100 protein-coding genes and 2 pseudogenes (1 of these 102 only partly in view) are annotated in these 112,531 nt (G+C 73.7%); 42 read left to right on the plus strand and 60 right to left on the minus strand.

Annotated features, from left to right (window positions below; all coding sequences use genetic code 11):
• Positions 1-176: 176 nt before the first annotated feature.
• Positions 177-1,541, minus strand: a complete 1,365-nt coding sequence (locus tag ACZ5DC_RS19630; protein ID WP_468654279.1) for an FAD-dependent oxidoreductase — start codon at positions 1,539-1,541, stop codon at positions 177-179.
• Between the two features lie 198 nt (positions 1,542-1,739).
• Complete coding sequence (locus ACZ5DC_RS19635) at positions 1,740-3,371, minus strand: C40 family peptidase (RefSeq protein WP_468654281.1); 1,632 nt, start codon at positions 3,369-3,371, stop codon at positions 1,740-1,742.
• A 391-nt stretch (positions 3,372-3,762) separates the two neighbouring features.
• Here ACZ5DC_RS19635 and ACZ5DC_RS19640 point away from each other — a divergent pair, with 391 nt between their 5' ends.
• Together ACZ5DC_RS19640 and ACZ5DC_RS19645 are read left to right on the plus strand one after the other, a co-directional pair.
• Positions 3,763-5,751 (plus strand): DUF1996 domain-containing protein, encoded by a 1,989-nt coding sequence (locus ACZ5DC_RS19640; protein ID WP_468654863.1) that lies wholly within the window; start codon positions 3,763-3,765, stop codon positions 5,749-5,751.
• 91 nt (positions 5,752-5,842) lie between these two features.
• On the plus strand, positions 5,843-6,499 hold the full coding sequence (locus ACZ5DC_RS19645; RefSeq protein WP_468654283.1) for a GNAT family N-acetyltransferase: 657 nt from the start codon (positions 5,843-5,845) through the stop codon (positions 6,497-6,499).
• Here ACZ5DC_RS19645 and ACZ5DC_RS19650 read toward each other — a convergent pair.
• Together ACZ5DC_RS19650 and ACZ5DC_RS19655 are read right to left on the minus strand one after the other, a co-directional pair.
• The gene (locus tag ACZ5DC_RS19650; RefSeq protein WP_468654285.1) at positions 6,486-7,196 is read right to left on the minus strand and encodes a lipoprotein; all 711 of its coding nucleotides are present in this window, start codon (positions 7,194-7,196) and stop codon (positions 6,486-6,488) included. The genes ACZ5DC_RS19645 and ACZ5DC_RS19650 overlap by 14 nt on opposite strands.
• A 112-nt stretch (positions 7,197-7,308) precedes the next feature.
• Complete coding sequence (locus tag ACZ5DC_RS19655) at positions 7,309-7,950, minus strand: class I SAM-dependent methyltransferase (RefSeq protein WP_468654287.1); 642 nt, start codon at positions 7,948-7,950, stop codon at positions 7,309-7,311.
• 171 nt (positions 7,951-8,121) lie between these two features.
• On the opposite strand from ACZ5DC_RS19655, the gene ACZ5DC_RS19660 reads away from it, so the two are divergent.
• A complete protein-coding gene (locus ACZ5DC_RS19660) occupies positions 8,122-8,580 on the plus strand; it encodes a flavodoxin family protein (RefSeq protein ID WP_468654289.1) in 459 nt (152 codons plus the stop codon).
• 41 nt (positions 8,581-8,621) lie between these two features.
• On the opposite strand, the gene ACZ5DC_RS19665 is transcribed toward ACZ5DC_RS19660, so the two are convergent.
• On the minus strand, positions 8,622-9,380 hold the full coding sequence (locus ACZ5DC_RS19665; RefSeq protein ID WP_468654290.1) for a GNAT family N-acetyltransferase: 759 nt from the start codon (positions 9,378-9,380) through the stop codon (positions 8,622-8,624).
• 935 nt (positions 9,381-10,315) lie between these two features.
• Here ACZ5DC_RS19665 and ACZ5DC_RS19670 point away from each other — a divergent pair.
• The 4 genes from ACZ5DC_RS19670 to ACZ5DC_RS19685 all read left to right on the plus strand — a co-directional run bounded on the left by ACZ5DC_RS19670 (position 10,316) and on the right by ACZ5DC_RS19685 (position 13,289).
• Positions 10,316-11,191: a helix-turn-helix domain-containing protein gene (locus ACZ5DC_RS19670; protein WP_468654292.1), complete on the plus strand. Its 876-nt coding sequence runs from the start codon at positions 10,316-10,318 to the stop codon at positions 11,189-11,191.
• A gap of 99 nt (positions 11,192-11,290) precedes the next feature.
• Entirely contained in the window at positions 11,291-12,106 is an 816-nt protein-coding gene (locus tag ACZ5DC_RS19675; RefSeq protein WP_468654294.1) for an SAM-dependent methyltransferase, read from the plus strand.
• A gap of 96 nt (positions 12,107-12,202) precedes the next feature.
• Complete coding sequence (locus ACZ5DC_RS19680) at positions 12,203-12,679, plus strand: SRPBCC domain-containing protein (protein WP_468654296.1); 477 nt, start codon at positions 12,203-12,205, stop codon at positions 12,677-12,679.
• A gap of 109 nt (positions 12,680-12,788) precedes the next feature.
• A complete protein-coding gene (locus ACZ5DC_RS19685; RefSeq protein WP_468654298.1) occupies positions 12,789-13,289 on the plus strand; it encodes a hypothetical protein in 501 nt (166 codons plus the stop codon).
• Between the two features lie 106 nt (positions 13,290-13,395).
• On the opposite strand, the gene ACZ5DC_RS19690 is transcribed toward ACZ5DC_RS19685, so the two are convergent.
• Both ACZ5DC_RS19690 and ACZ5DC_RS19695 read right to left on the minus strand, forming a co-directional pair.
• Positions 13,396-14,154: an NPP1 family protein gene (locus ACZ5DC_RS19690; protein ID WP_171150380.1), complete on the minus strand. Its 759-nt coding sequence runs from the start codon at positions 14,152-14,154 to the stop codon at positions 13,396-13,398.
• Positions 14,155-14,375: 221 nt separating this feature from the next.
• Positions 14,376-15,518 carry a PP2C family protein-serine/threonine phosphatase gene (locus ACZ5DC_RS19695; RefSeq protein WP_468654300.1) on the minus strand — a complete coding sequence of 381 codons (1,143 nt, stop codon included), beginning with the start codon at positions 15,516-15,518 and terminating at the stop codon, positions 14,376-14,378.
• A gap of 679 nt (positions 15,519-16,197) precedes the next feature.
• Here ACZ5DC_RS19695 and ACZ5DC_RS19700 point away from each other — a divergent pair.
• The 3 genes from ACZ5DC_RS19700 to ACZ5DC_RS19710 are packed head-to-tail and all read left to right on the plus strand — an operon-like array spanning position 16,198 to position 17,887.
• Entirely contained in the window at positions 16,198-16,884 is a 687-nt protein-coding gene (locus tag ACZ5DC_RS19700; protein ID WP_468654302.1) for a nucleotidyltransferase family protein, read from the plus strand.
• Complete coding sequence (locus tag ACZ5DC_RS19705) at positions 16,881-17,159, plus strand: BON domain-containing protein (RefSeq protein WP_468654304.1); 279 nt, start codon at positions 16,881-16,883, stop codon at positions 17,157-17,159. Before ACZ5DC_RS19700 ends, ACZ5DC_RS19705 begins: the two co-directional genes overlap by 4 nt.
• Complete coding sequence (locus tag ACZ5DC_RS19710) at positions 17,156-17,887, plus strand: metallophosphoesterase family protein (protein ID WP_468654306.1); 732 nt, start codon at positions 17,156-17,158, stop codon at positions 17,885-17,887. Before ACZ5DC_RS19705 ends, ACZ5DC_RS19710 begins: the two co-directional genes overlap by 4 nt.
• A gap of 265 nt (positions 17,888-18,152) precedes the next feature.
• Here the strand turns inward: ACZ5DC_RS19710 and ACZ5DC_RS19715 are convergent, their stop codons facing one another.
• The 8 genes from ACZ5DC_RS19715 to ACZ5DC_RS19750 all read right to left on the minus strand — a co-directional run bounded on the left by ACZ5DC_RS19715 (position 18,153) and on the right by ACZ5DC_RS19750 (position 26,771).
• A complete protein-coding gene (locus ACZ5DC_RS19715; RefSeq protein ID WP_468654865.1) occupies positions 18,153-19,400 on the minus strand; it encodes an MFS transporter in 1,248 nt (415 codons plus the stop codon).
• 389 nt (positions 19,401-19,789) lie between these two features.
• A complete protein-coding gene (locus tag ACZ5DC_RS19720) occupies positions 19,790-20,779 on the minus strand; it encodes an aldo/keto reductase (RefSeq protein WP_366750992.1) in 990 nt (329 codons plus the stop codon).
• Positions 20,780-20,977: 198 nt separating this feature from the next.
• Entirely contained in the window at positions 20,978-22,204 is a 1,227-nt protein-coding gene (locus ACZ5DC_RS19725) for a cytochrome P450 family protein (protein ID WP_468654308.1), read from the minus strand.
• Between the two features lie 108 nt (positions 22,205-22,312).
• The gene (locus ACZ5DC_RS19730; RefSeq protein WP_468654310.1) at positions 22,313-23,524 is read right to left on the minus strand and encodes a cytochrome P450; all 1,212 of its coding nucleotides are present in this window, start codon (positions 23,522-23,524) and stop codon (positions 22,313-22,315) included.
• A complete protein-coding gene (locus ACZ5DC_RS19735; protein ID WP_366750995.1) occupies positions 23,521-24,159 on the minus strand; it encodes a GTP-binding protein in 639 nt (212 codons plus the stop codon). The genes ACZ5DC_RS19730 and ACZ5DC_RS19735 overlap by 4 nt, the downstream gene beginning before the upstream one ends.
• Complete coding sequence (locus tag ACZ5DC_RS19740; RefSeq protein ID WP_014676780.1) at positions 24,140-24,487, minus strand: DUF742 domain-containing protein; 348 nt, start codon at positions 24,485-24,487, stop codon at positions 24,140-24,142. Before ACZ5DC_RS19740 ends, ACZ5DC_RS19735 begins: the two co-directional genes overlap by 20 nt.
• 41 nt (positions 24,488-24,528) lie before the next feature.
• Positions 24,529-24,936, minus strand: coding sequence for a roadblock/LC7 domain-containing protein (locus ACZ5DC_RS19745; protein ID WP_468654313.1), 408 nt, complete (start codon positions 24,934-24,936; stop codon positions 24,529-24,531).
• Positions 24,933-26,771: a sensor histidine kinase gene (locus tag ACZ5DC_RS19750; RefSeq protein ID WP_468654315.1), complete on the minus strand. Its 1,839-nt coding sequence runs from the start codon at positions 26,769-26,771 to the stop codon at positions 24,933-24,935. The genes ACZ5DC_RS19745 and ACZ5DC_RS19750 overlap by 4 nt, the downstream gene beginning before the upstream one ends.
• 469 nt (positions 26,772-27,240) lie before the next feature.
• Between ACZ5DC_RS19750 and ACZ5DC_RS19755 the strand changes: the two genes are divergently transcribed.
• Positions 27,241-28,092 carry a hypothetical protein gene (locus tag ACZ5DC_RS19755; protein WP_468654867.1) on the plus strand — a complete coding sequence of 284 codons (852 nt, stop codon included), beginning with the start codon at positions 27,241-27,243 and terminating at the stop codon, positions 28,090-28,092.
• Between the two features lie 249 nt (positions 28,093-28,341).
• Complete coding sequence (locus ACZ5DC_RS19760; RefSeq protein ID WP_468654869.1) at positions 28,342-31,716, plus strand: pyruvate carboxylase; 3,375 nt, start codon at positions 28,342-28,344, stop codon at positions 31,714-31,716.
• A gap of 275 nt (positions 31,717-31,991) precedes the next feature.
• On the opposite strand, the gene ACZ5DC_RS19765 is transcribed toward ACZ5DC_RS19760, so the two are convergent.
• The 4 genes from ACZ5DC_RS19765 to ACZ5DC_RS19780 all read right to left on the minus strand — a co-directional run bounded on the left by ACZ5DC_RS19765 (position 31,992) and on the right by ACZ5DC_RS19780 (position 34,972).
• Positions 31,992-32,474, minus strand: coding sequence for a hypothetical protein (locus ACZ5DC_RS19765; protein WP_468654317.1), 483 nt, complete (start codon positions 32,472-32,474; stop codon positions 31,992-31,994).
• Between the two features lie 94 nt (positions 32,475-32,568).
• Positions 32,569-33,345: a polysaccharide lyase family 7 protein gene (locus tag ACZ5DC_RS19770; protein WP_468654319.1), complete on the minus strand. Its 777-nt coding sequence runs from the start codon at positions 33,343-33,345 to the stop codon at positions 32,569-32,571.
• 121 nt (positions 33,346-33,466) lie between these two features.
• Positions 33,467-33,766: a hypothetical protein gene (locus ACZ5DC_RS19775; RefSeq protein ID WP_468654321.1), complete on the minus strand. Its 300-nt coding sequence runs from the start codon at positions 33,764-33,766 to the stop codon at positions 33,467-33,469.
• A gap of 198 nt (positions 33,767-33,964) precedes the next feature.
• On the minus strand, positions 33,965-34,972 hold the full coding sequence (locus ACZ5DC_RS19780; RefSeq protein ID WP_468654323.1) for a Ppx/GppA family phosphatase: 1,008 nt from the start codon (positions 34,970-34,972) through the stop codon (positions 33,965-33,967).
• A gap of 345 nt (positions 34,973-35,317) precedes the next feature.
• Between ACZ5DC_RS19780 and ACZ5DC_RS19785 the strand changes: the two genes are divergently transcribed.
• The gene (locus tag ACZ5DC_RS19785) at positions 35,318-36,472 is read left to right on the plus strand and encodes an FAD-dependent oxidoreductase (RefSeq protein ID WP_468654325.1); all 1,155 of its coding nucleotides are present in this window, start codon (positions 35,318-35,320) and stop codon (positions 36,470-36,472) included.
• 183 nt (positions 36,473-36,655) lie between these two features.
• Positions 36,656-39,196: a discoidin domain-containing protein gene (locus tag ACZ5DC_RS19790; protein ID WP_468654327.1), complete on the plus strand. Its 2,541-nt coding sequence runs from the start codon at positions 36,656-36,658 to the stop codon at positions 39,194-39,196.
• A gap of 19 nt (positions 39,197-39,215) precedes the next feature.
• On the opposite strand, the gene ACZ5DC_RS19795 is transcribed toward ACZ5DC_RS19790, so the two are convergent.
• Positions 39,216-40,160, minus strand: a complete 945-nt coding sequence (locus ACZ5DC_RS19795) for a helix-turn-helix domain-containing protein (RefSeq protein WP_468654329.1) — start codon at positions 40,158-40,160, stop codon at positions 39,216-39,218.
• 132 nt (positions 40,161-40,292) lie between these two features.
• Here ACZ5DC_RS19795 and ACZ5DC_RS19800 point away from each other — a divergent pair, with 132 nt between their 5' ends.
• Positions 40,293-40,634 carry an ANTAR domain-containing protein gene (locus ACZ5DC_RS19800; RefSeq protein WP_468654331.1) on the plus strand — a complete coding sequence of 114 codons (342 nt, stop codon included), beginning with the start codon at positions 40,293-40,295 and terminating at the stop codon, positions 40,632-40,634.
• A 57-nt stretch (positions 40,635-40,691) separates the two neighbouring features.
• Here the strand turns inward: ACZ5DC_RS19800 and ACZ5DC_RS19805 are convergent, their stop codons facing one another.
• Entirely contained in the window at positions 40,692-41,858 is a 1,167-nt protein-coding gene (locus ACZ5DC_RS19805) for an amidohydrolase (RefSeq protein WP_468654333.1), read from the minus strand.
• A 142-nt stretch (positions 41,859-42,000) separates the two neighbouring features.
• Here ACZ5DC_RS19805 and ACZ5DC_RS19810 point away from each other — a divergent pair, with 142 nt between their 5' ends.
• Complete coding sequence (locus tag ACZ5DC_RS19810; protein WP_468654335.1) at positions 42,001-43,464, plus strand: aminotransferase class I/II-fold pyridoxal phosphate-dependent enzyme; 1,464 nt, start codon at positions 42,001-42,003, stop codon at positions 43,462-43,464.
• 459 nt (positions 43,465-43,923) lie between these two features.
• Positions 43,924-46,206, plus strand: coding sequence for a catalase (locus ACZ5DC_RS19815; RefSeq protein WP_468654336.1), 2,283 nt, complete (start codon positions 43,924-43,926; stop codon positions 46,204-46,206).
• 92 nt (positions 46,207-46,298) lie between these two features.
• Here the strand turns inward: ACZ5DC_RS19815 and ACZ5DC_RS19820 are convergent, their stop codons facing one another.
• The 6 genes from ACZ5DC_RS19820 to ACZ5DC_RS19845 form a co-directional block, all read right to left on the minus strand.
• Positions 46,299-47,966, minus strand: coding sequence for a PP2C family protein-serine/threonine phosphatase (locus ACZ5DC_RS19820; protein WP_468654338.1), 1,668 nt, complete (start codon positions 47,964-47,966; stop codon positions 46,299-46,301).
• Positions 47,950-49,014, minus strand: a complete 1,065-nt coding sequence (locus ACZ5DC_RS19825) for a SpoIIE family protein phosphatase (RefSeq protein WP_468654340.1) — start codon at positions 49,012-49,014, stop codon at positions 47,950-47,952. Before ACZ5DC_RS19825 ends, ACZ5DC_RS19820 begins: the two co-directional genes overlap by 17 nt.
• Complete coding sequence (locus ACZ5DC_RS19830; protein ID WP_366751012.1) at positions 49,011-49,457, minus strand: ATP-binding protein; 447 nt, start codon at positions 49,455-49,457, stop codon at positions 49,011-49,013. The genes ACZ5DC_RS19825 and ACZ5DC_RS19830 overlap by 4 nt, the downstream gene beginning before the upstream one ends.
• Positions 49,457-49,837 carry an STAS domain-containing protein gene (locus ACZ5DC_RS19835; RefSeq protein ID WP_171150354.1) on the minus strand — a complete coding sequence of 127 codons (381 nt, stop codon included), beginning with the start codon at positions 49,835-49,837 and terminating at the stop codon, positions 49,457-49,459. The genes ACZ5DC_RS19830 and ACZ5DC_RS19835 overlap by 1 nt, the downstream gene beginning before the upstream one ends.
• Positions 49,834-50,727, minus strand: a complete 894-nt coding sequence (locus ACZ5DC_RS19840) for an STAS domain-containing protein (protein ID WP_468654342.1) — start codon at positions 50,725-50,727, stop codon at positions 49,834-49,836. The genes ACZ5DC_RS19835 and ACZ5DC_RS19840 overlap by 4 nt, the downstream gene beginning before the upstream one ends.
• Before the next feature lie 691 nt (positions 50,728-51,418).
• Positions 51,419-52,603: an acyltransferase family protein gene (locus ACZ5DC_RS19845; RefSeq protein WP_468654344.1), complete on the minus strand. Its 1,185-nt coding sequence runs from the start codon at positions 52,601-52,603 to the stop codon at positions 51,419-51,421.
• Between the two features lie 197 nt (positions 52,604-52,800).
• On the opposite strand from ACZ5DC_RS19845, the gene ACZ5DC_RS19850 reads away from it, so the two are divergent.
• Together ACZ5DC_RS19850 and ACZ5DC_RS19855 are read left to right on the plus strand one after the other, a co-directional pair.
• Complete coding sequence (locus ACZ5DC_RS19850; protein ID WP_468654346.1) at positions 52,801-53,589, plus strand: TetR/AcrR family transcriptional regulator; 789 nt, start codon at positions 52,801-52,803, stop codon at positions 53,587-53,589.
• Positions 53,586-54,734, plus strand: coding sequence for a PP2C family protein-serine/threonine phosphatase (locus tag ACZ5DC_RS19855; RefSeq protein WP_468654348.1), 1,149 nt, complete (start codon positions 53,586-53,588; stop codon positions 54,732-54,734). Before ACZ5DC_RS19850 ends, ACZ5DC_RS19855 begins: the two co-directional genes overlap by 4 nt.
• Before the next feature lie 273 nt (positions 54,735-55,007).
• Here ACZ5DC_RS19855 and ACZ5DC_RS19860 read toward each other — a convergent pair whose 3' ends face one another.
• On the minus strand, positions 55,008-55,586 hold the full coding sequence (locus ACZ5DC_RS19860) for a hypothetical protein (RefSeq protein ID WP_468654350.1): 579 nt from the start codon (positions 55,584-55,586) through the stop codon (positions 55,008-55,010).
• Between the two features lie 32 nt (positions 55,587-55,618).
• Here ACZ5DC_RS19860 and ACZ5DC_RS19865 point away from each other — a divergent pair, with 32 nt between their 5' ends.
• The 3 genes from ACZ5DC_RS19865 (at position 55,619) to katG (ending at position 59,070) form a co-directional block, all read left to right on the plus strand.
• Positions 55,619-56,035: a hypothetical protein gene (locus ACZ5DC_RS19865; protein ID WP_468654352.1), complete on the plus strand. Its 417-nt coding sequence runs from the start codon at positions 55,619-55,621 to the stop codon at positions 56,033-56,035.
• Between the two features lie 338 nt (positions 56,036-56,373).
• Positions 56,374-56,811, plus strand: a complete 438-nt coding sequence (locus ACZ5DC_RS19870) for a Fur family transcriptional regulator (RefSeq protein WP_468654354.1) — start codon at positions 56,374-56,376, stop codon at positions 56,809-56,811.
• Between the two features lie 33 nt (positions 56,812-56,844).
• Entirely contained in the window at positions 56,845-59,070 is a 2,226-nt protein-coding gene (gene katG / locus ACZ5DC_RS19875) for a catalase/peroxidase HPI (protein WP_468654356.1), read from the plus strand.
• 96 nt (positions 59,071-59,166) lie between these two features.
• Here katG and ACZ5DC_RS19880 read toward each other — a convergent pair whose 3' ends face one another.
• Positions 59,167-59,733: a GlcG/HbpS family heme-binding protein gene (locus ACZ5DC_RS19880; RefSeq protein WP_468654358.1), complete on the minus strand. Its 567-nt coding sequence runs from the start codon at positions 59,731-59,733 to the stop codon at positions 59,167-59,169.
• A gap of 187 nt (positions 59,734-59,920) precedes the next feature.
• On the opposite strand from ACZ5DC_RS19880, the gene ACZ5DC_RS19885 reads away from it, so the two are divergent.
• The 3 genes and pseudogenes from ACZ5DC_RS19885 to ACZ5DC_RS19895 form a co-directional block, all read left to right on the plus strand.
• Positions 59,921-61,126 (plus strand): sensor histidine kinase, encoded by a 1,206-nt coding sequence (locus ACZ5DC_RS19885; RefSeq protein ID WP_468654360.1) that lies wholly within the window; start codon positions 59,921-59,923, stop codon positions 61,124-61,126.
• A complete protein-coding gene (locus ACZ5DC_RS19890) occupies positions 61,123-61,776 on the plus strand; it encodes a response regulator (protein WP_468654362.1) in 654 nt (217 codons plus the stop codon). The genes ACZ5DC_RS19885 and ACZ5DC_RS19890 overlap by 4 nt, the downstream gene beginning before the upstream one ends.
• A gap of 133 nt (positions 61,777-61,909) precedes the next feature.
• Positions 61,910-62,431, plus strand: a pseudogene (locus ACZ5DC_RS19895) (right-handed parallel beta-helix repeat-containing protein); the annotation flags it as partial.
• Between the two features lie 54 nt (positions 62,432-62,485).
• Here ACZ5DC_RS19895 and ACZ5DC_RS19900 read toward each other — a convergent pair.
• The 4 genes from ACZ5DC_RS19900 to ACZ5DC_RS19915 all read right to left on the minus strand — a co-directional run bounded on the left by ACZ5DC_RS19900 (position 62,486) and on the right by ACZ5DC_RS19915 (position 66,843).
• Positions 62,486-63,205, minus strand: coding sequence for a hypothetical protein (locus ACZ5DC_RS19900; protein ID WP_468654364.1), 720 nt, complete (start codon positions 63,203-63,205; stop codon positions 62,486-62,488).
• Positions 63,206-63,283: 78 nt separating this feature from the next.
• Entirely contained in the window at positions 63,284-63,685 is a 402-nt protein-coding gene (locus ACZ5DC_RS19905; protein ID WP_468654366.1) for a VOC family protein, read from the minus strand.
• Between the two features lie 85 nt (positions 63,686-63,770).
• Positions 63,771-65,357 carry an amidohydrolase gene (locus tag ACZ5DC_RS19910; protein ID WP_468654368.1) on the minus strand — a complete coding sequence of 529 codons (1,587 nt, stop codon included), beginning with the start codon at positions 65,355-65,357 and terminating at the stop codon, positions 63,771-63,773.
• Positions 65,358-65,382: 25 nt separating this feature from the next.
• Entirely contained in the window at positions 65,383-66,843 is a 1,461-nt protein-coding gene (locus ACZ5DC_RS19915; protein WP_468654370.1) for an APC family permease, read from the minus strand.
• A gap of 265 nt (positions 66,844-67,108) precedes the next feature.
• Between ACZ5DC_RS19915 and ACZ5DC_RS19920 the strand changes: the two genes are divergently transcribed.
• The 3 genes from ACZ5DC_RS19920 (at position 67,109) to ACZ5DC_RS19930 (ending at position 69,019) form a co-directional block, all read left to right on the plus strand.
• The gene (locus ACZ5DC_RS19920) at positions 67,109-67,723 is read left to right on the plus strand and encodes a TetR/AcrR family transcriptional regulator (RefSeq protein ID WP_468654372.1); all 615 of its coding nucleotides are present in this window, start codon (positions 67,109-67,111) and stop codon (positions 67,721-67,723) included.
• Positions 67,724-67,922: 199 nt separating this feature from the next.
• Positions 67,923-68,051 carry a hypothetical protein gene (locus ACZ5DC_RS19925; protein WP_468654374.1) on the plus strand — a complete coding sequence of 43 codons (129 nt, stop codon included), beginning with the start codon at positions 67,923-67,925 and terminating at the stop codon, positions 68,049-68,051.
• 77 nt (positions 68,052-68,128) lie between these two features.
• Positions 68,129-69,019, plus strand: a complete 891-nt coding sequence (locus ACZ5DC_RS19930) for an SDR family oxidoreductase (RefSeq protein WP_468654376.1) — start codon at positions 68,129-68,131, stop codon at positions 69,017-69,019.
• Between the two features lie 37 nt (positions 69,020-69,056).
• On the opposite strand, the gene ACZ5DC_RS19935 is transcribed toward ACZ5DC_RS19930, so the two are convergent.
• The 9 genes and pseudogenes from ACZ5DC_RS19935 to ACZ5DC_RS19975 all read right to left on the minus strand — a co-directional run bounded on the left by ACZ5DC_RS19935 (position 69,057) and on the right by ACZ5DC_RS19975 (position 76,387).
• Positions 69,057-69,656, minus strand: coding sequence for a 2'-5' RNA ligase family protein (locus ACZ5DC_RS19935; RefSeq protein WP_468654378.1), 600 nt, complete (start codon positions 69,654-69,656; stop codon positions 69,057-69,059).
• Positions 69,653-70,936, minus strand: a complete 1,284-nt coding sequence (locus ACZ5DC_RS19940) for a PP2C family protein-serine/threonine phosphatase (RefSeq protein ID WP_468654380.1) — start codon at positions 70,934-70,936, stop codon at positions 69,653-69,655. Before ACZ5DC_RS19940 ends, ACZ5DC_RS19935 begins: the two co-directional genes overlap by 4 nt.
• A gap of 143 nt (positions 70,937-71,079) precedes the next feature.
• A pseudogene (locus ACZ5DC_RS19945) lies at positions 71,080-71,304 on the minus strand (alpha/beta fold hydrolase); the annotation flags it as partial.
• 121 nt (positions 71,305-71,425) lie between these two features.
• Positions 71,426-71,704, minus strand: coding sequence for a hypothetical protein (locus ACZ5DC_RS19950; protein ID WP_366763968.1), 279 nt, complete (start codon positions 71,702-71,704; stop codon positions 71,426-71,428).
• A gap of 158 nt (positions 71,705-71,862) precedes the next feature.
• Positions 71,863-72,711, minus strand: a complete 849-nt coding sequence (locus ACZ5DC_RS19955; RefSeq protein WP_468654382.1) for a carbohydrate ABC transporter permease — start codon at positions 72,709-72,711, stop codon at positions 71,863-71,865.
• Entirely contained in the window at positions 72,708-73,700 is a 993-nt protein-coding gene (locus tag ACZ5DC_RS19960) for a carbohydrate ABC transporter permease (protein ID WP_468654384.1), read from the minus strand. Before ACZ5DC_RS19960 ends, ACZ5DC_RS19955 begins: the two co-directional genes overlap by 4 nt.
• Positions 73,697-74,995 carry an extracellular solute-binding protein gene (locus ACZ5DC_RS19965; RefSeq protein ID WP_468654386.1) on the minus strand — a complete coding sequence of 433 codons (1,299 nt, stop codon included), beginning with the start codon at positions 74,993-74,995 and terminating at the stop codon, positions 73,697-73,699. Before ACZ5DC_RS19965 ends, ACZ5DC_RS19960 begins: the two co-directional genes overlap by 4 nt.
• A gap of 166 nt (positions 74,996-75,161) precedes the next feature.
• Positions 75,162-75,935 carry a polysaccharide deacetylase family protein gene (locus ACZ5DC_RS19970; protein WP_468654388.1) on the minus strand — a complete coding sequence of 258 codons (774 nt, stop codon included), beginning with the start codon at positions 75,933-75,935 and terminating at the stop codon, positions 75,162-75,164.
• A gap of 296 nt (positions 75,936-76,231) precedes the next feature.
• Positions 76,232-76,387: a DUF6131 family protein gene (locus ACZ5DC_RS19975; protein WP_468654390.1), complete on the minus strand. Its 156-nt coding sequence runs from the start codon at positions 76,385-76,387 to the stop codon at positions 76,232-76,234.
• A gap of 331 nt (positions 76,388-76,718) precedes the next feature.
• Between ACZ5DC_RS19975 and ACZ5DC_RS19980 the strand changes: the two genes are divergently transcribed.
• Positions 76,719-77,591: an SGNH/GDSL hydrolase family protein gene (locus tag ACZ5DC_RS19980; protein ID WP_468654392.1), complete on the plus strand. Its 873-nt coding sequence runs from the start codon at positions 76,719-76,721 to the stop codon at positions 77,589-77,591.
• A gap of 27 nt (positions 77,592-77,618) precedes the next feature.
• On the opposite strand, the gene ACZ5DC_RS19985 is transcribed toward ACZ5DC_RS19980, so the two are convergent.
• Together ACZ5DC_RS19985 and uppS are read right to left on the minus strand one after the other, a co-directional pair.
• Entirely contained in the window at positions 77,619-79,091 is a 1,473-nt protein-coding gene (locus ACZ5DC_RS19985; protein WP_468654394.1) for an oxygenase MpaB family protein, read from the minus strand.
• A complete protein-coding gene (gene uppS, locus ACZ5DC_RS19990; protein WP_468654396.1) occupies positions 79,088-79,834 on the minus strand; it encodes a polyprenyl diphosphate synthase in 747 nt (248 codons plus the stop codon). Before uppS ends, ACZ5DC_RS19985 begins: the two co-directional genes overlap by 4 nt.
• A 394-nt stretch (positions 79,835-80,228) precedes the next feature.
• Between uppS and ACZ5DC_RS19995 the strand changes: the two genes are divergently transcribed.
• The 3 genes from ACZ5DC_RS19995 to ACZ5DC_RS20005 all read left to right on the plus strand — a co-directional run bounded on the left by ACZ5DC_RS19995 (position 80,229) and on the right by ACZ5DC_RS20005 (position 83,499).
• Positions 80,229-81,371 (plus strand): serine hydrolase domain-containing protein, encoded by a 1,143-nt coding sequence (locus tag ACZ5DC_RS19995; RefSeq protein WP_468654398.1) that lies wholly within the window; start codon positions 80,229-80,231, stop codon positions 81,369-81,371.
• Positions 81,368-82,927: an alpha/beta hydrolase gene (locus ACZ5DC_RS20000; RefSeq protein WP_468654400.1), complete on the plus strand. Its 1,560-nt coding sequence runs from the start codon at positions 81,368-81,370 to the stop codon at positions 82,925-82,927. The genes ACZ5DC_RS19995 and ACZ5DC_RS20000 overlap by 4 nt, the downstream gene beginning before the upstream one ends.
• 89 nt (positions 82,928-83,016) lie before the next feature.
• Positions 83,017-83,499: a carboxymuconolactone decarboxylase family protein gene (locus ACZ5DC_RS20005; RefSeq protein ID WP_468654402.1), complete on the plus strand. Its 483-nt coding sequence runs from the start codon at positions 83,017-83,019 to the stop codon at positions 83,497-83,499.
• 90 nt (positions 83,500-83,589) lie between these two features.
• Here ACZ5DC_RS20005 and ACZ5DC_RS20010 read toward each other — a convergent pair whose 3' ends face one another.
• The 8 genes from ACZ5DC_RS20010 to ACZ5DC_RS20045 form a co-directional block, all read right to left on the minus strand.
• Positions 83,590-84,471 (minus strand): DMT family transporter, encoded by an 882-nt coding sequence (locus tag ACZ5DC_RS20010; RefSeq protein WP_468654404.1) that lies wholly within the window; start codon positions 84,469-84,471, stop codon positions 83,590-83,592.
• A 183-nt stretch (positions 84,472-84,654) separates the two neighbouring features.
• Complete coding sequence (locus ACZ5DC_RS20015) at positions 84,655-85,197, minus strand: hypothetical protein (RefSeq protein WP_468654406.1); 543 nt, start codon at positions 85,195-85,197, stop codon at positions 84,655-84,657.
• Positions 85,194-85,958 carry a YqjF family protein gene (locus tag ACZ5DC_RS20020; protein WP_468654871.1) on the minus strand — a complete coding sequence of 255 codons (765 nt, stop codon included), beginning with the start codon at positions 85,956-85,958 and terminating at the stop codon, positions 85,194-85,196. The genes ACZ5DC_RS20015 and ACZ5DC_RS20020 overlap by 4 nt, the downstream gene beginning before the upstream one ends.
• Before the next feature lie 96 nt (positions 85,959-86,054).
• Positions 86,055-86,336 (minus strand): hypothetical protein, encoded by a 282-nt coding sequence (locus ACZ5DC_RS20025; protein WP_366751052.1) that lies wholly within the window; start codon positions 86,334-86,336, stop codon positions 86,055-86,057.
• 60 nt (positions 86,337-86,396) lie between these two features.
• Positions 86,397-87,212: an ABC transporter permease gene (locus ACZ5DC_RS20030; RefSeq protein ID WP_366751053.1), complete on the minus strand. Its 816-nt coding sequence runs from the start codon at positions 87,210-87,212 to the stop codon at positions 86,397-86,399.
• A gap of 41 nt (positions 87,213-87,253) precedes the next feature.
• Positions 87,254-88,147, minus strand: coding sequence for an ABC transporter permease (locus tag ACZ5DC_RS20035; protein WP_468654409.1), 894 nt, complete (start codon positions 88,145-88,147; stop codon positions 87,254-87,256).
• Positions 88,148-88,150: 3 nt separating this feature from the next.
• A complete protein-coding gene (locus ACZ5DC_RS20040; protein ID WP_468654411.1) occupies positions 88,151-89,350 on the minus strand; it encodes an ABC transporter substrate-binding protein in 1,200 nt (399 codons plus the stop codon).
• A gap of 28 nt (positions 89,351-89,378) precedes the next feature.
• Complete coding sequence (locus ACZ5DC_RS20045) at positions 89,379-90,410, minus strand: ABC transporter ATP-binding protein (RefSeq protein WP_468654413.1); 1,032 nt, start codon at positions 90,408-90,410, stop codon at positions 89,379-89,381.
• Positions 90,411-90,514: 104 nt separating this feature from the next.
• Between ACZ5DC_RS20045 and ACZ5DC_RS20050 the strand changes: the two genes are divergently transcribed.
• Positions 90,515-91,261, plus strand: a complete 747-nt coding sequence (locus ACZ5DC_RS20050) for a FadR/GntR family transcriptional regulator (protein ID WP_468654415.1) — start codon at positions 90,515-90,517, stop codon at positions 91,259-91,261.
• A 37-nt stretch (positions 91,262-91,298) separates the two neighbouring features.
• Positions 91,299-92,060, plus strand: coding sequence for a PDC sensor domain-containing protein (locus tag ACZ5DC_RS20055; protein WP_468654417.1), 762 nt, complete (start codon positions 91,299-91,301; stop codon positions 92,058-92,060).
• A gap of 79 nt (positions 92,061-92,139) precedes the next feature.
• Here ACZ5DC_RS20055 and ACZ5DC_RS20060 read toward each other — a convergent pair whose 3' ends face one another.
• Positions 92,140-92,790, minus strand: a complete 651-nt coding sequence (locus ACZ5DC_RS20060) for an FMN-dependent NADH-azoreductase (RefSeq protein WP_468654419.1) — start codon at positions 92,788-92,790, stop codon at positions 92,140-92,142.
• Positions 92,791-92,920: 130 nt separating this feature from the next.
• Here ACZ5DC_RS20060 and ACZ5DC_RS20065 point away from each other — a divergent pair, with 130 nt between their 5' ends.
• Entirely contained in the window at positions 92,921-93,313 is a 393-nt protein-coding gene (locus tag ACZ5DC_RS20065; RefSeq protein WP_468654421.1) for a winged helix-turn-helix transcriptional regulator, read from the plus strand.
• A gap of 124 nt (positions 93,314-93,437) precedes the next feature.
• Here ACZ5DC_RS20065 and ACZ5DC_RS20070 read toward each other — a convergent pair whose 3' ends face one another.
• Positions 93,438-94,916 (minus strand): glutamate-cysteine ligase family protein, encoded by a 1,479-nt coding sequence (locus ACZ5DC_RS20070; RefSeq protein ID WP_468654423.1) that lies wholly within the window; start codon positions 94,914-94,916, stop codon positions 93,438-93,440.
• A gap of 344 nt (positions 94,917-95,260) precedes the next feature.
• Complete coding sequence (locus tag ACZ5DC_RS20075) at positions 95,261-96,058, minus strand: SAM-dependent methyltransferase (protein WP_468654425.1); 798 nt, start codon at positions 96,056-96,058, stop codon at positions 95,261-95,263.
• 598 nt (positions 96,059-96,656) lie between these two features.
• Here ACZ5DC_RS20075 and ACZ5DC_RS20080 point away from each other — a divergent pair.
• Positions 96,657-97,361 carry an SDR family oxidoreductase gene (locus ACZ5DC_RS20080; protein ID WP_468654427.1) on the plus strand — a complete coding sequence of 235 codons (705 nt, stop codon included), beginning with the start codon at positions 96,657-96,659 and terminating at the stop codon, positions 97,359-97,361.
• 126 nt (positions 97,362-97,487) lie between these two features.
• The gene (locus ACZ5DC_RS20085) at positions 97,488-98,939 is read left to right on the plus strand and encodes a WGR domain-containing protein (RefSeq protein ID WP_468654429.1); all 1,452 of its coding nucleotides are present in this window, start codon (positions 97,488-97,490) and stop codon (positions 98,937-98,939) included.
• Between the two features lie 115 nt (positions 98,940-99,054).
• Here ACZ5DC_RS20085 and ACZ5DC_RS20090 read toward each other — a convergent pair whose 3' ends face one another.
• Both ACZ5DC_RS20090 and ACZ5DC_RS20095 read right to left on the minus strand, forming a co-directional pair.
• The gene (locus tag ACZ5DC_RS20090) at positions 99,055-100,635 is read right to left on the minus strand and encodes a glycerol-3-phosphate dehydrogenase/oxidase (RefSeq protein ID WP_468654431.1); all 1,581 of its coding nucleotides are present in this window, start codon (positions 100,633-100,635) and stop codon (positions 99,055-99,057) included.
• Positions 100,632-101,243, minus strand: coding sequence for a TetR/AcrR family transcriptional regulator (locus tag ACZ5DC_RS20095; protein ID WP_468654433.1), 612 nt, complete (start codon positions 101,241-101,243; stop codon positions 100,632-100,634). Before ACZ5DC_RS20095 ends, ACZ5DC_RS20090 begins: the two co-directional genes overlap by 4 nt.
• A 128-nt stretch (positions 101,244-101,371) precedes the next feature.
• Here ACZ5DC_RS20095 and ACZ5DC_RS20100 point away from each other — a divergent pair, with 128 nt between their 5' ends.
• From ACZ5DC_RS20100 to ACZ5DC_RS20115, 4 genes are all read left to right on the plus strand, one after another.
• Entirely contained in the window at positions 101,372-102,964 is a 1,593-nt protein-coding gene (locus ACZ5DC_RS20100) for an FAD-binding oxidoreductase (protein WP_468654435.1), read from the plus strand.
• A gap of 39 nt (positions 102,965-103,003) precedes the next feature.
• Entirely contained in the window at positions 103,004-103,885 is an 882-nt protein-coding gene (locus tag ACZ5DC_RS20105) for a diacylglycerol kinase family protein (protein ID WP_468654437.1), read from the plus strand.
• Positions 103,886-103,963: 78 nt separating this feature from the next.
• Positions 103,964-104,332, plus strand: coding sequence for an NUDIX hydrolase (locus tag ACZ5DC_RS20110; RefSeq protein WP_468654439.1), 369 nt, complete (start codon positions 103,964-103,966; stop codon positions 104,330-104,332).
• Between the two features lie 190 nt (positions 104,333-104,522).
• Positions 104,523-107,036, plus strand: coding sequence for an ATP-dependent Clp protease ATP-binding subunit (locus ACZ5DC_RS20115; RefSeq protein WP_468654441.1), 2,514 nt, complete (start codon positions 104,523-104,525; stop codon positions 107,034-107,036).
• Positions 107,037-107,061: 25 nt separating this feature from the next.
• On the opposite strand, the gene ACZ5DC_RS20120 is transcribed toward ACZ5DC_RS20115, so the two are convergent.
• Positions 107,062-107,466, minus strand: a complete 405-nt coding sequence (locus tag ACZ5DC_RS20120; RefSeq protein WP_468654873.1) for an STAS domain-containing protein — start codon at positions 107,464-107,466, stop codon at positions 107,062-107,064.
• Between the two features lie 1,188 nt (positions 107,467-108,654).
• Here ACZ5DC_RS20120 and ACZ5DC_RS20125 point away from each other — a divergent pair.
• Positions 108,655-110,367: an LCP family protein gene (locus ACZ5DC_RS20125; RefSeq protein WP_468654443.1), complete on the plus strand. Its 1,713-nt coding sequence runs from the start codon at positions 108,655-108,657 to the stop codon at positions 110,365-110,367.
• Positions 110,368-110,399: 32 nt separating this feature from the next.
• Here ACZ5DC_RS20125 and ACZ5DC_RS20130 read toward each other — a convergent pair whose 3' ends face one another.
• Positions 110,400-111,245, minus strand: coding sequence for a DUF1206 domain-containing protein (locus ACZ5DC_RS20130; RefSeq protein WP_468654445.1), 846 nt, complete (start codon positions 111,243-111,245; stop codon positions 110,400-110,402).
• Positions 111,246-111,531: 286 nt separating this feature from the next.
• Positions 111,532-112,531: the 3' portion of an MFS transporter gene (locus ACZ5DC_RS20135; RefSeq protein ID WP_468654875.1), read on the minus strand. It continues 134 nt past the right edge of the window; only the last 1,000 of its 1,134 coding nucleotides appear in the window; the start codon falls outside the window, past its right edge; it ends in the stop codon at positions 111,532-111,534.

Genomic DNA, 112,531 nt, shown 5'->3' on the forward strand with positions numbered 1-112,531 from the left:
GTGAGCGCGGTTCACCCGTGCCCGGCCGGCGGTCCCGGCCCCCGCAATGTCCGGCGAACGGGGCCCGCCCGTCCATCCGCTCAGGGGCGGCCCCGTTCACCCCTGCCGGCACGCACCGCAACGCGGCAGGGGCCGGCGCGCCGGCGCCGGCCCCAGGGGCCCGGAGGGAGAGGGCCCTACGCTCCGCTCTCCCGCAGCATGTCCTCACGCTCGACGAGCTTCACGCGCTCGCGGCCCTGGGGCTCGCCCAGGGCACGCTCGGCGGCGTCCAGCTTGTACCAGCCCTCCCAGGTGGTGAAGCGGACGTTCCGCTCGGCGAGGAAGGCGTCCACGGCCTCCGGCTCGGGGGAGGCCGGGGTGTGCAGACGGCCGCCGGCGTAGTCGTCCAGCAGGTTGGCCACGGTCTCGTTGGCGTCGCCCTTGGTGTGGCCGATGAGGCCGACGGGGCCGCGCCGGATCCAGCCGGTGACGTAGGTGGACTGCAGGTGGGTGCCGCCCTCCTCGATCACCCGGCCGCCCTCGTCCGGCACGGTTCCGGAGTCGATGTCCCAGGGGAGCTTGGGCAGCTTCTCGGACAGGTAGCCGACCGCGCGGTAGACCGCCGTGACGTCCCAGGTCTTGAACTCGCCGGTGCCCTTGACGTTGCCGGTGCCGTCCAGGGCGGTGCGCTCGGTGCGCAGGCCGACGACCTTGCCGTCCTCGCCGAGGATCTCGGCCGGCGACTCGAAGAAGTGGAGGAAGAGCTTGTGCGGGCGGTCGCCGACGTCGCGGATCGCCCAGTTCTCCAGCGTCTTGGCGACCATGTCGGCCTGCTTGTTGCCGCGCCGGGTCTCGATCGAGCCCTCGTCGTAGTCGATGTCCTCGGGATCGACGATGACCTCGATGTTCGGGGAGTGGTCCAGCTCGCGGAGCTCCATCGGGCTGAACTTCGCCTGCGCCGGGCCACGGCGGCCGAAGACGTGGATCTCCATGGCCTTGTTGGCCTTCAGGCCGTCGTAGACGTTCGGCGGGATCTCGGTCGGCAGCAGCTCGTCGGCGGTCTTGGCGAGGATGCGGGCGACGTCCAGGGCGACGTTGCCGACTCCCAGCACGGCGACCTTCTCGGCCTCCAGCGGCCAGGTGCGGGGCACGTCCGGGTGGCCGTCGTACCAGGAGACGAAGTCGGCGGCGCCGTAGGAGCCGTCCAGGTCGATGCCGGGTATGCGCAGCTCGCGGTCGGCCATCGCGCCGGTCGAGAAGATCACCGCGTCGTAGAAGGCGCGCAGGTCGTCCAGGCTGAGGTCCGTCGGGTAGTCGACGTTGCCGAACAGACGGATCTGCGGCTTGTCCAGCACCTGGTGCAGGGCGGTGATGATGCCCTTGATGCGCGGGTGGTCCGGCGCGACGCCGTACCGGATCAGGCCGAACGGGGCGGGCATCCGCTCGAAGAGGTCGATGGAGACACCGGGGTCGGCGGCCACCTCGGACTTGAGCAGGGCATCGGCGGCGTAGATCCCGGCGGGGCCGGCTCCGACAATGGCTACCCGCAGGGGGCGCGGCATGATCAGGTTCCCTTCGAGCGTGAAATGGGCGACGTGATCAGGAGCCTAAACTAAGGCACACCTAAGTCGGTACGCGGGTCCCGTCTATGACCTCATAAGCTGATCTTATGCCTCTGCCAGGAGTGCCTTATGGGGACGGCGGAGCCGGCCGGCCCGGAGCGGGGGCGCGCGGGCGGCCGACGCCGGGGCCGGGCTCCGTCAGGCCGGCCGGACGATCCGGTGGATCGCGGCCTCCCCGGCGCCGTAGATCGACTCCTCGCGGATGGACGACCCCGGTCCGGGCGCGTGCACCATCATCCCGTCACCGGCGTACAGGCCCACGTGCCGGTCGTCCTCGAAGAAGACCACCAGGTCACCGGGTTCCAGCCCGGCGGTCGTGAGCGGCGTTCCGGCCAGCGCCTGCTCGTGCGCGGCACGCGGCAACGCGACACCGGCCGCCTTCCACGCGGCCTGGGTCAGGCTGGAACTGTCGTAGGAGTCCGGCCCGGTCGCACCCCACACGCACGGTTTCCCGAGCTGCGCCCGAGCGAAGGCGACGGCCTTCGCGGCGCGGAGGGCACGGGGCGAAGGGACGGGCGCGGGTGTCGGCAGGGGGAGGGGCAGGGGCAGGGGGACGGACAGGGAGCCGGTGTCGGTCACGGGAGCGGTGACGCCGACCGGCGGAGCGCTTGTCATCGGCGCTGCCGGCGCAACAGGTTCCGCACCCTGTTGCTGCCAGAGGACGGTCGAGGCCATGGCGGACTGCGCCGTCGTCATCCCTGTCGCCGCCGTCGTCTGCGGCCGCGGTGGCTGAACGGCGGCGTCCGGCGAGCCCGGTCGGGCGGTGCGCCCGGACAGCAGGTCCCGCGCCGTGTCGAGCTTCCGCCGCACTCCGGCCTTCCAAGCGGTGGGGGACAGGCGGACGAATCCGGCCGAGCCGGGGAGCGCCCGGGGCAGCTGCACCGCCGCCCGCTGAACGACGGGCGGCGTGGCGACCGGTACGACGGCAGGGTTCGCCGGTCCGGCCGTGGCCCAGCCGACCGGTTCCGCCGTGCCCGTCGCGCCCCAGCCGGACGTCTCGGCCGTGCCGCCGCCCCACCCGATCCCCGCGCCCGGAAGTTCCCTGCTGCTCGCGGCATCGACCAGCGCGGTCGGACCGGTGTCCAGCACGGGCAAGGGTCCGGTTGCCTGGAGCCCGGCGGTCCGCGAGGGCTCCGACTCCGCGGCCCCGCCCGGCAGGGCCCCAGTCGGCAGGGACCCGCCCGGCACGGCCCCGCCCGACGGGAACCCGCCCGTCGGTGCCGTCACCGAGCCCGTCGTCAGCTCGGCCACCGCAGGGCCGGTGCCCAACTCCCGGCCGGCGGAGCGCTGTCCGGGCAGGCCGCCCGTCCCCAGCGCCTGCCGCTCACCGCCCGGAAGGGCGCGGGGCTCCCCGCCGCCCGGGAGGCCGGGGAGTCCCAGGACGTCGCCGCCGCCCCTCGGGAGGCCGAGGGGCTCACCGCCGCCGGCCGGCAGGGCGCGGACCTCCCGCTCACCTCCCAAAAGCCGCGACCCGTCGATCGGCTCTTGCGAACGCGTCGGCGCGGCGGACCTGTCGGGCAGCCGGTCCGCCGGCAGTACGGCGGGGACGGTCGGGCCGGCAGCGGCGCGTGCCGCGTCGAACCACTTCCGGGCGATCTCGTCCAGTGCCGGGTCCTGCCGCCGGCCCGTCCGCTTGGCCAGCGGTACGCCACGCGAACGCGTCCGGGCGGCCATGGCCCGGGTCGCGTTGAAGTTACCGGTGTCGTTCTCCGCCCGGTCGTAGAGGGATGCGATCCGCTGTCGCACCTCGTCGCGGCTCTCCGGCGACATGGAAGACGTGCTCCTTCCTTGCCCCGCGGGGCAGTTGGGCGGCTCACCGGGGCAGAGCCGGGCGGCGGCCTCGCGTCAACCTAGCCAACGTGTGTACCTCGTGTGAAGGTTGAGGTGCGAAATGTCCGATACATATTCGTGATGTTCGCGACGATGTTCGACGGGGAAGAGGTGGCGACCATGGTTTCCTGTGAGGTCCCGGTGAATTCGCGATTCTGTTGAACACGGCGGCTCCGCCCGCCGTATGAAGCCGGGGAACTCCATGCCCGGCCGCCGGCCACACCCACCGGCGGTCAGACCACCGGCGATCACACAGGGGACGACCTTGGTACGCAACAGGCGCAGACGCCCGACCGGCGCACGACGCGCGACCCTCGCCGCGGTCGCCCTGATGCTCGGGGGAGCCGGACTCGTCGGGGCGAACGTCTACGCCTCGGCCACCGAGGGCCGGGGCGACGGCTCCGGCGGCACGGACGCTTCCGGGCGCGTCCTGTCCTCGGGCATGGCGACCATCGACTGCCCCGATGTCGGCGGCCGGCTCACGGCCGTGCCGGACGCGGCCCGCCCCGGGGTCGACCGCGAACTCGCCGCGCTGGACCAGCAGATCGCGGCGGCGTACCAGCAGGTGCGGCAGGCGGGGCGGGCCGACGGCCAGGACGCCGGTTCCGCCGGGGAAACCATCATGAAGCCGCTGGAGGAGAAGCGGTCGGAGTCCATCGGACGGATCGCCGACGCCATCGCCGGGTCGGGGGAGCGTCCGCAGGGCCTGGACGGTCTGGCCGCCTGCACCCTGCGCCCCGGCGACGACGGTCGGGCCACCGGCACGCCGGACGACGGCGGCCGGCAGGGCGGCACCGGCCAGGAGCAGGGCGGCGCCGGCGCGGACCAGGGCGGCGACGCGCAGGGGCAGAACGGCAGCGGCCAAGGACAGACCGGCAGCGGCCAAGGACAGAACGGTGCCGGTCAGGGCGGCAACGGGCCTGTCGTCTCGGACTACGCGGACATCACCTCCGTACCGCCCGAGGCACCGGCCCCGCCGCCGCAGGCCGGCGCCTCGCGCGGCACCTTCACCTCCGACTGCGGGGTCAACGCGGGCGGCCTGTTCAACTCCGACAACGTCATCGTCGCCCCCGGCGTCTCCAACGGCGCCCACCACTTCCACGACTACGTCGGCAACCAGGGCAACAACGCCTTCGCGAGCGACGAGGACCTGGCGGAGGCCGGCACGAGCTGCGCGGACCCGGGCGACAAGTCGTCGTACTACTGGCCGGTGCTGCGCCTGCAGAACGGCACCCAGGAGCGGGACGCCGGAGCGCCGGGCGGCGGCACGGAGGGCAACGCGGGCCGGATCGTGACGCCCAAGCAGGTCACGCTGACCTTCGCCGGCAACCCGCGCGGCAAGGTCACCGCCATGCCGCGCCTGCTGCGCATCATCACGGGCGACGCCAAGGCCTTCGTCAACGGCCCCGGCAACGCCAACGCGTCCTGGAGCTGCACCGGTTACGAGAACCGGCAGCTGAAGGACAAGTACCCGCTGTGCCCGGCGGGCAGCGACGTGGTGCGCACCTTCCGTTTCCAGAGCTGCTGGGACGGCCGCAACATCGACAGCGCCAACCACCGCACCCACGTGGCGTTCACGGCCGCCGACGGCTCCTGTCCGGCGGGCTTCGCGCCCATTCCGCAGCTGGTCCAGCGCATCGTCTACGACGTCGACGCGCCGAGCCTCGCGGACGGCGGCCGCACCGTCCCGCTGTTCGCGGTGGACTCCTTCCCCGAGCAGCTGCACAAGCCCGTCACCGACCACGGCGACTTCATCAACGTCTTCGACGAGAAGCTGATGCGCGAGATGGTCGACTGCGTCAACTCCGGCCGCAGCTGCGGACCCTCGGGCGACGACGACTCCACCGCGACGCCGACGCCGGCGTCCACGGCGAGTCCGAGCGCCACGGCGGCGCCGGGTGAGGGTTCCGCCGGGGGCGGCGGCGGGAGCGTCACCTCCGCGCCCGCGCCGTCGGCGTCCCGAGCCGGTGAGGTGCCACGGCACGACGCGACGACGGCGCCCGCCCGGACCACCAAGCACGACACGGACGACACGGCTGCACCCGCCGCGTCGGCCGGATCACGGTCCACGCCGGCGCGTTCGGCACCGGCCCCGTCCGCCACCGGGCCGGGTCAGGCCGCCACGGCCACCGCCACCGCGCCGGGTCAGGGCGCCACCGCCGCCGCGTACGCCCCACCGGTGGCCGCGGTGACCGAACCCCAGGCGAGCCGGGGAGGTCTGGCGGAGACGGGCGCCCGGCTGTGGCCCGCGGCGATCGGCACGCTGCTCGCGCTGTCGGGTCTGTTCATGCTGCTCCGGGCCAGGCGCATGCGCTACTGACCGTTCGCGTACGGCGGCCCCCTCCGAGGTGGTCGCCGCCGTACGCCGCAACCCCCTTGTGGGAGCGCTCCCAAGAGGTGAGGATGGGGCCATGCCGTCCCTCCGTCCGAACCCGCCGATACGGCCCTACCGTCCCGCCGACCGCGACGCCGTGGCCGACGTCTGCGTCCGCACCGCGCACAACGGGGGCGACTCCAGGGCCCTCTACCCCGACCAGCGCCTGATGCCGTCGCTCTTCGCCGAGCCGTACTGCCACTTCGACCCGGACCTCGCCTTCGTACTGGACGACGGCACGGGCCGGGCCGTGGGATACATCGTCGGCACGGCGGACACCGAACGCTTCGTGGAGGACTTCCGGCGGAGCTGGATCCCCCGGCTGGCCGGCCGCTACCCGGAGCCCGCCGCGCCGCCGCGCACGCCCACGGAGGAGATGATCAGCCTCCTGCACCACCCGGAGCGGATGCTCGTCCCCGAACTGGCCGCCTACCCCGCCCACCTGCACATCGACCTGCTGCCGCCCTGGCAGGGGCAGGGCCACGGCCGCCGCCTGCTGCACACCTTCCTGGACGCCCTGAGCGGACAGGGCGTCCAGGCGGTCCACCTCGGCATGGTCACCGTCAACACCGCCGCCCGCGCCTTCTACGACCGGGTCGGCTTCCACGAGATCCCGGTCGCCGACGCGGGCCCCCTCACCTACCTGGGCCGGGCCACGGCGCGGGAGCGGGCGGCGGACCTCAACTCAGCCTGAGCGTCTGCTTGGCGAGGTCGTACGCGGGCCGCATCTCCTCGTGCTCCTGGGTGTCCATGCCCCCGAGGTGCAGGACGACCGGACCGTCGGGCGTGCTGACGGCGAAGGCGCTCTCCTTCTTCGTCTCGTCCAGCAGCTTGCTCGTGTACAGGTACTCGACCTCGACCGCCGAGACACCGCCGCCGGTCCTGAAGGAGTGGTACCTCGCCTTGCTGACGTTGTCCTCGGCGGCGACGAACGCGCGCAGCACACCGCCCGCGTCCGCGTCGCCGGCCTTGCCCGTCCACACCCGCAGGAAGCCGATGTTGCCGGCCGGCTTGGCGTCGATCTCACAGGCGGCCGTGACCGGGCCCTGCCGCAGGAAGGCGTCGGCGAGCGCCCCGCCGAGGCCGCCGTCCTCGCCCTTCGATGACGCGGCCAACTCCTTTTCGGCGTCTATCGGCTTGGCCTTCCAGTGCCGGGCGATGCCGAAGCTGACGGGCAGTTCGCAGGCCGAGCCGGCCGCGCCGACGGTGCCGCCGCGCACCGCCGCGCCCTTGGCGCCCCCGCCCCCGGCCGTCGTGCCCTTCGCGCTCGCCGACGCGCTCGCGGACTCCTTCCCGTCACCGCCCGCGGACCCGGCGCACCCGCCGAGCACCGCGGCGAGCGCCGCCGCCACGACGATGCGGCCTCCGACGGTCCCCACCCCGACCCGCACTGTTGCCTCCCCTTCGGTTCAGAGGCGTCACTGTAACCGAGGGCACCGGCAACGCCGGCCGCGATGCGGCCCGCCGGAAGCGGCCCACCGCATGCCTCTCACCTGCTGCCCCTCATCCGGCCTCGCGCACGCAGTGCAGGAAGAGATGCGGCTCGGGCTCCGCCTCGGGAGCGCTCGGGGTGAACAGGGCCTGCTCCTCCGCCAGGACCGTCAGGCCCGCGCCGCGGACCAGTGCGGTGAACGCCTCCGCGGTGAAGCTCGTGACCCGGACCGGCTGCCCCATGAAGAGGCCCTCGGCGTCCTCCAGGTCCAGCGGCACGGTGGCCAGCGCGACGAAGCCGCCGGGCCGTACCGCACGCGCCAGTTTCGCCACGACGGCCCTCTGCTCGGCGCGGGACATCTGCAGCAGCGAGAAGTACGCGCACGCGGCGTCGAACGAGTCCTCCGGCAGCGGCGTCTCCCGGATGTCGGCCAGCCGGAACTCGGCCCCGGGCACCTGCCGCGCGGCCAGGTCGACCATGACCGGAGAGATGTCGATGCCCAGCACGCGGTGTCCGGCCTCGGCCAGTGTCCGCGCGGTCGGGCGGCCCGTCCCGCTGCCCACGTCCAGCACCCTGCTGCCCGGCGCCAGCCCTTCCACCAGCCGGCGCAGCGACGCCCGGTGCGGTGCGGAGCCGGCGAACGCCTGCTCGTAGGCGAGCCCCAGCGCGTCGAACACCACGGCGGCCTGTGCCCTGCGGTCCTCGTCGACCACGACGGATCCTCCTGTCGGTCTCCGGCCGCGCGTCCCGTCCCCGGCAAGCCGGTCGCATGGCCTTGAGCTGTGCCTCGAACGCGCCTCGAACCGTGCCTCGAAGTCTGCCTCGAAAGGCGCCCCGGAGCGGCCGTTTGCGGGGGACGGTACGCGCACGGCAGGGTGCCGGGTGTGCCTACCCTGCTGATCGTCCATCACACCCCCTCACCGAACTGCCAGGCCCTGTTCGAGGCCGTCGTCTCGGGAGCCACGACGCCGGAGATCGAGGGCGTGCGCGTCGTACGCCGGGCGGCCCTGTCGGCCACCGCCTCCGACGTGCTCGAAGCCGACGGCTACCTGCTCGGCACGCCCGCCAACCTCGGCTACATGTCCGGCGCCCTCAAGCACTTCTTCGACCAGGTCTACTACCCCTGCCTGGACGAGACCCGGGGCCGCCCCTTCGGCTTCTACGTCCACGGCGGCAACGACGTCACCGGTGCCGTCCGCGCCGTCGAGACCGTCACCTCCGGACTCGGCTGGCGCCGGGCGGCCGAGCCGGTGACCGTCACCGGCGAACCGGGCAAGGCCGACGTCCAGGCGTGCTGGGAGCTGGGGGCCACGGTGGCGGCGGGCCTGATGCCCGGCGCCTGAGCCGCCCGGCTGAGCCGCCGGTTCGAACGCCTCGGCTGGGCCTACGACGTACGGTGGCCGGACCCGGACCCGGACCGGGTGGCCGGGCGCCGCCGCGACGATCCCCGGCCGTCGCCGCAGCGCGCCGGCGTCCCGGTGTCGTGCCGGTGCCAGACGGCGTCCACCACGCGGCCGTCGGGCAGGGTGTGGCGGCGCGGGCCCTGGTCGGGGACGAGGCCCGCGCGGGTCAGGGCGCGCCGGCTGGCGGCGTTCCCGCGCTCGGCCCCGGCCCGGACCGTGGCCAGTCCGAGGTGGGCGTGGGCCAGCTCCAGGCCCGCGCGGAACAGCTCCGCGCCCAGGCCCCGGCCACGGCAGCCCGGGGCCAGCCAGCCGCCCATCTCGCCCGTCACGTGGTGCAGTTCGAGAGCACCGGCGTAACCGAGGCCGGACCGGTGCACGCAGACCAGCAGGAGGGGGTCGTCCGGGCCGGGGGTGAACGGTTCCGCCAGCTCGCGGGGGATGCGGCGGCCGTCCTCCCCGGCGGGCCGCCAGGCCAGCAGGGCCCGGCGGACGGCGGGGTCGGGCAGCACCTCGTCCGCCTTGGTGCCGAGCCACCGTTGCGCCTCCGCGTCGGCGCTCGCGGCCAGTGCCGCCGCCACGTCCAGTCGGGTGCGCGGGGTGAACAGCAACAGCCGCTCGGTGCGCAGGACATGCCGCCCGGGCGTACACCGCCCCGGCATCACAAGCCCCGACGCGATCCGGCCACGGCGGAACAGCCACCAGCCCATGAGTCCCCGCATCCCGGCACACACGGCGGACACGGCACCGGTCCGCCGAGAGCACGGACGCTCCGCACCGGCGGTGAATCTAGCGGGTCGCGGCCGGGACGTCGTACGGGGTCTCCGGGAACCGGCGCCGCCGGTCGCGGCCAGGACGCCGTGGTGCACGCACGCCCGGGGCCCGCAGGCTGGGGTGCCGGCGCCCGGGCCGGCTGCCGCTCGCGTCAGCCGGTCTGCTCCTGGGAGCCGGGCTTGGGGCGGGTGCGGGTCCAGGACGGGTCGGCGGCCGGGGCGGGGGTGGGGGTGGTGGTGTGGTGCATGGCTGTCCTTCGGACGAGTGGGGGATGGTCCGGGGGCGGTGCGGTGAGCGGCGCGCGGGGGTCGGTGGGGCCTCTCCCCGGGCGCGGCCGGGATCTCACCGCCCGTAGCGGTGCTCTTCGGCGGAGGGCGGGGGCGGGACGTGCGGCCCCGGAGGCGAGGCGGTCGGGGCCAGGAGGCCCAGGGAGTCGACCAGGGCGCTCGCCTCCGGGTGGTCAGGGGCGCCGGCCGGGGCCGGCAGCCGGTGCGGCGCCGTCGCCGGCGAGGACGACGGCCGTTCCCGCACGGCGAGTCGTCTGTCCCGGCCGGCCGGTCGGGGGAACCGTCGGCGGGGGGAGGGCGGAGCCATCGCCGTGCGCCTTTCGTCCGGCCTCGCGGGTGAGGGTGCGGGCGTCGGCCGGCCGCTCGGGCAGCGGACGCCCCACCGCCTGGAGGCAGGCCGTGGCGGCGGTCTGCCTCCCCGGACCGGCAGCGTCGCCTGCTCCTCGGGTCGGCCGGAGCAGTGAGTCCACTCTGGCACCCGCCAACCACGCTCCGCAACCGACAGGTTGAAATTTGCAGGCGGCGAAGTGCATGCTGCATCGGCCGGAACGTGATCGAATGGGCGGCGCACACCGATCGCGTGCGAAGGTGTTCTGGGACCCGACGAGGGGGTGGGTGTGACCGCGGAGACCGACTGGGGCGGCGCCCCGTCCGTGCTGCGCATGATCCTCGGCAGACGGCTGGAGGAGCTGCGCACCCGGGCCGGCCTCGGTTACGCCGACGCGGGCGCCGCCATCGGGGTCAGCCACTCCACGATCCGCCGCATGGAGGCCGCCAAGGTGTCCCGGCTGCGGCTCGCGGACGCCGAGAAGCTCCTCCGGGTCTACGGCGTCACCGACCAGCAGGAGATCGACACCTTCCTGCAGTCCGTGCGGGAGGCCAACAAGCCCGGCTGGTGGCACACCTACCGCGACGTCATGCCCGACTGGTTCTCCGCCTACCTCAGCCTGGAACAGGCGGCCCTGCACATCCGGGCGTACGAGAACCAGTTCGTGCACGGCCTGCTCCAGACCGAGGACTACGCCCGCGCCCTGCTGACGACGGCCGGCCCGCACCTCTCCGCCGAGGCCGCCGAGCGCCGCGTCGCCCTGCGCATGCGCCGCCAGCAACTGCTCGCCAGAGCCACGCCGCCACGGCTGTGGGTGGTGATGGACGAGACCGCCCTGCGCTGGCCGGTCGGCGGCCCCGGGGTGATGCGCGCGCAGATCGACCACCTCATCGAGGTCAGCCGGCTGCCCCAGGTCACCGTGCAGCTCATGCCGTTCGCCAACGGCCCGCACCCCGCGCTGTCGGCCGGCGCCTTCCACCTCTTCCGGTTCCGGGCCCGCGAACTGCCCGACATCGCCTACCTCACCGGCCTCCTCGGGGCCGTCTACCTCGACAAGGCCGACGAGGTCGTGGTCTACCGGGAGGCCCTGGACCGGCTCAGCGCCCAGGCCGCGTCCGTCCGGAAGACCGAGACCCTGCTCGCCGCGCTGCGCAAGGAGTGGTGACCCGCCCCGACACCGCCCGCCCCACCGCCTGCCCGCCCCGCCCTCGTACCTGCTGACGCGAAGCCCCGAGCCCCACCCGACCGAATGGGAGACACGGCGTTGCCCGACAACGGATGGCCGGCCGACCGGATCGACACCGAGAACGCCCACTCCGCCCGCATCTACGACTACATACTCGGCGGCAAGGACTACTACCCCGCCGACAAGGAGGCGGGCGACGCCATGTCCCGGGAGTGGCCCGCGCTCCCGGTGCACATGCGGGCCAACCGCGACTTCATGAACCGTGCCGTGCGCTGGCTCGCCCAGGAGGCGGGCATGCGCCAGTTCCTGGACATCGGCACCGGCATCCCGACCTCGCCGAACCTGCACGAGATCGCCCAGGCCGTGGCCCCCGAGTCCCGGGTCGTCTACGTCGACAACGACCCGATCGTGCTCACCCTCTCCCAGGGCCTGCTGGCCAGCGCCCCCGAGGGCCGGACCGCGTACATCGAGGCCGACTTCCGTGACCCGGCGGCCATCCTGGAGGCCCCCGAGCTGCGCGAGACCCTGGACCTGAGCCGGCCCGTCGCCCTCACCGTCATCGCGATCGTCCACTTCATGCTGGACGCCGACGACGCGGTCGGCGTCGTACGGCGGCTGCTGGAGCCGCTGCCGTCCGGCAGCCACCTCGCGATGTCCATCGGCACCGCCGAGTTCGCCCCCGAGGAGGTGGGCCGGGTCGCCCGGGAGTACGCGGCCCGCAACATGCCGATGCGGCTGCGCACCCTGGACGAGGCCCACGCGTTCTTCACGGGCCTGGACCTGGTCGAGCCCGGCATCGTCCAGGTGCACAAGTGGCACCCCGACGGCAGCGGCGAACAGGGCATCCGGGACGAGGACATCGCGATGTACGGCGCGGTCGCCCGCAAGCCGTGACAGACCCGGGGCCGGGGTCCGACCCACCTCCCGGACCTCGGCCCCGCCTCCCGTCGTACGACGGCCGGGGCGGTCGCCGGCCGCTACCGTGAGCCCATGTACACCACCCGCGTCACCCGGCACGTGGCCGCGCCACCGCACACCGTCTACCGGGCCCTGACCGACCCGGAGGCGGTCGCGGCCTGGCGGGTCCCGGCCGGCATGAGCGCCCGCGTGCACACCTTCGACGCCCGCGAGGGCGGAACCTTCCGCGTCTCCCTCACCTACGACGACCCGGCCGGCGCCGGGAAGTCCGGCGGGCGCACGGACACCTACCGGGGGCACTTCGCCCGGCTCGTGCCCGGCGCCCTGGTCGTCGAGGTCTTCGCCTTCGAGACCGGCGACGACGCCCTGCGCGCCACGATGACCATGACGACGACGCTCACCGCGGCCGACGGCGGCACGGTCGTGGAGATCCGGCACGAGGGCGTACCGGACGCGGTTCCGCCCGAGGACAACGAACGGGGCACCCGCATGGCCCTGGACAACCTCGCCCGGCTCGTCGAAGGGCGGGAGTCCCCGGACGGGAAATGACCGGAAAGAGCGGAGCGGAAAGCGGAACCGGAGCGCGGGAAAAGCGGTCTTAAGGGCTGTCGACGACCGGGATCGGACCGGTCGCGAAGAAACCGGGGGAATGGGACACATGTCCATGCGCAGCCGTAAGACCCTGCTCACCGCCGCGGCCCTCACGGCCGGCCTCACGCTGGCCGCCGTCACACCCGCCCTGGCAGGAGCCTCCGCGAACGGCACGACCCGTGCCGCCGCCGTGTCGTCCGCGCAGGGAGACCCGCGGAACGTCACCCAGCACGTGGCCGACTTCTACGGCGCCTACATCGACGCCGTCTGGGCCACCGACGACCCCACCGCCGCGGCCGGCGCCAAGGCGCTGCGCGGTTTCTACCTCTCCGCCGCCGCGCGGAAGAAGGTCGCCGCCTTCGAGAAGAGGGAACACGCCGACGGCATCCTCTTCGCGCAGAACGTGCCGGTGAAGTGGAAGGTCGCCTACACCGGCTCCGGCGCCGGTCACGCCACCAGCAGGGTCACGCTCACCTGGGGGGACGGGCCGCACCCGCAGGTCAGCCGGATCGATGTCCGGTCCGACCTGAAGACCCTGAAGATCACCGACCTGAAGCCGGCCGGCTGACCCGGGGCACCGGGCGCGGGTCCCGCCCCGCCCCATTCGGAGCGGGGCCCGCGCCCACCGGCCGGCCGGGCGGGCGTGCCCGCGGGACCGGCGGGCACGCCCGCGGTCAGGCGTTGGGGTCGAAGGGGATGCCCGACGGCATGGAGTGCGCCAGCGCGTACTGGAAGTCGCCGTCGTCGATCTTGATGGTGGCCGCGCCGAAGTCCGCGCTCAGCAGCTTCTCGCGGTAGCCCGCCGGATAGCCGTTCCAGCCGACCAGCCGCGGGTAGAACCAGCCGCCCGTCACGTTCTCCGGCGGCTCGTCGTTGGTGTTGGCGAACCGGAAGCAGTGGGTCGAGACGCCGTCCTTGTGGTACACGATCTTCGGGTGGGTGCCGTCGAAGCGCACCGAGGAGCGGGCCGCCACCTGGTAGCCGGAGTGCTGGGACACCGAGACGTACTGGACGGTGTCGTCCTTGATCCACACCACGACGTGTTCCCAGTCGTGGGTGTGCCCGATGGCGGCGGGCCCGAGGGTCGCCTGGTCCTTCTCGAAGTAGCTGGCGTACATCACCGCGCACCAGCCGTTGTTGCACTTCTCGCGCGAGTAGGTGTTGGCGTTGGCGAGCTGGGCGTAGTCGTGGCAGTGGCCGTTGACGTCACCGCCCAGCTTCAGGCCGGGGTTGATGGTGCCGTCGCTGCCGATGGCGGCGGTGGCGTAACAGCCGTCCCCGTCGTAGTCGTAGGCGGGGGAGAAGGTCTGTTCCAGGCCGTCGGCGTTCTGCGGCAGCAGTTGCAGGACGCTGGCGCCCGCGGTGCCGGGCGAGCTGAGGACGAGGGCGAGCGCGCCGAGGGCGGCGGCGAGCGCGGAGGTCAACTGACGCACGTGGGCTCCCTGTTGTCGAGGCGCCGCAGATTCTCGCAACGTCTCGGCAGGGCGGGCCACCCTCCGAACTGAACTTTGCCACAAGGACAGTTGAACGCGGCGGCGGAAGGCGCCCGAGCGGGTGCCGTCGTACCGCTATCCGCCGGAAGTCAGGTGTTCGCCCTGGTTCCGGCCGTAAGGCGCGGATCGGGCCGATGGCCGGGCCGTGTTCCGGCGGGGGCTCACCCGTGGCGGGCCGTCTCGCCGCGGCCGTGGTGGCGGCGGCGCTCGACGGGGGTGCGGTGTACGGCGATGAGCGCGGCGTCGTCGCCGAGCCGGCCGCCGGCGTGGGCGAGCAGATCGCGCCGCAGGCGGTGCATCAGCGCCTCGGGGCTGTCCTCGGTCCACCGCGCGACCCGGTCGGCGAGCGGATAGAACCGGTTGTGCTCGTCCCGGGCCTCCATGACCCCGTCCGTGTAGAGCAGCAGCGTGTCGCCCGGTTCGAACGAGAACACGTCCAGGGTGTGCTCGGCAGCGGAGTGCACCCCGAGCGGCGGGGCCGGGTGCAGGCTGGGCACGGTCACCACATGGCCGGGGCTCAGCAGCAGCGGCGGCGGATGGCCGCAGCTGGTCATGGTGACCGGGCCGCGCTCCGGGATGTCCAGCAGCAGCGCGGTGGCGAACCGCTCGCCCTCCTCCTCCGGACTCTCCAGATCGGCCGCGTAGCGGGTGACGCTCTGGTCCAGCCGGGTCGCCAGCTCGGCCAGCGGGATGCGCCGGTGTGCGCTCTCCCGGAACGAGCCGAGCAGCAGCGCGGCCTCGCCGATGGCGGGCAGCCCCTTGCCGCGGACGTCACCGATGAGGAGGCGGACCGAGCCGTCGGACACGGTCGCCGCGTAGAGGTCGCCGCCGATCTGGGCCTCGTCCTCGGCGGCCAGGTACAGCGAGGCGATCCGCAGCGGGCCGATCTGCTCGGGCAACGGCCACATCAGGACGTGCTGCGCGGCCTCGGCGACCGTGCGGACCTGGGCCAGCTGGGCCTGCCGGCGCTCGCGCAGGACGCTGTAGACGACGGTGAGCACCACGAGGACCGCGAGGGTGACGAGCTGCACCATGTGATTGCTGGTGGCGAGCCCGCCGCGGTGGGCGCCGATGAGCAACTGGCCGCCCAGCGCCAGTACCCCGATGCCCGCCGTCGCCCGGGGGCCGGCGAAGGACGGGGTGAGCGCGGGGCCGATCACCAGGGCCGGTGCGAGGTGGATGTCCCAGGGCAGCCGCAGCTCCACGAGCGTGATCACCACGATGAGCACGATCGGGAGCGCCAGCAGCGCGTGGACCGAGTGCCACGGCTGCCGGAGACGGACGCGCGGGGCCCCTGGTGCCATGCTCACTAGCGTGCTCCCGGCCTGGTCACCCGGCCACTCGCTGCCCGGCCGGCCGCGGAACCGGCGGACCGGCCCTCGGGCAAGCCGCCTCGGTTCTTGGCGCGGGCGATCCCCTGCGGACGGTGCCACTTCGGGCGGCCCTAGCCTCGGGTGGTCCAGCCTCGGGTGGTCCGACCTGGCGGTGTCACCTCGGCCGGTCTGTGCGGGCGAGGACTCTTCTGGGTTGGCCCAGGCGCGGTCGGTTCTACCTCGGGGGGCGCCAGCCCGGCCGGCCGTTCCCGTCTCGGGCGATCCTCCGCGGACGAGCACACCTCGGGGGCCCCGGCGCGGTCGGTCCTGCCTCGGGCGGTGCCAGCCCGGCCGGCCGATCCCGTCCCGGCCGTCCGTACCCCGACTCCCGGCACCCCAGCCGACCCTCCTCCCTGTCGATCCTGCCCTCGGGCCCGGCCGACCCCGCCCCGGCAGTCCGTACTCCAACCCGTGGCACCCCAGCACCCTGGCCCCGGCCCGACCCAGCGCCCGGCCGACCCCGCCCCGGCCCACCGGCAACCCCACCCCCCGTCCTCGGACGAGTGAAGCCTTTCGGTGACGTCGTGTTGCCGGCGGCGCGCCGGGTACCCGTACCGACCCCGGGGCCGATCCGGCCGTCCCGGGAAGCAGGGTGCCGAATGGAGAGGTCATGACGCACAACGGGGAGGACACCGCACCCCTCAGGCGACCGGATGTCACCGAACTCCGGCTCGCCTCGGACGGGCCCGACCTGGAGTTCTCGTCCGCGCCGGAACCGGCGCAACTGCCGCACGACCGCAGCCAGGCGATCCTGGAGGCGACGAAGGAGATCGGCTCGCTCCTCAAACGCGCGGGCCACCCCTTCGCACTCGCCGGGAGCGTGGCCGTCTACGCCCACGGCGGCAGCCGCTACCTCCAGCACGACGCGGACTTCGCCATCCTTCCCGACGACGCCGAGGCGGTGGCCGCCACACTGAGCGAGGCCGGCCTGCCGGTGCGGACCCCACCGGAGGACTGGCTGCTGAAGACCACCTGCCACGGGCAGAACGTCGACATCATCTTCGCGCTGGCCCACCGGCCCGTCACCCGGGACATGCTCGACCGGGCCCACGTCCTGCCGGTCGACTCGGTGCTCATGCCGGTCCTGTCACCGACCGACCTCATCCGCAGCCTGATCAGCGCCTTCTCCGAGCACTACTGCGACTTCGGGTCGGTGCTGCCGGTGGCCCGCGCGGTCCGCGAGAAGGTCGACTGGGACGAGGTCCGCACGACCTGCGGCGGCGAGCCCATGCCGGCCGCCTTCCTCTTCCTCCTCGAACGGCTGAACGTGATCGATGCCCAGGAGGGGCAGCCATGACCGAAACGAGCCCGCCGCCCCCGCCCGCGGCGGGGAGCCTCGACTACCGCGTCGCCCACCTCGCCGAGCACCTGGCCTCCGGAGACCTCGCGGAACTCGGCGTACGGCTCGAACTGCGCGGCGACACCGTCCTGCTCACCGGCACCGTGCCGTCCACCCAGTGCCGGGACCACATCCTGCGCATGGCCCGCGAGGAACTGGCGGGGCACCCGGTCCACAACGACCTGCTCATCGCCGGGACCTCCTCGCCCGACCACGGAGAGGACCTGACATGATCCGCGTCGCGGCCGTGGGCGACATCCACATGGGCCCCGAGAGCCAGGGCACCCTGCGGCCCTCCTTCGAAACCCTGCCCGAGTGCGCCGACGTCCTGCTGCTGGCCGGCGACCTCACCCGCCACGGCACACCGGAGGAGGCCGCGGTCGTCGCCCGGGAGATCAAGGACCTCGGGGTGCCCGTCGTCGCCGTGCTCGGCAACCACGACCACCACGACGAACGGCCCGGGGAGGTCACCGCGATCCTCCGGGACGCCGGCGCGCACGTCCTCGAAGGGCAGGCGGCCGTCGTCACCGCCGACGGCGCCCGTATCGGGGTCGCCGGGACCAAGGGCTTCGGCGGCGGCTTCGTCGGCCGCTGCGCGGGGGAGTTCGGCGAACCGCTGATGAAGGAGTTCGTCCGCTACACCCGGCGGAGCGCCGACAGCCTGCACAGCGCCCTGAAGAACCTGCACGAGTGGGACTGCGACGTGCGGATCGCGCTGACCCACTTCTCGCCGGTGCCGGACACCCTGGCCGGGGAGCCGCTGGAGATCTACCCCTTCCTCGGCAGCTACCTGCTCGCGGAGGCCATCGACACCGGCGGCGCCGACCTCGCGGTGCACGGCCACGCCCACGCCGGCACCGAGCACGGCATGACCAGCGGGGGCGTGCGCGTACGCAACGTCGCGCAGCCGGTGATCGGCCAGGCGTTCCACGTGTACCACCTGCCTGGCCGGCACGACTGAGGGGCGGTGAGCCGGGGCTGGGCGGAGCTGCGTAACCGGCGAGGCCCACGCAGCCCGCGCCCCGGGCGTCACGCCGTCGTGCTCAGCGCCTCGCGGGGGCGTGCGCGTACGCAACGTCGCGCAGCCGGTGATCGGCCAGGCGTTCCACGTGTACCACCTGCCTGGCCGGCACGACTGAGGGGCGGTGAGCCGGGGCCGGGCAGGTCCGGCCGGCGCCCGGCGGAGCCGTCCGGCGGGGCTCACGCCGCCGCGCCGGAGCGGGGCGTCACGCCGCCGTGCGCAGCGCCTCCCGGCCCGTGACGTCGCCGTCCCTCGCGGCCAGCGCCAGCGGCACCGGCTCGCGGCGGCGGCGCAACAGCAGGCCCGCGGCGATGGGCCCGGCGATGAGCAGTCCGCCGGCCACCAGCGCGCCGCGTGCGCCGGCCCACTCCATCAGCAGGCCCAGCAGCGGCGGACCGCCGAGGCTCCACACCGTGCCGACGCTGCTCCACACCCCGAGCACCCGGCCCCGCAGGTGCGGCGGCGGATCGGTCTGGAGGACGGCCGTGCCGGCGGTGTCGGAGACGGACTCCACGATCGCCATCGGCAGCACCAGGACCAGCAGCACGGCCAGTGACGGCGAAAGCCCCGCCACCACCTGGAGCAGCGCGCCCCCCGCCGCCAGCAGACCCACGGTCCGCACGGACGGGCGGCGCAGCCGGGCACCGAGGACCGCGCCGAGGATGCCGCCGGCCGCGAGCACCGTGGACACCGTGCCGAACGCCCCGGCGCCGCCGGCCAGCGGCCCGGTGACGAGGACGGCGAGCGTCAGGCCGTAGTTGCGGCCGAAGACGGAGCTGAGGCCGGTGATGCCCGCGAGCGCGACCAGGCGGGGCCGGCTCGCGAAGAAGGACAGGCCCTCCCGCACGGTCATGCCCGCGGGCGCCGGAACCGCCCGCGCCCCGGCCGCCGGCTCCCCGGCGGACCCGGGCGCCGGTCGCAGGAACGGCACCACGGCGGCCACGAACAGGAACGACAGCCCGTTCGCGGCGTACGCGGCGGACGTGCCGAGGAAACCGACGGTGACCCCGGCCAGCGCCGTGCCGGCCAGCCGGCCCGCGCTGTGCACCAGCGCGCCCACCCCGATCGCGGACGGCACGTCCGCCACCGGCACCAGATCGTTGCCGAGCAGGGCACAGGCCGGTCCGTCGACGGTGGCGATGAGGCCGGTCACGCCGGCCAGCACCAGCAGCGCCGTCATGTCGATCCGGTCCAGCGCCACGAGCAGCGCCGTGGTGAAGGCGACCGCGCCGAGCAGGGCCTGGCTGACCGTGACCGTCAGCTTCCGGGGCCAGCGGTCGACGGCAGCGCCGCCGAGCAGGCTCACGAACAGCGCGGGCGCCGCCTGGACGGACATGGACAGCCCGGTGGCCGCCGCCGAGCCCGTGATGTGCAGCACGAGCAGGTTCTGCACGGTGAGCTGCATCCACGTGCCGGCGTTGGAGACGAAGTTCGCGGCCGACCACCAGCGCATGCCCCGGTGCCGCAGGGAACGCCACGGCGAACGCGGGGCCGGGGCGGTGATGGACAGGGACGGGGGCTGGGCAGGGTCTGAAGACACGACGGGACACTCGACAACCGGGAAAACGGAACGACCGGCGAGCCCCTCGGATCGGCAGCGCTGCACGGCCGGGGCTGCCAGGTCAGGGCGCCGACCATGGTGGCAGACGGGCCGGCACGGCCGACGCCGCTGTGTCCGCCGGTGTCCGGTGACTTCCGTCAAACGGCGGCTGTCCCCAGGGAGTTGGGGTGTGCGTGGGGTTCCTCACAGGGTCCGTTCCGCCCTGTCCGTCCCGGTACGCGAAGGGGCCACGGGGAACCCGGCGGCAGCCCGGCCGCCGGGTGGGGCCCCCGTCGGGCGCGCTAGCGGTTGACGGCCCTCATCCCGGCCTCGTCGTACCGCTCGCCCGCCGCCGCGGGCAGCTCCGCGTCGATGCGGGCGAGGTCGTCCTCGGTCAGCTCGATGCCCACCGCGGCGGCGTTCTGCTCCAGGTAGGCGCGGCGCTTGGTGCCCGGGATCGGCACCAGGTCCTCACCCTGGGCCAGCACCCACGCGATGGCCAGCTGGGCCGGGGTCACGTCCTTCTCGGCGGCGATCTCCTTCACCTTCTCCGCCAGCCGCCGGTTCGCCTCCAGATTGGCGTCCGTGAAGCGCGGGTTCGTGCGGCGGAAGTCGTTCTCGTCCAGCTCGTCGGGGGAGGTGAAGCGGCCCGCGAGGAAGCCCCGGCCGAGCGGCGAGTACGGCACGAAGCCGATGCCCAGCTCCCGGCAGGTGGGCAGCACCTCGGCCTCCACGTCCCGCGTCCACAGCGAGTACTCGCTCTGCACCGCGGTGACCGGGTGCACGGCGTGCGCGCGCCGGATGGTCTCCGCGCTCGCCTCGCTCAGCCCGATGTACCGCACCTTGCCCTCGGCGACCAGCTCACCCAGCGCGCCGACCGTCTCCTCGATGGGCACGTCCGGGTCGACCCGGTGCTGGTAGTACAGGTCGATGTGGTCGGTGCCGAGCCGCTTGAGCGAGCCGTGCACCGAGCTGCGCACGTGCTCGGCCGAGCCGTCCTGCCGGCCGACCGTACTCATGTCGCCGGGGACGGCGTCGTCCATCCGGTAGTTGAACTTCGTGGCGATGACGTACTCGTCGCGGTGGCCCCTGATCGCCTCACCGACGAGCGACTCGTTGGTGAGCGGCCCGTAGACCTGCGCGGTGTCGAGGAAGTCGATGCCGAGTTCCAGGGCGCGCCGGATGGTCGCGATGCCCTCCTCCTGGTCGGCGGAGCCGTAGAAGGCGGACATCCCCATGCATCCGAGTCCGATGGCCGATACCTGGAGGTCCCGCAGCCTGCGCTTGTGCATGTCCTGGTCACAGCCTTTCGTGCGTTCGTCGGTCGTGCTCCGGGCGCGAGGGCCTTCTTCCATCTAGCGACGGAATCCGGCACCCGGCATCCCGTGGGGGAACCGGGTGACCGGCCGCGCGCACCGGCGCTCTGTGACGCTACGAGCTGGAGCGCTCTCGAAGTCAAGCCGTGCCGGACGGGAGGGGCTTTTGCGGGGTCACGGATTCAGCCGTACCGGCAGCTCGTACAGGTCGTTCTGCGTGACCACCGGCTTGTTGCGCAGCTCGGCCGCGGGGACCGCCAGGTCGAGGCCGGGGAAACGGGCGTACAGCGCGGGCAGGGCGACGCCCGCCTCGAGGCGGGACAGGGCGGCGCCGGGGCACACGTGCGGGCCGTGGCCGAAGGAGATGTGCCGGTTCCTCGTGTCGCGGGTGATGTCGAACTCCCCGGCGGTCGGGCCGTGGGCGCCCTCGTCCCGGCCGATCGCGCCGTACGACACGATCAGCGCCTCCCCGGCCGGGATCACCCTGTCGCCGACCGGCACGTCCTCGGTCGCGAAGCGGATCAGGACGTGGGAGGTGGGGGTGGAGTAGCGGAGGGTCTCCTCGACGACCGCGGACCAGTCGGCCCGGCCCGACAGCACCAGGTCGCGCTGTGCGGGATGGGTGGACAGGTTCACGACGGCGTTGACGATCAGCGAGATCGTGGTCTCGTGGCCCGCCGCCACCATCAGCTGGAGGGTGGAGACGATCTCCTCGTCCGTGAGGTGGTCGCCGTCCTCGGAGGCGAGGATCAGCGCGCTGGTCAGGTCGTCGCCCGGAGCGGCCCGCTTGGCCGACACCGTCCTCGCCATGATCTGCGCCAGCTCGGTGAGGGTGGCGACGACCTCCTCCGGCGGGGTCTGCGTGGAGAAGAACTTCTCGAACAGCACCTTCAGCCGGGGCAGCAGGTCCTCGTCGATGCCCATCAGGTCGGCGATGACGTACATCGGCAGCGGGTAGGCGAAGGCCGCCTTCAGGTCGACGGTCCCGCCGTCCGCGGGCAGCGCGTCCAGCAGGCCCTCGGTGAGCTTCTCGATCCGCTCCCGCATCCGCTCCACCCGGCGCGGGGTGAGCGCCTGCGCGACCAGGGTGCGCAGCCGGCGGTGGTCGGCGCCGTCCACCGTGAGCATGGAGCGGCCCGGGTTGGCCAGGCCGATCAGCGGCCAGTCCGCGGCTATCTCACCGCGCCGCCACGCGCCCCAGACGTCGATGTCCTTCACCAGCCGCGGGTCGGTGAGCAGAGCCTTGGCCTCGGCGTGGTGGGTGACGGCCCACGCCGGGACCCCGCCCGGGAGTTCGACGGCGGCGAGCGGGCCGGCCGCGCGCAGCGCCGCGCTCTCGGCGTCCAGGTCGGTGACGAAGGGGTCGAGGGCGATGCGGGGTGCTTCGGTACCGGTCGTCATCGTGACGTGCCTCCCAGGGCGGGGGTCGGGTACGGCGGGTACGGCGCCGCGTCCGGGGACGGCCCCCGGGCGGGCGGCGGAACAGCGGTTCGGCCGGGGCGGCGGGGGTCAGCGGGCGGGTACGGGGCTGAACCGGACGGGCAGCGCGGACAGTCCCCGCAGCCAGGGCGAGGGCCGGCGCGTGAGGGACTCGGCGGGCACCGCCAGATCGATGTCGGGCAGCCGGTCCAGGACCACCTCGATACCGGTCCGCGCGATCACCTCGGCGATCTCCTGCGCGGGGAACGGACAGCGGTGCTCGCCGTGACCGAAGGAGAAGTGCGCGTTGTTGCCGCCGGTCAGCGCGGAGGCGTCGGTCCGCACCTGCGGGTCGGAGTTGGCCCCTTGCAGACCGAGCAGCAGCAGATCGCCGGCCTTGACGCGGCGACCGCCGAGGTGCGTGTCACGGGAGGCCCAGCGGCCCGCCACGTTCTGCGTCGGCGTGTCCTCCCACAGCACCTCGTTCATCGCCTCGGCGACGCTGTTGCGCCCGCCGAACAGGGAGGCGGCGAAGCGGTCGTCGGTGAGCATCAGCCGCAGCGAGTTGCCGATCCAGTCGGCGGTCGGCTGGTGCCCGGCCGCCATCATCACCATCAGGTCCTGCGCGATCTCCTCGTCGCTGAACCCGCTCTCGTCGGCCAGCATCCGGGAGACCACGTCGGCCGCCGGCTCCTTCCGCCGGTCGGCCAGCAACTGCGCCATGGACGCGGCCAGATGGGCCTGCCCGGCCAGCGCCCGCTCCCGCCCGTCGATCATGTCGTTCAGGGCGGTGACCAGTCCCGGACCGTCCTCGTCCGGGAAGCCGTACAGCCGGGCCAGGACCCGCACCGGCAGCAGCATCGCGTACTGCCCGACCAGATCGGCCTCGCCCGCCGCGCACAGCGCGTCGATCAGCTCGTCCGCGAACCGCTCGGCGTGCGCGCGCAGTTCGAACGCGTCCACCGCCTCCAGCGCGTTGCTGATCATCGCCGCGCGCTGCCGGTGCCGTTCGCCGACCGTGTAGAGGATCGACGGCTGCTTGCGCCCGATCATCGGCAGCAGCGGCCAGTCCGCGGGGACGTTCTCCCACTGGTTCCACAGGTCCGAGTCCCGGCTGAACAGCACCGGGTCACCGGTCACCTGGTGCAGTTCCCGGTAGCCGAGCACCAGCCAGGCCGGGATGCCGCCGTCGAGCAGCACCGGCACGACGGCGCCGTGGTCGCGCCGCATCTCCCGGTACAGGCGGGCGGGTTCGGTCTGGAACCGGGGTCCGCTCAGCGGGACGGCGTCGGGCGTGGTCACACGAGCTCCTGTCGGGGCAGGACCGTCCGCGCGGACGGGTCGGCGTACCGGTTCTTCACGTGCTGCACCAGCGTGATCAGCACCTGCTTGCCCGACTCCCGGGAGCGGGCGTCGCAGTCGACCAGCGGCACCTGCGGATCCAGGTCGAGGGCCTCGCGGACGTCCGCGCCGGCGCGGACCGGGCCGCCGAAGTCGTTGCAGGCCACGATGAACGGCGTGCCGTGGTGCTCCAGCCGGTCGATGGCGTACCAGGAGTCGTCGATGCGTCGGGTGTCCACCAGGACGACCGCCCCGAGCGTGCCGGAGAACAGCCGGTCCCACAGGAACCAGAACCGCTCCTGTCCGGGCGCGCCGAACAGGTACAGCACATTGCGGGCGTCCAGGCTGATCCGGCCGAAGTCGAAGGCGACGGTGGTGCCGGACTTGCCGCGCACCTGGCGGATGTCGTCCACGGTCGCACCGGCCTGCGTCATCGTCTCCTCGGTGTTGAGGGGACGGATCTCGCTGACCGAGCGGACCAGCGTGGTCTTGCCGACGCCGAAGCCGCCCACGACCACGATCTTGAAACCTTGGTCGGCGGAGGCACCCAGCGGGATGCGCGCGGGAGTGCGCGCGTCAGAGGTTGCGGAGTCCAACGAGCACCTGCTCCAGGATGTCGGGATCGGTAATGGCCGGTCTGCGCGGGTGCCGGGCGCTGACCCGGCCCGCCGCGAGCAGATCGCACAGCAGCACCTTGGTGATGCCCACGGGCAGCCGCAGTTCGGCGGCGATCTCCGCCACCGAGGCGGGGAACCGGGTCAGCTCCAGGATCGCCACGTGCTCCGACTGCATGCCGGCCGCCGGCTCCGACTCGGCCACCACGAGGGTGACCAGGTCGAAGGGGTTGTCGGGGCCGGTGCGGGTGCGTCCCTGGGTGATGGTGTACAGCCGGTCGGGGGCGTCGTCCCGGCCCGGGCGGTTCATGCCCGGGCGGCCCCCGGCCGGCCGGTCGCTGTCCGGTCGGCTCATGACGTGCGGGGCGGAGCGGTGAGGTGCTCGCCGAGCTGCTCCACCAACTCGCTCATGTTGTGGCCGACGACACCGGCGTCCGCGTCCTCCGTGGCGACCACGGCCAGATGGGCGCCGTCGCCCGCTTCCACGATGAACAGCACGCCGCCGTAGAACTCCGTCATCGCCGAGCGGACACCGCCGCTGCCGTCGCCGAACTCCACGGACGCGCCGTGCGAGAGCGACTGGATGCCGGCGGCGATCGCGGCGAGCTGGTCCGCCTGGTCGACGCTCAGCTCCGGCGTGCGGCACAGCTTCAGCCCGTCCCGGGACAGCACGAGCGCGTGCCGGGCGCCCGGGGTCCTCTCCAGCAGGCCCTCCAGGAGCCAGGTGAGCTTGTCGTCGGCGGTGGTCGGGCCGGTCATGAAGTGGTGTCGCCTTCCGGGTACGCGTGCGGGTGGGAGGGGGCGGGGGAGCCGTGTTCGCCGGCGCCGTGCGGGGACTCGCCGGCCGGCACACCGTCGCCCGGCGGCGGGGTGGCGGCCCGCTCGTCCGGTGCCGTGGTGTGCGCGGGGTCGGTGGTGCGGTCACGGGACCGGTCCGGTGCCGGATCCGCCGGGGTGGATCCTGGGCGGCGGGTGCCCGGTGCGGGCGGACGCACCGCCTGGCGGAAGCTGCTGAAACGGGCGGCGCGGGTCCTGCCCGGGTCGGCGGCGGGGGCCGCGGGGGGTGCCTCGGCGGCCCGGGACGCGTGGTGCCGCGGGTCGTCCCGCGCGATGCCGGGCTCGGCGCCGGCGGCCGGTGCGGTGCGGTTCCCGGCGGTGTCCGTCGCGGTGGCGTGCGTGGCATCGTTCGACGCGGGGCGCGGTGCGTCGGCGGCCGAAGCGGTGCCGTGGTCCGCAGTGCCGCGGGCCGTACGGTGCCCGGTTGTGTCCGGCGTCGTCCGGGCGCGTTCCGCCCGGGCGAGGGTGCGGCCCCGGCGACGCCTGGGCAGACCGGCCGGGCCCTCCTCCGACGGCGCGGCGGGCTCGTGGGCGACGCCGGTGTCCACGGCTTTTCGTACCGGCGCGGAAGGGGCGCTCTCCGGCCGCGGGGCCGCGGCGGACGGCTCGGCGGCCGAGGGGGCGGGGCTGGTCAGGATCTCCTGCGGGATGAGCAGCAGCACGCCCGTGCCGCCGCGCGCCGACGGCCGGAACGACACCGTGAGTCCGTGCTTGCGGGCGAGGCGGCCGACCACGGCGAGTCCGAGCCGGGTGCCGGTCAGACCGCCCAGCTCGAAGACGTCACCGGAGACCGCCCGCTCGGCGCGGCGCAGCTGCACCTCGCCCATCACCAGCCCGCTGTCCTCCACGGACACGATGACCCCGGCCGGCACCTCCTCCACGTAGACGTGGACCTCCGCGGTCGGCGGCGAGAAGTTGGCGGCGTTGTCGAGGAGTTCGGCGAGCGCGTGCATCACGCCCTCGGCGGCGTGCCCGGCGACGGCGGCCTCGCTGACCGAGTGCACCCGCACCCGCCGGTACCCGGCGATCCGTCCCATCGCGCCCCGCAGGATCGACTCCATGCCGATCGGCCGCGCCCAGCGGCGGCCCGAACGCGCCCCGGTGAGCACGGCGACGGAGTCCGCGAGCCGGCCGGCCTGGGCGGTGCGGTGGTCGAGGTGCAGCAGGTCGGCCAGCACGTCCTCGTCGGTGTGCCGGTCCTCCATCGCCCGCAGGTCGGCGAGGGTGGCCGTGGCGAGGGCCTGCATCCGGGCGGCCGCGTTGGAGGTCGCGGCGACCACGGCGGCCCGGTCCCGCCGGGCCCGCTCCAACTCGCCCGTCAGACGGGCGTTCTCCTTGGCCAGCCGGTTCAGCTCCCGTGCCCCGTCCTCCTCAAGGCGTGCGCGTTCGGCCGCGAAGGACTCCGTGAACTCGGCGCGCTGCTGCGCGAGTTCGTCGATGAGCCGCTGCTGCTCCCGGCGCGCCTCCTCGGCCGTACGGGCCTGCTGCTGGAGCAGCCGTCCGACGTCCTGGGTGACGCTCTCCAGCCGGCGCCGGGTGCCGCGCGCGGTCCGCAGGGCGTGCGCGGCCGTGGCGACCGCCGCGCTGAGCAGGACCGCCGCCGCGCCCGCGCCCGCGGCGAGCGGAGTGCGCACCGAGTCCGGCGCCGCCGCCACGGCCGCGCAGACCACGAGTGCCGACAGCACACCGGTCACGGCGAGGGCGGAGACGAACGTACGGAGGGAAGGTCGGTCGCCGGGATGCGTGGGCGCGGTCATCGGTCCGGTCTGGTCCTTGCGGCGGAGGCGGCAGGCTGGGGCGGGGCTGGCGGGAACATCGGGTGGGTGAGACGTGACACCGGTGGTGAACTGGCCGTCACTATACGAGAGTTCGTGATCGAAACAGAAAGGTTCCGTGCCTGTTCACGTCCGCGGTACCGAAAAGCGCCCGTCTCCGAGGACGGTTCCGCGGCGGCGCCGGTTGCCTCCCGGCCCCGGATTTCCGCGCCGTACGCCTGTGGGCCTTCCCACACCGGCGCGCCCCCGCGACGGATCTTGACGCCCGCCTCCCGGCTCGCTGGACTGCACGGGTGACGGGTCGGACCGGAGCGATCGGCGCATCCGTACGATGACGCCTGAAGCGGACGTATGACGGACGAAACGCCTCGCACGGTCGGACCGCCGGGCGCGAGGTGAAGGGGGCGGTGTGCGTGACGGGGGAACCGACGGCGGCGGGCTGCCGCACCTCATGACCGCTGAAGGGCGCACCCCGCGCGTCCGTCCGCTGCTCGCGCGGCTCGCCCGGTTCACCGGGCGGACGCTGTGGGGCGAGTGGCACGCCGTCGTCGTCGACCCGGTACGGCGGCTCGCGCGGCGCGGACTGTCCGGGCTGCTGCTGGCCTTCGTCGCCGCGTCCGGCGTCGTGTTCTTCCACGACATCGCCCAGCACCCCACCGGAGCGCTGTGGGTGGAGCGGCTCGGCGGGGTCCGGGCCGAGCTGCCGCTGTGGCTGTCCCTGCTGCGCACCCCCGTGTCGCTGTACGTCCCCGCGCTGGACCTGCCGGTCTGGGCCGGCATCACCCAGCTGTTCCTCGCCTTCGCCCTCGCCGAACTGACCCTGGGCCGGGCCCGGACCCTGGTGATCGCCTACGCCACCACCCTGGCGGGCACCCTCACCGCCCGCCTGATGATCGCGCTCGGGCCCGGCTGGTGGGGGTTCGGGCTGCCGCCCGAGGCCGGGCAGGTCCTGGACACCGGGCCCTCGGCGGCCGTGGTCGGCCTGTTCACCTACCTCTCGGTGGTCCGCCGCGCGCCCGTGGTGTTCACGCTGACCGGCGGCTCGATGGTGTGGGAGTCCATCGCCGTCCCCAACCTGGCCGGCCGCGAGCACCTGATCGCGGTGGCCGCGGCGCTCCTGCTCGGCCTGCTGAGCGGCCGGGGAGAGCGGTTCCGCTCCGCCGTACGGTCCCTGTGGCCCGCGCGCCGACGGCCCTCGCGCACACCCCCGCCCGCCCCCGGCCCCACTCCGGCGGCCGACCGCCCCGGAAACGCCCAGACCAAGGTCCAAGCGCATTGCCTCGAACGCCAGGCCGGCCGGTGACGCCCGACCCGCTCGGCGACGGCCGGCTCGTTCCGGCACCGGGCGGGGGCCGGCACCGGCCGTGACGCGAGGCGTCCGGCCTCCCGGGGCATCGCGACGCGGCGCGCCCGTGTGGCGCGGCCCACCCCGTCAGTGTGATGGTTTTCGCACATCGACCCGTGCGGGCACCCCCTAGGGTGGCCGCGAGTACGGCAGGTGTGGCTGACACCAGGGTGTTCGTCGCCGGCAGGCAGCTGAAGGGAATCCATGATGTTCCGCAAGGTGCTGGTCGCCAACCGTGGAGAGATCGCGATCCGCGCGTTCCGGGCGGGCTACGAACTCGGCGCGCGCACCGTCGCCGTGTTCCCGCACGAGGACCGCAACTCGCTGCACCGGCTGAAGGCCGACGAGGCGTACGAGATCGGGGAGCCGGGGCACCCGGTGCGGGCCTACCTCTCCGTCGAGGAGATCGTGGGCGCCGCCCGCCGGGCGGGCGCCGACGCCGTCTACCCGGGCTACGGCTTCCTGTCCGAGAACCCCGAACTGGCCCGCGCCTGCGAGCAGGCCGGCATCACCTTCGTCGGCCCCAGCGCGGCCACCCTGGAGCTGACCGGCAACAAGGCCCGCGCGGTCGCCGCCGCCCGCGCCGCGGGCGTGCCCGTCCTCGGCTCCTGTCAGCCCTCCACCGACGTGGACGAACTGGTGCGCGCCGCCGAGGAGATCGGCTTCCCCGTCTTCGTCAAGGCGGTCGCCGGCGGCGGCGGGCGCGGCATGCGCCGCGTGGAGGACCCGGCCCAGCTGCGCGAGTCCATCGAGGCCGCCTCCCGCGAGGCCGCCTCCGCGTTCGGCGACCCGACCGTCTTCCTGGAGAAGGCCGTCGTGGAGCCCCGCCACATCGAGGTGCAGATCCTCGCCGACGGCGAGGGCAACGTCATCCACCTCTTCGAGCGGGACTGCTCGCTCCAGCGCCGCCACCAGAAGGTCATCGAGCTGGCCCCCGCGCCCAACCTGGACCCGGAGCTGCGCGACCGGATCTGCGCCGACGCCGTCCGCTTCGCCCGCGAGATCGGCTACCGCAACGCCGGCACCGTGGAGTTCCTCCTCGACCGCGACGGCAACCACGTGTTCATCGAGATGAACCCGCGCATCCAGGTCGAGCACACCGTCACCGAAGAGGTCACCGACGTCGACCTGGTCCAGGCCCAGATGCGCATCGCCTCCGGCGAGACCCTGGCCGGCCTCGGCCTGTCCCAGGACACGGTCACCCTGCGCGGCGCCGCACTCCAGTGCCGCATCACCACCGAGGACCCCGCCAACGGCTTCCGCCCGGACACCGGCCGGATCAGCGCCTACCGCTCCCCGGGCGGCTCCGGCATCCGCCTCGACGGCGGCACCACCCACGCCGGTACGGAGATCAGCGCGCACTTCGACTCGATGCTGGTCAAGCTCACCTGCCGGGGCCGCGACTTCCAGGCCGCCATTGGCCGGGCCCGGCGCGCGGTCGCCGAGTTCCGCATCCGCGGCGTGGCCACCAACATCCCGTTCCTCCAAGCGGTCCTGGACGACCCCGACTTCCAGGCCGGCCGGATCACCACCTCCTTCATCGAGCAGCGCCCGCACCTGCTGACCGCCCGCTCCTCCGCCGACCGCGGTACCAAGCTGCTCACCTACCTCGCCGACGTGACGGTGAACCAGCCGCACGGCCGGCGGCCCGACGTGCTCGACCCGCTGACCAAGCTGCCGCCGCTGCCGGCCGGCGAGCCGCCCGCCGGCTCCCGCCGGCTCCTCGTGGACCTCGGCCCCGAGGGATTCGCCCGGCACCTGCGCGAGTCGCCGACCATCGGCGTCACCGACACCACCTTCCGCGACGCCCACCAGTCCCTGCTCGCCACCCGGGTGCGCACCAAGGACCTCCTCGCCGTCGCCCCGGTCGTCGCCCGCACCCTGCCGCAGCTGCTCTCCCTGGAGTGCTGGGGCGGTGCCACCTACGACGTCGCGCTGCGCTTCCTCGCCGAGGACCCCTGGGAGCGGCTGGCCGCCCTGCGCGAGGCCGTCCCCAACATCTGCCTCCAGATGCTGCTGCGCGGCCGCAACACCGTCGGCTACACCCCGTACCCGACCGAGGTCACCGACGCCTTCGTGCAGGAGGCCGCCGCCACCGGCATCGACATCTTCCGCATCTTCGACGCCCTGAACGACGTCGGCCAGATGCGGCCCGCCATCGACGCCGTGCGCGAGACGGGCACCGCGATCGCCGAGGTCGCCCTCTGCTACACCGCGGACCTCAGCGACCCGTCGGAGCGCCTCTACACCCTCGACTACTACCTGCGCCTCGCCGAGCAGATCGTCGAGGCCGGCGCCCACGTGCTCGCCGTCAAGGACATGGCCGGCCTGCTGCGCGCCCCGGCCGCCGCCAAGCTCGTCTCGGCGCTGCGCCGCGAGTTCGACCTTCCCGTGCACCTGCACACGCACGACACCGCCGGCGGCCAGCTCGCCACGTACCTCGCCGCGATCCAGGCGGGCGCCGACGCGGTCGACGGCGCGGTGGCCAGCATGGCCGGTACGACCTCCCAGCCGTCGCTGTCCGCGATCGTCGCCGCCACCGACCACTCCGAGCGGCCCACCGGCCTGGACCTCCAGGCGGTCGGCGACCTGGAGCCGTACTGGGAGGGCGTCCGCAAGATCTACGCCCCGTTCGAGGCGGGCCTCGCCTCCCCGACCGGCCGCGTCTACCACCACGAGATCCCCGGCGGGCAGCTGTCCAACCTGCGCACCCAGGCCGTCGCCCTCGGCCTCGGCGACCGCTTCGAGGAGATCGAGGCGATGTACGCCGCCGCCGACCGCATCCTCGGCCGTCTGGTGAAGGTCACCCCGTCCTCCAAGGTGGTCGGTGACCTGGCCCTGCACCTGGTGGGCGCCGGGGTCGGCCCGGACGCGTTCGAGTCGACCCCCGACAAGTACGACATCCCGGACTCGGTGATCGGCTTCCTGCGCGGCGAACTGGGCACGCCGCCCGGCGGCTGGCCGGAGCCGTTCCGCACCAAGGCGCTTCAGGGGCGGGCGGCGCCCAAGCCCGCGCCCGAGCTGTCCGCCGAGGACCGCGAGGGGCTGGCGAAGGACCGCCGGGCCACCCTCAACCGGCTGCTGTTCCCCGGCCCGGCCCGCGAGTTCGAGACGCACCGCCAGTCCTTCGGCGACACCAGCGTCCTCGACAGCAAGGCGTTCTTCTACGGCCTGCGCCCGGCCAAGGAGTACGCCGTCGACCTGGAGCCCGGCGTCCGGCTGCTGATCGAGCTCCAGGCGATCGGCGAGGCCGACGAGCGCGGTATGCGCACCGTGATGTCCACGCTCAACGGCCAGCTGCGGCCCATCCAGGTCCGTGACCGTGCGGCGGCCTCCGACATCCCGGTGACGGAGAAGGCCGACCGCTCCGACCCCGGCCATGTCGCGGCGCCCTTCGCCGGCGTGGTGACCCTGGCCGTCGCCGAGGGCGACGAGGTGGCGGAGGGTGCCACGATCGCCACCATCGAGGCCATGAAGATGGAGGCCACGATCACGGCCCCCAAGGCGGGCCGCGTCTCCCGCCTCGCCATCAACCGCATCCAGCAGGTGGAGGGCGGCGACCTCCTGGCGGAACTGAGGTGAGCGGGGGCCTGGGCCGCCCGCGCGTGAGCTGACCCCGGCCGATGAGGTGGCGCGGGCGGGGGAGGAGGTCCGGGTCGTGCCGGGCGGCGGACGCGGCGCTCGGCACGTGCACGGCCCGCCCGCGGACGGCCACGGAGGTGCGCAGCAGTGTGCCCCGGTCGGTGTTCGACACCCACAGGGCATCCAGGCGGAGCCCGACGCCGTTGGCGCCGAAGCCGCGCGCCGCCGGGAGCGGGCGCCGCGTCCTTCGCCCACGCCGAGGGCCTGGCCCCTTGTCAGTCCCAGAGCGGATACGTCATGACCTGCTTGAAGCCCTCCGGACGACCCTCCTGGTAGGTGAGGCTCATCCGGCTGAAGCGCTGCACGTCGGGGTGCTTCTTCCAGGGCTCGGTGTCTTCGAGCCGGACGGTCACCGGGTACGCGTGGAAGGAGCCGGCCGCGCAGTACGGCTTGCAGTCGTTGACCATGTTCGTGCCCACCGCGGTGGCGCCCTCCGGACTCCACTTGGTCCAGTGGAGTCCGGTGAGACGGCTGTTTCCGTCGCCGCAGGCCAGGATGAAGTCGCCGGGGCGGACGGTGCGGTTGAACAGGCAGTCGACCAGGACCGGCTGCGACGCACCGGCGTGGGACGGCGAGGCGCCGGCACGTGTCCGCGTCGAGTCGGTGACCGGCGGACTGGCCGTTGCCGTGGTCATGGCCGCTGTCAGGAGGGCTCCTGCCGCCAGGAGGACCGCCGTTCCCGTCACTGATCCGCGCATGGTCGCTCCCACCCGTCGTGCTGTGTCCGACCGCGTGCACCCGACGCTACGACCGTCCCGCCGTTCGCACCAGTCGCGCAGGTCGGGCCGTGTGTCAGCCGTGCGAGACGGTCAGCCCGTAGAAGGCCACGCGGGCCCCGTTGGTGGTGCTGTCCGAGGAGGACTGGTTGTAGGAGCCCGCCTTGAAGTACTGCTTGTACGGCTTGAAGGAGGACGGGATGGCGTAGTGCGTGGTCGTGCCGTTCACAGTCAGGTCGATGGTGTTCCCGCCGGAGACGGCGATGGTGTAGGTCCAGGTCTTGCCGATCGACACGTGCCCGACGGGGTGCTGGGTCTGGCCGCCGTCCGGCGAGTCCTCGGTGCCGAGGACGATGTCCCCGTTGGCGCGGTAGTACAGCTCCACCAGCGGCTTGGTGGAGGAACCGCCGGAGCCGAGGTGGATCTGGCCGACGCAGACGTTCTTGGTCACGGACACCACGCGCAGCGTCGCGCTCAGCCGGTGGCTGCCGCTGAGCGCCCAGTCGGCGGCGGAGCCGTCGCGGTTCATCTCGCGCAGTTCGGAGCGGGCGTACTGGGAGTTCGGCGTGGTGACGCCCTTCTCGGGCGCCCAGAACGTCATGGCGCCGTCGCGGGTGTCGGTGTAGAAGTACGCGTCCTGGTAGCCGTTCGCGCCCTGGAGCCGCGACGACGGGATGGTGGTGGGCTTGCCGGGGGAGCCGACGGGTTCCTGGAGCTGCCACACGGACAGGTCGAAGTTGCCGCCGGGCGCGACACGCGGGTCGGCCGCGTCCGCGCCGCCGGTGCCGAGTGCGGTGAGGGCGAGGGCGAGCACGGCGGTGGCCGTCGCCGCGGGTATCCGGGATCGGGTCATGTGGGGGGTCCCTTCTTCGGACCGGATGCGGGCCGGGTGCGAAGCGGAGAAGCGTTCATGATGGTGATCGTTCATGATGGTGAACGCTGAACTCATGCTTGTTCGCCGGTGACCCGAGAAGTTAAAGGTCTGAACCAGACACGTCAAGAGTCGGCGTCCGGTTCGCACGCGGACGCCGGTCCCTCACCAGGAGCCCTTCCGTACCACCGTCGCCCTCGGTGATCTCGGCGACCTCGGCGGATCCCTCGCCCGCGAGCGTGCCGGTCTCCTGGTCCTCGGAGGTGCTCGCGCAGTCGTAGTAGTAGGGCGGCGGCGCGGGCGCGGCGAGGGCGGCCGGGGCCGGCAGCGCCCCGGCGCCCGCTGTCAGCGGGCCGGGGCAGAGGGCGGTCACGGTCCGGCGGCACGTGGTGCGAGCGCGCATGAGGTGTCCCTTCCGGTGCCCGGCGGATGGGCGGGCGGGACGCTGATCCGGCCCCGGCCCCACGCGGGAGCGTTCCACCCGGCCGGCCGCCCTGAAGCACCGCTCATCCGAACGGGGACGGCCGGTGGGACCACCGGGGCTCTCCCCGCGCGCGGCGAACCGTCAGGAGAACCCCCTCGAACGCCCCGTGACCGCCCGTCACGGGGACGGGCTCGCGATGCGGAGCGGCGCCGCGGGGGCCGGCGCGGTGGCACCGGTCCCGCCGGTGGCGTCCGCCCACCAGTCGGCGCCGTCCTCGGCGTAGCGCAGCAGCACGCCCTCGCGGATCGCCCAGGGGCAGACGACGGCCCGGGGCAGGCCCATCAGCTTCAGTGCCGTGTGCCCGACGACCGCTCCGGCCAGGCTCTGGGCGGCGCGCGGCGCGGAGATCCCGGGCAGCTTGGAGCGCTCGGCGGCAGGCAGCCCGGCGAGGGCGTGCACCGCCGCGCGCAGGTCCCGGCAGGCCAGCTCACGGTCCACGAAGGGACCGAACCGGCCCGGCGCGGCCCCGCACAGCCGCGCCAGCTGCTGGAACGTACGGGACGTGACGGCGGCGGTGCGCGGACGCTCCCAGCGGATCCGCGCGGCCACGTCCCGCAGTTCATGGCGGATACGGCGGCGCAGTTCCTTCAGCTCGCCCGGCCCGGGCGGATCCTGGAGGCCCAGATGCTCCCGGGTCAGCCGGCTGGCGCCGAGCGGCAGGGACGCGGCGAAGTCGGGCAGCCGGCCCCGGCCGAAGGCCACCTCCAGCGAGCCGCCGCCGATGTCGAGCAGGGCCAGGGGACCCGCCTTCCAGCCCAGCCAGCGCCGCGCCGCCAGGAAGGTCAGCTCGGCCTCCGTCTCACCGGGCAGGGTGCACATGCGGATACCGGTGCCGGACGCCACCCGTTGCAGCGCGTCATGGCGGTTGGGGGCGCCGCGCACCACCGCGGTCGCGAAGGCCAGCGGGCCCGCCGCGTGCCACCGCCGGGCCGTGGCGCCCGCCGCGGCCACCGCCTTCACCAGCCGCTCCACCGCCTCGTCGGCGATGGTGCCGTCCGGGCCGACCTGTTCGGCGAGGCGGAGCTTCCACTTGACGGTGTGCACCGGCAGCGGAACACCGCCCTCCACATCCGCGATCACCAGTCGGACCGTGTTCGACCCCGCGTCCACCACACTCACCCGCATGGCGGGGACGTACCCAGTTCCCCGGCAACCACCCTTCACACAGGGGGCGTGCCGGCGCACGGCGCACCCGGCCGCGTGTCTCAGGAGCGGCTCGCGCGGCGGTCGGAGGCGGACCGGGAGCGTGAGGCGCACGGGCCGGGAACCAGCGGACGCCCGCCTCGCACCAGGTTCACCCGAGGGCCGGTTACCGCGGTGGCGGCCGTCAGACCACGTGCCCCGCCAGGCACTCGGGAGGGCCCGCGTGTCCGGATACCGGCCCCGTGTGTTCCGGGCGGCCCCACCGCTGCCCTTGGATGGTCACGGCCACGGTCGGTGCGCGCAGCGGCGGATGAGGGAGCGGACGCGATGAGGGTACTGGTGATCGGCGGTGGCATCGCGGGGACCGCGACCGCGCTGGGCCTGCACAAGGCCGGTGTCGACGTCACCGTCTACGAGGCGCACCCGGACACGGCCGAGGACATCGGCGCCTTCCTCACCCTGGCGAGCAACGGCATGCGCGCCCTGGCCGAGCTGGACGCCACGCAGGCCGTCACGGCCGTCGGTTTTCCGCTGACTTCGCTGCGGCTACTGGACAGCCGGGGCACCGAGCTCGCGCACGCACCGCTGGGCGAGGCGGACGACCCCGCCCTGCGCTACCGCTGCCTGCGCCGCGGTGAGCTGAACGCGGCCCTCCAGGGCGAGGCGGTCCGCCGCGGCGTCCGGCTGCGCCACGGCGCCCGGCTGGTGTCCGTGACGGACGGCCCGTACGACGTCACCGCCCACTTCGCCGACGGCTCGACGGCCACCGGGGACCTGCTCATCGGCGCCGACGGCCTGAACTCCACCGTGCGCGGCCTGCTCATGCCCGGGGTCCGGCCCGGGTACGCCGGCCGGCGGGTCTACTACGGCTACACCGCGAACGCGCCCGCACCCGGCCCGGACGGCGCCGTCACCATGGTGCGGGGCGCCACGACCGCCTTCGGGTACGCGGTGTCGCCGGCGGGGGAGGCGTACTGGTTCGCCCGCACCGGCGGCGGTCCGCTGTCCGCCGAGGACCTCGCCGCGCCGCCCTCCGTCCTGCGCGCGCAGTTGCTGCCGCTGCTGAGGGAGGACGACACTCCCGCCGCCGCGCTGGTCGCGGCCTGCGCCGACGCCGTCATGGTCACCAACGCCACGGAGCTGCCCCTCGGGACCGCCTGGCACACCGGGCGGGTCCTGCTCGTGGGCGACGCGGCACACGCGGCCTCCCCGGCGACCGGCCAGGGCGCCTCGATGGCCCTGGAGGACGCCGTGGTCCTGGCCAAGGCCCTGCGCGATCTGCCCGGTGCGGGGGCCGCGTGTGCCGGGTTCGAGCGGCACCGCCGTCCGCGGGCGGAGCGCAACATCGCCGTCAGCGGCGGCCTCACCCGCGGCACCCGCCCCACGCCCGGCACACCTCCTTCCGCCGCTCCGGACGAGCAGCTCATCCGCCAGCTCGCCTGGGACACCCCGCTGTCCGCGCCCCCGCCCGAGCCGGGCTGACCCGCGCCCCGCCGCGTGCGGCAAGCGGCCGAGCCGATCGCCGGGTGAGCGGGGGACAGCACCGGCCGTTGAAGGAATCTGGTGTCCGAAGGCTTGTGGGACGGTTGGTTCATCTCTTAAATCAAAGCATGAACTAAGCCGTGGGTCTTACCCGTTGCATCCCCACACGTCTGGAGCCGCCGCATGAGACTGAGAGCACTGGGCGCAGTGCTGGCCGCCACGGCCGCGCTGCTCGCCCTGCCCGCCACGCACCCCTCGGCCACCGCCGCCGAGACCCCCCTGTCCCAGGGGAAAACCGCCACCGCGTCGTCCGAGGAGAACGGCGGCACCGCCGCCGCCAAGGCCGTCGACGGCGACACCGGGACCCGCTGGTCCTCGGCCGCGAGCGACGACCAGTGGGTCCGGGTCGACCTCGGGAACACCGCCACCGTCACCCGGGTCGTCCTGAACTGGGAGGCCGCCTACGGCAAGGACTACAAGGTCCAGATATCCGGGGACGGCAATACCTGGACCGATCTGAAGTCCGTCACCGGCTCCGACGGCGGCGACGACACGCTCGACGTGTCCGGCCGGGGCCGCTACGTACGGATGCTCGGCGTGCACCGAGCCACCGCCTGGGGCTACTCCCTCTGGGAGTTCCAGGTGTTCGGCACCGCGGACGGCGCCCAGGCGGGCTGCGGCACCGCGAACGCGGCCCAGGGCAAGGCCGCCACGGCCTCCTCCACCGAGAACGCCGGCACCCCCGCCTCCGCCGCCGTCGACGGCGACACCGGGACCCGCTGGTCCAGCCAGGCCGCCGACCCGCAGTGGCTCCGCATCGACCTCGGTTCCGTCCAGGACCTGTGCAAGGTGGACCTGAACTGGGAGGCCGCCTACGGCAAGGACTTCCAGATCCAGGCGTCCTCCGACGGGCAGAGCTGGAACACCCTCAAGAGCGTCACCGGGGCCACCGGCGGCACGGCGTCCTACGACGTCAGCGGCTCCGGCAGGTACGTCCGGATCTACGGCACCGCCCGCGGCACCGGCTACGGATACTCCCTGTGGGAGGTCGCCGTGCACACCGGCGCCACCGGCGTCCCGCCCGTCCAGGGCGGCGGCGACCTCGGCCCGAACGTCATCGTCGTCGACCCCTCGACCCCGGGCCTGCAGCAGAAGTTCGACGACGTCTTCGCCAAGCAGGAGTCGGCCCAGTTCGGCACCGGCCGCTACCAGTTCCTGCTCAAGCCCGGCACCTACAACAACATCAACGCCCAACTCGGCTTCTACACCTCGATCTCCGGCCTCGGCCTGAACCCCGACGACACCCAGATCAACGGGGACATCACGGTCGACGCGGGCTGGTTCAACGGCAACGCCACCCAGAACTTCTGGCGTTCGGCGGAGAACCTCGCCCTCAAGCCCGTCAACGGCACCGACCGCTGGGCCGTCGCCCAGGCCGCGCCCTTCCGCCGCATCCACGTCCAGGGCGGCCTCAACCTCGCTCCCAACGGCTACGGCTGGGCCTCCGGCGGCTACATCGCGGACTCCAAGATCGACGGCACGGTCGGCCCGTACTCCCAGCAGCAGTGGTACACCCGGGACAGCTCGGTCGGCGGCTGGACCAACGGCGTGTGGAACATGACCTTCACCGGTGTCCAGGGCGCTCCCGCCACCAACTTCGACAGCGGCCCGTACACCACCCTGGACACCACCCCGGTCTCCCGCGAGAAGCCGTTCCTCTACCTCGACGGCTCCGCCTACAAGGTGTTCGTCCCGGCCAAGCGCACCAACGCCCGGGGCGTCTCCTGGCCCGCGAACGCCGGTACGTCGCTCCCGCTCGACCAGTTCTACGTCGTCAAGCCCGGCGCGACCGCCGCCACCATCAACCAGGCCCTCGCCCAGGGCCTCAACCTCCTGTTCACCCCCGGCGTCTACCACCTTGACCAGACCATCGACGTCACCCGGCCGAACACCGTCGTCCTCGGCCTCGGCCTCGCCACCCTCGTCCCCGACAACGGCGTCGACGCGATGCACGTCGCCGACGTCGACGGGGTGCGGCTCGCCGGGTTCCTGATCGACGCGGGCCCGGTCAACTCCGACACGCTGCTGCGCATCGGCACCCCCGACGCCGGCGCCGACCACTCCGCGAACCCCACCACCATGCAGGACGTCTTCATCCGCGTCGGCGGAGCCGGGCCCGGGCTCGCGACCAACTCCGTGGTGGTCAACAGCGACGACGTGATCATCGACCACACCTGGCTCTGGCGCGCCGACCACGGCAGCGGCGTCGGCTGGGACACCAACCGCGCCGACTACGGCCTGCGCGTGAACGGCGACGACGTCCTGGCCACCGGCCTGTTCGTGGAGCACTTCAACAAGTACGACGTCTACTGGAACGGAGAACGCGGCCGGACGATCTTCTTCCAGAACGAGAAGGCCTACGACGCCCCGAACGCCGCCGCCATCACCCACGACGGCATCACCGGCTACGCGGCCTACAAGGTCGCCGACTCCGTCACCACCCACGAGGCGTGGGGCCTGGGCAGCTACTGCAACTACACGGCCGATCCCTCGATCGTCCAGGCCCACGGCTTCCAGGTGCCGGTCAAGAGCGGGATCAAGATGCACGACCTGCTGGTGATCTCGCTCGGCGGCAAGGGCCAGTACGCGCACGTCGTCAACAGCACGGGCGCACCCACCTCGGGAACCGACACGGTTCCGTCCAAGGTGACGTCCTTCCCGTAAGGACACCGGCCGGCCGCCGTCAGCCGCCGGCCAGGCTCTCGTGCGGGGCCCTGCGGTAGGTGTCCCGGTACAGGGAGGCGAAGCGGCCCGGGTGGTGGAAACCCCACCGGGCCGCGATCTCCGTCACCGTGACCCCGCTGCCGGGATCGGCGGCCACCAGCTCGCGATGGGCATGTGCGAGCCGCACCCGGCGCAGCTGGGCCAGCGGAGTGGTGTCCAGATGGCGGCGGAAGGCGTACTGCAGCGCGCGTACCGTCACATGGGCCGCGGCGGCGATGTCCGCGACCGCGACGGGCTGGTCCGCGTGGTCGTCGATGTAGGCGAGCGCGCGCCGCAGCACCGCCGGGTGCGCGTCGGTGTCGTGGGCGGCGGCCTCGTCCAGCGCCGTGTTGGGGAACGCGGCCAGGACACTCGCCGCCAGATGCTGGGCGGCCGTGGCGGCGATCAGCGGCTGGTCCGCGATCTGGGCGTCGGACAGCACGTCGTCGCGCAGATGGGCGATCGTACGGGTGAGGTGGCGCGCCGCGGCGGCCGAGCGAGGCCGGTGCCCGGTCAGCCGTACCGGTCGCGAGCCGTCCCCGGCCACCTGGGCGAGCAGCGCGGGATCCAGCATGGTGATGTTGTAGCGGGCGTTGCAGATGCGGCCTTCGTACGGCAGGTCCGGCGGCGCGAACAGCACCGCGTCCCCCGGGCCGAAGGAGTCCTCGACACCCTGGAAGCCGTGGTCCCGCACGGTTCCCTCGTGCACGACGCACAGGCAGATCCGGCCCAGCGGTGACACCGAGTAGGACATCTCGAAGTCCAGCGCGAGTTCGTCGACGCTCACGCCGGGAATGCCGGCGCGGTGGATCTGGGCACGGGTCGAGCCGGACGTCCCGCTTCCGATGCGCATCCTGGCGTAGGCCCGGCTGAGGAAGTCCTCCGTCACGTCCAGGTCATGGCTGTCGAAGGTGAGTCTGTCCATGCCCGCCCGCTGCCCCCGAAACCCGCCGCCACGGCCCACCGACCAGCGATTTTTCGTTTTCTGTACGGCCTCTTGCCCTGTTGTTCGCCTGACGGCTGGTGCTCGGCGTCCGGGCTGCGGAGGGTGAGGCGCATGATCGGACCCGAGGAGCGGACGGACCAGCTGAAAGCACTTCAGGAGGAGGTGGAGCAACTGCGCCGTGCTCTCGGCTCGCACGCCCTGGTCGACCAGGCGATCGGCGTGGTCATCACCGTGGGCGGGCTGCGTCCGGAGCAGGGCTGGGACGTCCTGCGGCACATATCGCAGCACAGCAACATCAAACTGCGGGAGGTCGCGCGCTGCCTGGTGGAGTGGCCGACGCGCCGCCGGCTGCCCGAGGTGATCCGCCGGGCCCTGTCCGCCGCCGTGGAGGACGTGCGCGGCCGGGCGAAGGCCGCCGAACGAGAGGACGAACGCGAGGTCCGCTCCGGCTGACCGTCGTCCGGACGGCGGCACCGCGGACGGTGCGCGGGGCCGGCGGGACCGGGGCCGTCAGTCCGCCGTCAGATGCAGGTCCGCCCACGCGCGACCGCGCAGCTCCGCGTCCCCCAGGAGGTCCACCGCCGTGCAGGCCAGCGCCTCCACCACCGCCGTCAGCACACGGCGGGCCCGCTCCGAGGCCGCGGCCTCGGCGAACTCGGGCGTATGGTCGGAGCCGTCGGCGCCCATGATCGCGACGAACGGGTGGATGGCCGGCAGCCGGCCGCTGACGTTGCCGATGTCGGAGGAGCCCAGGTAGACGCCGGGCGTGGGCGCGGTCAGCGCGATCCCGGCGCGGTCCAGGTGCCCGGCGAACCGCTCGGACAGCACCGAGCTGTCCCGGAAGTGCTCGTAGCGCACGCTCGCGCGTTCCACCGTGACGGCCGTGCCGGTCGCCAGCGCCACCCCCTCCGCGGCGGTGCGCAGCTGTTCCGCCAGCTCGTCCAGGGCCGCCGTCGTGACCGCGCGCAGCCCGAAGCGGCCCTCGGCGTACTCCGGGACGATGTTCGTGGCCGTACCGCCCTGCGTGATGATCCCCTGGACGTGGGAGCCCTCCGGCAGCCGCCGCCCGAGCGCCGACACCACGTTGAACAGCTCGATCAGCGCGGCGAGCGCGTCGATGCCCTCCGTCGGGTCGCCCGTCGGGTGCGCGGCCCGGCCCCGGAAGCCGATCCGGTACTGCTCCTGCGCGGTCAGCGGCGCCCGCACCCAGTCGTACACCCCGGGGTGGAACATCAGGGCGGCGTCCACCCCGTCGAACACCCCGGCCTCCACCTCCAGGGCCTTGCCGCCACCGCCCTCCTCGGCCGGCGTGCCCACCGCGAGGACCGTGCCCCCGGTGCCGTCCCGCACGGCCTCGGTGACCAGGGCCGCGCCGAGGCCCGCCGCCGCGATCAGATTGTGTCCGCAGGCGTGCCCGAGGCCGGGCAGCGCGTCGTACTCCAGGGGGAAGGCCACCACCGGCCGGCCCTCGCCCGCGCGGGCCGTGAACGCGGTCGGCAGGCCCGCGGCCTCCCGCCGCACCGCGAACCCCGCGCGCTCCAGTTCGTCCGTGAGCAGCTTCGCCGCGCGGTGCTCGGAGAACGCGGTCTCCGGATCCGCGTGGAGGGCGGTCGCCACACTCCACAGCGCGTCGGCGCGGCGCTCGGTCTCCTCCCGGATCCGCTGGTACAGCGACACGAGACCTCCTGAGGGTTCGGCGGGCGTCTTCCGTGCCGGGGCCGGGTTCCACCGAACGGCCCCCTGACACCGGCCGCGTGTTTGGGGAGCGCGGCCGGTGCAACACGGTGGATGCGGCACCGACCAGCTCAGGAGGACTGCCATGGACCACTCTCGCGTACCCGTCCTGGAGGCTCTGCAGGAGTTCCGGCGGCGAGGAGACGTGGCGTACGGGCCCCCCGGGCACAAACAGGGCCGCGGCACCGATCCCCGGGTGGCCGAGATCATGGGAATGGACGTCTTCCGCTCCGACGTGCTCAGCCTCAACGGCCTGGACGACCGCCGCCAGTCCCAGGGCGTGCTGGAGCAGGCGCAGGAGCTGATGGCGGACGCGGTCGGCGCCGAGCAGGCGTTCTTCTCCACCTGCGGCAGCTCCCTGTCCGTGCGGACCGCGATGTGCTCGGTCGCCGGGCCGGGAGAGAAGCTGCTGGTGTCCCGCAACGCCCACAAGTCGGTCATCGCGGCGGTGATCATCAACGGCGTGGAGCCGGTCTGGGTGCACCCCAAGTTCGACGGCGAACGCCACATGGCGCATCCGCCCGAGGCCGACGACGTGCGCAACGGGCTGCGCGAGCACCCCGACGCCAAGGGCATGCTGCTGATCACGCCCACCGACTGGGGCACCTGCGCCGATGTGCGCGCGGTGGCCGACGCCTGCCACGCCTTCGACGTCCCGCTCATCGTGGACGAGGCGTGGGGCGCCCACCTGCCCTTCCACGACGGCCTGCCCGTCTGGGGCATGAACGCGGACGCCGACCTGGTCGTCACCAGCGTGCACAAGATGGGCGGCGCGATCGAGCAGAGTTCCGTCTTCCACCTCCAGCACGACCGGGTCTCGCCCACCGTGCTCAAACAGCGCGAGGACCTGCTCGGCACCACCAGCGCCTCCAGCCTGATCTACGCGGCCCTCGACGGCTGGCGGCGGCAGATGGCCGAACACGGGCACGACCTCTTGGACGCGGCGCTGCACCGGGCCGAGCGCGTCCGGGCCCTGCTGCGCGAGCTGCCGGGGCTGAAGGTGATGGGCGGCGAAGTGATCGAGGAGGGCCTGGCCGCCGAGTTCGACCCGCTGAAGATCGTCGTCGACGTACGCGACCTCGGTATCAGCGGCATGCAGGCGGCCGAATGGCTGCGCGCCAACTGCCACATCGACGTGGGCGGCTCGGACACCTGCCGGATCAGCGCCTCCATCACCCACGCCGACGACGAGGAGACCGAGAAGCTGCTCGTGGATTCCGTACGCTCCCTGGTGGAACGCGCGGACTCCATCGAGCGACGGCCCGCCGTGCACCTGCCCGAGCCCGGCGTCCTGGAACTGGAGCAGGCGGTGCTGCCCCGCGACGCCTTCTTCGGCCCCGCCGAGCGGGTACCCGCCGAGCGGGCCGTGGGCCGGATCGCCGCCGAGACGATCAGCCCGTACCCGCCGGGCGTGCCGGTCGTGGCACCGGGCGAGGTGATCACCGCGGAGGTCCTCGACTACCTGCGCAGCGGTGTCGCCCACGGCTTCCTCATCCCGGACGCGGCGGACTCCTCCCTGGAGACCCTGCGGGTCGTCGCGCGTCCGTGACCGGCGGACGGGGACCGTACTCCAAGGGGTACGGCCGCGCCCGTCCCGAACTGCGCCCGGCGGGGTCAGCGCCTAGGGTGGCGTGTGCGGGCGGCCGCCGGGTGGCCGCCTGCCCCGGGTCAAGAAGCCGGCCCTGCTGACCAACACGTCCTCGGCAGGGGGCACTTGGCCCTGCCGGTGGTCCCCGGGTCCGGACCAGCGCGTCCGGTGGGCCTCCCGCCCCGGCAACACGACAGGAGACGGCCCGACTTCACCCCGACCGGAAATCCACCGTGGTTCCCGGTTTCGGACGTCCCGGCCCGGGGACCTCGGTACGAGCCCCCGTCCCACCTCTTTCCATCGACATTCGCCCGGTACGACTCCGATGCCGGCCGTGCCCGGGTGCGGGCAGGCGCGCCTCGGACACGCACCTCGTCCCTGCCGGGCCCGCCCCCGTGACCAGTGAAGGAATCAGAACTGATGAGCGAGACGAATCCCCTGAAACGAGCGGCGGACAAGGTGGCGGACGCCCTGCAGGGCGGACCGGCCGGCCCCGAGGACGGCATCCCCGGCAAGCCGGGACCCAAGTCGCCGCCGGTCGCCGAGCCGACCGACCCCCATGAGCCGTACCCGCCCAAGCCCGACCAGAGCGGCCCGGCCACCGTCTCGCCGACCGGGCAGCCGACCGGCGCCGACCAGGCGCGGATGGCGCAGAGCGGCAGCTACCTGACCAACGCACAGGGCACCCGGCTCTACGACACCGACCACTCCCTCAAGGCGGGCCCTCGCGGACCGGTGCTCCTCCAGGACCACCACCTGCGCGAGAAGGTCATGCACTTCGACCACGAGCGCATCCCCGAGCGCGTGGTCCACGCCCGCGGCGCCGGAGTGCACGGCGTCTTCCGCAGCTACGGCACCGCCGCCAACGTGACCAAGGCGGCCTTCCTCGCCGAGGACGTCGAGACACCGGTGTTCGTCCGCTTCTCCACCGTGCTCGGCTCCCGCGGCTCCTCCGACACCGTCCGCGACACCCGGGGCTTCGCGACGAAGTTCTACACCAGCGAGGGCGTCTTCGACCTCGTCGGCAACAACATCCCGGTGTTCTTCATCCAGGACGCCATCAAGTTCCCGGACGTCATCCACGCCGGCAAGCCGCACCCGGACCGGGAGATCCCGCAGGCGCAGAGCGCCCACGACACCTTCTGGGACTTCGTCACCCTGCACACCGAGGCCACCCACCACACCCTGTGGAACATGTCCGACCGGGGCATCCCGCGCTCGTACCGCACCATGGAGGGCTTCGGCGTCCACACCTTCCGCCTGGTCAACGCCGCCGGGGAGACGACCCTGGTGAAGTTCCACTGGAAGCCGAAGCTGGGCGTGCACTCCCTGGTGTGGGAGGAGGCCCAGATCATCAACGGCGTCGACCCCGACTTCCACCGCCGCGACCTCTACGACGCCATCGAGGCGGGCGCCTACCCCGAGTGGGAGTTCGGGATCCAGACCTTCCCCGACACCCCCGACCAGACCTTCGAGGGCATCGACCTGCTCGACCCGACGAACATCGTCCCCGAGGAACTGGCCCCCGTACAGCCGATCGGGCTGCTCACCCTGAACCGCAACCCGTCGAACTTCTTCGCCGAGACCGAGCAGGTCGCCTTCCACGTCGGCCACCTCGTCCCCGGCATCGACGTCACCGACGACCCGCTGCTCGCCGGCCGGCTCTTCTCCTACCTGGACACCCAGATCACCCGGCTCGGCGGCCCGAACTTCCCGCAGATCCCGATCAACCGGCCGCACTCGCCCGTCAACGACATGCTGCGCGACGGCTTCCACCAGACGGCCGTCCACCGGGGCGTGGCCCCCTACCGCCCCAACTCCCTCGACGGCGGCTGCCCCTTCACTCCCGGCACGGGCCTCGAAGGCGCCTACGTCGAGACCCCCGTCCGCGTCCCCGAGGCGACCAAGGTCCGCGAGGCGCCCGAGTCGTTCCAGGACCACTTCAGCCAGCCCCGCAGGTTCTGGCTGAGCATGAGCCCGGTGGAGCGCGAGCACATCATCGGCGCCTACACCTTCGAACTCGGCAAGTGCTACGAACAGGCCATCCGGGAACGGGCCCTTCAGGTCCTGGCCAACATCGACCCGGAGCTGTGCGAGGGCGTCGCCGCCGGCCTCGGCCTGCCCGCGCCCGCGCCGACGGTGCCGCTCGTCGACGTCGAGCCCAGCCCCGCCCTCTCCCAGGTCGGGCACACCTGGCCCACCGACGGCCGGATCATCGGCATCGTCACCGGCCCCGACGGCGACCTGGACGGCGTACGCGCCGTACGCCAGCAGGTGCTGGACGGCGGCATGGTCCCGCTGATCGTCGCACCGGTCGGCGGCACCCTCGGCGACGGCGAGGACGCTCTGACCGTGCAGCGGACCTACGCCACCGCGCGCTCCGTGGAGTTCGACGCCCTGCTGGTGGCCGGCACCCCCGGCGTGGGCGCCGACGCCTACGGCGCCCGCGACGCCAAGGCCGGTCAGCCCAACGGCAGGGCGGGCACCCCCGACCCGCGGGTGGGGCTGCTGCTCGCGGAGGCCTTCCGGCACGGCAAGGCCATCGGCGCCGCCAAGGGCGGGGAGAGCGCCCTGGAGGCGGCCGGCATCCCGCTGGAGGCGCCCGGTGTCGTCGCCGACGACACCGCCACCGCCGTGCTCCAGCAGCTCACCCAGCTGCTCGGCGCCCACCGGGTCTGGGAACGCTTCCCGTCCGCCGCCTGACGGCCTCCGGGCAGTCGCCCGGACCGGCCGCCGTACGCGTCACGGCCCCGCGCCGGCTCGCCCCGCCAGAGGGGGAGCCGGCGCCGGGCCGCTCACTCCAGCGTGGTGCGGCACAGCAACAGGCAGATGTCGTCGTCGTGTTCGGAGTCGTGCAGCATCGGCTTCAGCAACGCGTCGGCCGCCCCGTCCAGATCCGCCAGGTCCGACCGGCCGAGCGCCCCCATGGCCTCGGCGAGGCGGTCGATGCCCGCGTCGATCCCGGCCGACCGCCGCTCCACCAGACCGTCCGTGTACAGCGCGAGCGTCGAGCCCACCGGAAGCTCCAGGGTGTGCTCCTCGTACGAGAACGCCATCGGAATTCCCAGCATGATCCCCGGTCTGCCCTCCAGCACCCTTACCTCGCCGTCCGGGCCGCGCGCGATGGCCGGCGGATGCCCGGCCGCCGCCCACACCACCCCGGCCTCCCCGGGCGTGAACCGGGCGATGGCGCAGGTCGCGTACAGCTCCGGCTGCTGGTGGCGGAGCATCCGGTGCAGCAGGGTGAGGATGCGCGCCGGGCCGTTGCCCTCGACGGCGTAGGCGCGCAGCGCGGTCCGAAGCTGGCCCATGATCACCGCCGCGCGCAGCCCGTGCCCCGTGACGTCCCCTATCACCGCGAGGACGCTGCCGTCCGGCTGCGGGAAGGCGTCGTACCAGTCACCGCCGATGTTCAGGCCGTGCGTCGCCGGCAGGTAGCGCGCGGCCAGCTCCAGACCCGGGGTGGTGGGCAGCTCGGTCAGCTGCGCCCGTTGCAGGGCCTCGGCCACGTCCCGGTGCTGCTCGTACTGGCGGGCGTTGTCCAGGGCGATGCCCGCGCGCCGGGCCAGTTCCAGCAGCATCACGGTGGTGTCCGGGTCGAAGCGCTCGCCGGGCGCCGACAGCGTCAGCACCCCCTGCACGGTGCGCGCGCCGAGCGGCAGGCACAGCAGCGGCCGCCGCGGGGAGACCGCGGAGGCCGGCAGGTCGTCCACGCCGGGCAGGTCGCCGGGGTGGGGGCCCGCGTGCTGCGGCCGGCCGGTGCGCGCCGCCGTCACCGTGGCGGCCGCCCGCTCGGCCGGCGGGACGCGCTCGTCGTCCACGAACCAGACGTCGACGTGCCGCGCGTACTCCGGGACCAGCAGCTCGGGCAGCCGGCGCAGGATGTCCTCGTGATCGAGGGAGGCGTTCAGCACGGCGCTCGCGTTGGCCAGGAAGGTCAGCAGACGACGGGCCTTCTCCGCCTCCGCGCGCGCCGTCCGCTCCGCGTCGAGGAGTTCGCGCTGCGCGAGCGCCGCCGCCTCCAGCTCGGCGTGCAGCGCCAGCACGCCCTGGTTGGTCTGGTGCAGCTCCTCCCGGTGGAACCGCAGCAGCTCCTCCGTCTCCGCCAGGTGCGCCAGCAGGGCGGCGGCGTCCTCGTCGGCGTCCAGCACGGCCTCGGCGAGCGGGGCGTCGTCCAGGCCGGGCAGCGGGCCGGTCACGGGGGCGGGGCAGACGAGGGTGTGCCGCCACGGTTCCGGCCCGTCCAGGGCGACCCGCAGCTTCCCGTCCGCCCCGGCGGTCACGGCCAGCTCCGCGCCGCCGGCGTCGACGGCGTGGCGCAGCCGGGTGCCGAGCGCGGTCAGGAACCGGGCGCGGTCGAGCACGGGCACCCCGGCGTCCGCGGTGAGCCGCGCCAGCAGGGCGCGGGCGCGGGCCGCGTCGGCGGCGCGGGCGATGGTCCAGTTGTCAGAGGCGGCTGTCATGGGCGCTGGTCCGGCGGTCGGGGGCCAGTACGGCCACGCTGGTGTCGTCGCGTGCGGGGCGGGCCGGGCTGCCCGCCTCGCGCAGGATGGCCGCGGCCACCACCGACGGGTCGTGGGCGAGCAGCAGAGGGTCCTCCGGCGGCTGCCACCGGCTGGGCAGCCCGTCGCTGTGCAGGACGAGCAGGCTGTCCCCGCGCCACGGCACCCGGCGCACGGGCACCTGCGCCGGGAAGTACGCGCCGACGATCCCCGGATGGGAGACGAGGGACGTCCAGGAATCCCCCGTGCGCACCCGGGCGCCGACGTTGCCGACGCCCGCGAAGCTGAGTTCGGCCCGGTCCGGGTCCACCTGGGCCACCGTGACCGCCGCGCCCCGGGTCGGCCGCAGCACGGTGTGCAGCCGGCGCAGGATCTCGGCCGGCGGAAGATGGGCGACGCGGTGCAGCTCCGCCACGGCCGCGGTGGAGGCGTGCGCGGCCTTCGGACCGTGCCCCAGACCGTCCGCGAGCAGCATCGTCACCCGGCTCCCGGAACGCGCCCAGCTCCACGCGTCACCGCACTGTTCGGCCTGCGCGAGGGCGGTCGTGATCCCGCCCGCCGGCACCGGTGCCGACGGTGCCCCGCGCTTGACCGCTTCGGGATCGATCCGCGCCGCCGCGACCGTTCCCCGGCCCGGCAGGCTGTACAGGTGGAAGGCGTTGGCGCTGCGCTGACAGCTGCCGAGGCCCGCGCCGAGCGAGCCGACGGCGGTGGACCAGCCGTCCCGCCGCGCGGCGCCGACGTCGGCGATGCCCGGCCCGTGGTCGAGCGAGAACAGCTGCACCGACCCGGTCTCCGCGCCGCCGGCGGGCACCGCCACCAGGTTGACCACCATGCGGCCACCGCCGGCGTGTTTGAGCAGGTTGGTGGCCAGCTCGGTGGCGACCAGTTCCGCGGCCGCCGTGCGCGCGGCGGCGAGCCCCGCCTGTCCGCACGCCTCACGGGCCGCTATCCGGGCGTCCCGGACACGCGTGGAGTCGTGCACCGGGATCTCCCACACCCGGCTCATCCCACCCCCGGACGCGACGCGGGTACCTGGGCCACCCAGGCGACGGCGGTGACGGTCGTGCCCCGCCCGGGCTCGGTGTCCACACTGAACTCGTGCACCAGCCGCTTCGCTCCGCTCAGCCCGAGTCCGAGGCCGCCGCCGGTGGTGTACCCGTCGGTCATGGCCAGTTCCATGTCGCGGATGCCCGGACCGTCGTCGATGAAACTCATGCGCAGACCTCGGCTGCGGCCGTTGTCCAGCGGCGTGATCTCCGCCCGCCCGCCGCCGCCGTGCACCAGCGTGTTGCGGGCCAGCTCGCTCGCCGCCGTGACCAGCTTGGTCTGCTGCACGAGACCGAAGCCGAGCTGCGCCGCGCACTGCCGCACCTGCTGCCGGACCCAGGCCAGATCCGCGTCCGAGCCGATGGGCAGGCTCGTCGCGGAAGCCTGGCCGGACGACTGCATCAGCTTCCCCTCTGTGAGAGCAGTTCCATGGCACGGTCGACGTCCAGCGCGGTGACCAGGCCGGGCAGGGTGAGACCCAGCTCGACGAGCGTGATCGCCACGGCGGGCCGCATCCCGGCCAGGACCGTGCGGGCCGCCAGCAGGGCGGCCGTGGAGGCGATCTCCGCGAGGACCCGGCCGAGGAACGAGTCGACGATGTCCACACCGGAGATGTCGAGGACCACACCGGTCACCCGGCTGGTGGCGATGCGGTTGGTGATGTCGTGCTGCAACTGCTCGGCCATGCCGTCGTGCAGCTCGCCCTGCAACGAGACCAGCAGCACGTCGCCCAGGGCGAGCACCGGGACCTGGGACGGCTGGGCCGGTACGGGCTGGTTCACCGGGCGCTCGCACTCGTGTCCGCGCGGGACACCTCGATGCCCTGCTTGCCCAGTGCGTAGGCCAGCGCGTCGGACAGCGAGGCGCGGGTGAGCACCGAGCCGAGGTCGATGCCGAGCTGCACGATGGTCTGCGCGATGGCCGGGCGGATCCCGGACACGATGCACTCCGCGCCCATCAGGCGCGCAGCGGCCACCGTCTTCATCAGGTGCTGCGCGACGAGCGAGTCGACCGTCGGCACGCCGGTGATGTCCAGGATGGCGTACCGGGCGCGCTGGTCGACGATGGCCTCCAGCAGCGACTCCATCACGACCTGGCTGCGCGCGCTGTCCAGCGTTCCGATCAGGGGCACGGCGACCGTGCCCTCCCACAACTTGATGACGGGCGTGGCCACTTCGAGCAACTGCTGGCGCTGCCGCTCGATCAGCTCGGCGTTCGCGTCCAGGGCCGTCTCCATCACCACCAGGCGCAGCGTGCCCAGCAGCAGCGTCAGCGCCATCACGCACTCCTGGGCCTGCGCGGTGGCGGGGTCGGTGAACTCCTCGCGCAGCAGGTCGACCACGGGGACGCGCAGGGCGGCCACCTCGTCGGCGATCTGGGCCGGGGTCGATCCGGTGCGGGTCCGGGACTGGGTCATCCGGCCCAGCTGGTCACGCACCGGCGTGAAACCGGGCGCCGTGATGTTCTCCAGCTGTCCGCTGGCCGCCACGTCGGACAGCGCGTCCACGACGGCCTTGCACGCCTCGACCGCCTCGTCGCGGGAGACGGTGAAGACCGAGCGGAACAGGGGGGCGTCGGCCCAGCGCTGGGCGATCTGCTCCTTGCGCCGTTCCAGGAAGGCACTCACCACCTGCGGGGCCGATTCGGCCGCGTCCTGCTCGGGCACTCTCATCCTCTCCTCTCGCACAGCCAGGTCCGCCGGTCGGCCGGCTCCCCGTACCGATCACTGCCGACCGCCCACCGTAGCCCCCGCCGTCCGAGCGGGCCAACCCCACCTCCGACAACTTTCCCCAGGTCAGGGTCGTTAGACCGGGAATACCGCGCGGACCCCGCCGACCGCGCCGCCGGCCGGCCCTGGCGTGGGCCGGTGCCGGTCGGGGCCACGGGACCGGGACCACGACGGAGGCGCCGGGCACGGTCCGGCAGGGGGAGGCCGGCGCGACCGGGGCGCCCGGGGGACGGGCACGCCGCACGGACGGACCGGCCGTACGGGTGCGGACGGGAGCGCCGGGCTGTGGCGTACGGGCCGGAGCACGAGCCGGGCCGCGGGACCCCGCTCCGTGGCGCGGGGCCGGGAGCGGGCGGTGGCCCGTCGTGCTGTTGTGCCGTGCACGGGTCACGCCGTCGCCTGGAAGGCGAGCCGTGCCGCAGGCCCTCGTGCCAAGGTGCGGCGGGAAAGGGCGGGCCGCGGGGCATGGCCCGGCCGTCGCCGGCCGTCGGCTCGTCCCGGTCTGTTTCCCGCGCACGTCGCTGCGGCTCCTTCGGTGCGTTCACATGGTGCCGGCCCGCCGGTGTGCCGCCGGGCCGGTGTCGGGGAGCCGCCTACCCCGAATCGCGCGGGACTCTCCTCGCTGTTGCGGACGTCACCCGTGCGTGCGACCGGGCTCGACCGCCGGGTCGTCCCGGCGGACCGGTGCCGGGTCCGGCTGCGGAGAAGGACGGCGACGGCGCAGCAGCAGGCGCCGTGCCGGGCGCTCCACCCCCTCGTACAAGGCCCAGGACAGGGCGAGCGACACGGTGAACGCGGTCGCGGTGACCGCCGCTCCCGTCAGGGCGCCGAAGTGCGGCTTCTTGCCCAGCACCTCCGTCGCCGCGCGCAGGACCAGCAAGTGGATCATGTAGAAGGCGAACGACAGCTCCCCGAGCCGTACCATCCGCCGGCGCCGCCACAGGGAGGGCAGCCCGTGCAGGTCGGCGACGGCCGCCGCCGGGATGAGCAGGGCGAACCCGGCGATGGTGCACACCGTGGCGGAGTAGCCGGGCGTGACCTGCGGCACCATGAAGTAGCCGATGACGGCCAGGGCGAGCGAGGCCTCCAGGCCGGGGCCGCGCCAGCGGCCGAGCAGCACCAGCCGCGCGGTGACCGCGCCGAGCACGAACTCGGGCAGCCGGGCGGCGGGGAACGAGTAGACCGAGTAGGTCCACCAGTGGTGCGCGTCGGTCCAGGCCAGCGTCAGGACCGCCGCCGCCGACAGCCCGCCCAGCGCGGCCGAGGCGCGCGCCCCGAGCCGGCGCAGCAGCAGGAACAGCAGCGGGAAGGCGGCGTAGAAGAACGCCTCGCAGGCCAAAGACCAGCTCACCGGGTTCAGCGTCTGCCACCACGGGCGCCACCAGGAGTGCAGCAGCAGCGCGTTCGCCAGTGACTGCTTCGCCGTCGGCCGTGCCTGGTGCGACAGCGTGTACGCCATGACGAGGGCGACGGCGAGGGTGGCCAGGTGCACCGGGTAGATCCGGGCGGCGCGCCGCCGCCAGAAGGCGAGCGCCCGGTCGTGGGGCCGCGCCGACCAGGTCAGTACGAATCCGGACAGGACGAAGAAGAACGACACTCCGGTGGCCCCGGCCCCGAAGGCCCAGGAGACGAGGCGGCCACCGGTGCCGCCGAACCAGCCGAAGTTGTGCACGTGCAGTCCGAACACCAGCAGCGCCGCCATCCAGCGCAGCCCGGTGAGGGACGGCAGGGAGGGCGGGGCGGCCGGTGCGCCGGACCCGGCGGTCGCCGCGCCGGTCCGGGCGGGGGTCCGGAGCGCAGGGGTCGTCGCCGTGGTCATCACATCACCTGCCGCAGGGCGTTCGCGTGGGGCATGAAGGGGAACGGTGCCCGCCGGCCCCCGGTCCCTCACGTCGTGCGGGAAACATCACACGGCTGCCGAACCAGGTGCCGCCGTCCGTGCCACGGAGGGCGGCGCCACACGCACGAAAAAAACAAGTATGTGGTGATTAAACGGCCCTTGGTATCGTTGATAACGTGAGCAATAGATCGCTGATCCTGGAGGCGGCGACCGAACTGCTGGAGGCGTCCCCGACCGGGGACGTGGCCACCCGCGGCGTCGCCGAGAAGGCGGGTGTGCGGCAGCCCGTCATCTACCGCCTCTTCGGCGACAAGGACACGCTCCTGGCCGCGGTCGTGGATCGCGGGTTCGCGCGGTACCTGGCCGCCGAACGTGCCGCCGAGCCGACCGCCGACCCGGTCGCGGACCTACGGCGCGGCTGGGACCAGCACACCCAGTTCGCGCTGGAGCACCCCAATCTGTACCGCCTGATGGCCGCCCCGGGGCCGGCCTGCGTACCGAAGGCGATCGAGGAGATGCACGCGCTGCTGCTCGCCACGCTGGAGCGCGTGGCACAGGCGGGGCGCCTCGCGGTCGAGCCCGACCGGGCGGCCGACATCGTGATCTCGGCGAACACCGGTGTCGCGCTCACCCTGCTGACGCGGCCCGGGACGCGGCCCGGCACCGACCTGTCGGCGCGGGTCAGGGACGTGGTGCTGGCCGGTGTCCTCATCTCGGAGGCGTCCACGGGCGACACCTGCCCGCCGGTGACCACGCGGCGGGCCGCCACCACCCTGGCGGCGCTGCTGCGCTGCGAGCCTCAGTGCGCGCTCTCCCCGGCGGAGCGAGCGCTGCTCGCCGAATGGCTCACCCGCCTGACAGACGACGACGGCGCCACACCTGCCGACGACGGATCCCGCACCGCATCCCGCGCCGACGGACCCCGCGCCGACGGATCCCGCACCACGGACCGGAGCACGACGTGACGGCTGCGACGACGAAGACACACACCACCGCGGCACTGCCGGACTGGGACCGGTGTTCATCACCCCACCCGTTCTGGCTGGCCGCCCCGCTGCTGGTGATCATCGCCATCCCGACGGCCGACGCGTTCCTACCGCCGGACATCCATCTCGCCCACCTCCTGGTCGTCGCCACCGCGTTCACCGCCATGGCCTACGGTCCGAAGGCCACATCGCTGGTCGGCGCGCTCGCCGTGCTCGCGCTGATCGCCGCCGGAACCGAGCGGGGCACCCTCGCCACCGAGAGCGTGCTGGTCGAACTGTGCACGCTCGCGGCGCTCTGCGCGCTGCTGGTCGTCTTCACCCGCCTGCGGGACCGGCGAGGGAGGGAACTGCTCAGAGCACGTGCCGTCTCGGACACCGCGCAACGCGTCGTCCTGCGTCCGCTGCCCACGCGCGCCGGACCGCTGGCCCTCGCCAGCGAGTACCACAGCGCCGAGGCCGACGCCTACATAGGCGGCGACCTGTACGCCGCGGCCCGGACCTCCCGCTCCACCCGCCTGATCATCGGGGACGTCCGCGGCAAGGGCCTCGCCTCCATCAGCGACACCGCCATCGTGCTGGGCGCCTTCCGCGCCGCCGCCCACCGTCCCATCGCGCTGCCGGAACTCGTCGCCTACGTGGAGGACGCCGTCCACTGGGGTCTCAACGAGTTCTCGGAAGCCGATCCGTACGCCGGTGAACGCTTCGTCACCGCCGTCGTGCTCGACATCCCGGACGACCAGCCGGTGCTGCACATGATCAGCTGCGGGCATCCGCCGCCCCTCCTGCTGGGCCGGTCGTCCGGGGCCGCCACCGCGCTCCACGCCACCGACCCCGCCCCGCCGCTCGGCCTGGGCGCCCTGTCCGACAGCACGTACACCGCGGCGACCTTCCCCTTCCACGACGGGGACAGGATCCTGCTCTACACCGACGGCGTCACCGAGACCCGCGACGGCGACGGCACGTTCTACCCGCTCGCCGAACGCCTCGCGAAGTGGTCCTGCCTCGAGGCCGGCCCCCTGCTGCGGGAGATCGTCGCCGACCTGCGCGACCACGCGGGCGGACGGGTCCAGGACGACATGGCCATGATGGTCGTCCAACGCGACGGGGCGCTCGCCGGCGGCTGACGGACGGGGCCGTGCGGCCCGGCCCGCCCGGTCGTCACAGCAGGTCCTCGACGGTGTCCGGGGTACGCCGCACCCGGCGGCCGGTCGCATGGTGGACGGCGCTCACGATCGCGGTCGACGTCGGGCGCGTCCGCGTTGACGGCGACCAGGGACTCGCCGAGGCTCGCGTTGGCCCAGTGCCCGGTGCGCGGTGCGCGGGCGCATCCGGTCCCCCTCGGCTCGCTCGTCGCGGCAGGCCGGGGAGGGGCCCGGCGCCGTCGAGGGACCACGCCGTCAGCCACGGGAACCCGCACCCGTGGCCGTCCGCTCCAGCCGCGCGGCGGCCTGCTCGGCGCGGCGCCTGGCCTCCCGGACCGCGCGGCCGGCCTGCCGTTCCCGGCCCCGCGCCTCCCGCTCCGCGGCCCGCGCCCGCTGCTGCTCCGTCTCGGCGTCCCGGAGCCGGTCCCGCAGCTCACGGACCCGCTGCCGCGCGTCGGCCAGCCGCGCGCCGGCCTCGTCCGCCGCCCGTGCGGCGGCGTCGGCCTCCTCTTCGTGGGCGCGCAGCTCCCGCTCGGCCTGACGGGCCTCGGCCCCCCGCCGGCGCTGCTCCTCGGCCGCCCGTTCCTCGGCCTCCCGTTCCTCGGCCGCCCGCTCCTCGTCCAGCCCGGCCTTGTGCTCTTCCTCGGCCTTGTCCTTTTCCCGGCCCTTGGTCTCGCGGGCCCCGTCCCCCGGCCGGCCCCCCCGTCCCCGCGGCCCTCGCCCCGGGCGGGCTTCCTCGGCCCGGGCGCGGGCCGGCCGCCGAGCAAGGCCTCGTCCGCCGCCGGGAACCCGATCGCCGAGCCGAGCGGCTTCGCCAGCCGCCCCGCCGCCCACTCCCGCGCGGCGTCCGGGTCGGCGAGTGCGGCGTGCAGGGTCTCCTCGACCTCGCGCTGGACGCCCTCGCCCACCGGATGCCCCGCCTGCGCGGCCAGCTGCCGGGCCTGCCGTCCCAGCGCGCCGATCACCTCGTTCTGCCGACGGGCCGGTCTGCGCAGCTCTGCCCCGTTCAGCTCGCGGTGCGCGCGGCGCAGCTCCTCGCCGAGGCCGAGCAGCGGCTGGACCTCTTCCGGCCGCCGGCGCACCAGCAGATTGCTGACCCAGGCGGCCAGGCTCGGCCGTCGCAAGGCGCCGATCTCCTTGGCGAGGGCCCGGTCACCGGCCTTGCGGGCGTCCCGGGCGCGGCGGTCGCGGGCGGCCACGAACTCCTCCGGCCGCAGCCCGTACAGCTCGTCGGCGACGGCGTCCAGGTCCATGAGCGTCCCTCTCGACGGCCACGTCGATGACGAGCTCCGGGTTTCTCGCCCCGGGCGGGTTCATGCGCCGCGTGAGTTCATCCCCCGCGCGGCACGCACCGGGGGGCGTGGCACGCACCGAGTCACCGGTTCGGGGGACCGTCCGGCTCGCCGCGCGGATCGCGCCCAGCCGGGGCACGATGATGCGGGAACGCCCCGGGCCGCCCCTCAACCGGCCGAAATGGGTATATGCGCATGCAAATGCGCGGCGAGTGGTGCGGCGGGCGGAAGGGGGGGCGGGGACGTGGAGAGGGGGCGACCGCACTCGGCCAAAATTGCACCGTTCGTTTTATTGAATCCCTCGTGTTTATGAGGATAGGTTCGGCCGCATGACCGCCTCCCCGACCCCGACCACCGCCGAGGAGCTGCGCGGTGCCGGCCTGCGCGTGACGGCAGCCCGCGTCGCGCTGCTGGAGACCGTCCGGGACGGCGACCACCTCGGCGTCGAGGCGATCGCCTCCGGGGTCCGCGATCGCGTAGGCCACATCTCCCTGCAAGCCGTCTACGAGGCCCTTCACGCGCTGACCGCGGCGGGTCTGGTACGCCGTATCGAGCCGGCCGGCCACCCGGCCCGGTACGAGGGACGCGTGGGCGACAACCACCACCACGTCGTGTGCCGGTCCTGCGGCGCCGTCGCCGACGTCGACTGCGCCGTCGGCGACGCGCCCTGCCTGACCGCCGCCGACGACCACGGCTTCGCCATCGACGAGGCCGAGGTCGTGTACTGGGGCCTGTGCCCCGGCTGTTCCACCGGCCGCCGTTCCTGAGCACCGAGTTCCGCACAGTTCGGAAGGATTGCCATGACTGAGAACCACGACGCGATCGTCACAGACGCGAAGTCGGAGGAGGGGAGCGGCGGTTGCCCCGTCGCGCACGACCGGGCCCTGTACCCGGCCCAGGGTGGTGGCAACCGCCAGTGGTGGCCGGAGCGGCTCAACCTGAAGATCCTCGCGAAGAACCCGGCGGTGGCCAACCCGCTCGGCGAGGACTTCGACTACGCCGAGGCCTTCAAGTCGCTCGACCTCGCGGCCGTGAAACGGGACATCGCCGAGGTGCTCACGACGTCGCAGGACTGGTGGCCCGCCGACTTCGGCAACTACGGCCCGCTGATGATCCGTATGGCCTGGCACAGCGCGGGCACCTACCGCATCAGTGACGGCCGCGGTGGCGCCGGGGCCGGCCAGCAGCGCTTCGCCCCGCTCAACAGCTGGCCGGACAACGGCAACCTCGACAAGGCCCGCCGTCTGCTGTGGCCGGTGAAGAAGAAGTACGGCCAGAGCATCTCCTGGGCCGACCTGCTGGTCCTCACCGGCAACGTCGCCCTGGAGACCATGGGCTTCAAGACCTTCGGCTTCGCCGGCGGCCGCGCGGACGTCTGGGAGGCGGAGGAGGACGTCTACTGGGGTCCCGAGACCACCTGGCTGGACGACAGGCGCTACACCGGCGACCGCGAGCTGGAGAACCCGCTCGCCGCCGTGCAGATGGGCCTGATCTACGTCAACCCCGAGGGCCCGAACGGCAACCCGGACCCGATCGCCGCCGCCCGCGACATCCGTGAGACGTTCCGCCGCATGGCGATGAACGACGAGGAGACCGTCGCCCTGATCGCCGGCGGCCACACCTTCGGCAAGACCCACGGAGCCGGCCCCGCCGACAGCGTCGGCCCCGACCCCGAGGCCGCCTCCCTGGAGGACCAGGGCCTGGGCTGGAAGAGCACCTACGGCACCGGCAAGGGCGGGGACGCCATCACCTCCGGCCTGGAGGTCACCTGGACCAGCACCCCGACCCAGTGGAGCAACGGGTTCTTCAAGAACCTGTTCGAGTTCGAGTACGAGCTGGAGCAGAGCCCGGCCGGCGCCAACCAGTGGGTGGCCAAGAACGCCCCCGAGATCATCCCGGACGCGCACGACCCGTCGAAGAAGCACCGCCCGCGGATGCTGACCACCGACCTCGCGCTGCGCTTCGACCCGGTCTACGAGCCGATCTCCCGCCGGTTCTACGAGAACCCGGAGGAGTTCGCGGACGCCTTCGCCCGCGCCTGGTTCAAGCTCACCCACCGCGACATGGGACCGAAGTCGCTGTACCTCGGCCCGGAGGTCCCGCAGGAGACGCTGCTGTGGCAGGACCCGCTGCCGGAGCGCGAGGGCGAGCTGATCGACGATGCGGACATCGCCACCCTGAAGACCAAGCTGCTCGAATCCGGTCTGTCGGTGTCCCAGCTGGTCACCACCGCGTGGGCGTCCGCCTCGACGTTCCGCGCCAGCGACAAGCGCGGCGGCGCCAACGGCGCCCGCATCCGCCTCGCCCCGCAGCGCGGCTGGGAGGTCAACGACCCCGACCAGCTGGCCCAGGTGCTGCGCACCCTGGAGAGCGTCCAGCAGGAGTTCAACGCCTCCTCCGGCGCCAAGAAGGTCTCCCTCGCCGACCTCATCGTCCTCGGCGGTGCCGCCGCCGTGGAGAAGGCCGCCAAGGAGGCCGGCCACGAGATCCGGGTGCTCTTCACGCCGGGCCGCGTCGACGCGACCGAGGAGCAGACCGACGTCGAGTCCTTCGAGGCGCTGGAGCCGACCGCGGACGGCTTCCGCAACTACCTCGGCAAGGGCAACCGCCTGCCGGCCGAGTACCTGCTCCTCGACAAGGCGAACCTGCTGGACCTGAGCGCCCCGGAGATGACCGTCCTCGTCGGCGGCCTGCGCGTCCTCGGCGCCAACCACCAGCAGTCGCAGCTCGGCGTCCTCACCACGACGCCCGGCGTCCTCACCAACGACTTCTTCGTCAACCTGCTCGACATGGGTACGACGTGGAAGGCGACCTCGGAGGACCAGACCACCTTCGAGGGCCGCGACGCCGCCACCGGCGAGGTGAAGTGGGCCGGCAGCCGCGCCGACCTCGTCTTCGGTTCCAACTCCGAGCTGCGCGCGCTCGCCGAGGTCTACGCCGGCGACGACGCGAAGGAGAAGTTCGTCGAGGACTTCGTCGCCGCCTGGACCAAGGTCATGGACGCGGACCGCTTCGACCTCGTCTGACCGACCGGTTCCCACGCCCGACCCGATGAACAGGACGTCCGGGTCCGCCCCGCTGGGCGGACCCGGACGTCCCGCGTTCAGGCGGGACCGGGCGCGTCAGCGGCCGAGCACCGCCGCGCCCGCGCGCGCGTACCGCTCGTCCAGGTCGCCCGACGGGGCGCCCGCGACGCCGATGCCCGCGACCGGGGCGCCCTTGGCGGTCACCGGCGCACCACCCGCGAGGAACAGAGTGCCCGGGATGTCCTTCAGCGTCGGCGCCTGGGCCAGCCGCCCGGCCAGCTCCGAGGTCGGCGCGTTCCAGGACACCGCGGTGAACGCCTTGCGCTCGGCGGACACGTACGACTGCGGGCCCGCCCCGTCCCCGCGCAGGGTGACCAGCGTGTTGCCGTTGCGGTCGACGACGGCCACGGACACGTGCCGGCCGTCCTTCTCGGCCGCCTCGACCGCGGCGCGCGCCGCCTTCGTCGCGGCGTCCAGGGTGAGGTGCGTGCTCTGGGTCAGCTCGCCGTTGCGGGCCGCGACGGGAGCGGCGGCGGGCGTGGCATCCGAGGAGTCGGCGGCGCTGGCGGCGACCGTGCCGACGACACCGGCACCGACGACGGCCAGGGCGGCGCCGCCGACGAGGACGCGGGTGCGCAGGGACGGCTTCTTGCGGCTGGGCATGCTGGGGAACCTTCCGGTAGAGGCGAGGCCGGGGGCGGGGTCGCTCCCGGAACCGATCCTCCGCCCGGTGCGGGCCGGCTTCCGTCGCCGGACCGGATGCCCCGGGTGTCATCCGATCGGATGACACCGAAGGACCGGGGCGTGGGCACAATGGAGCGTGTTTGCCCAGTTCAGCGCGGAGAGGGAGGTGCCTGCGGTGGCCGTGCCCGAGCGCGACGACACCCGTGCCCTCACCGTCGTCATGCACACGGCGTTCTTCGTGCTGCTGTCCGCGTCCGCCGCCCGCTACCTGGCCCGGCACGCCGGCGGACCGCACACCCCCTGGGTGATCGCCCTGTCCGCGCTGCTGGCCGCGCTCTACGTCCTCGGGCCCGCCCTCGGAACCCGGCCGACCCCGCGCCGCCTCACCTGGCTCGGCCTGGTCGTCGCCGCCTGGGCGCTCCTCGTCGTCCTCGCCCCGAGCTTCGCCTGGTGCGCGGTCCCGCTCTTCTACACCGGTCTGCGCACCCTCCCGCCGCGCGCCGCGATCCCGCTGGTCGCGCTCCTCACCGCGCTCGCCGTGGCCACCCAGCTGCGGCTCGCCGGCTGGCCCGACCCGAACGTGCTGCTCGCACCGCCCGCGGTGGCCGCCGTGGCCACCACCGTGTTCGTCGTCATGCGGCGCCAGGCGGCCCGCCAGGAGGCCCTGATCGACGACCTGGTCCGCACCCGGCGCGAACTCGCCGCCACCGGGCGCCGCGAGGGCACCCTCGCCGAACGCGAACGGCTCGCCCGGGAGATCCACGACACCCTCGCCCAGGGCCTGTCCAGCCAGCGCATGCTGCTCCAGGCGGCCGACCGCCTCTGGGACGCGGCGCCCGGCACCGCCCACGACCACGTCCGCACGGCCGCGGCCATCGCCGAGCGCAGCCTCGCCGAGGCCCGCCGCTTCGTCCACGACCTGACCCCGGCCGACCTGGCCGAGGGCGGCGGCCTGCTCCAGGCCCTGCGTGCCGTCGCCGAGCGGGAGACGACACCGGCGCTCACCGTCCGCGTCCACACCGAGGGCAGCCCGCCCGTCCCACTGCCCGCCCCCGTGGAGTCGGCCCTGCTGCGCATCGCCCAGGGCGCCCTCGCCAACGTCCGCGAACACGCGGCGGCCACCACCGCGACCCTCACCCTGACCTGCCTGGACGACCAGATCGTCCTCGACGTCACGGACGACGGCCGCGGCTTCGACCCGCGCGCCCCGCGCACCCCGCCCGCCACCGCGGCCGCCCCGGCCGGAGCACGCGGCCACGGCCTGCCCGCCATCCGCGCCCGCCTGCGCCAGCTGGGCGGCACCCTCACGATCGAGACGGCGCCCGGCGAGGGCACCGCGCTGTCCGCGGCGATCCCGCTGGAGCCGAGATGACCCACACCCCCGGCACGACCGCACCGGCACCGGTGCGCATCCTCGTCTGCGACGACCACGCCGTCGTACGCGCCGGACTGCTGGCGCTGCTGCACAGCGCCCCGGACATCGAGGTCGTCGGCGAGGCCGGCAGCGGAGAGGAGGCGCTCGCCCTCGCCCGCAAGACCGCACCGGACGTCGTCCTCATGGACCTCCAACTGGGCGAGGGCATCGACGGCGTCGAGACCACCCGCCGGCTGCGCGCCGAGCCGTCCGCCCCGCACGTCCTGGTCCTCACCACGTACGACACCGACGCCGACGTGACCCGGGCCGTCGACGCGGGCGCCACCGGCTATCTGCTGAAGGCCGAGCGCGCCGAGGACCTGTTCACGGCGATCCACGCCGCCGCCCAGGGCCGCCCGGCCCTCTCGCCCCCGGTCGCCGACCGCGTCATGTCCCGCCTCCGCAACCCGCGCCCCACCCTCACACCCCGCGAACGGGACATCCTGACCCACCTCTCACGGGGCCTGTCCAACCAGGCCATCGCCCGCGCCCTCTACATCAGCGAGGCCACGGTGAAGACCCACCTGCGGCGCGTCTACGACAAGCTCGGCGTGGACACCAGGGCGGGCGCGGTGGCGGTGGCGAAGGAACAACGGCTGCTGCCCTGACCGGTGTCCCAGGACACCGGTCAGGACCACGCCCGCCCGGCGGCGCGGCACCATGTCCGCTACGGCCCCCCCCCGCGGGGGCGCGACGGCCAGGGCGGCGCCGACGCGCAACCGCCCCTACGTCCGCAACGCCTCCCACCACAACATCGACGACGGCTGGGACCTCTACACCAAGACCGAGACCGGCGCCATCGGCCCGGTGACCATCGAGTACTCCCTGTCGTACGCCAACGGCACGCTCAGCGACGGCACCGTCAACTCCAACGGCGACCGCAACGGCTACAAGCTCGGCGGCGACGACATCGCGGTGAACCACGTCGTCCAGCACAGCATCGCGTACAAGAACGGGCACCACGGGTTCACCTACAACAGCAACCCCGGCAGCATGACGATCTCCCACAACGTCGGCATCGACAACGCCCAGCGCAACTTCTCGTTCGACGCGGGGACCTCGGTGTTCCGGACGGACACCTCCTGCCGCTTCGCCGGCGGCGGTTCCAACGACAAGACCGTCGGGAACGCGGACGGCTCCAACCAGTTCTGGACCGGCGCCAACGGCTCCCGCTGCTCCTCGTACGCGGGCGCCCTCGGCTGGTCCTTCGCCTCCGACGGCCGCCTGGCCGTGACCTTCGGCGGCAGCGTCGTGACGCCGTAGGCGGCCTCCCGCTTCCGCGTCAGCGGGCGGAACCGGCCGGCGCGGCGGTGCCGCTCAGCCGACCGGGCCGCCGGGTGACACCGGATGGACCTCCAGGCCGGCCGCGGCCAGCAGGCCGGCGATCAGCTCCGGTGAACCGCCGACGTACGTGCTGACCAGATCCACGTCCCCGCCCACGATCCAGGCGCGGTCCTGCGGCCACCACAGGTCGGGAAGCTCGGCGAACTCGTCCAGCGTCACCGGGGAGACGGCGTCGGCCAGCCGTCCCGCCAGCAGGACCTCGTCCCGGCCCGGCGTCGCGAACGTACCGAACCGGCCCCAGTCCCAGCGGCCGTAGCCGCACCACAGCCCGAACCAGCACCGGTCCGGGGTGCGTGTGTGCCGGGCCAGGACGGGCAGCAGCGCCCGCGCGACGTCCGGCGGGGTCGGACCTTCCGCGGGATGCCCGTCCCACACACCGGGCAGACCGTCGCAGCGGTCGGCGTGGTCCTGCTCCGCCCCGATCACCTCGTGCCAGCGGGTGACCGGTGTGACGCGCGTGCCGTGGGCGGCGGCCACCGCCGACCAGCGCACCGGCCGCTCGTCCAGCCGGGCCGGGTGCAGGATCCGCGCGTAGGCGGCGAAGCCCGGCGCGGCGACGCCCGCCACCGTGCCGAGCGCGGCCGGTCCCGACCGGCTCAGCCAGTCGGCGGGGGAGAGGTCGTCGGCCCGCACCCGCAGCCGGCCGTACCACTGCGGAGCGGGGTCCTGGTCGACCAGGGGGTAGTCGTGCACCCCCACAGTGTGCCGTGCCGCCACCCGGAGCGACCGGTCCGGGCGGGCCGGGACGCGGATCCCGGCCCGCCCGTCCGCTCAGGACCCGGCCGGCTGCGCGTGGCTGCCGTAGGGGCGGGTGATGAGCTCCATGCCGTGTCCGGCCGGATCCATGAAGTACACGCCCCGGCCGCCGTGGTGGTGGTTGATCTCGCCCGGCTGCTTCCGGTGCGGGTCGGCGTAGTACGTGATCCCGGTCTGCCGGATGCGGGCGAAGGCCGCGTCGAACTCCTCGTCGGAGACGAGGAAGGCGTAGTGCTGCATGACGATCGACTCCGCCGGGACGGTGGCGAAGTCCAGGGTCACCCCGTTGGCCGTGGCGACCGGGACGAACGGGCCCCACGCGGGCCCGGTCTCCAGCCCGAGGACGTGGGCCAGGAACGCGGCGGACTCCCGGTTGTCCCGGGCGTGGACGATGGTGTGGTTCAACTCGACTGACATGAGTGGAATGCCTCCGAGGGCAATCTCACGGGCACCTCCATGCCTCACCCGGCCGGTGACCGACACGCGATGCCGTACGACGATCCTACCGAGTCGGTGCCGATGGGCCCCGGTGCGCCACCTGCCCCCCGGTCACCGTCAACACCACCGGCGCGTCGGTGAGTTCGTCGACGGACGCCCGCACGGGGTCCACGGACAGCGCGGTGAGGTCGGCGCGGCGGCCGGGCGCGATCCGGCCCGCGACATCCGCCTCGCCGGCGGCGGCCGCCGCATGGCTGGTGCAGCCCTCCAGCGCCTGCACCGCCGTCAGGCCCGGCCGGTGCGCCGCCGCGCCCTTGGGCCGGCGGGCCGTCGCCAGTACGGCCCGCACGTCGTAGTGCGCGATGGGCCAGTCCGAGCCGAGGGCGACCGTGGCCCCGGCCTCCCGCAGGTCCCGCAGCCGCCAGGCGCGGACGGCCCGGTCACCGCCCAGCCGGCGCGACCACTCGTCGGTGCCGTCGGCACGGGTGTAGCCGGTGTGCGGCGGCTGCAACGAGGCCGCGACCCCCAACTCCGCGAAGCGGGGCAGGAGTTCGTCGGGAGCCGTCTCGATGTGCTCGATCCGGTGTGCGCCGTGCCCGCTCGGGCCCAGGGAGGCCACGGTGTCCAGGACGTGCCGGACGGCGGCGTCCCCGATGGCGTGCGTGGCCGTGCGGACACCGGCGGCGTGCAGGGTGCGCACCGCCTCGGCGTACGCCCGCGGGTCCGGCCAGAACGCGTCGGTGCCCTGGCCGTGGCAGTCGGGGTGGTCCAGCCAGGCGGTGCCGCCCTCGACGGTGCCGTCCATGAAGAACTTCACCCCGGCGACCACCCAGTGCCGGCCGCCCCTGCCCTGCGCCTCGATCAGCTCCCGCAGGGCGTCCGCGTCCGCGCCCGGCATGCACCAGGGTGCGAACCGCAGCCGGACGGGAAGCACCGTCTCCCGCGCCACCGCGGCCACCAGGTCCAGGTCGCCGCCGTCCATCACATGCGCGCCGGTCAGCCCGGTCGCGGCCATGGCGGACAGCAACTCCAGCAGCCGCGCCCGCCGTTCGGCGTACGAGGGCCGGGGGACGACGTCCGCCACCAGGTCCATCGCCGCGTGCTCCACCAGGTGCCCGGTGGGCCGGCCGGACGCGTCGCACACCACCTGGGCGCGCTGGTCGAAGGCGCGCGGCCCGGTCACCCCGGCGGCGGCCAGCGCGGCCTCGTCGGCGAGGGCGGAGTGGCCGTCGTACAGGCGCAGGAAGGCCGGGGCGCCCCCCAGGACGTCCGCCACCAGTTCGTGGTGGACCGGGCGGCCCTCGAACGCGTTGTGGTCCAGGCCGTGGCCCACCACCCAGCCGTCCACCCGCTCGGCCCCGGCGAGCGCCGCGCGCAGTCCGGCCAGGTCCGTCACCCCCGACAGGTCGGTGCCGGTCGCCATGTCGAGCCCCCACACGGGGTGGCTGTGGGCGTCGACGAGGCCCGGCACGAGGTGCGCGCCGTGCAGGTCGACGACCTCCGTGCCGGGTCCGCGCCAGTCCCGTACGTCGTCCGCCGTCCCCACCGCGGTGATCAGGCTGTCGCGCAGGGCGACGGCCGTGGCGGTGGGGCGGTCCGGGTCGAGCGTGCGGACCTCGGCACCGGCGAGGATCAGATCGGCAGCGGGCATGCGTTGAACTCCCTTGTCCAAAAGGTCACTTGGTGGTGCCGGTACCGAACGTGGCATAGACGTCCGGGCGGCTGCGGCGCAGCCACCACGCCAGCGGCAGGCCGAGGGCGAAGACGGCGGGCGCCACGGCGACGAGCAGCACGTTCACGGCCGGGGACGCGGCGGTGAACAGGTCGATGTGGCTCACCACCAGCGCGATCGCGGCCGTCAGCAGGACGGTCGCGAGGACCGGCGCCGCCACCGTGCGCACGGCGCCCTCCGTGTGGCCGATCCGCCGGAAATAGCAGGGCACGGCGATCGCGGCGAGCAGCTGGAGCAACAACAGGCCGATCATTCCCGGGGTGTTCACCCACAGCAGCAGCTGCTGGTAGGGGTCGGCTCCGGCGGCCCAGAAGGCGAGGACGACCAGCGCGCCGAGCACGGTCTGGGCGACGCCGGCGAGGTACGGGGAGCGGTGCCGGGGGTGGACGCGGCCGAGCCGGCGGGGCAGCACGCCCTCCTCGGCCAGGGCGAGGGCGTAGCGGTTGATCGCGTTGTGGAAGGCGAGCAGGGACGCGATGACGCTGGTGACGATGAAGACGTGCATCAGATCGGCGGCCCAGCCGCCCACGTAGGTGGTGATCGCGGTGAAGAAGAGCCCCGCCGGGTCCTCGCCCGCCGCCTGCACGACCCGCTCGTCGCCGAACGCCTGGACGGCGATCCAGACGACGAACGCGTAGAACAGGCCGAGGAATCCGACGGCCGCGTAGGTGGCGCGCGGGATCGTGCGCTCGGGGTCGCGGGCCTCGCGGCGGTAGATGACCGTCGACTCGAAGCCGGTGAACGCCGCGAAGGCGAAGGCGAGGACGGCCGCCGTGCCGGGCACGAACACGTGCGCCGGGGCCAGCGAGGCGAGGGACAGCCCGTGGGCGCCGCCCTTGAGCAGGACCCCGCCGGCGAGCAGGAGCAGTATGCCGGTCTCGGCGACGAGCAGCACGCCCAGCACCTTGGCCCCGAAGTCGATCGAACGGAATCCGCCGTAGCCGATCAGCAGCAGGCCGGCCAGCGACACCGGCAGCCAGGGCACGTCGGAGCCGAACAGGGAGTGCACGGTGTCGCGGGTGGTGGTGGCGAGGAGGCCGTAGACGCCGATCTCCATGCCGTTGTAGCCGACCAGGGCCAGCAGGGCGGCGCCGATGCCGACCGGCCGGCCGAGGCCCCGGGTGATGAAGGCGTAGAAGGCGCCGCCGCCGGTGACATGGCGGCTCATGGTGGTGAAGCCGACGGCGAAGACGGCGAGGGTCAGCCCGGCCAGCAGGTAGCCGACGGGTGCGCCGATGCCGCCCAGCAGGATGGCGAGCGGGGCGACCCCGGCCATGACCGTCAGGGGCGCGGCGGCGGAGATGACGAAGAAGGCGATGTCGGCGGTGCCGAGGGAGCCGGACCGGAGGCCGGGCGCGTCGGGCGACGCGTCCTCCTCCGGGAGGTCGGCGGTGGTCACGGACATACGGGGGCGCCCTTCTGGCGGCGGACGGGAGGGGTTCGGCGGTGGCGGGGCAGCCGGGTGCGCGGGCACCGGCGGCGGGGCCGGGGTGGGCCGTCCGGGCCGGTGTGTCCCGGGAGCCCGGGGGAGGGCGGGCGCCCGGAGCGGGAGCCCTGGGGGGTGTCGGGCGCCCGGAGCCGTAAACCTAAAGGCTTTCGGTTTCGGCAATGTAACCTGCCGTTGGGCATCCGGGAAGACCTCGGCACGGCAATCAGGGGGATCGCTGACCATGGGACGGCCGCGCACACCGCTCCTCGACCGCGAGCGCATCACCACCACCGCGCTCCAGCTGATCGACGAGACGGGTGACTTCGGCGTCCCGGCCATCGCCCGCCGGCTCGGCGTGCAGACCGGGTCGGTGTACCACCACGTGGACGGCCGGGACGGCATCGTGGAACTGCTGCGCGAACGCGTCTGCGAGGCGATCGACCCGGCCACGCTGGAGCTGACCCCGTGGGACGCGGCCGTCGAGGCCTGGGCCCGCTCCTACCGGGCCGCGTTCGCCGCCCACCCCCGGGTGATCCCACTGCTGATGACCTCGCCCGTCCGCGCGCCCCGGGTCCTGGCGCAGTACGAGCGCGCCGTGGGCGTGCTGCTCGCCGCCGGCTTCGAGCGGGCCGAGATCATGCCGCTGGTCATCGCCCTGGAGAACCTGGTCCTGGGCTCGGCCCTCGATCTGGCCGCCCCCGAGGCGATGTGGGAGCTGACGGACCGCGTGCCGACGCCCCGCCTCGCGGAGGCGCTCGCGGCGGTCGGGGAGGGGCGCGCCGACCGCGCGTTCGAGGTGGGCCTGACGGCGTTCCTGAACCACGCGCGGGCGCTCCGCGCGGAGCGGGGGCGGTAGGAGCGGGCCACGTTCCGGCGCCGCCGGGATGGAAGGCCTCGGCACGGGTTTCCCAGTACCGGCAGTAACATGATCACCTGGTTCCGGGTGTACCAGTCAGTCAACTTGGCGCCGTCCCCGTGACGCGCCCTGCCCGGAGAAGTCCATGTCTTCTGTCAACGACGCGTTAGACGACGCGCGCCTCACCTACGAGCAGCACATGCGGACCTGCCGCCAGTGCCACGCCGATGCCGCGCACTGCGCCGTGGCGAAACACCTCCTGCGGCTGTACAACCTCGCCCGCAGGGACCGGATGCGGGCCGGCGGCCTGGCCGCGCCCCCGGCCTGACCGGCGCGGACCGCTTTTCGCGCGCCGCGGAGAGGGAACCCGCTGGTCTGTCCGTCCCCGAGACACAGGAGGCCACTGTGACGGATCAGCAAGGCGACCGCCCGAACCCGGTCACCCAGCACGCGCGCCCCGACTTCCCCTCCCAGGACCAGCCGCATCCGGGCTGGACCGGCCCGATGGACCCGCCGCCCGACCACGGCGAGGAGTCCTACCGGGGCTCGGGCCGTCTCGACGGGCGCAAGGCCGTGATCACGGGAGGGGACTCCGGCATCGGCCGCGCGGTGGCGATCGCCTTCGCCCGCGAGGGCGCCGACGTGCTCTTCACCTATCTCGCCGACGAGGAGGAGGACGCCCGCGAGACGTCCCGGCTGGTGGAGGAGGCCGGACGCAAGGCGGTCGCCGTGTCCTGCGACATCCGCGACGAGGACGACTGCCGGTCGCTGATCGACCGGGCGGTCTCCGAGTTCGGCCACATCGACGTCCTCGTGAACAACGCCGCCTACCAGATGTCCCAGCCCGAGGGCATCGAGGCGATCAGCACGGAGCAGTTCGACCGGGTGATGCGGACGAACCTCTACGGCATGTTCTGGCTGACCAAGTTCGCCCTGCCGCACATCCCGGCCGGCGGCTGCGTCATCAACTCCACGTCGGTACAGGCGTACAAGCCCAGTCCGCACCTGCTGGACTACGCGATGACCAAGGGTGCGATCGTCACCTTCACCCAGGGCCTGGCCCAGATGCTCGCCGAGCGCGGCATCCGCGTCAACGCCGTCGCGCCGGGACCCGTCTGGACCCCGCTCATCCCGTCGACCATGCCCGACACGTCGGAGTTCGGCAAGCAGAGCCCGCTCGGCCGCCCGGCCCAGCCCGCCGAACTGGCCCCCGCCTACGTGTACCTGGCCTCGCCGCAGGCCGGCTTCATCACCGCCGAGATCCTCAACGCGACCGGCGGCACACCGCTGCCCTGACCCGCGGCCGCGGCGGCCGCGGGGCCCGTCCCGGCCCTCAGTACTCCCCCGTCCGGCGCACCTCGCCCGTGCCCAGGCGGATCACGGCCCGGGGCCGCATGGGACCGTCGTCGCGCCGGGAGAGCAGGACCACCTCCTCGACCACCGCCGACAGCGTGCCGAGGCGCACGGCGCACTCGGCGGCCAGGCGATGCGGGTCCCGGGTACGGCCGAGGGACAGGTGCGGGGTGTAACGCTCACCGCGTCCCCCGCACAGCGGGAACCGCAGCCTCAGCTCCCGGTGCAGACGGGCCCAGGGCGCCGGGTCGACCGCGGCCGGGTCGAGCCACACCGTGGCGTAGTGCCGGTGCCGGAAGGAGCGCACCCCGGCCAGGCGCGCCTGGAACGCCGTGCTCCGTGCCGCTCCCGCGGAGAGCAGCGGCACCGCCCGCTCGAACTCCTCCTCCGGTACGAAGCCGAACAGCAGGTTCACGTGCGGCGGCCACCGGCGCACCTGCGGATCGTGCTCCCAGCGGATCTCCTGGATCGCCGGCCAGAGCTCGGGCGGCGGCAGCCACGCCACCGCGGCCCGCGGCGTCGGCGCCACCCTGAGCGCGTCCGCCGGCCCGGCCCCGCCGGAAGCCGCGTACCCGTTCACCCGGCCACCGTCCCGGACGGCGCGGCGCCGCGGTGAGGCGGGCGTCCCAGGGCGAGGAGGGCCGCGTCGTCCTCGAGTCCCTCGCCGAAGCTGACGAGCAGGCGGATGAGGGCGTCGATCACGGTGCGCGGGTCCGCGGGGGCGAGCTCGGTGGCGAACGACCGCAGCGCGTCGTAGCCGTACAGGCCGGTCCTGTCTCCCGTGTGCGCCTCGGTGAGGCCGTCGGTGTACAGCAACAGCGTGTCTCCGTGGTGGAGGACGGTGCCGGTCGTCGTGAAGGAGGCGTCGGGGAAGGCCCCGACCAGCAGTCCGCCAGGCGTCGGCAGGTACTCGGCCCGGCCGTCCGCCCGCAGCAGCAGCGCGGGCGGGTGGCCCCCGGAGGCCAGGAGGACGCGGATGCCGTGCCCCTGTGCTTCCAGGGTGCCGAAGACGGCGGTGCAGTACCGGGGTTCCCCACCGCCGTAGCGCTCGAGCAGCGCGGAGTTCAGGGCGGACAGGACGGCTTCGGGAGCGAGCCCGTGCAGGGCGGCGGTGCGCAGGGTGTAGCGGACGAGGGAGGTCGCCGCCGCGGCCCTCGGGCCCTTTCCGCAGATGTCTCCGAGGAAGAACGCGAAGCGGTCGTCGCCGAGGGGGAACAGGTCGTAGAAGTCGCCGCCCAGCTGTATCGGTGAGGCCGTGTGGTAGTAGGCGGCGGCCTGTACGCCGGGCACCGCCGGGAGGCCGGCCGGGAGCAGGCTCTGCTGCAGTACGGCCAGTGCCTCGCGCAGCTGCTCGCGGTCGGCCTCCGCCTGGCGGCGGGCGTCCTCGGCCGCGCGGCGCGCGCGCAGCAGCTCGGTCTCGTAGGCACGCCGGTCGGTGGCGTCGAAGACGGTGGTGCGGATCAGCAGGGGACGGCCGTCGGCGCCCCGCTTCACGGCCGAGGTGATCAGCACCGGAAGGCGGGACCCGTCCGCGACCTTCATCTCCAGCGCGATGCCCCCCACGTGCCCCTGCATGCGCAGCAGCGGCGCGTAGTGGGTCTCGTGGTACAGCGTGCCGCCCACGGTCAGCAGGTCGGCGAACCGCCGGCGGTGGACGACCTCCTCCCGGGAGAGCCCGAGCCAGCCCAGCAGCGTCTTGTTGACCTTGACGATGGTGCCGTCCATCAGGGTGGACAGGTAACCGCACGGGGCGGACTCGTACAGCTCCTCCGAACTGTCCTCCAGCAGGGCGGTGACGTCCGTCCCGGCCAGTGGCCACGCGTCCCCGGGAGGCGGAGGAGCCGGGCCGGAGCCGGACATCAGCCCAGCTCTTCCACGAAGGTGGTGATCGCCCGGGGGGTGGCCCGGGGAGCGCTCAGCTGCGGGCAGCGGCCCGTGGCGGCCGGCGTGATCAGGCGACTGCCGGGAACGGCGGCGTGGCGGCTGTCGGACAGGAACGTGGTGCGTGCACAGCCGTCCAGGGTCGTGCAGCGCTCCTCCTGCCAGGCGGCCGGGTCGGAGCGGCCGGAGCCGACGTAGTCGAACAGCACCACGCGGAAGTGCCGCGCCAGGCCGGGAGTCACGAGGCGCCACAGGTTCTGGTCACAGCCGGAGCCGTGCGCGAGGACCACGGTCCGGCCGGACTCCTGCCCGATGACCCGGACATGGTTCCTGCGGAGGATGCCCATGTCCCCATCCTCGCACGTCAGCGGCTTGGACGCGGCGCCCCCGCCTGGGGCGCGCCCCCGCCCGCGGGCGCGGGGACGGGGACAGCGCCGCCCCGCTGCGGCGGCGCTGTCGCCGGCGCGTTCAGACGGCCTTCTGCCGTTCGCGGAGCTCGTGCACGTTGCTCGCCGTGAGGGTGCCGTCCTGCTGTTCGTAGTGGGAGAGGGCGAGGCCCAGGCCGAAGAAGGTGGGCGCCCATTCGCCGACGAAGATGCCCCAGCGGTCGGCGCGGTCCACGCCGGTGCCGGGTTCCATCTTCAGCGAGCCTATCCACGCGACGAGCGTGAGGCCGATGGAGGCCATGCCGGCCATGTAGGCGTGCTCGCTGCGGATGCCCATCTCGTGCATCTTCTTGATGATCATGACGTGCTCCAGATCCGTGCGGATGGTGCGAAGGATTGCGGTCGCTCCGACACCCACCCGATTGCCCGATTTGCCGGAAGGCATGTCCGCTTCATGATGTTTTATGGCGTTTCTTGATTGCCATTTCAACATGTCGGCACGGAAGGGCCCGCAGCAGCTCAGTCCTTCACCGCTCCGCCCAGCCCGGAGACCAGCCGTCGCTGGACGAGGACGAAGAACACCAGGACCGGAACGGTCATCACCGTGGACGCCGCCATGACCCCGCCCCAGTCCGGCTCGTCGGGCTTGTAGAAGACCAGCAGGGCCATCGGCAGGGTCGACTGCGAGGTGTCGCTGATGATGAACGACTTGGCGAACAGGAAGTCGTTCCAGGCGGAGATGAAGGAGAACACGCTCGTGGCCACCAGGCCCGGCAGGACCAGTGGCAGGAGGATCCGCCACAGGAAGCGCGCCCGGCTCGCCCCGTCGAGGTACGCGGCCTCCTCCAGGGACTCCGGCACGGCCTTGACGAAGCCGCGCAGCATCCAGATCGCGAACGGCAGGGAGAAGGCGATGTGCGGCAGGATCAGGGAACCCAGTGTGTTCAGCTGGCCGAGGTCCCGCATGAGGAAGAACAGCGGGATGGTGAGCGCCTCCACCGGCACCATCTGGGCCACCAGGAACATGACGAGCAGGGTGGTCCGGAAGCGGAACCGGAACCGCGTCACGGCGGTCGCGGCGAGGAAGGCGATCAGCGCGGAGGCGATCACGACACTCACCGCGACGACGAGGCTGTTGACGAAGTACCGGCCGAATTCCCGCTGTTCGAACACGCGCCGGAAGGAGTCCAGCGAAGGCGAGGCCGTCCAGGGTCTCGGCTCGGTGGACTCGATCTCTCCGGCCGGCTTGAGCGCGCCGAGCAGCATCCAGTAGAGCGGGAAGGCGACGACGGCGGCGACCAGCAGCGCGGTCGCCTCGGCGGCGAGCCGCCAGGGCCGCCGTACCGCCCGGCCGCGTACGACGCTCACAGTTCCTCCCCTTGGCGGCGCAGCAGCCTCAGGTACCCGAGTGTGATCGCGAGCAGGATCAGCAGCGTCACGACGCCGATCGCGGATCCGAGGCCGTACTGCGAGGAGGCGAAGGCCTTCTGGTAGGCGTAGACGTTCAGGACCAGGTTCTGCCCGGCGATGCCGCCGCCGCCCGTCATCACGTAGATCTGGGTGAAGACCTTGAAGTCCCAGATCACCGACTGGACGGTGACGATGGCCAGGATCGGTCTGAGGACCGGCGCCAGCACCGAGCGCCAGATCCGCCACTGGGAGGCGCCGTCCAGGGCGGCGGCCTCCAGGATCTCGGCCGGCACCGCGCGGATGCCCGCGTAGACGGTGACCATCACGAACGGGAAGGAGCACCAGACCACTTCGAGCAGGACCAGGAGGAAGGCGCTGTAACGGCCGTAGGTCCAGGAGAAGTCGCCGATGCCCAGCACACGGTCGACCGGGCCGAAGTCGGGGTCGAAGAGGAACAGCCAGACGGTCGAGCCGGTGATGGTCGGTGTGGCCCACGCCCCCAGAGCGGCCAGCAGGAGGGCGAGCCGCGGGACCGCGCGGACCCGGGTGAGCAGGACGGCGAGCGCGCAGCCCACCGCCAGTGTGCAGACCACACAGGCCGCCGCGAAGCCGACCGTCGCCAGCAGCACCTGCCGGAACTGGTCGTCGGCGAACAGGTCGGTGTAGTTGGCCAGGCCCCGGAAGCGGGTGGGCTGCCCGCCGCTGACCTGGGCCTGGGTGTACTCCAGGAACGAGATCAGGCCGAGCTGGTAGACGGGGTAGACCAGCAGGCCGCCCAGCACGAGCAGGGCGGGTGCCGCATAGAGCCAGGGTGTCCATCCGCCCGGGCGGCGCGGGGCCGGGTGCGACGAGCGGCTGCCCCCGCGCGGGCGCGGCGCGCCCCGAGCCGCCCGCACCCGCCGGGGCTGGGCCAGTTCCGGCCCGGAGGGCGCCGTCAGCCGGCTCACCTGGCGGCTCCGAACGCGTCGTCCATCTTCTTCGCCGCGTCGGCGGAAGCCGCCGCGACGTCCTTCCTGCCGCTGACGATCTCCTGGAACATGGTCGGCAGCACCAGCGAGGAGTCGATCTGGGCCCAGGCGGGGGAGGCGGGCACGAACCTGGTGCCGGCGGCGAGGGTCCGGACGAACGGCTTCACGTACGGCTTCTCGGCCGCCGCCTGCCGCCGTACGTCCGTGAAGGTCGGCAGGAAGCCCATCGCGTCGAAGAGTTCCCCTTGCGTCTTCTTCGAGGCGAGCCGTTCCATCAGGTCCACGGCGAGCGTGCGGTGTGACGTGCTCCTCAGGACGCCGATGTTGTTGCCGCCCGCGAACGCCGGCGCGATCGAGCCGGGCTCCACCCCCGGCAGCGGCACCACGGCGTACTTCCCCTTGGCCTTGCCGGCCTCCACGGCGGCGTGGCTGAAGTCGCCGCCGATCGCCATGGCCGCCTTCCCGGAGGCGAACGCCGTCACGGTGTCGTTGCCGCCCATGCCCGCGCACTTGGCGGCGGGACAGTTGTCGTCGCCGAAGAGGGAGGTGTACGCCTCGATGCCCTTCCGGGCGGCCGGGCTGTCGATGGCGGAGGCGTACGCGCCGCCCTGGTCCGTGGCCAGATCACCGCCGTTGGCCCAGATGAACGGCATCGCGCCGTAGGTGTAGGCGCCTCCGACGGCCAGGCCGTACAGGCCGGGTCTCGCGGCCCGGATCCGCTTCGCGGTGGAGATCAGCTCGGCCTGCGACCTCGGTGCGCGCAGGCCGAGTTCGCGCAGCACGTCGGTGCGGTAGTACAGCGCCCGGACGCCGACGAAGTACGGCGCCCCGTAGACCTTGCCGTCCACGGTGACCGACTGCCGGGCGGTCGGATCGGTGTCCTTCGCCTCGCTCCAGGCGTCGAACTCCCTGGTGACGTCGGCGAGTCCGCCGTCCCGTACATAGCCGGCGGTGTCGGTGTTGCCGTACTCGATCACGTCGGGAGCGGACTTCGGGTCGCTGAAGGCGGCCTTGACGCGCTGGGCGCGGGTCTCGACGGGGATGTACTCGACGGTGACGTCGGTGCCCCGGTGCGCCTTCTCGAAGCCGGCGACCACCGCGTCGACGACGCGCCGCTTGGGCTGGTTGTCGACTTCCTGGAAGAGCCAGACGCGCACGGTGCCGGTCTTCTCGTCCTTGTCGGAGGCGGAGGTGCCGGAGGTCTGGGGCGCGCAGGCGGCGACGAGGGCGGTGGCGAGCGCGGTGAGTCCAGCGACACGGACGGACAGCTTCATGCAGTGCTCCTCCGATGAGGTGTTGCAACATGCGCAATGACGATTTCGCTGTGCACAACACATCGGAGGCTAGGGACTGCATGAACACGCCACAAGAGGGCGCCGCCACTCCATGGCCCGGGGACGCACCCCGTGCGACACCCCCTGGATCAGCGCACGGGCTCGATCAGCGCACGGGGAAGCCGAACGCGTACCCCTGCTGCTTCAGCCGGGGCAGCAGGGCGCGCAGGGCCGTCACGGTCTGGGAGCGGTCGCCGCCCGCGTCGTGGAAGAGGATCGTGGGGCCGCCGGGCAGCTCCCGCTCGACGGTGGCGATGATCGCGTCGCTGCCCGGCCGCTCGAAGTCCTTGGAGTCGACGTTCCAGCCCAGCGGCCGCATCCCGTGCGAGGCCGCCAGCTTCCGGCTGTACGGGGTGAACGCGCCGCCCGGGGCCCGGTAGTACATCGGCCGTACCCCGCCCGAGGCTTTGGTGATCTGCCGCTCGGCGTCCACGATCTGCTGTGCCTGGTAGGCCTGGGACTTGGTGTCCATGGCGGTGTCGTGCGACACCGTGTGGTCGCACAGCCGGTGCCCGGCGGCCACCACCTGCCGTACCAGCTCCGGGTGCGCCTCGGCCTGCGTGCCGACCATGCAGAACGTCGCCTTCACGCCGTTGTCGCGCAGCACTTGGAGCACCTGCGGGGTCCAGACCGGGTCCGGGCCGTCGTCGATGGTGATGTTCACCGCGTGCTCGCCCCGGTCGGAGGCGTGGGCGATGGTGACGGACACGGGCTGCGCCCCGGGCGCGGCGCCCCGGGCGGAGGCGTGCGGTGCGGCCGGTCCGCCGCCGCTCTGGCCGGCCTGCGCCGTCCACACCGATGTGGCGGCGGCCACCGCCGTGACCCCGAGCGCCGCCGCGATCACCCGGCCGTACCATCCCCGTCCACCATGCCGCGCCATGTCCGTCCGCCCCCTGCCGTGCCGATGCCTGTGCCGTGCCGGTGCGTTGCCGAGCCGAAGCTCCGTGCAGCGCAACCGGTGCACCTGGCAGGACGGCCGGGACCGGGCGCGGGATCCCTCTGTTACGGATCACGGACAGTTCCGGGGCGGGTCCGCGACAGTCACCCGTCGCCGGGACGCCGCGGACGGTCGCCTCGGACGCCGAGGGCCGCATACGCCGCCCGGCGGACGCTGGGCGCGCCCGCCGGGCGGGTTCCTTTGATGGTTCCTTGGTGGCCGCTCGTCAGGAGCGGCCCTCACCAGTAGTGACGGCGGCCGGCGACCGCGTGACCCATGGACCCCATGATCCACAGGATGGCTCCCACCACCAGCAGGATGACGCCGATGGTCCACAGGATCGAGATGCCGGTGATGAAACCGATGATGAGCAGGATGACGCCGAGGGCGATCATGACGTGCCTCCAGCCGATGACGGGGCTCCTGCACTCCGAGTGCCCCGAAAACGCCCGCCCTATCAGTAGCTCCGACTTTCAAGAAGTTCTGTCGACCGTGTTGACTCGGCGATGCGGCGGCCTCACATTACCTAGCGGTAGTACCCCACGGTAACCCCGTAGCCACCCCCACCACCCGCATCGCGCGGTCGCCCCCGCACGCCCTCGGCTCGACCGGAGCCGGCCCGTTCCCGTGCCCCGCCGCGCCACCCCACGCCCGAGGCACCGCCATCCCCACGGCACCGCCATGCCCGTCTGCCCTGTGTCCTGTCCCGAGAGGGGAGAGCACCGCATGTCCCTACCCGCCCCGCGCCGAGCCCTCACCGCCGCCTGCGCGGCCGTCGGCGCCCTGGTCCTCAGCCTCGGCGCGGCCCCCGCCCAGGCCACCGCGCCCCTGAACTACGCGGCCCTCGGCGACAGTTACAGCGCCGCCTCCGGTGTCCTCCCCGTCGACCTCACCAGCCCGCTCTGTCTGCGCTCCACGGCCAACTACCCCCACGCCATCGCCGCCCGGACCGCGGCCCGGCTGACGGACGTGACCTGCGGCGCCGCCCAGACCAAGGACTTCACCGAGGCCCAGTACCCCGGCGTCGCACCCCAGACCGACGCGGTCACCGCCGACACCGACCTGGTGACCCTCACCATCGGCGGCAACGACAACGGCACCTTCATCAGCGCCATCACCGCCTGCGGCACCGCCGGCGTCCTCAGCGGCGGCAAGGGCAGTCCCTGCGCGGACCGGTACGGCACCTCCTTCGACGACGCCATCGACGCCCGCACCTATCCCGCGCTGAAGTCCGCCCTGCGCAGCGTCCGGGCCAAGGCTCCCGGGGCCCGGGTGGCGGTGCTCGGCTACCCGTGGATCACGCCCGCCACCGCCGACCCGTCCTGCTTCGTCAGGCTGCCCGTCGCCGCCGGCGACGTGCCCTACCTGCACGCCCTCCAGGCGCACCTCAACGCCGTGGTCCGGCGCGCCGCCGAGGAGGCGGGCGCCGCCTACGTGGACTTCTCCCAGGTCTCGGCCGGGCACGACGCCTGCCAGGCCGTCGGCACGCGCTGGATCGAGCCGCTGCTGTTCGGGCAGAACGTCGTGCCCGTCCACCCCAACGCCCTCGGCGAACGGCGCATGGCCGAACAGACCTTGAGCACCCTCGGCCTCGGCTGACGGGCGCCACCGTGCCGGGGCCGCCGGTCAGGCGTCGGCGAGCAGCGGGTCGTACGGCGTGGAGCGCTCCCGGCCCGACATGAAGGCGAGGAAGTCCCGCACGAAGGCGCCCCGCGCGTACGTGCCGTCCGCGCCGGCCATGTCCCGCCGGAACGCGGTGCGGAACAGCGTCCGGTACTCGTCCGCGTCGACGCGCTGGTCGCCGTCCTCGTCGGTGACGTCGAAGAGGACCTCGGCGACCCTGATCAGGGCGGGGCCGGCGAGCGACGGCACGGCGGCCGCGTACTCCCGGGCGCTGACGCGGCCGTCGCCGTCGGTGTCGAGAGCCGCCTGGAGCTCCCGCCACCAGCCGGCGAAGGCGTCGTAGAGCCGGGTCTCCTCCGGCTCGTCCAGGTCGAGGCGGCCGGCGAGTTCCCGGGCCATGGCGGCGAGGTCGGGCCAGTCCAGGTAGCCGTCCCCGGTCTGGTCCAGCACCGCCGCGAAGAACTCCTCCGCGCTCCGCCGGGCCGTGCTGCCCGCATCCGGGTCCGGCTCCTGGGGCGGCAGGGGTGAGATCAGCCGGACCAGGGCCCCGGCCCGCTTCATCCGGTCCCGCAGCGCGTTGATCGTGCGGGCCCGGGGGTCGTCGCCGTCGAGGGAGACGGAGAGCAGGTCGACGACGGCGTCGGCCCGGAGCAGGCCGTCGGGCAGGAACCGCGCGAGGCCGACGGCCAGGTAGGCGCTCTGCATCAGGGTCTGGGCGCCGGGCAGCTCGGGAAGCCCGGCCCGCCGCCGGAAGGGCTCCGGCAGGGACGCCACGGTGATCACACCGATGAGCGGACCGGCGAGCGCGCGGCCGGCCGCCCACAGCGTGGGCAGACCGTGCAGCAGCGGCGGCGCGGGCAGGTGGTCGAAGAGCCGGTAGAGGATGACGCGCATCGCCTCCGTGTTCTCCAGCCGCTCCTCGACCACCCGGTCGTAGTAGGTCCAGAACTCCTGCACGGTGGGCGGGAGACGGCGGGCGTCCCCGTCCAGCAGGGCGAGGTACGCCCGGAACTCGGCGTACAGCTGCTCGATCCCCCACTGCTCCAGGGGCTGGCCGCTCAGGCGGCACATCGTGACGCTGCTCTCGAAGAGCGTCGCCACCACCCAGGCCCGCACCTCGGGGTCCATCGCGTCGTACGGCCGGTCGTGCGCGTCGGTGCCGCTCAGCCGGGCGTGCAGCCGGTTGAGCCGGGCCGCCTCCCTGCGCCGTACCTCGTCGTCCGGCCCGAACATGCGCTGCAGGCTCACCAGCGTGTTGCGCAGCCGTCGCCACGGGTGCGTGACGAACGTGGAGTTGTCGATCAGGGCCCCGCCGATCTGCGGGTGCGCCGCCTCCAGCACGGTCCCCCGGATGATGGCCAGCGCCCAGCGCGGATCGTTGAAGAAGGCGTGGAACTGGCTGCCCTCGCCGAAGTGCCGGCCTACAGCGGCCTCGGTGCCGGTGTTCCTGGGCTCGTCGCTGCCCGTGTCCGTCACGGTCGTCGTTCTCCGTTCGTGTCGGGCGTCACGCCGCCGAAGCGGCGGTCGCGCTGCTGGTAGGCGCGCAGGCACTCCACGAAGTGCGCCGCGCGGAAGTCGGGCCAGAGCACTGGCGGGAACGTCCATTCCGCGTAGGCGACCTGCCAGAGCATGAAGTTGGAGATGCGCTGCTCCCCGGAGGTCCGGATGACGAGGTCCACGTCGGGGGTGTCGGGGAAGGGCAGATGAGCGGCGAAGCTCCGCTCGTCCACGGCCTCGGCCGGCACGCCGCTGCGGATCAGGGACCGTGCCGCCGCCACGATGTCCCGGCGCCCGCCGTGGTCGAAGGCGACGGTCAGCGTCATGCCCTTGTTCTCACCGGTCAGCGTCATCAGATCGGCGAAGTCCCGGGCCAGCGCCGGGGGGATGCGGGGATCCGCCACCCCGAGGAACCGGCAGCGGATCCCGCGCGCGTGCAGCAGCGCGGCGTGTTTGCGCACCACGCGGCGGACCAGCCGCATCAGGAAGTCGACCTCGGTGCTCGGGCGCTGCCAGTTCTCGGTGGAGAACGCGTACAGGCTCAGCCACTCGACGCCGGCCGTCCGGGCCGCCTCGATGACGTCGATCACCGTCGTCTCCGCCGCGCGGTGCCCCGACGTACGCGGCAGTGAACGCCGCGCCGCCCAGCGGCCGTTGCCGTCCATCACGCAGGCCACGTGCCGCGGCGTCCGCCGGGCCGAGCCGCTGCCCTCAACCGTCACGCCTGCCCCCCGCAGCGATGAGCGGACCCCCTCGTCCCGTCCAGGGTGTCAGTCCCGGGTTCCGGATACGGCGCATCGCCCGCCGTTCACCCTTGGTACGGATGTGCGAGGGGTGTGCGGCGCGTGCGGGGGCTCACCCCCGGGCGCGCGCTGGTGCTGTCCCCCGCCCCGAATCGCCTGCCCGCCGGAGTGAGCGCGGCCCCGGCGGTGCCTAGCGTCAGGGGACATGGTGATCTCCTTACCGGGTTCCGCGTCCCGTCCCTCGCGTTCCGTGTCCCGCCGCCCGTCCGATGCCGCGTCGCGCCGCCGTCCACCGGCTTCCGCCTCCCGCCGTCCCCCGGGTTCCGCAGGTGGTCGGCGTACCGGCCTCGCCGCCCTGGCCACGGCCTGCCTGGTGGCCGTCGCGGCCGTCGCCCCGGCCGCCGCCGCGCAGCCGTCCCGCCGGCCGCCCGGTGCCTGCGGCCCGCACCCGGCGCTGAGCCGGTCCGTGCACCGCCTCGTGGCGCACGACCGGATCCCCGGCGTCGCCGTCCTCGTCACCGGCGCCGGCCCGGACGCCCCCTGCGCGCGCTGGACGGCGGCGGACGGCGTGGCCGAACTGCGCACCGGCCGCCCCATGAACACCACCGACCGGCTGCGCGTCGGCAGCGTCACCAAGACGTTCACCGCGACGGTCGTCCTGCAACTCGCCGCCGAGCGGCGGCTGTCCCTGGACGCCCCCGTCGAGCGCTACCTGCCGGGCCTGATCCGCGGCGGCGCGTACGACGGCCGCCGGATCACCGTGCGGCAGCTCCTCCAGCACACCAGCGGACTGCCCGACTACCTCGACGCGCCCGAGTGGCAGCACATCGAACGACTGCGGTACCGCCACTTCGAGCCGCGCCGGCTCGTCGCCCGCGCCCTGCGGCTGCCCCGCCCGGAGCAGACCTGGCACTACGCGACCACCAACTACCTCGTCGCGGGGCTGATCGTGCGCGAGGTGACCGGCCACAGCCCGGAGACGGAGATCAGCCGCCGGATCATCGCGCCCCTGAAACTGCGCGACACGTACTGGCCCGGTGACGAGACCCGCGTCCGGGGACCGCACTCGCACAGCTACTTCACCGCCGACGGCGGCCGCCGGGCGGACGGCACCGCCTGGAACACGACCTTCGGCGGGGTCGGCGGGGCCCTGGTGTCCACGCCGGCCGACCTGACCCGGTTCGGCCGCGCGCTGCTCACCGGCCGGCTGCTGCCCGCACCGCAACGCGCGGAGATGCGGCGCACGGTGGCCGCCGACCCCGACCGGCTCTGGCCCGGTGCCCGCTACGGGCTCGGCCTGATCTCCTCACCGCTGTCCTGCGGCGGCACCTGGTGGGGGCACGCCGGGACCGTGCCCGGCGGCCACCGGGCGCTGGTCGCCACCGGCCCGGACGGCCGCGCCGTCGCCCTGGCCCTGAACGAGGTGCCCGCCACGCTCCAGGCCGAACAGGACTTCCTCGACGTCGTCGACAAGGCCCTCTGCGAGGACCCGTCCGCCGAAAGGACCCCCGCATGATCCACGCCACCTTCCCGCGCCGCCTCCTGACCCGGGCCCCGGCGGCCGTCGCCCTCTCGCTCGCGGGCGCACTGGCCATGGGCACCGCGCCCGCGCCGGCCGCCCCGGCCCGCCCGGCCGCCGACCCCCTCGCCCGCTACCACCACCAGCACCTTGACTGGAAGAGCTGCCGGCTCGGCCCCGACGACACCACCGGCAAGGAACTCGAACAGGCCGGCGCCCGGTGCGCCGACGTCACCGTGCCGTTGGACTACGCCCGTCCCGACGGCCGTACGATCACCGTCGCGATATCCCGGATCCGGGGCACCGACACCGCCCACCGGGTCGGCGCGCTGCTGCTCAACAGCGGTGGCCCCGGCGGGCAGACGATCGGCGATCCGCCGTGGGTGCGCACGGCCATGAAGGACGTCGCCGAACGCTACGACGTGGTCGGTGTGGACCCACGCTTCGTGGGCCGGAGCACCACCCTGGACTGCCACTGGCCCACCGGCAGCATGATCCGCGGCGCCGGCACCGGCCGCGCCGGCTTCGACCGCGTGGTCGGCCTCTCCGAAGACCTCGCCCGCCGCTGCCGCACCCACGCCGGTGACCTGCTGCCGTACGCCACCACCCGGAACACCGCGCGCGACATGGACGTGGTCCGGGCGGCGCTGGGCGAGCGCAGGATCTCCTACCTGGGCTACTCCTACGGCACGTACCTCGGCCAGGTCTACGCGACGATGTTCCCCGGGCGCACCGGCCGGGTCGTCCTGGACGGCGTGGCCGACCCCGCCCGCTACGGTCCGCGGCTGCTGCGGGGCACGGAGGAGGCCAACCGGAACGCCCTGCGCGACTGGGCCGACTGGACGGCCGCCCACCACGCGGCCTACGGGCTTGGGCGCACCGGCAGCGCCGTGCTCGCCACCGTGGAGGCGGTCCGGTCGGCGGCCGCCCGCACGCCCCTGCGCGTCGGCGGGTACCGGGTGGACGACCATGTCCTGCCCGTCCTCGTCTTCAACGGTCTCTCGCAGGACAACCCGACGGCGTACGGCGACTTCGCCCGGGGCGTGCGGGAGCTGCGACAGGCCGCCGAGGGGCGGCGGGTCGCCCCCTCGCCGTGGCTGGCCTCGGTGCTGGAGTTCGTGCTGACCGGGCACGAGTCCTCCTACGGCAGCGCGCAGACCGCCATCCTCTGCGGGGACGTGGCCGCGCCGCGTGACCCGGAGACGTACTGGCGCGATCTGCGGCGCGCCGGCAGCCGGGACAGGCTGTTCGCGCCCGTCACGTACGACATCAACGCGTGCGCGTTCTGGGACCCGCCGCGCGAACGCCCGACGACGGTCCGCGACGACCTGCCGGCCCTGCTCGTCAACGCCACCGGCGACCCGCGCACCGTCTACCCCATGGCCGAGGCGGTGCGCCGCGCTTGGCCCAGCTCCCGCCTGGTGACCCTGCGCGGAGCGGACCAGCACGCGGTCTACGGCGTCTACGGCAGCCGGTGCGTGGACGGCGCGGTCGACAGCTACCTCGCGACCGGCCACCTCCCGCCTCGCGACCTCACCTGCCGCGCCGGCTGACCGGCGGCGCCGTCGCTTCCCGGGCTCCACCCTCCGCGCCAGTCATGATAGTTTCAACTTCAACAAATTATCGCCCGGAGGAGCCCAGGTTGACCAGTCCCGTCCCGGCCGGCGCCGACCGGCGGATCTACATCGACAAGCAGAGCCCCACGGCGTACCACGCGCTCGTGCAGACGTCCGAGGCGGTGCGCGCGGTCGCCGCCGACGCGGGCCTGGACAGGGTGCTCGTGGAACTGGTCAACCTCCGCGTGTCCCAGCTCAACGGCTGCGCCTACTGCCTGCACCTGCACACCCGGGCGGCGCTGCGGGCCGGCGACACCCCGCAGCGCCTCGGCGTGCTCGCCGCCTGGCGCGACACCGACCTCTTCACGCCCGCCGAGCGAGCCGCCCTCGCCCTCGCCGAGGCGACCACGGCCGCGGCCGACACCGCCGCCCAGGACACCGCCTACGCGGCGGCGCGGGACGTCCTCACCGAGGACCAGATATCCGCGGTGATCTGGGTGGCCGTCACCATCAACGCCTTCAACCGGGTCTCCGTCATGAGCCGGCACCGGGTGCGGGCCGAGCAGTGAGACGACGCGGACGTACCCGCACGCGGACGTCCCCGCGGCCCCGGAGGGGCTGAGCCGGGCCTCCGGGCGACCGGGGGGCCCGCAGCCGCCTCACGTCGCGGGGTGCCGTTCCCGGGCGGGGACCGGCAGGATGACGATCCGCTGGGCGGCCCGGCTGAGGACCAGCACGCCCGCCGCGATCAGCAGGCCGCCGCACACCTCCGGCACGAGCCACCAGCCCGTCCGGATCCGCTCCCCGAACAGGAAGACGCCGAGGGACAGGCTCACCACCGCGTCGCCGATGGTCAGCGCGGGCTGGGCGGCGACCAGCGGGCCGGCCTGGAGCGCGTTCTCCAGCAGGATCACGGCGGCCGCCCCGGCCAGCGCGAAGCCGTAGGTCTGCCAGGACCGCAGGAACTCCGCCAGACCGCGGTCGGCGAACGTGCCGGAGGCCGACTTCAGCAGGGCGGCGGTCAGGGCGTTGCCGGTCGCGGAGGCGGCCGCCAGCAGCGCGGCGCGCCGGGCCGGCGGACGGCCCCGGCCGGCCAGCAGGACGGCCGCGGTCATCGCACCGACGCACAGGCACAGGGCCGGGACCCAGCGGACGAGGCCGGCCTGGTCGGTGGCGCCGTGCGGGGCGGCGGCGACCAGCAGGAGGGCGAGCCCGGCCACGCAGCCGCCCACCCCCCACCAGCCCCAGGGCGGCAGCCGCCGGTGCATCAGCGGAGCGGCGACGAGCAGCGCGAAGGGCAGCTCCAGGATGAAGAGCGGCTGGACCAGCGCGAGCGGGCCGTTGACCAGGGCGAGGCTCTGGAACACCGCGGCGCAGACCACCCCGGCCATCCCGATCAGCCAGGCCGGCCGGCGCGCCAGCTCCGCGACCAGCCGGATCCCGCCGCCCCGGGAGACGGACGCCGCCTTGCGCTGGAAGGCGGTACCCACGGCGTTGCTCGCCGCTCCCGCGACGGCGAACGCCGCGGCCAGTTCGATCACGACCGTCTCCTGCCTGCGGGCCGGTCTCCCGGGGGAGTCACGGACCATCCCAGCCTACGGAACCGGGCGGCCCCGCGCGGACCGGCCGACGTCACCGCGCGCCGGGGCGCACCGGGACCTGCCGCTCGGCGCGCGGGGGCCCGCGGACCGGTGCCCGGGCGGTGCCGGCCGGCCCGCGGAGGGTCACGCGGCGGCCGGGTCCTTCGTGCGCAGGGCCGTGTCCGCCTGGCGCACGCGCCACTCCTCCACGGTGGCCTGCTGGCGCCGGGCCCGCTCCAGGAGGGTGTCGAGCCGGCCGGGGTCCAGGCGCTTGTCGGTCGTGGCGAGCCGGCGCAGGGTGAGCCATCCCGCGGCCTTGCCCTCGACCGCCAGCCGCATCGCCTCCAGCTCCAGGACCGTGCTGAGCGGAGAACGCCGTACCAGACGGCCGTTCAGCTTCAGGCGTCCCACCTTCTCGGCCGTCCAGCCCGCGCAGACCTTCGCGCGCCGCACCGGCACGTCCAGGTCCCGCATGATGTCCAGCAGTGCCGCGCGGTCCTCGCCGATCTCCGCGGCGACCGGCCCGAGGGCCCTGCCCAGCGCGGAACCCCGGGCCGACCGCACCAGGTGGCCCATCCGCTGAGTACCCGCCGTGGCACCGGCGAGGTGGTCGTTGAGGTAGATGCCGAGCAGCTTCATGTCGGCGCCGCCCGTGCTCCGGGGGCCGGTAGTGGCGGAACGGTTCATCGCGCGCCTCCTTCGTGTGTGCCGTGGGGTCGTGGGTGCGGTGGGTGCGGCGGGTGCGGCGGGCCGGCCTCGGCACCCCGGCGGCGATCCGGCCGTACGGGGTGCGAGAGGCCCAGGCGTACCTTGTGCACGCCGTCCGAGTAGTGCACGAGCGGCGCGGTCGTGGGCGGCGGCAGCCCCGCCGCCCGGGTGAGGGTCTCCTCGACGGCGCCGAGCCGGGCCTCGCGCACCGGCCAGGGCGCGTGCTCCACGGGTGTCTCCCAGAGCGCGCCGAGCCGCCGGGTGAAGGCCCGCCACCGCGAGGTGAGCCACACGTCCCGGGCGCCGGGCCGGACCGGCTCACCGGGGCGGACGGCCACCTCGTACGAGGGTCCGCCGCCCCGCCGGGCGCCCGTGTAGACCACGGTGTCCCCGCGGCGCGCCACCTCCAGGCGGCCGACGTGGTACGGCACCCCGACCGCGCGGGCGGCCAGCATCACCGGGGAGGACACCTCGATGGACAGGAACCACAGCCCGTCCCGGCCGCTCCGGTCGCGCACATAGGTCCGCAGATTGGTCTCGGGGAACGAGGGCAGCGCGAGCGGGACCCCGGGCGGGCGCACGTCGGCCATGACGAACGGGGTGAGGCTCACCCACGCGGCGCCGTCGTACGTGTCCGCCACCAGGCCGTCGGGCAGCAGCCGCTGGACCTCTTCGGGCGGGTACGCCCAGTGGACGAAGGTCTGGGTCAGCCAGCCGGCCCACAACGCGGGCAGGTACACGCGCTGCTCTGCTCCGTACGACACCACGCGCACCGAATCCCCCGGGGGCCCGCGCCGAAACCCGGGGGAGCGGGCCGGCCCGCCCGGGGCGCCGGCTCAGGTGGCCCGGGTGCCGCCGCCGCGGCGGATCCGGCCGAGCAGGTCCCGGTGGTAGGCCGCGAGCTGCCCGGCGGGCACGGGGGCGGGGCTCCCGGTCAGCGTGTACCAGGTGTCGCCGCCGGAGTGCTGGATGACGACGCGCACGCTGTGACCGTCGGAACTCAGGATGGTGGCGACGGTGAGGTCACCGGTGATGACGCCGACCTCGTCGGTCATCGCGCCGCCCGGGCCGGCGGTGACCCGGTCGACGTAACGGGTGATGGCGGGAGGGTTCTTCATGGGCGCAGGTTCGCACCGGTCCGGACCCGGGGGACCGCAGCGCGCGGGTGTCGCCGTCGTTCACACCCGGCTGGACGTCGCCGTGTCCGCCGACAGCCGCTGGGCGACGTAGATCGGGATCACCGACAGCAGGACGAGGACGGCGGCCACGACGTTCACCACCGGCGCCTGCTGCGGCCGGGTCATGTTGCCGAAGATCCAGATGGGCAGGGTCTCGATGCCCGGCCCCGCGGTGAACGTGGTGACCACGATCTCGTCGAAGGACAGGGCGAAGGCGAGCAGGCCGCCCGCCAGCAGTGCGGAGCGCACCAGCGGGAAGGTGATGTCCACGAAGGCGCGGAAGCTGGTCGCGCCGAGGTCCATGGCCGCCTCCTCGTACGAGCCGGACGTACGGCGCAGCCGGGCCACCACGTTGTTGAAGACCACGACGATGCAGAAGGTGGCGTGCCCGACGATCACGGTGAACAGCCCGAGCCCCACGCCGAGCGGCTCCAGCACCGTGCTGAAGGCCGAGTTGAGGGCGATGCCCGTGACGATGCCGGGCAGTGCGATCGGCAGGACCACGATGAAGGACACCGTGTCCCGGCCGAAGAAGCGGTGCCGGGCCACGGCGAACGCGATCAGCGTCCCGAGGACCAGCGCGACGGCCGTCGCCCCCAGCCCCGCCTTCACCGACACCCACAGGGCCTCGCGGGCACCGGAGTTGTGCGCGGCCACCGACCACCAGCGCACGGTGAGGCCCGGCGGCGGCCAGCTCGCGCTGCGGTCCGGGTTGAGGGAGTTGACCAGGACGAGCAGCAGCGGGACGTAGATCACCGCGAAGCCGAGCCCGGCGCCGATGCGCAGGGCGATGCGCGCGGTGCGGCTGAGGTGCATGGCGCTCTTCCTCTCCAGCTTCCGACGGGTGTGCGGGCGGGTTACAGGCTGTTCAGGGCGCCGGTACGGCGGATCGCCAGCAGGTACAGGACGATGACGGCCACGGGCACGGTGCCGAGGGCGGCGGCCATGGGCAGGTTGAGTTCGATGTTGGAGTAGACGAGGTTGCCGATCAGCTGGGTCTTGCCGCCGACGATCTGCACGGTGATGTAGTCGCCGAGGCTGAGCGAGAAGGTGAACACCGAGCCGGCGGCGACCGAGGGCAGCACCATGGGCAGGACGACCGAGCGGAAGGTGCGCCCCGGCCGTGCCCCGAGGTCGGCGGAGGCGTCGAGCAGGCCGGCCGGGAGCTGTTCCAGCGCCGCGTGGATGGGCAGGATCATGTACGGCAGCCAGAGGTAGGTCAGGGTGAGGACGGTGGCGGGCAGGCCGTAGCCGGGGCCGCTCAGTCCGAACGGCGCGAGCATCCAGTCCGCGAGGCCGCCCTCGGAGAGGATCAGCCGCCAGGCGTACACCTTGACCAGGTAACTCGCCCACAGCGGGGTGAGGATGGCCACGACGAGCAGCGGACGCCGCTTCGGCCGGGCCACGCGCGCGGTGTAGAAGGCGACCGGGAAGGCGATCACCGCGCACAGCGCGGTCACCGCGAGGGCCACCCCGACGCTGCGCAGGACGACCTGCCGGAAGACCGGTGTCGTCAGCAGCGCGTGGAAGTTGTCCGTCGACCAGACCTTCACCACCTGGGAGGTGAAGGAGTCCGTCGTCCAGAAGGCGGAGACGAACAGCACCGCGAGCGAACCGAGGTAGAGGACGGCGAGCCACAGCAGCGGGGCGGTGAGCAGGAGGGCCAGCCGCAGCCGGGGTCTGCGGTGCAGGGTTCCGGCGAGCCGCCGGACGGTGCCCCGGCCGGCGGCGGCCGGCAGATCGGTCGTCACGGCTCAGCCCTTGATCTCGGTCCAGGCCTGCACCCACTTGGCGTACGGGACGCAACGGACGTCCGTGCGGCCGTCGAGGCACTGCTCGATGGGCGTGTTCCAGAAGGCGATCTTCTTCCAGTAGCCCTCGTCGGCGGCGTGGTAGACCGTGCAGAAGTTCTTGTCGCTGGTCTCGGCGCACGCCTTGGAGTTGGCGGGGGCCTCGCCGAAGTACTCGGCGACCTGGGCGTTGACCTTGGGGGAGACGATCCAGTCCAGCCACTTGTAGGCGCAGTTGGGGTGCTTGGCCTTGGCGGAGACCATCCAGGTGTCCGACCAGCCCGTCGAACCCTCCTTCGGCACCAGCGCCTTGACCTTCGCGCCCTCGGAGGCGGCGAGGTTGGCGATGACCTGCCAGGTCGTGCCGACCACCGAGTTCCCGCTCTTGAAGGCGGAGACCTCCTTCAAGTAGTCGCTCCAGTACTCACCGACGTTCGCGTTCTGCTTCTTCAGCAGTGCCACGGCCGCGTCGAACTGCTTCTGGTCGAGCGCGTACGGGTCCTTGATCTTCAGCTCGGGCCTGGTGGCCTTGAGGTACAGGGCGGCGTCGGCGATGTAGATCGGCGAGTCGTAGGCGGTGACGTGCCCCTTGTACCGGGCGGCGTCGTCGAAGACGGCGGACCAGGAGGTCGGCGCGGGCCTCACCTTCGCGGTGTCGTACATCAGCAGGTTGGCTCCCCGGCCGTGCGGGATGCCGTACATCTTGCCCTTGACGGAGTTCCAGGCGCCGTTCTTCAACCCGCTGAAGACGTCCCTGTAGTTGGGGACCAGGTCGGTGTTGACGGGGGCCGCGTCACCGGAGGCGATCAGGCGCAGCGAGGCGTCGCCGGAGGCGGAGACGGCGTCGTACTCGCCGGTCTTCATCAGCTTGACCATCTCGTCCGAGCTGGCGGCGACCTTCGAGTGGACCTGGCACCCCGTCTGCTTCTCGAAGCCGGAGACCCAGTCCGCCTTGGGGTCGTTGGAGCCGTCCTCGACGTAGCCGGCCCACGCGACGAGGTTGACCTGGCCCTCCGTCCTGCCGAGCTTCGCGGGGGCCTTGAGGTCGGGCGGGTTGAGGCCGGTGGCCGAGGGCCCGCCGGAGCCGGAGGAGTCGCAGGCGGCGGCGAGCAGCAGCGCGGCGGCGCAGACGGCCGAGGCGCGCAGGGTACGGGTGAGACGCACGGCGTTCTCCAGGGGGAGGGGGACGGTGTCAGGAGGGGAGCCGGACGGCGTGCCGGCGGTGCCACTGGAGGCGGACCCGGGTGCCGCGGTAGGCGGCGACGTCCGCGGAGGAGGTCTCCAGGTTCTGCTGGAGCGCGGTGAGCCGGCCGCCGCCGTCCAGGTCGACCAGGAAGCGGGTGGCGTCGCCGAGGTAGACGACCTCGGCGACGGTGCCGGTGGCCGAGGTGTGCCCGGGCTCGTCGGACTCGGCGGCCTCCTTCAGGACGCGGATCTTCTCCGGGCGGATGTTGTACGTGCCGGCGGAGCCGGTGATCCGGTGGGCCGCCTCGCCTTCGAGCAGGTTGGAGGTGCCGACGAAGGAGGCGACGAAGGGGGTCGCGGGGCGTTCGTAGATCTCCGCGGGGGTGCCGACCTGGGCGACGCGGCCCTGGTCGAAGACGGCGATCCGGTCGCTCATCGTCAGGGCCTCCTCCTGGTCGTGGGTGACGAAGACGAAGGTGATGCCCACCTCGCGCTGGATGGCCTTGAGCTCGACCTGCATCTGCTCGCGCAGCTTCAGGTCGAGCGCGCCGAGCGGCTCGTCCAGCAGCAGGACGCGGGGGCGGCCGACGAGGGCGCGGGCGAGCGCGACGCGCTGGCGCTGACCGCCGGAGAGCTGGGCGGGCCGGCGCTGGCCGTAGCCTTCGAGACGGACCTCGGCCAGCGCCTTGCGGGCGCGGACCAGGCGTTCCGCCTTGGGTATCCGGCGGATGCGCAGCCCGTAGGCGACGTTCTGCTCCACCGTCATGTGCGGGAACAGCGCGTAGTCCTGGAAGACGGTGTGCACGTCCCGCTCGAACGGGGCGAGGCCGGTGACCTCCTGCCCGGCGAGTTCGATCCGCCCCTGGTCGGGGGTCTCGAACCCGGCGACGAGCCGCAGCACCGTCGTCTTGCCGGAGCCGGACGGGCCGAGCATCGAGAAGAACTCGCCGTCCCGTATCTCCAGGTCGACCCCGTCGACGGCGGTGGTCCCGCCGAACGACTTCCGCAGACCCTGGAGCCGGATCGCCATTCCCTCCATGCGGGAACCTTTCTGGCGCGCTGAACGTTGACCGTAAACATATGAAGTCATAGGTCATAGCTCAAGGTCCCCTTAAGGTAAAGCTTGAGTCAACGCACGAGGTGATGGCCGTGAGGCAGCACGAGACCGACGCAAGCGCCCGCAAGGCGGTCTTCAGCCCGGTGGACAGCCGGGCCCGCGTGGACGCCGTCGTCCGCCGTCTCGGCGACGCCATAGAGCTGGGCCTCCTCGCCGACGGCGAACAGCTCCCCGGCGAGAGCGAACTGGCCGGTCAGCTCGGCGTCTCCACGGTCACCCTGCGCGAGGCGCTCATGGCGCTGCGGCAGCAGGGCCTGGTCACCACCCGCCGGGGCCGCGGCGGGGGCAGCTTCGTCTCCCTGCCCGAGGTCCCCGCCGACGACCGGCTCAGGGCACGGCTGCGCGGCTGGAGCACCGAGGAACTGCGCGACCTCGGCGACCACTGGGCCGCCCTGTCCGGCGCCGCCGCCCGGCTCGCCGCCCAGCGCACCGAACCCGCGGACCTCCGGCCCCTGCGCCGTACGGCCGAGGAGCTGGGACACGCCGGGGACGCGGCGGCGCGCAGCCGGCTGTACGGCCGCTTCCACGTCGAGCTCGCCGCCGCCGCGCAGTCCGCCCGGCTCACCCGCGAACAGGTCGCCCTGCAGAGCGAGGTCGGCGCCCTGCTCTGCCTCGTCCTCGCCGACGACGCATGTCGTGAAGAAGTTGCGGACCGGCACCGCGCCGTCGTCCGCGCCGTGCAAGATGGGGCCCACGAAACGGCCGGCACGCTGGCCGAGCGGTGCGTCAGGGAGTCGACGGCGCGGCTCGTCGCCGTACGCCTCACCCTCTGACCGCGCCGCGTCCGGTTCTTCGTCCACTGGAGGACACATGGGCGTCAGCGCCGGGCTCGCCACCGCCGCGACGGACCAGGAGGCGTGGGTCGCCGCGCGGGTGCGCGGCGCGCTGGAGGCCGTCTTCGCGTCGGTCGCCGCCACCCGTGCCGACACCGCGGCCCTGCTGGAGCGGGTGGCCGCCGAGGGGCGCCGGCCCGCCAGCCGCGACCTCGCCGCGCTGCGCCCCGGTCTCCATCTGCGCCTGACCCGCGGGGAACTGGTCTCCGGCGCCGGCTTCGTCGCCGCCCCCGGTCTGCTGGCCGACGTACCGGCCTGGCTGGAGTGGTGGCAGGCGGGCGCCGACGGAGCCGTACGCCCGCTCCTGCTCGATCTCGACCCCGGGCGGTCGGCCTACTCCGACTACACGCACTGGGACTGGTTCACGCTGCCCCGGGACACCGGGCGCCGGGCCGTCGCCGGACCGTACGTGGACTACCTCTGCTCCGAGGAGTACAGCCTCACCCTGTCGGAACCGGTGTGGAGCGAGGGGCGGTTCGCCGGGGTCGCCGCGGCCGACGTGTACCTGCGGCACTTCGAGGCGGCCGTGCTCCCGCTGCTGCGCGGCCTGTCCCGGCCGGCCCGCCTGGTGAACGCGCGCGGCCGGGTCGCCGCCTCCGCCGACCCCGCCCACCTGGCCGGCTCCCTCACCAAGGGCCCGGACTTCGGCGAACTCCTCACCGCCGGGCGGCCCGCCGGGTACGACGGTCTGCGGCTGGTGCCGTGCCCGGGCGTGCCGCTGGTGCTGGTCCTCGCCTGAGCACTCGCCGGCCGGCCCCGCGCACGCGCGCGACCCCGGGCCGCCCGTGCCCGGGGTCCGTCGTGCGGTACGGGGAGCGTCAGGCCGCGAGGCGCTCCGCGAGCTGCTTGGCCTTGCTGGCCGCGGCCGCGAGGGCCTGGTCCCGGGAGGCTTCGTACAGCGGGATCAGCTCGGCCATCGCCGGGTTCTGCGGGGCCATGGTCAGCTCCGGGACGATGAAGTCCAGGTCCATGCCCAGGGCGTCGGCGAGGACGGCCGTGAGGTAGTTCTGGACGTACTCGTACCCCTCGCGCGGGGTGCCCGGCGCGTAGGAGCCGCCGCGGCTGGCGACGACGGTCACCGGGGTGCCCTTGGCGGACGGGGCCTCGCCCGCGGTGCGGCCGAACAGGATCACGTTGTCCAGCCAGGCCTTCAGGGTCGACGGGATCGTGTAGTTGTACATCGGGGCGCCGATCAGCACCGCGTCGGCCTGCTCCAGCTCCTCGATCAGCCTGACGCGCTCCGCGAAGACGGCGGCCTGCTCGGGCGAGTGCGCGGACGGGGGGACGAAGCCGGCGAGGTGCGCCTGCGCCGAGAGGTGCGGCACGGGTTCCGCGGCCAGGTCGCGGTAGACGACCGTGCCGTCAGGGTGCTGCTCCTCCCAGTGCTTGCGGAAGGCCTCCGTCACGGCGCGGGAAGCCGACGCCTCGGTCGAGAACACGGACGAGTCGATGTGCAGCAGGGTGGGCATGGGGTTTTCTCCTGAAATGGGGCAGGACGGCCGCGCACCGATGCGTCGGCTCACGTTTCGTTCAGAACTATGTTTAACACACTCACTTACTTTTCTTTAGCCCCCTACGGCGGGGTAGTAAGCTGGGGGCATGGCGGCGGAGCAGAACCACGACAGCGCGGCGTGCAAACGGGTGGACGACGGCATCACGCGTGTCTTCCAGTTGCTCGGCAAACGCTGGAGCGGCCCGATCGTGGCCGTCCTCGTCGAACAGCCCGCGTACTTCGCCGACCTGCGGCGGGCCATCCCCGGCATCAGCGAGCGCATGCTCTCCGACCGGCTCGCCGAGCTCGGCGCGGCCGGCCTCGTCCTGCGCGAGGTGGACGAGGGCCCGCCGCTGCGCGTGTCCTACCGGCTGACCGAGTCCGGCGCGGCCCTGGAGCCCGCCCTGCGCAAACTGGCGGACTGGGCCAAGACCTATCTGCCGGAGGCGTCGGGATGCACCGAGACGAACCTGGAACGTCCGGCCGGGGCGCGGGGCTAGGGTCTTTCGTTCGGATCAGGCCGGACCAGGGAGCGGGCGCCTGGGGGCCGCGCCGGGCACCCGGCGGGGGCCGGACGCGTGTGTCCCCGCGTGACCGCCCGGTGAGCGGGCGGCCGGACCCGCGTCAGTCGACCGGCCAGGTGTGCACCGGCGCGTTGAGGTGCATGTAGTCGATGTACACCTGGGTCATCCGGCGCAGCACCTCGTGCCGGCCGGCGTGCGTCCGGCCGGCGAGGTGACGGAACATCTCCTTCTGCCACACCGCTCCGTTGCGTGCCGTGACACAGCGCTGCTCGATGACGCCGAGCAACGGCTCCCGCCACGCCGCGTCCATGCCCGACTGCTCCAGCCCGCGGTGCGCGAGCGGCAGCAGCCGCCGCAGCACCAGCTCCGGCACCGGCACCTCACCCATCCCGGGCCAGTACAGCCGCGCGTCGATGCCGTGCCGGGCGGCCGTGTGCAGGTTGTCCCGGGCGGCCGAGAAGGACATGCGCGACCACACCGGACGGTCCTCCTCCACCAGGGCCCGGGTGAGGCCGTAGTAGAAGGCGCCGTTGGCGAGGGTGTCGGCCACGGTCGGGCCGGCGGGCAGCACCCGGTTCTCCACCCGGATGTGCGGCAGGTCGTTCGCGACGGCGTAGACCGGCCGGTTCCAGCGGTAGATCGTGCCGTTGTGCAGGGTCAGTTCGGGCAGCTCGGGGACGTCCCCGCGGTCCAGCGTCTCCGCCGGGTCCTGCTCGTCGCACAGCGGCAGGAGGGCCGGGAAGTAGCGCAGGTTCTCCTCGAACAGGTCGAAGACACTGTTGATCCACCGCTCCCCGAACCACACCCGGGGCCGTACCCCCTGCACCTTGATCTCCTCCGGACGGGTGTCGGTGGCCTGCTCGAACAGCGGGATACGCGTCTCGTGCCACAGCTCCTTGCGGAACAGGAACGGGGAGTTGGCCGCGAGCGCCACCTGCACCCCGGAGATCGCCTGCGCGGCGTTCCAGTAACCGGCGAAGTCCTCGGGGGACACCTGGAGATGGAACTGCGTGCTCGTGCACGCGGCCTCCGGGGTGATCGTGTCCGCGTAGGTGCGCAGCCGGTCGGCTCCGTCGATCTCGATGCGCAGGTCCTCGCCGCGTGCCGCGAAGACCTGGTCGTTGAGCAGGCGGTAGCGGGGGTTCTCCGACAGGGTGTCCTCGCCGATGTCCTCCTGCCGCAGCGTGGGCAGGATGCCGACCATGAGCAGGCGGGTGCCGACCGAGCGGGCCCGCTGGTCGGCGTGGTTCAGCGCGGCCCGGATCTCCGACTCCCAGGCGTCCGGTCCGCCCGCCGTCAGCCGCCGGGGCGGCACGTTGATCTCCAGGTTGAACCGGCCCAGCTCGGTGGACCAGGCCGGGTCGGAGATGGCCTCCAGCACATCGCTGTTCCGCATCGCCGGCTCGGCGTCGTCGTCGACCAGGTTCAGCTCGATCTCCAGGCCGACCTGCGGCCGCTCCGACTCGAACCGTGCGTCACGGAGCATCTGCGCGAAGGCGTCCAGGCACTCCTGCATCTTGATCCGGTACCGGCGGCGGTCCTCGCGGGTGAAGACGAGCGCCGGGACGTCACGCCCCATCGACCCTCCAGCGTCCCTCGTCGGACCTCTCCGTCCAGCGTGGCACCAGCGGCGGACGGCCACCATGCGGACGAGGGGCCGGGAGCGGGAGACCCGGTCCGGCCCCGGCAGGGAGTGCGGTGGATCCGGCCCGGGGCGTGCGTACGGCGGGCGGGGTGTCCGGCTCGGCCTCCGTCGCGGCCGGACGCGCGAGCGGGTCGGGGAGCCGGGGCGCGGGTCACGGCCGGCCCAGCCGAAGCGGCGGGCGCCCTCGTGCCCCGGGCGAGGGCGCCGGAACGCCCCGCCCGGCCGGCAGCGGCCCCCCGCCGTGGTGAGGCCGGAGCCGGCCGCTGCCGTGCCGTCGGTCAGGCGGTCTTGCGGGCCACGCCGCCGTAGAAGCCGATCTCCGCCGAGTGGGGCGGCGGCGGGGTGTCCGGACGCCAGAAGGGCACCTGGGCCAGGCCCGGTTCGACGAGGTCGAAGCCCTCGAAGAACCGCTCCACCTCGGCGCGGGTGCGCAGGTTCAGGGAGGCGGTCGCGTTGGAGTACACGGCCTGCGCGGCGCTGCGGTCGGCGAAGTCGCCGGTGGCGTGCGAGAGCACCAGGAAACTGCCCGCGGGCAACGCGTCGCGCAGGGTGGCGACGATCTCGGCGGGCCGGTCCTCGTCGGTGAGGAAGTGCAGGATGGCGACGAGGAGCAGGGCGACCGGCTGGTCGAAGTCGATGAGCTGGCGGACGTCGGGGTGGTCCAGGACGGACCGCGGTTCCCGCAGGTCGCCCAGGACGATGCGGGTCGTGCCGGACCGGCTGAGCAGGGCGTTGCCGTGCGCGGCCACGATCGGGTCGTTGTCGACGTAGGCCACGCGGACATCCGGGGCCACCGACTGCGCGACCTCGTGCACGTTGGGCGAGGTGGGCAGCCCGGTGCCGATGTCGAGGATCTGGCGGACCCCGCTGCCGACGACGTACCGGACGGCGCGCTGCAGGAAGGCCCGGTTGGCCCGGACACCGATCCGTGCCTCGGGTGCCGCCGTGGCGAGTCGGTCGCCGGCCTCCTGGTCCACCTCGTAGTTGTCCTTGCCGCCCAGCAGGTAGTCGTAGATCCGCGCGGGGTGCGGTTTGCTGGTGTCGATGTCCACGGCCTCGAAGCCGTCCTGTGTCACGCTGAGCTCCTCTCGGCGACCGTCACGGCCTCGGTCCGCGCACGGCCGGGCACAGCTTCCCACACCACCGCTCAACTTCCGTCACCGCGTCGGGAGTTCCCGCAGGCTGCCGACGTCTTAGGGCGAGAGGGCCGCCGGTCCCGCACCCGCGCCGCGCGCGCCGGTGCCGGGCCGCGCGGACGGCGCCTCACCCGGCCGGACCTTCCCGGCTGGCCCGCACGGGCCCGGCCCCGCAGGGTCGGAACAGGACCGGGATCCCGGCACGTCCGCCGAGGGCGGACCCCACGGACCGGCACGTCGCTGCCGCGCGGCGGTGGCGGGCCGGTCCGGCGGGCGCGGGGAACGGTGAATCCATGCGCTCGGGCCGTTCCCCGCCCCGCCGGACACCACCTCCTCGCACCGCCCGCCCGAGCCGCCCGGTCACGCCGACCGGTCGATCCCGGCCGATTCCGGCCGCTCCGAACCGGAAGCGGCATCAGCACCAGCCCGTCCGGGGCACGCCCGCCCGCACACGTGCGCGCCCCGGCGGGCTTGCTTCGGGAAACCGATCGGTTTACCGTGAGGTGAAACAGATCGGTTTCCACTTTCGGAGAGAGACATGACGTCGATCAAGAACTCTGTCGCGCTGGTCACCGGCGGCAGCCGCGGACTGGGCAAGGCGCTGGTGGAGGAGCTGTACGCCCGGGGCGCCGCCAAGGTGTACGCCACGGCCCGTGACCCGCGCAGCGTCACGCACCCCGACGCCGTGCCCCTCGCACTGGAGGTCACCGATCCCGCGTCCGTCGCGGCGGCGGCGGCGCAGGCCGAGGACGTCACCGTCCTGGTCAACAACGCCGGCATCTCGGTCGGCGCGCACTCCTTCCTGGACGCCGCGCTGGAAGACGTGCGCCGGGAGTTCGAGACCAACTTCTACGGACCGCTGCTGGTCACCCGCGCCTTCGTGCCGGCCATCGAGCGCAACGGCGGCGGACACCTCCTCAACGTCCACTCCGTCCTGTCCTGGATCGGCGTCGCCGGCTCGTACAGCGCCACCAAGGCGGCCCTGTGGTCGCAGACCAACACGCTCCGCCTGGAGCTGAGGGACCGGGGCATCGGGGTCACCGGCCTGCACGTCGGCTACGTCGACACCGACATGGCCGCACACGTGGACGGCCCCAAGTCCGCTCCCCGTGACGTCGCCGCGCTCGCCCTCGACGGCGTGGAGGCCGGGGCGTACGAGGTGCTGGCGGACGACATCAGCCGGCAGGTCAAGGGGGGCCTGTCCGGGGACCTGGCCGCGCTGTACCCCCAGCTGTCGGCCTAGCCCTCCGGCGTCCCGGGCCCCGGCCGGTCCCGGGGCCCGGGATGATTGTCAGTGGGTGCCCCTACGGTGAGGAGCAGTCGAGGACCTGCTGGAACGGTCGCGGGTCCGCCTGGGGAGGGGTGTGCCATGTCCACGGCGTCCGCGGTGTCGACGACGTACCTGGAGCTGTCGCAGGAGGGCGACGGCGCCCACAAGTTCTACGAGGTCACCGTCGACGGACAGGTGGTGACGGTGCGGTACGGCAGGATCGGCGCGGCCGGACAGACGCAGACGACGACGTTCCCGACCGCGGAGAAGGCCCGGGCCGCCGCCGCGCGGAAGGTGGGGGAGAAGGTCCGCAAGGGGTACGCCCCGGCGGTCCAGGGACAGCGCGCGCCCCGCGCGGTGACGCGCCGCCAGGTCAGCTCCGCGCCGTCCACCGCCCGTGCCGTGGCCCCGGTGCTGTGGCGGTTCCGCACCGGCTCGGCCGCGTTCGGCATCCATGTCGACGACGACCGCTGCTGGGTGGGCAACCAGGCGGGTGACGTCTACACGCTGGACCACCAGGGCGCCGTCCTGGCCCGGTTCAGCCTGCCCGACGGGGTCAAGTGCCTGGTCGCGGACGACTTCTGGATCTACGCGGGCTGCGACGACGGCAAGGTCTACGACCTGTCCTCCAAGCTCCCCTTCGCCGCCTACGACATCGCCGCCGACGTCGACATCTTCTGGCTGGACATCCACGAGGGCGTCCTGGACGTCTCCGACCGGGACGGCCGGCTCACCGTGATCGACCACGAGGACGAACACCAGTGGTCCCGGCGCAGCCAGGGCGAGCACGCCTGGATGGTCCGCGCCGACGACCGGGCCGTCTACCACGGCCACCACCGGGGCGTCACCGCCTACGCCCCGGACGGCGGCGGACAGCTGTGGCACACGCCCACGAAGGGCGGCGTGCTCTTCGGCTGGCAGGAACAGGACGCGGTGTACGCGGGCACCGCGCACCGCGTGGTGCAGCGGCTGTCGAAGGACACCGGCGCCGTCGAGGCGACGTACGCGTGCGACAGCGCGGTGTACTCGTGCGCCACCTCGCCCGGTGGCCGGTTCGTGTTCGCCGGGGACGCGGCGTCGTCCGTCTACTGCTTCGACCGGGACGGCACACGCCTGTGGAAGCTCGGCACGGGCAGCGGCTCGGCGCTGTCGATGCAGTACCGCGACGAACGGCTGTACCTGGTCACCACCGACGGTTCGCTGGTGTGCGTCGACGCGAGCGAGGCGGCCGTCTCGGCGGCCCAGCGGGGCACGGTGCCGGTGGTGCGGGACGTCAAGCTCGCCGCCGCCACGCCGACGTACGCCCCGGCCACGGCGGTCGCCGAGGTGGCCACGGTCGCCCAGGCACCCGCGGGCGCGGTGGTGGTCGAGTGCGTCCAGGAAAGCGGCCGACTGCGCGTCCACGTGGTCTCCGGCGGCTACGACTCCTCCTGGAAGGTCCAGTTCCCGCGCGCGATACGCGAACCCGGCGCACGGTACGTGGTGGACGCGCTGCACCCGGCGGCGGGCGGCTTCTACCGCGTCCGCGGCGACATCCGCCGCTTGCTGTGACGCCGGGTCACGGAGCCGCGCCGAGCGGGGGACGGGGCACCGGGTGCTCGTCGGCCGTGCGGGATCAGCGCGGGCGCCGGCCGCTGGGCCGGCGCCTCGGACACCGGCTCCTTCGTCAGGGGTGCGCCGGCGCGGCGCTGTCCAGGACGTCCCGGGCCGTGGACAGCGCCTGGACGCGGTCCTCCGGGACCACGCCGATGCGGGTGCGGCGGTCCAGGAGGTCGGACTCGTCCAGCGCGCCCTCGTGCCGCACCGCCCACAGCAGTTCGGCGCGGGTGACGGGATGGCCGGGGAGCACCGGTTCGGCCAGGGCGGGGTCCTGGACGGCGAGGGCGTGGAGCGCCACGGCCTCGGTGCCGTAGCGGCGGACCAGGCGGCGCGGTGCGGGCAGCGTGCGCAGGCGTTCGGGAGCGGCGGCGCCGATCAGGGGCAGCGCGGCCGTGGGGGAGGGGGCGGCGCGCAGGCCGCGGGCGCCGGCCGCAGCGTCCACGGCGTCCTGCGCCATCCGCCGGTAGGTGGTGAGCTTGCCGCCGACGACCGTGGTGACGCCGTCGGGCGAGGTGAGCACCGCGTGCCGCCGCGAGACGTCGGACGTACGGGGCGCCCCCTCGCGGCCGTCGTGGGCGGAGGTGTCCAGCAGTGGGCGCAGTCCGGCGAAGGCGCCGACGACCTCGTCCCGGGACACGGGGGTGTCGAGGGCCGAACCGAGCACGTCCAGGAGGAAGCCGATGTCGGTCTCGGGGACCTCCGGCACGTCCGGGACGGCGCCGTCGACCGGTTCGTCGGTGAGGCCGACGTAGACCCGGCCGTCCCCCTGGGGCAGGACCAGCACGAAGCGGTTGGTCTCCCCGGGGACCGGGATGTGCAGTCCGGCCGGCAGGGCGCCGAGCCGTTCGGAGCGCAGGACGAGGTGGGTGCCGCGGGAGGGCCGTATCCGGATGCCGTCGGTGAGGGCGCCCGCCCACACCCCGGTGGCGTTGATCACGGCGCGGGCCCTGATCTCGCCCTCCTCCCCGGTGAGTTCGTCGCGGATCCGGGCGCCCGCCCCGGTCAGCTCCAGCGCGCGCACCCGGGTCAGCACCCGGGCGCCGTGCGCGGCGGCCGTGCGGGCCAGGGCGGTCACCAGCCGGGCGTCGTCGGTCACCTTGCCGTCCCAGGACAGCAGCCCGCCGCGCAGCCCGGCCGCGCGGACCGAGGGGGCGAGGTGCCGGGCCTCCGTCGCCGAGAGCCGGCGGGGCACGGGCAGCACCCGGCGCGGGGTCCGGGCGGCCAGCCGCAGCACGTCCCCGGCCCTGAGGCCGGCCCACGCCAGCGAGGCCTGGGCCCGGGACACCAGCGGGGTCAGCGGCAGCACGAACGGCTGGGCCGCCACCAGGTGCGGGGCCGTACGGGTCATCAGCACCCCGCGCTCGACCGCGCTCTCGTGGGCCACGTCGAACTGCGCGGAGGCCAGATAGCGCAGCCCGCCGTGGATGAGCTTGGAACTCCAGCGGGAGGTGCCGAAGGCCAGGTCGTGGGCGTCCACCGCGACGACGTCCAATCCGCGGGCCGCCGCGTCCAGCGCGGCACCGGCGCCCGTGGCGCCCAGCCCGACGACCAGGACGTCGGCAGTCCGGCCGTCCGCGGCCTCGGCCAGTTCCCGGCCGCGCCGGTGTGCGCTCAGGGACGAGCCGGGCGCGGCCTCGGTGTGGCTCATGGCGTCAGGTTCCTCTCCAGGAGGGTGCGCAGCTCGGCGAGGAGCGCGGCGGAGTCCAGCTCCGGATCGTCCTCCTCGGTCATGGTGCGCAGGGACAGGGCGAAGGACTGCACGGTCAACAGCAGGACGCGCGCCTGCCGTTCGGTGTGGCCGGGCCGTACGGACCCGTCCGCGTGGCCCTCGCGCAGCGCGTCGGCCAGCAGCGCCAGCAGCGCCTCCTGGCTCGCGCCGCGCCGGTCGAGCACGTAGGGCAGGAGCAGTTCCGGATCGACGTCGACGATCTTGCGGAAGAGGGGGTGCGCGCGGAACGCCCCGACCCCGGCCACCAGTCCGTCCACGATCCGGGCGCGCGTGGCCGTGCCGGGCGCGGGCTCCGGTATGGCCCGGGTGGCCACGCCGATCCACTCCCGGGTCATCAGATCGCCCACCAGGCTCCGCAGGTCCGGCCAGCGCCGGTAGAGCGTCATCCGGGAGACGCCGGCGCGGCGGGCGACGTCGGCGAGCGTGGTGCGCCGTACGCCGACGGCCAGCACACAGTCGCGTACCGCGTCGAGCACGTGATCGTTGTCCGAGCCGCTGCCCGAACCGTTGTGACGAATGGGCGTCATGTGTCACAGTGTAACGCCCTGGGGGCCGGGTGGAGGCGGCCGGTCCCCCCGGACGGCCGCCCGGCCGCGCGGACGAGCACCCCGACCGGACCCCGGCCGGCACACCCACCTGTGAGGACGACCGTTCAATGGACATGCTGTGGAACGGCTGGGGCGACCCGGCCAAGGCGGCTCCGCTGCCCGGCTCGGTGACCGGGCTGCTGCGCGACCTGCTCGGCGTCAAGCCGCGCAGCACGCCCGCGCTCGCCCTGGAGGACATCCGCCTGCCCGCCCCCACCGCGAGTCCCGGCGCCCTCACGGCGCTCGCCGCGGCCGTCGGCGGCGAGGAGCACGTCCGCACGGACACGGAGACCCGCGTCCGGCACACCCGCGGCAAGTCCACGCCGGACCTGCTGCGCATCCGCGCGGGCGACCTCGCCGACGTCCCGCAGGCCGTCGTCCTGCCCGCCGGCCACGACCAGGTGCTCGCGGTGCTGCGCGCCTGCGCCGCGCACGGCCTGGCCGTCGTGCCCTTCGGCGGCGGCACCTCGGTGGTCGGCGGACTCGCCCCGCAGCGCAGCGCGTTCGTCGCCCTGGACCTGCGCCGTATGAACGGCCTGCTCGACCTGGACCCCGTCTCCCGCACCGCCGTCCTCCAGCCCGGCCTGCGCGCCCCCGACGCCGAGGCCCTGCTCGCCGGGCACGGCTTCACCCTCGGCCACTTCCCGCAGTCCTTCGAATGGGCCACCATCGGCGGCTTCGCGGCGGCCCGCTCCAGCGGACAGGCGTCCGCCGGGTACGGCCGCTTCGACGAGATGGTCCTCGGCCTCACCCTCGCCACCCCCGAGGGGACCATCGAGACCGGCCGTGCCCCCCGCTCCGCCGCCGGACCGGACCTGCGCCAGCTGATCCTCGGTTCCGAGGGCGCCTTCGGCGTCATCACCTCCGTCACCGTACGGATCCGCCCCCTGCCCGAGACGCGGCTGTACGAGGGCTGGCGGTTCGGCTCCTTCGAGGAGGGCGCCACCGCACTGCGCCGGCTCGCCCAGGACGGCCCCCGGCCGACCGTGCTGCGCCTGTCCGACGAGACCGAGACACTCGTCGGCCTGGCCCAGCCGGACGCCATCGGCGCCGACCCGGCCCAGGGCGGCGCGGGGTGCCTGGCGATCACCGGATACGAGGGGACGGCCGAGGACACCGCACACCGCCGCGAACGGGCGGCGGCCGTCCTGGCGGACTGCGGGGGCACCCCGGCCGGCCCCGGACCCGGCGAACGCTGGGCGCACGGCCGCTACTCCGCGCCCTATCTGCGCGACGCCCTGCTCGACACCGGCGCGTTCGCCGAGACGCTGGAGACCGCGGCCTTCTGGTCCCGCGTCCCCGGCCTCTACTCCGCCGTCCGCACGGCGCTCACCGACACCCTCACCCGGGCCGGCACCCCGCCCCTGGTGATGTGTCACATCTCGCACGTGTACGAGAACGGCGCCTCGCTGTACTTCACCGTCGTCAGCGCCCAGGGCGAGGACCCGGTGGCCCACTGGACGCCCGCCAAGCACGCGGCCAGCGAAGCCGTGCTCGCCGCCGGGGGCACCATCTCCCACCACCACGGGGTCGGCACCGACCACCGCGACTGGTACGTCCGCGAGGCCGGCCCGCTCGGCGTCTCGGCCCTGCGCGCCGTCAAGCGCCGCCTGGACCCCGAGGGACTCCTCAACCCCGGCGTGCTGCTGCCCACCGACTGACCCCGCCCGATCCGACCGCCTGCCCCGAAAGGCCCACCGATGCGCCAGTTCACCGCCGTCGTCAACCCCACCGCGGGCGGCTCCGCCGGGGCGGCGACCCTGCTCCGGCTGGCCAGGCTGCTCCGCGAGGGCGGGGCCGGACTGGAGACGGAGTACAGCCACAGCCTCGCCCACGCCCAGGACATCGCCCGCGCGGCCGGTGCGCGCGGCCGCGTCGTCCTGGCCGTGGGCGGCGACGGCATGGCGGGCGGCATCGGCGGCGCGCTCAGCGGTACCGGAACCGTCCTGGGCCTCGTACCGGCCGGACGCGGCAACGACTTCGCCCGCGCGCTCGGCCTGCCCGCCGACCCGGCCGCGCTCGCCGGCATCCTGCTGCACGCCGAGCCCCGGCCCGTCGACACGATCGAGGTCGAGTCGGCCGCGCACCCGCGCACGGTGGTCCTGGGCAGCGTCTACGCCGGCGTCGACGCGCTGGCCAACCGGCACGCCAACAACGCCCGGCTGCTGCGCGGCGCCGCCTCCTACTACGCGGGCGGCCTGCGCGCCGTCACCACCTGGCGCGCGGCCGACTACCGCGTCACCGTCGACGGGGCGGAGCACACCCACCGCGGCTACACCGTCGTCGCGGCCAACTCCCCTTATTACGGCTCCGGCCGGCTCATCGCGCCCGGCGCGCGCGTCGACGACGGCCTGCTGGACCTCGTGCTCATCCGCGAGGCCCCGCGCCGGCTGTTCTTCGCCCTGATGAACGAGCTGAAGACCGGCGCCCACGTCCGCCGCCCCGAAGTGAGCGTCCTGCGCGGCCGTGAACTGCGCGTCGAGGCGGGCCGGTCCGTCCCCTACGGCGCCGACGGCGAGGTGGAGGCCACCCTGCCGGTCACGCTGCGGGTGCGCCCCGGGGACCTGCCGGTGCTGTACTGACGCCCACGGCACCGATGCCCAGGGCGCATCACCCGCGCGTGCCTGGGTAGGCAAGGAGTGCCTGGGGAGGGGAGCCGTATGTCGCTGGAGCAGGCCGAGGGTGTGGTGCGGGCGGTCGTCGTGTACGACGGGCGGCTGCTGCTGGTGCCGGAGACGGACGGCTGGGCGCTGCCCTCGGGCACCCCGGAACCGGCCGAGAGCGCCCAGGCCACGGCGGCCCGGGTCGTCTACGAGCTGACCGGCTACCTGGTCGACGGCACCGAGCCGCTGGAGCCGCGGGACACGGCGGGGGAGACGGCCGTGGTCTGCCAGCTGCTGAGCGAGTCACCGTCGGACGGGGGCCGCTTCGCACCGGAGCAGGTGCGCTGGGCGCCGATGGAGGAGACCGCCGGCACGCCGCTGCCGGCGAGCGTGCGCACGTACCTGCGGGGGCACACCCCGGTGTGAAGACCCGCAGGTGGGCAGGGGAGCCGGGGCCGTGGCACGGAGTGCGCCGCCGGCCCCGCGCGCGTACGGCGGGCCGGATTCCACGCCGGTTCCTTCCGGTTGCGGGGCCGTCCCCACGGGGGTTCAGTGAGTAGGGGCCGTCCGGGGGCCTCGATCCCGCTGCTGCTTCCCTGCCGTACCAGGAGCTGTCATGTCGATGTCGTTCGGTGCGCCGTTCGGTTCCCCGGATGCGTTCAATGAGCTGTTGAATCGATTCTTCGGGATGTCGCCGACCACGTCGCCCCCCGCCGTGCAGCGCGTGCCCATCGGACGGCTGCTGACGGAATCGTCCCGGCACCTGCTGAACCTGGCCGCGCAGCGGGCCGCCGACGACGGCACCCCCGACCTGGACACCGAACACCTCCTCTGGGCGGCCGCCCAGGTCGACCCCTCACGCCGACTCCTCGCCCAGGTGGGCGTGGACCCCGACACGGTCGCCGCCGAGCTGGCCAAGGTCCTCCCGCGCGAGTCCGCCGAACCCTCCGCACAGCCGGGCCTCACCCCGGCGGCCAAACGCACCCTCGGCGCCGCCTACGCCCGGTCCCAGGCGGCCGGCGTCTCCTACATCGGCCCCGAGCACATCCTCGGCGCCCTGCTCGGCGACAGCGACACGGGCGCGGCCCGGATGCTGCGGGCCGAGGGCCTGGACACCGAGCGCGTCGCGGGCCTGACCGAACAGCCGGCGGCGCGCGCCGAAGGGGCCCCCGCCGAACGCAGGACGCCGGCCACGACCCTGGACGAGTACGGCCGCGACCTCACGGAGGAGGCCAGGGCCGGCAAGCTCGACCCGGTGGTCGGCCGGGCCGAGGAGATCGAGCAGACCGTCGAGATCCTCTCCCGGCGCTCCAAGAACAACCCGGTGCTCATCGGCGAACCCGGAGTCGGCAAGACCGCCATCGTGGAGGGCCTCGCCCAGCGCATCGTGGCGGGCGAGGTCCCCGACGTCCTGAAGGGCAAGCGCGTCGTCTCCCTGGACCTGTCGGGCATGGTGGCGGGCGCGCAGTACCGAGGACAGTTCGAGGAACGGCTCAAGAAGGTCATCGAGGACGTCCAGGCGGCGAGCGGCGACATCATCCTCTTCATCGACGAACTGCACACGGTCGTCGGCGCCGGGGCCACCGGCGAGGGCTCCATGGACGCGGGCAACATGCTCAAACCCGCGCTCGCGCGCGGTGAACTGCACGTCGTGGGCGCGACGACCATCGACGAGTACCGCAAGTACGTCGAGAAGGACGCCGCCCTGGAACGCCGGTTCCAGCCCGTCATGGTGCCCGAGCCCACGGTCGAGGAGACGGTGCAGATCCTCGAAGGGCTCCGCGACGCCTACGAGGCGCACCATCAGGTCCGCTTCGACGACGAGGCCCTGGTGGCCGCCGCCGAACTGTCCGACCGGTACATCAGCGACCGCTTCCTGCCGGACAAGGCCATCGACGTGATGGACCAGGCCGGGGCCAGGGTGCGGCTGCGCGGCGCCGGACGCTCCACGGAGATCGTCAGCCGCGAGGACCGTATCGCCAGGCTGCGCCGTGAACTCGAACAGGCCGTCTCCGCCGAGGACTTCGAGAAGGCCTCGGAGCTGAAGCGGGAGATCGCCGAGGCGGAGGGGGAGCTCGCCGGCATCGAGGAGCGCCGCGAGGGCGTCGTCTCCGTCACGGCGTCCGACATCGCCGACGTCGTCTCCCGCCGCACCGGCATCCCGGTCTCCCAGCTCACCGCCAGCGAGAAGGAGAAGCTGCTCCGGCTCGAAGAGGAGATGCACGCGCGGATCGTCGGCCAGGACGAGGCGGTCACCGCCGTCTCGCAGGCCGTGCGCCGCAACCGCGCCGGCATGGGCGACCCCCGCCGCCCCGTCGGCTCCTTCCTCTTCCTCGGCCCGACCGGTGTCGGCAAGACCGAACTCGCCAAGACGCTCGCCGCCCTGCTGTTCGGCGAGGAGGACCGGATGATCCGGTTCGACATGAGCGAGTTCCAGGAGAAGCACACCGTCGCCCGGCTGGTCGGCGCCCCTCCCGGATACGTCGGCTACGAGGAAGCGGGCCAGCTCACCGAGAAGGTCCGCCGCCAGCCCTACAGCGTGGTGCTCTTCGACGAGGTGGAGAAGGCACACCCCGACGTCTTCAACACGCTGTTGCAGATCCTGGACGACGGACGGCTGACCGACGCGCAGGGCCGCACGGTCGACTTCCGGCACTGCGTGGTCATCATGACGTCCAACATCGGAGCGCGCCGCATCCTGGACCACAAGGGCGACGTCTCCGGACTCAAGGACGAGTTGATGGAGGATCTGCGCACGCGGTTCCTGCCGGAGTTCCTCAACCGGATCGACGACATCATCGTCTTCCACGCGCTGACCGAGGACGACCTCGGGCAGATCGTGGACCACCTGCTGGACCAGAGCAGGCGCAAGGTGCACGCGCAGGGCCTGGAGCTGGAGGTCACGGAACCGGCCAAGAAGCTCCTCATCGCCCACGGCCACCAGCCGGAGTTCGGCGCGCGTCCGCTGCGCCGAACGATCCAGGCGGAACTCGACAACCGCATCGCCGGCCTGCTGCTCGGCGGCGAGGCCGATCCCGGCGACACGATCGTCGCCGAGGTCCGCGGCGACTCGCTGCACTGCACGGTACGCAAGGGCGACTCCGGCGAACCGCCGTCCCGGGAAGGCTGAGAGGAGGAGTCCTCTGCGCCGCCCCTCAGCCTCCCAGCGCGTCGCGCACGCTGGGGTAGCAGGCGAGGAGGGGGGTGAGGCCGACGATCTCCAGGGTGCGCAGGACGGGCCGCCGCAGGCCCGCCAGACGCAGCCAGCCACCCGGGGCGTGGGCCTGATGGGCGGCTATGAGGACGTTGATGCCGCTGGAGTCCATGAACGGCACACCGCTGAGGTCCGCGACGGTGCGCGCGCCGTCGGGGTCCGCGGGGGCGAGGGCCCGGCGCAGGGCGCCGGAGGTCTGGTGGTCGACCTCACCGGTCACCGTGACGACGGTGACACCATCCACGTCGGTCCGCGTGACCGACAGCGGCTCCGGCCCCGCCTGCTCGTTCGTGTCTTCCGTGTCTGCCACGCGTCCCTCGTCCACGCTCACCCGATCCTTGCCCAGAGCTTCCCTTCTCGTCAGGCTGCCCAGGATCGCCCGGAGGATGCGGGCCGGCTCCGGCGCACACCAGGTGACCGCCGGGGCGCGCGGGGACCGCGGCGACTGCGCGCCGTGCTGCCGGGAGGGCGGGGGGCCGGTGGCGGACCTAGGCTGAGACGGCCAGGAGTTTCCGTCGAGATGCCTGCGGTGTCCGCCGAGGTGCTTGTGGCGTCCGCCGTGGTTCCGCGGCGCGCGTCGAGCGGTGCTCGCGGCGTCCGCCGGGGTGCTAGTGGTGCTCGCCGGGGCGTCTGTGGTGTCCGCCGGGGTGCTGGTGGTGTCCGTCGACGTGTTCGTGGCGCTTGCCGGTGTGCCTGTGGCGTCCGTCGAGGTGCTTGTGGCGTCCGCCGTGGTTCCGCGGCGCGCGTCGAGCGGTGCTCGCGGCGTCCGCCGGGGTGCTAGTGGTGCTCGCCGGGGTGCTCGTGGCGCTCGCCGGTGTGCCTGTGGTGCCCGCCGGGGAGCTGGTGGTGTCCGTCGACGTGTTCGTGGCGCTTGCCGGTGTGCCTGTGGCGTCCGTCGAGGTGCTGGTGGTGTCCGCCGGGGTGCTCGTGGCGCGCGTCGAGCGGTGCTCGCGGCGTCCGCCGAAGCACCTGCGGCGCTCGCCGAAGCACCTGGCGCCCGCCCAAGCACCTGCGGCGCCCGCCCAAGCACCTGTGGCGCTCGCCGAGGCACCTGTGGCGCTCGCCGAGCGGGGCTCGCGGCGTGCGCCGCGTCCGCCGCCGTGTTCGGCCCGCTCGCCGCCCCGGCCCGGCTGCGTCCGATGCGGGCCCGGTCGCACGGTGGGTGCGATGTCTCGCGCGTCACGCCGGCCGTGTGCGTGGCGCCCTGCCCGCCGTCCGCCGGCGCCTGGCGCAGCCGAAGCCCGACGGGCCGGTCCGCTCCAGCCGCGACGGCCGGCGGCGGCTCCGCCGCATCGTGGGCGGGCCGACCGCGCGCTGGTGCGCCGCGCACGTCCCGGCGCACGATTCACGCCGGACGCTTACCAACGGCACGTACACTCCGCCTGCCGTGCCGCTCCGGACGCGGACGGCCTCGCGATGAGATGCCTCGCCTGTGCATCGGCTGTGGATCCGCGCTGTTCCGGCAACGTGTTTGCTAGATTGCGCAATCACGCAACCGAAGTGCCGCAGGCCCGACCGTTCAGGGAAGTGGAAGATGAGCGACCCGTGGGACGGGCCGGCCGGCCAGGGCACGCGCAGGCGTGGCACGCGGGTGCCCCCGCAGCGCGGGGCGGAGCCGGACGGCGCGCGCCCGCCGGGCGGCCGGGCCGCGGCCCGCGCGGCCTCGCGGGCGCGCGGCGGCAAGGGGTCCCGCCGGGCCCGGCCGGTGCGGCGCGGCAGGCGGGTGCTGAAGATCCTCGGGATCGGCCTGTCCGTGCTGATCGTGGTCACCGCCGGCGCGGGCTGGTGGTTCTACGAGCACCTGAACGGCAACATCCACAGCGTCTCCCTGGACGGCAAGGGCGGCACGGAGAAGGCCGACGCCTTCGGCCGCACCCCCATCAACATCCTGGTCATGGGCTCCGACGGCCGGACCAGCGCGACGGACTGCAAACTCGGCGGCGGCTGCTCGAAGACCGGCGTGCAGACCGGCAGCAACGCCGACGTGGAAATGGTGCTGCACATATCCGCCGACCGCTCGAACGCCACCGTGATGAGCATCCCCCGCGACACCATGACCAAGGTCCCGGCCTGCCGGGACCGTGCGTCGGGGCAGTCCACGAACGGCTACTACGGCCAGATCAACAGCGCGCTGCAGTACGGGCCCGCCTGCCAGGTGGCCACCGTCCACCAGCTCACCGGCATACCCATCGACCACTTCGTCAAGCTCGACTTCTCCGGCGTCGTGAAGATGTCCGACGCGGTCGGCGGCGTCTCCGTGTGCGTCAGCGGCGACGTCTACGACACCTACTCGCACCTGAAGCTGTCCAAGGGCACCCACACCCTCAAGGGCGTCGCGGCCCTGGAGTTCGTCCGCTCCCGGCACGGCTTCGGCGACGGCAGCGACCTCGGCCGCACGGTCTCGCAGCACATCTTCCTCAGCGCGATGATCCGCAAGTTCAAGAGCGCGGGCACGCTCACCGACCCCACCGCGGTCTACCACCTCGCCGACGCCGCCACCAAGGCGCTGACCGTGGACGACGGCCTCGGCACGGTCAAGAAACTGATCTCGCTCGCCGACGACGTGAACAAGGTGCCCACCAAGCGGATCACCTTCACCACCATGCAGACGGCCCCCGATCCGGGCGACAGCGACCGGGTGGTGGTGGGCCCGGGCGCGAAGAGCCTGTTCGCCACCATCGCCAACGACCAGGCCCTGACCACCGGCTCCGGCAAGAAGTCCGCGGCGGCCTCGGCCACCGCCAAGGCGAAGGCCACCGCCTCCGCCGTGCCCGCGGCCGGGATCGCGGTGACGGTCGAGAACGGCACCGGCATCACCGGCCGCGCCTCCGTCCTCGCGACCGCCCTCACCGGCCAGGGCTTCAGCTCCGCCACGACGACGGCCAACGCCCCCAGCGCAGCCGGCAGCACCACCCTCACCTACGGCACCGGCGAGAAGGCCGCGGCCCAGACGGTGGCCAAGGCGCTCGGCCTGCCCGCGTCCCACCTGGTGCAGGGCACCGGCAGCGGCCTGACCCTGGTGATCGGCGGCGACTGGCCGAGCGGCACCAGCTACCCGGGCGGCTCGTCCTCGCCCCCGCCCGCCGACACCAAGGCCGCCGTCGGAGGCGCCCACGCCTCCACCGCCGACCAGGCCAAGACCTGTGCCAAGGTGAGCCCCTACCGGACGGTCACGTACGGCGGCGTCTCCATGACGCCGTCCCAGGCCTACGCCGCGGCGCGGAACAAGCCCGACTCCGACGCCTGAGCGGTCGCGGGACCGGCCGCGCGAGCGCCGGGTCAGAGCTTGCGCCAGCGCGCGTTGCACCAGGAGAAGAGGCCGAACGCGGCCAGGCCGAGCGCGACCAGGGCGAGCAGCCAGGGCCCGGCCGGCAGGTCGCGGAACGCGCGCAGGGTGTCGTCCATGCCCTTGGCCTTCCCCGGCTCGTGCTGGACGGCCGCGACGAGCGCGAACACACCGGCCGCGGCGAAGACCACGCCACGGGCCGTGCCGCCCGTCACCCCGAGGCCCTCCACCACCGGCCGGACCCGGGCCGGCATGGCTTCGGTCCGCAGCTTGTCGCGGAACTTGCGCCGCACGGCCCGCACCGAGATCCACCCGCCGGCGATCACCACGGCGGTCCCCGCCAGCCCGAGGAGCCACTGGCCGCCGGGCCACTCCAGCACCCGTGCGGTGACGTCGTCGGTGTGCCGGTCGGAGGAACCGCTGCCGCTGCCCCGCTCCCCGGCCGCGTAGGAGAGCACCGAGTAGGACACGAAGCAGTAGAAGACGCAGCGGAACAGGGCCGCCGCCCGCCGGGACAGTTTGGACCCGTCGGGGCCGTAGCCGCCGAACGCCGCCTCGGACAACCGCCACAGCGCCATCCCGGCGAGGGCGACGCCCACGATCCACAGCATCACCGACCCGAACGGCTTTCCGGCCAGCTCGCCGAGGGCACCGCCGCGGTCGGCCTGGTGCCCGCCGCCGTCACCGCCGAAGGCGATCTGCACCGCGATGACGCCCACGAGCACATAGATCAGCCCACGCGCGGCGAAGCCCGCGCGGGCCGCCGCCTCCACGGCCGAGCTGTCCGCCACCCGCCGCGCCCCGGACCGACCCCGCAGTGTCCATGTGTGTGCATCCATACAGCGCCGGATGCCCCCGCGCACGGGTCCGACACCTGCCTCACCGCGGGCCTGTCCGGCTGGGAGCCGGACGGGCCCGTTGAGCAGCGGGGCGGGCGGTTCCCGCACCTTCCCGTGGAGAACGGCGCTCGAAGCGGCGGAGCGGCCCGCGGCCCCGCCGGCCGCCTGAACGCCCGGCCAGGGTGAGACCGGAGCGCCACCGGTCCCACCGGGGCACCGGGCCGGGGATGCAGACAGACGCAGACGGACGCAGACTGACGCGACAGACGCGGACAGCGGACCCCGGTCAGTGCGCCTGCGCGTCCGCTCCCACGCCCCGCGGTCCCCGTCCGCCGACCAGCAGCACCGCGCAGGCGCCGGCCGTCAGCAGTCCACCGGCGAGGAAGGTCCCCCGCGCACCGGCGAGCGGCAGGAGCAGACCTCCGAGCGCGGCGCCCGCCGCGATACCGGCGTTGTACGCGCCGGAGTTCGCCGCGAGGGCGAGGTCCGTGCGGCCCGGCGCCCAGTGCAGCATCGCGTTCTGGGCGGTCATGAACACCGGTCCGAGCGCACCGCCCATCAGCACCAGGCACAGCACCGCCGCGACCTGACGGCCGCCCGCCGCGGACAGGCCGAGCATGCCGAGCGCCTGGGTGGCCACGGCCGTGGGCAGCGCGGCGTGCGGGAAACGGTCCAGCAGCGCCGCGGTGACGCTCACCCCGGCCAGACAGGCGGTGCCGAAGACCGCGAGCAGCACGCCGGCCGTGCCGGGGGCGAACCCGCTCACGTCGTCCAGGAACGCCACCAGGTAGGTGTAGCCCGCGAACGCCCCGGTGGCGGAGAGGAATCCCGCCGCCAGCACGGTGGTGAACCGGCGGACGTCGGGGCTGTCGCCGTAGGCGGCGGGCTCGTCCTCCGGGCGCGAGGCCGGCAGCAGGACGGCGATGGTCACGAGGCACACCAGTCCCGGAACCGCCAGGCAGGCGACCGGTGCCGGCCAGCCGCGGTGCCGGCCCAGCCAGGTCCCCGCGGGGACACCGAGGACCAGGGCGAGCGAACCGGCGACGGACAGCGCCCCGACCACACGCCCGCGCACCTCCGGCGCGAACAGGCCCACCGCGACCGGTCCCGTCACCGCCCAGAACAGCGCCTGCGCGAGGGCGGTCAGCAGCCGGGCTCCGAGGAGCGGCCAGTACGAGCCGGCCAGGGCCCCGACCAGGCTGGACACGACCAGCGCGGCCAGCACTCCCGTGAGCACATGACGCCGGGGCACCGCCCGCAGGGCGTGGGCGAGCGGCAGGGAGGCG

This window comes from Streptomyces sp. NPDC031445 (assembly GCF_055581365.1).

What these genes read in the sequence shown, in the direction of transcription:
- ACZ5DC_RS19630 (WP_468654279.1), bottom strand. Translation starts at nt 1,541, where the DNA reads ATGCCGCGCCCCCTGCGGGTAGCCATTGTCGGAGCCGGCCCCGCCGGG.
- ACZ5DC_RS19635 (WP_468654281.1), bottom strand. Translation starts at nt 3,371, where the DNA reads ATGTCGCCGGAGAGCCGCGACGAGGTGCGACAGCGGATCGCATCCCTC.
- ACZ5DC_RS19640 (WP_468654863.1), top strand. Translation starts at nt 3,763, where the DNA reads ATGCTCGGGGGAGCCGGACTCGTCGGGGCGAACGTCTACGCCTCGGCC.
- ACZ5DC_RS19645 (WP_468654283.1), top strand. Translation starts at nt 5,843, where the DNA reads ATGCCGTCCCTCCGTCCGAACCCGCCGATACGGCCCTACCGTCCCGCC.
- ACZ5DC_RS19680 (WP_468654296.1), top strand. Translation starts at nt 12,203, where the DNA reads ATGTACACCACCCGCGTCACCCGGCACGTGGCCGCGCCACCGCACACC.
- ACZ5DC_RS19685 (WP_468654298.1), top strand. Translation starts at nt 12,789, where the DNA reads ATGTCCATGCGCAGCCGTAAGACCCTGCTCACCGCCGCGGCCCTCACG.
- ACZ5DC_RS19695 (WP_468654300.1), bottom strand. Translation starts at nt 15,518, where the DNA reads ATGGCACCAGGGGCCCCGCGCGTCCGTCTCCGGCAGCCGTGGCACTCG.
- ACZ5DC_RS19700 (WP_468654302.1), top strand. Translation starts at nt 16,198, where the DNA reads ATGACGCACAACGGGGAGGACACCGCACCCCTCAGGCGACCGGATGTC.
- ACZ5DC_RS19705 (WP_468654304.1), top strand. Translation starts at nt 16,881, where the DNA reads ATGACCGAAACGAGCCCGCCGCCCCCGCCCGCGGCGGGGAGCCTCGAC.
- ACZ5DC_RS19710 (WP_468654306.1), top strand. Translation starts at nt 17,156, where the DNA reads ATGATCCGCGTCGCGGCCGTGGGCGACATCCACATGGGCCCCGAGAGC.
- ACZ5DC_RS19715 (WP_468654865.1), bottom strand. Translation starts at nt 19,400, where the DNA reads ATGCGCTGGTGGTCGGCCGCGAACTTCGTCTCCAACGCCGGCACGTGG.
- ACZ5DC_RS19720 (WP_366750992.1), bottom strand. Translation starts at nt 20,779, where the DNA reads ATGCACAAGCGCAGGCTGCGGGACCTCCAGGTATCGGCCATCGGACTC.
- ACZ5DC_RS19725 (WP_468654308.1), bottom strand. Translation starts at nt 22,204, where the DNA reads ATGACGACCGGTACCGAAGCACCCCGCATCGCCCTCGACCCCTTCGTC.
- ACZ5DC_RS19740 (WP_014676780.1), bottom strand. Translation starts at nt 24,487, where the DNA reads ATGAACCGCCCGGGCCGGGACGACGCCCCCGACCGGCTGTACACCATC.
- ACZ5DC_RS19745 (WP_468654313.1), bottom strand. Translation starts at nt 24,936, where the DNA reads ATGACCGGCCCGACCACCGCCGACGACAAGCTCACCTGGCTCCTGGAG.
- ACZ5DC_RS19750 (WP_468654315.1), bottom strand. Translation starts at nt 26,771, where the DNA reads ATGACCGCGCCCACGCATCCCGGCGACCGACCTTCCCTCCGTACGTTC.
- ACZ5DC_RS19755 (WP_468654867.1), top strand. Translation starts at nt 27,241, where the DNA reads ATGACCGCTGAAGGGCGCACCCCGCGCGTCCGTCCGCTGCTCGCGCGG.
- ACZ5DC_RS19760 (WP_468654869.1), top strand. Translation starts at nt 28,342, where the DNA reads ATGTTCCGCAAGGTGCTGGTCGCCAACCGTGGAGAGATCGCGATCCGC.
- ACZ5DC_RS19765 (WP_468654317.1), bottom strand. Translation starts at nt 32,474, where the DNA reads ATGCGCGGATCAGTGACGGGAACGGCGGTCCTCCTGGCGGCAGGAGCC.
- ACZ5DC_RS19770 (WP_468654319.1), bottom strand. Translation starts at nt 33,345, where the DNA reads ATGACCCGATCCCGGATACCCGCGGCGACGGCCACCGCCGTGCTCGCC.
- ACZ5DC_RS19775 (WP_468654321.1), bottom strand. Translation starts at nt 33,766, where the DNA reads ATGCGCGCTCGCACCACGTGCCGCCGGACCGTGACCGCCCTCTGCCCC.
- ACZ5DC_RS19780 (WP_468654323.1), bottom strand. Translation starts at nt 34,972, where the DNA reads ATGCGGGTGAGTGTGGTGGACGCGGGGTCGAACACGGTCCGACTGGTG.
- ACZ5DC_RS19785 (WP_468654325.1), top strand. Translation starts at nt 35,318, where the DNA reads ATGAGGGTACTGGTGATCGGCGGTGGCATCGCGGGGACCGCGACCGCG.
- ACZ5DC_RS19790 (WP_468654327.1), top strand. Translation starts at nt 36,656, where the DNA reads ATGAGACTGAGAGCACTGGGCGCAGTGCTGGCCGCCACGGCCGCGCTG.
- ACZ5DC_RS19795 (WP_468654329.1), bottom strand. Translation starts at nt 40,160, where the DNA reads ATGGACAGACTCACCTTCGACAGCCATGACCTGGACGTGACGGAGGAC.
- ACZ5DC_RS19800 (WP_468654331.1), top strand. Translation starts at nt 40,293, where the DNA reads ATGATCGGACCCGAGGAGCGGACGGACCAGCTGAAAGCACTTCAGGAG.
- ACZ5DC_RS19810 (WP_468654335.1), top strand. Translation starts at nt 42,001, where the DNA reads ATGGACCACTCTCGCGTACCCGTCCTGGAGGCTCTGCAGGAGTTCCGG.
- ACZ5DC_RS19815 (WP_468654336.1), top strand. Translation starts at nt 43,924, where the DNA reads ATGAGCGAGACGAATCCCCTGAAACGAGCGGCGGACAAGGTGGCGGAC.
- ACZ5DC_RS19820 (WP_468654338.1), bottom strand. Translation starts at nt 47,966, where the DNA reads ATGACAGCCGCCTCTGACAACTGGACCATCGCCCGCGCCGCCGACGCG.
- ACZ5DC_RS19825 (WP_468654340.1), bottom strand. Translation starts at nt 49,014, where the DNA reads ATGAGCCGGGTGTGGGAGATCCCGGTGCACGACTCCACGCGTGTCCGG.
- ACZ5DC_RS19830 (WP_366751012.1), bottom strand. Translation starts at nt 49,457, where the DNA reads ATGCAGTCGTCCGGCCAGGCTTCCGCGACGAGCCTGCCCATCGGCTCG.
- ACZ5DC_RS19840 (WP_468654342.1), bottom strand. Translation starts at nt 50,727, where the DNA reads ATGAGAGTGCCCGAGCAGGACGCGGCCGAATCGGCCCCGCAGGTGGTG.
- ACZ5DC_RS19845 (WP_468654344.1), bottom strand. Translation starts at nt 52,603, where the DNA reads ATGACCACGGCGACGACCCCTGCGCTCCGGACCCCCGCCCGGACCGGC.
- ACZ5DC_RS19870 (WP_468654354.1), top strand. Translation starts at nt 56,374, where the DNA reads ATGACCGCCTCCCCGACCCCGACCACCGCCGAGGAGCTGCGCGGTGCC.
- katG (WP_468654356.1), top strand. Translation starts at nt 56,845, where the DNA reads ATGACTGAGAACCACGACGCGATCGTCACAGACGCGAAGTCGGAGGAG.
- ACZ5DC_RS19880 (WP_468654358.1), bottom strand. Translation starts at nt 59,733, where the DNA reads ATGCCCAGCCGCAAGAAGCCGTCCCTGCGCACCCGCGTCCTCGTCGGC.
- ACZ5DC_RS19890 (WP_468654362.1), top strand. Translation starts at nt 61,123, where the DNA reads ATGACCCACACCCCCGGCACGACCGCACCGGCACCGGTGCGCATCCTC.
- ACZ5DC_RS19905 (WP_468654366.1), bottom strand. Translation starts at nt 63,685, where the DNA reads ATGTCAGTCGAGTTGAACCACACCATCGTCCACGCCCGGGACAACCGG.
- ACZ5DC_RS19910 (WP_468654368.1), bottom strand. Translation starts at nt 65,357, where the DNA reads ATGCCCGCTGCCGATCTGATCCTCGCCGGTGCCGAGGTCCGCACGCTC.
- ACZ5DC_RS19915 (WP_468654370.1), bottom strand. Translation starts at nt 66,843, where the DNA reads ATGTCCGTGACCACCGCCGACCTCCCGGAGGAGGACGCGTCGCCCGAC.
- ACZ5DC_RS19920 (WP_468654372.1), top strand. Translation starts at nt 67,109, where the DNA reads ATGGGACGGCCGCGCACACCGCTCCTCGACCGCGAGCGCATCACCACC.
- ACZ5DC_RS19925 (WP_468654374.1), top strand. Translation starts at nt 67,923, where the DNA reads ATGCGGACCTGCCGCCAGTGCCACGCCGATGCCGCGCACTGCGCCGTG.
- ACZ5DC_RS19940 (WP_468654380.1), bottom strand. Translation starts at nt 70,936, where the DNA reads ATGTCCGGCTCCGGCCCGGCTCCTCCGCCTCCCGGGGACGCGTGGCCA.
- ACZ5DC_RS19950 (WP_366763968.1), bottom strand. Translation starts at nt 71,704, where the DNA reads ATGATCATCAAGAAGATGCACGAGATGGGCATCCGCAGCGAGCACGCC.
- ACZ5DC_RS19965 (WP_468654386.1), bottom strand. Translation starts at nt 74,995, where the DNA reads ATGAAGCTGTCCGTCCGTGTCGCTGGACTCACCGCGCTCGCCACCGCC.
- ACZ5DC_RS19970 (WP_468654388.1), bottom strand. Translation starts at nt 75,935, where the DNA reads ATGGCGCGGCATGGTGGACGGGGATGGTACGGCCGGGTGATCGCGGCG.
- ACZ5DC_RS19975 (WP_468654390.1), bottom strand. Translation starts at nt 76,387, where the DNA reads ATGATCGCCCTCGGCGTCATCCTGCTCATCATCGGTTTCATCACCGGC.
- ACZ5DC_RS19980 (WP_468654392.1), top strand. Translation starts at nt 76,719, where the DNA reads ATGTCCCTACCCGCCCCGCGCCGAGCCCTCACCGCCGCCTGCGCGGCC.
- ACZ5DC_RS20000 (WP_468654400.1), top strand. Translation starts at nt 81,368, where the DNA reads ATGATCCACGCCACCTTCCCGCGCCGCCTCCTGACCCGGGCCCCGGCG.
- ACZ5DC_RS20015 (WP_468654406.1), bottom strand. Translation starts at nt 85,197, where the DNA reads ATGAACCGTTCCGCCACTACCGGCCCCCGGAGCACGGGCGGCGCCGAC.
- ACZ5DC_RS20025 (WP_366751052.1), bottom strand. Translation starts at nt 86,336, where the DNA reads ATGAAGAACCCTCCCGCCATCACCCGTTACGTCGACCGGGTCACCGCC.
- ACZ5DC_RS20030 (WP_366751053.1), bottom strand. Translation starts at nt 87,212, where the DNA reads ATGCACCTCAGCCGCACCGCGCGCATCGCCCTGCGCATCGGCGCCGGG.
- ACZ5DC_RS20045 (WP_468654413.1), bottom strand. Translation starts at nt 90,410, where the DNA reads ATGGAGGGAATGGCGATCCGGCTCCAGGGTCTGCGGAAGTCGTTCGGC.
- ACZ5DC_RS20050 (WP_468654415.1), top strand. Translation starts at nt 90,515, where the DNA reads ATGGCCGTGAGGCAGCACGAGACCGACGCAAGCGCCCGCAAGGCGGTC.
- ACZ5DC_RS20055 (WP_468654417.1), top strand. Translation starts at nt 91,299, where the DNA reads ATGGGCGTCAGCGCCGGGCTCGCCACCGCCGCGACGGACCAGGAGGCG.
- ACZ5DC_RS20060 (WP_468654419.1), bottom strand. Translation starts at nt 92,790, where the DNA reads ATGCCCACCCTGCTGCACATCGACTCGTCCGTGTTCTCGACCGAGGCG.
- ACZ5DC_RS20065 (WP_468654421.1), top strand. Translation starts at nt 92,921, where the DNA reads ATGGCGGCGGAGCAGAACCACGACAGCGCGGCGTGCAAACGGGTGGAC.
- ACZ5DC_RS20070 (WP_468654423.1), bottom strand. Translation starts at nt 94,916, where the DNA reads ATGGGGCGTGACGTCCCGGCGCTCGTCTTCACCCGCGAGGACCGCCGC.
- ACZ5DC_RS20080 (WP_468654427.1), top strand. Translation starts at nt 96,657, where the DNA reads ATGACGTCGATCAAGAACTCTGTCGCGCTGGTCACCGGCGGCAGCCGC.
- ACZ5DC_RS20085 (WP_468654429.1), top strand. Translation starts at nt 97,488, where the DNA reads ATGTCCACGGCGTCCGCGGTGTCGACGACGTACCTGGAGCTGTCGCAG.
- ACZ5DC_RS20090 (WP_468654431.1), bottom strand. Translation starts at nt 100,635, where the DNA reads ATGAGCCACACCGAGGCCGCGCCCGGCTCGTCCCTGAGCGCACACCGG.
- ACZ5DC_RS20095 (WP_468654433.1), bottom strand. Translation starts at nt 101,243, where the DNA reads ATGACGCCCATTCGTCACAACGGTTCGGGCAGCGGCTCGGACAACGAT.
- ACZ5DC_RS20100 (WP_468654435.1), top strand. Translation starts at nt 101,372, where the DNA reads ATGGACATGCTGTGGAACGGCTGGGGCGACCCGGCCAAGGCGGCTCCG.
- ACZ5DC_RS20105 (WP_468654437.1), top strand. Translation starts at nt 103,004, where the DNA reads ATGCGCCAGTTCACCGCCGTCGTCAACCCCACCGCGGGCGGCTCCGCC.
- ACZ5DC_RS20110 (WP_468654439.1), top strand. Translation starts at nt 103,964, where the DNA reads ATGTCGCTGGAGCAGGCCGAGGGTGTGGTGCGGGCGGTCGTCGTGTAC.
- ACZ5DC_RS20115 (WP_468654441.1), top strand. Translation starts at nt 104,523, where the DNA reads ATGTCGATGTCGTTCGGTGCGCCGTTCGGTTCCCCGGATGCGTTCAAT.
- ACZ5DC_RS20125 (WP_468654443.1), top strand. Translation starts at nt 108,655, where the DNA reads ATGAGCGACCCGTGGGACGGGCCGGCCGGCCAGGGCACGCGCAGGCGT.
- ACZ5DC_RS20130 (WP_468654445.1), bottom strand. Translation starts at nt 111,245, where the DNA reads ATGGATGCACACACATGGACACTGCGGGGTCGGTCCGGGGCGCGGCGG.